Annotated in this window: 106 protein-coding genes and 2 tRNA genes (1 of these 108 running past the window's edge); 49 read left to right on the top strand and 59 right to left on the bottom strand. The window is 56.6% G+C overall.

Annotated elements, in window-relative coordinates:
- Nucleotides 1-282 carry the 3' end of a U32 family peptidase gene (locus tag AACV31_RS04305; RefSeq protein WP_161589595.1) on the top strand. Its footprint begins 597 nt before the window's first position, so 282 of the gene's 879 nt are visible here — the last part of the coding sequence; its start codon lies beyond the left edge, outside the window; its stop codon occupies nucleotides 280-282.
- A 152-nt stretch (nucleotides 283-434) separates the two neighbouring features.
- The gene (locus AACV31_RS04300; RefSeq protein ID WP_161589594.1) at nucleotides 435-1,445 is read left to right on the top strand and encodes a luciferase-like monooxygenase; all 1,011 of its coding nucleotides are present in this window, start codon (nucleotides 435-437) and stop codon (nucleotides 1,443-1,445) included.
- Nucleotides 1,446-1,487: 42 nt separating this feature from the next.
- Here AACV31_RS04300 and mtr read toward each other — a convergent pair whose 3' ends face one another.
- The 18 genes from mtr to rlmE all read right to left on the bottom strand — a co-directional run bounded on the left by mtr (nucleotide 1,488) and on the right by rlmE (nucleotide 21,019).
- Nucleotides 1,488-2,732 (bottom strand): tryptophan permease, encoded by a 1,245-nt coding sequence (gene mtr, locus AACV31_RS04295; protein WP_165155621.1) that lies wholly within the window; start codon nucleotides 2,730-2,732, stop codon nucleotides 1,488-1,490.
- A 293-nt stretch (nucleotides 2,733-3,025) separates the two neighbouring features.
- The gene (locus AACV31_RS04290) at nucleotides 3,026-4,939 is read right to left on the bottom strand and encodes a DEAD/DEAH family ATP-dependent RNA helicase (protein WP_075197336.1); all 1,914 of its coding nucleotides are present in this window, start codon (nucleotides 4,937-4,939) and stop codon (nucleotides 3,026-3,028) included.
- A complete protein-coding gene (gene yrbN, locus AACV31_RS04285) occupies nucleotides 4,932-5,012 on the bottom strand; it encodes a protein YrbN (RefSeq protein ID WP_097563900.1) in 81 nt (26 codons plus the stop codon). The genes AACV31_RS04290 and yrbN overlap by 8 nt, the downstream gene beginning before the upstream one ends.
- A 107-nt stretch (nucleotides 5,013-5,119) precedes the next feature.
- The gene (nlpI, locus tag AACV31_RS04280) at nucleotides 5,120-6,004 is read right to left on the bottom strand and encodes a lipoprotein NlpI (protein WP_007766827.1); all 885 of its coding nucleotides are present in this window, start codon (nucleotides 6,002-6,004) and stop codon (nucleotides 5,120-5,122) included.
- Between the two features lie 116 nt (nucleotides 6,005-6,120).
- Nucleotides 6,121-8,256, bottom strand: coding sequence for a polyribonucleotide nucleotidyltransferase (gene pnp, locus AACV31_RS04275; RefSeq protein WP_075197335.1), 2,136 nt, complete (start codon nucleotides 8,254-8,256; stop codon nucleotides 6,121-6,123).
- A 244-nt stretch (nucleotides 8,257-8,500) separates the two neighbouring features.
- On the bottom strand, nucleotides 8,501-8,770 hold the full coding sequence (rpsO, locus tag AACV31_RS04270) for a 30S ribosomal protein S15 (protein WP_004385056.1): 270 nt from the start codon (nucleotides 8,768-8,770) through the stop codon (nucleotides 8,501-8,503).
- Nucleotides 8,771-8,913: 143 nt separating this feature from the next.
- Entirely contained in the window at nucleotides 8,914-9,858 is a 945-nt protein-coding gene (truB, locus tag AACV31_RS04265; RefSeq protein WP_161589593.1) for a tRNA pseudouridine(55) synthase TruB, read from the bottom strand.
- Complete coding sequence (gene rbfA, locus AACV31_RS04260; protein WP_007766816.1) at nucleotides 9,858-10,259, bottom strand: 30S ribosome-binding factor RbfA; 402 nt, start codon at nucleotides 10,257-10,259, stop codon at nucleotides 9,858-9,860. The genes truB and rbfA overlap by 1 nt, the downstream gene beginning before the upstream one ends.
- Nucleotides 10,260-10,393: 134 nt before the next feature.
- A complete protein-coding gene (infB, locus tag AACV31_RS04255; protein ID WP_012815025.1) occupies nucleotides 10,394-13,105 on the bottom strand; it encodes a translation initiation factor IF-2 in 2,712 nt (903 codons plus the stop codon).
- Between the two features lie 24 nt (nucleotides 13,106-13,129).
- Nucleotides 13,130-14,617, bottom strand: coding sequence for a transcription termination factor NusA (gene nusA / locus AACV31_RS04250; protein WP_007766802.1), 1,488 nt, complete (start codon nucleotides 14,615-14,617; stop codon nucleotides 13,130-13,132).
- 27 nt (nucleotides 14,618-14,644) lie between these two features.
- Nucleotides 14,645-15,097, bottom strand: coding sequence for a ribosome maturation factor RimP (gene rimP, locus AACV31_RS04245; RefSeq protein ID WP_012815023.1), 453 nt, complete (start codon nucleotides 15,095-15,097; stop codon nucleotides 14,645-14,647).
- Nucleotides 15,098-15,309: 212 nt separating this feature from the next.
- Nucleotides 15,310-15,386 (bottom strand) — tRNA-Met (locus AACV31_RS04240).
- A gap of 58 nt (nucleotides 15,387-15,444) precedes the next feature.
- Nucleotides 15,445-15,531: transfer RNA gene (locus AACV31_RS04235), tRNA-Leu, on the bottom strand.
- Between the two features lie 42 nt (nucleotides 15,532-15,573).
- Complete coding sequence (secG, locus tag AACV31_RS04230) at nucleotides 15,574-15,906, bottom strand: preprotein translocase subunit SecG (RefSeq protein ID WP_007704983.1); 333 nt, start codon at nucleotides 15,904-15,906, stop codon at nucleotides 15,574-15,576.
- Between the two features lie 223 nt (nucleotides 15,907-16,129).
- Nucleotides 16,130-17,467: a phosphoglucosamine mutase gene (gene glmM, locus AACV31_RS04225; RefSeq protein WP_007766797.1), complete on the bottom strand. Its 1,338-nt coding sequence runs from the start codon at nucleotides 17,465-17,467 to the stop codon at nucleotides 16,130-16,132.
- Nucleotides 17,460-18,308, bottom strand: coding sequence for a dihydropteroate synthase (gene folP / locus AACV31_RS04220; RefSeq protein ID WP_146376578.1), 849 nt, complete (start codon nucleotides 18,306-18,308; stop codon nucleotides 17,460-17,462). Before folP ends, glmM begins: the two co-directional genes overlap by 8 nt.
- Nucleotides 18,309-18,398: 90 nt before the next feature.
- Nucleotides 18,399-20,333, bottom strand: a complete 1,935-nt coding sequence (gene ftsH / locus AACV31_RS04215) for an ATP-dependent zinc metalloprotease FtsH (protein ID WP_004385065.1) — start codon at nucleotides 20,331-20,333, stop codon at nucleotides 18,399-18,401.
- 56 nt (nucleotides 20,334-20,389) lie between these two features.
- Nucleotides 20,390-21,019: a 23S rRNA (uridine(2552)-2'-O)-methyltransferase RlmE gene (gene rlmE / locus AACV31_RS04210; RefSeq protein WP_004385066.1), complete on the bottom strand. Its 630-nt coding sequence runs from the start codon at nucleotides 21,017-21,019 to the stop codon at nucleotides 20,390-20,392.
- Nucleotides 21,020-21,143: 124 nt separating this feature from the next.
- Here rlmE and yhbY point away from each other — a divergent pair, with 124 nt between their 5' ends.
- A complete protein-coding gene (gene yhbY, locus AACV31_RS04205) occupies nucleotides 21,144-21,437 on the top strand; it encodes a ribosome assembly RNA-binding protein YhbY (protein WP_007704969.1) in 294 nt (97 codons plus the stop codon).
- 220 nt (nucleotides 21,438-21,657) lie between these two features.
- Here the strand turns inward: yhbY and greA are convergent, their stop codons facing one another.
- On the bottom strand, nucleotides 21,658-22,134 hold the full coding sequence (gene greA, locus AACV31_RS04200; RefSeq protein WP_007766791.1) for a transcription elongation factor GreA: 477 nt from the start codon (nucleotides 22,132-22,134) through the stop codon (nucleotides 21,658-21,660).
- Between the two features lie 247 nt (nucleotides 22,135-22,381).
- On the opposite strand from greA, the gene dacB reads away from it, so the two are divergent.
- Genes dacB through pmrB form a run of 3 tightly spaced genes read left to right on the top strand, consistent with a single transcriptional unit; the run spans nucleotide 22,382 to nucleotide 25,541 of the window.
- Nucleotides 22,382-23,815 carry a serine-type D-Ala-D-Ala carboxypeptidase gene (gene dacB, locus AACV31_RS04195; RefSeq protein WP_075199411.1) on the top strand — a complete coding sequence of 478 codons (1,434 nt, stop codon included), beginning with the start codon at nucleotides 22,382-22,384 and terminating at the stop codon, nucleotides 23,813-23,815.
- 2 nt (nucleotides 23,816-23,817) lie between these two features.
- Complete coding sequence (pmrA, locus tag AACV31_RS04190) at nucleotides 23,818-24,480, top strand: two-component system response regulator PmrA (protein ID WP_105580819.1); 663 nt, start codon at nucleotides 23,818-23,820, stop codon at nucleotides 24,478-24,480.
- Entirely contained in the window at nucleotides 24,477-25,541 is a 1,065-nt protein-coding gene (gene pmrB / locus AACV31_RS04185) for a two-component system sensor histidine kinase PmrB (RefSeq protein WP_165155619.1), read from the top strand. The genes pmrA and pmrB overlap by 4 nt, the downstream gene beginning before the upstream one ends.
- Nucleotides 25,542-25,602: 61 nt before the next feature.
- On the opposite strand, the gene cgtA is transcribed toward pmrB, so the two are convergent.
- The 4 genes from cgtA to rplU form a co-directional block, all read right to left on the bottom strand.
- Nucleotides 25,603-26,775 (bottom strand): Obg family GTPase CgtA, encoded by a 1,173-nt coding sequence (cgtA, locus tag AACV31_RS04180; protein WP_012815014.1) that lies wholly within the window; start codon nucleotides 26,773-26,775, stop codon nucleotides 25,603-25,605.
- A 16-nt stretch (nucleotides 26,776-26,791) separates the two neighbouring features.
- Nucleotides 26,792-27,757, bottom strand: coding sequence for a DMT family transporter (locus AACV31_RS04175; protein ID WP_007766767.1), 966 nt, complete (start codon nucleotides 27,755-27,757; stop codon nucleotides 26,792-26,794).
- Between the two features lie 94 nt (nucleotides 27,758-27,851).
- Nucleotides 27,852-28,109 (bottom strand): 50S ribosomal protein L27, encoded by a 258-nt coding sequence (rpmA, locus tag AACV31_RS04170; RefSeq protein ID WP_004385076.1) that lies wholly within the window; start codon nucleotides 28,107-28,109, stop codon nucleotides 27,852-27,854.
- Between the two features lie 19 nt (nucleotides 28,110-28,128).
- On the bottom strand, nucleotides 28,129-28,440 hold the full coding sequence (gene rplU, locus AACV31_RS04165; RefSeq protein WP_004385077.1) for a 50S ribosomal protein L21: 312 nt from the start codon (nucleotides 28,438-28,440) through the stop codon (nucleotides 28,129-28,131).
- Between the two features lie 257 nt (nucleotides 28,441-28,697).
- On the opposite strand from rplU, the gene ispB reads away from it, so the two are divergent.
- Nucleotides 28,698-29,669, top strand: coding sequence for an octaprenyl diphosphate synthase (gene ispB / locus AACV31_RS04160; RefSeq protein ID WP_007766763.1), 972 nt, complete (start codon nucleotides 28,698-28,700; stop codon nucleotides 29,667-29,669).
- Between the two features lie 321 nt (nucleotides 29,670-29,990).
- The gene (gene sfsB, locus AACV31_RS04155; protein ID WP_012815011.1) at nucleotides 29,991-30,254 is read left to right on the top strand and encodes a DNA-binding transcriptional regulator SfsB; all 264 of its coding nucleotides are present in this window, start codon (nucleotides 29,991-29,993) and stop codon (nucleotides 30,252-30,254) included.
- 113 nt (nucleotides 30,255-30,367) lie between these two features.
- Here sfsB and murA read toward each other — a convergent pair whose 3' ends face one another.
- From murA to mlaF, 7 genes are all read right to left on the bottom strand, one after another.
- Complete coding sequence (gene murA / locus AACV31_RS04150; protein WP_007766757.1) at nucleotides 30,368-31,627, bottom strand: UDP-N-acetylglucosamine 1-carboxyvinyltransferase; 1,260 nt, start codon at nucleotides 31,625-31,627, stop codon at nucleotides 30,368-30,370.
- Nucleotides 31,628-31,679: 52 nt separating this feature from the next.
- A complete protein-coding gene (gene ibaG / locus AACV31_RS04145) occupies nucleotides 31,680-31,937 on the bottom strand; it encodes a BolA family iron metabolism protein IbaG (RefSeq protein ID WP_007766754.1) in 258 nt (85 codons plus the stop codon).
- A gap of 124 nt (nucleotides 31,938-32,061) precedes the next feature.
- Nucleotides 32,062-32,364, bottom strand: coding sequence for a lipid asymmetry maintenance protein MlaB (mlaB, locus tag AACV31_RS04140; protein ID WP_012815010.1), 303 nt, complete (start codon nucleotides 32,362-32,364; stop codon nucleotides 32,062-32,064).
- Entirely contained in the window at nucleotides 32,364-32,999 is a 636-nt protein-coding gene (gene mlaC / locus AACV31_RS04135) for a phospholipid-binding protein MlaC (RefSeq protein WP_075199409.1), read from the bottom strand. The genes mlaB and mlaC overlap by 1 nt, the downstream gene beginning before the upstream one ends.
- 15 nt (nucleotides 33,000-33,014) lie before the next feature.
- Nucleotides 33,015-33,566, bottom strand: coding sequence for an outer membrane lipid asymmetry maintenance protein MlaD (mlaD, locus tag AACV31_RS04130; RefSeq protein ID WP_007766744.1), 552 nt, complete (start codon nucleotides 33,564-33,566; stop codon nucleotides 33,015-33,017).
- A 3-nt stretch (nucleotides 33,567-33,569) separates the two neighbouring features.
- Nucleotides 33,570-34,352 (bottom strand): lipid asymmetry maintenance ABC transporter permease subunit MlaE, encoded by a 783-nt coding sequence (gene mlaE, locus AACV31_RS04125; protein ID WP_007766743.1) that lies wholly within the window; start codon nucleotides 34,350-34,352, stop codon nucleotides 33,570-33,572.
- A gap of 7 nt (nucleotides 34,353-34,359) precedes the next feature.
- Nucleotides 34,360-35,175 carry a phospholipid ABC transporter ATP-binding protein MlaF gene (mlaF, locus tag AACV31_RS04120; protein WP_007766740.1) on the bottom strand — a complete coding sequence of 272 codons (816 nt, stop codon included), beginning with the start codon at nucleotides 35,173-35,175 and terminating at the stop codon, nucleotides 34,360-34,362.
- 233 nt (nucleotides 35,176-35,408) lie between these two features.
- Between mlaF and AACV31_RS04115 the strand changes: the two genes are divergently transcribed.
- The 11 genes from AACV31_RS04115 to npr all read left to right on the top strand — a co-directional run bounded on the left by AACV31_RS04115 (nucleotide 35,409) and on the right by npr (nucleotide 43,400).
- Nucleotides 35,409-36,386 carry a calcium/sodium antiporter gene (locus AACV31_RS04115; RefSeq protein WP_041923112.1) on the top strand — a complete coding sequence of 326 codons (978 nt, stop codon included), beginning with the start codon at nucleotides 35,409-35,411 and terminating at the stop codon, nucleotides 36,384-36,386.
- A gap of 14 nt (nucleotides 36,387-36,400) precedes the next feature.
- Entirely contained in the window at nucleotides 36,401-37,387 is a 987-nt protein-coding gene (kdsD, locus tag AACV31_RS04110; protein ID WP_012815005.1) for an arabinose-5-phosphate isomerase KdsD, read from the top strand.
- Nucleotides 37,388-37,402: 15 nt separating this feature from the next.
- The gene (kdsC, locus tag AACV31_RS04105) at nucleotides 37,403-37,969 is read left to right on the top strand and encodes a 3-deoxy-manno-octulosonate-8-phosphatase KdsC (protein ID WP_007766735.1); all 567 of its coding nucleotides are present in this window, start codon (nucleotides 37,403-37,405) and stop codon (nucleotides 37,967-37,969) included.
- Nucleotides 37,966-38,541: an LPS export ABC transporter periplasmic protein LptC gene (lptC, locus tag AACV31_RS04100; protein ID WP_041923111.1), complete on the top strand. Its 576-nt coding sequence runs from the start codon at nucleotides 37,966-37,968 to the stop codon at nucleotides 38,539-38,541. The genes kdsC and lptC overlap by 4 nt, the downstream gene beginning before the upstream one ends.
- The gene (gene lptA, locus AACV31_RS04095) at nucleotides 38,510-39,067 is read left to right on the top strand and encodes a lipopolysaccharide ABC transporter substrate-binding protein LptA (protein ID WP_007704909.1); all 558 of its coding nucleotides are present in this window, start codon (nucleotides 38,510-38,512) and stop codon (nucleotides 39,065-39,067) included. The genes lptC and lptA overlap by 32 nt, the downstream gene beginning before the upstream one ends.
- A 6-nt stretch (nucleotides 39,068-39,073) precedes the next feature.
- Entirely contained in the window at nucleotides 39,074-39,799 is a 726-nt protein-coding gene (gene lptB, locus AACV31_RS04090; RefSeq protein ID WP_007704907.1) for an LPS export ABC transporter ATP-binding protein, read from the top strand.
- A gap of 95 nt (nucleotides 39,800-39,894) precedes the next feature.
- A complete protein-coding gene (gene rpoN / locus AACV31_RS04085) occupies nucleotides 39,895-41,334 on the top strand; it encodes an RNA polymerase factor sigma-54 (protein WP_075199406.1) in 1,440 nt (479 codons plus the stop codon).
- 22 nt (nucleotides 41,335-41,356) lie between these two features.
- Nucleotides 41,357-41,644, top strand: coding sequence for a ribosome hibernation promoting factor (hpf, locus tag AACV31_RS04080; RefSeq protein WP_007766726.1), 288 nt, complete (start codon nucleotides 41,357-41,359; stop codon nucleotides 41,642-41,644).
- 82 nt (nucleotides 41,645-41,726) lie between these two features.
- On the top strand, nucleotides 41,727-42,212 hold the full coding sequence (gene ptsN, locus AACV31_RS04075; RefSeq protein WP_007766724.1) for a PTS IIA-like nitrogen regulatory protein PtsN: 486 nt from the start codon (nucleotides 41,727-41,729) through the stop codon (nucleotides 42,210-42,212).
- A 64-nt stretch (nucleotides 42,213-42,276) separates the two neighbouring features.
- Nucleotides 42,277-43,131, top strand: a complete 855-nt coding sequence (rapZ, locus tag AACV31_RS04070) for an RNase adapter RapZ (RefSeq protein WP_004385096.1) — start codon at nucleotides 42,277-42,279, stop codon at nucleotides 43,129-43,131.
- A complete protein-coding gene (gene npr / locus AACV31_RS04065; RefSeq protein ID WP_007704900.1) occupies nucleotides 43,128-43,400 on the top strand; it encodes a PTS phosphocarrier protein NPr in 273 nt (90 codons plus the stop codon). Before rapZ ends, npr begins: the two co-directional genes overlap by 4 nt.
- An 11-nt stretch (nucleotides 43,401-43,411) precedes the next feature.
- On the opposite strand, the gene mtgA is transcribed toward npr, so the two are convergent.
- The 4 genes from mtgA to AACV31_RS04045 form a co-directional block, all read right to left on the bottom strand.
- Nucleotides 43,412-44,137, bottom strand: coding sequence for a monofunctional biosynthetic peptidoglycan transglycosylase (mtgA, locus tag AACV31_RS04060; protein ID WP_165155617.1), 726 nt, complete (start codon nucleotides 44,135-44,137; stop codon nucleotides 43,412-43,414).
- Nucleotides 44,134-44,787 carry an isoprenoid biosynthesis glyoxalase ElbB gene (elbB, locus tag AACV31_RS04055; RefSeq protein ID WP_165155615.1) on the bottom strand — a complete coding sequence of 218 codons (654 nt, stop codon included), beginning with the start codon at nucleotides 44,785-44,787 and terminating at the stop codon, nucleotides 44,134-44,136. The genes mtgA and elbB overlap by 4 nt, the downstream gene beginning before the upstream one ends.
- A gap of 236 nt (nucleotides 44,788-45,023) precedes the next feature.
- A complete protein-coding gene (gene arcB, locus AACV31_RS04050) occupies nucleotides 45,024-47,363 on the bottom strand; it encodes an aerobic respiration two-component sensor histidine kinase ArcB (RefSeq protein ID WP_075199403.1) in 2,340 nt (779 codons plus the stop codon).
- A 111-nt stretch (nucleotides 47,364-47,474) separates the two neighbouring features.
- Complete coding sequence (locus tag AACV31_RS04045; protein WP_165155614.1) at nucleotides 47,475-48,410, bottom strand: TIGR01212 family radical SAM protein; 936 nt, start codon at nucleotides 48,408-48,410, stop codon at nucleotides 47,475-47,477.
- Nucleotides 48,411-49,094: 684 nt separating this feature from the next.
- Here AACV31_RS04045 and gltB point away from each other — a divergent pair.
- The 3 genes from gltB to AACV31_RS04030 all read left to right on the top strand — a co-directional run bounded on the left by gltB (nucleotide 49,095) and on the right by AACV31_RS04030 (nucleotide 57,915).
- Nucleotides 49,095-53,555 carry a glutamate synthase large subunit gene (gene gltB / locus AACV31_RS04040; protein ID WP_165155612.1) on the top strand — a complete coding sequence of 1,487 codons (4,461 nt, stop codon included), beginning with the start codon at nucleotides 49,095-49,097 and terminating at the stop codon, nucleotides 53,553-53,555.
- Between the two features lie 13 nt (nucleotides 53,556-53,568).
- Nucleotides 53,569-54,987 (top strand): glutamate synthase small subunit, encoded by a 1,419-nt coding sequence (locus AACV31_RS04035; protein WP_075199401.1) that lies wholly within the window; start codon nucleotides 53,569-53,571, stop codon nucleotides 54,985-54,987.
- Between the two features lie 414 nt (nucleotides 54,988-55,401).
- On the top strand, nucleotides 55,402-57,915 hold the full coding sequence (locus tag AACV31_RS04030; protein ID WP_165155610.1) for an autotransporter family protein: 2,514 nt from the start codon (nucleotides 55,402-55,404) through the stop codon (nucleotides 57,913-57,915).
- Between the two features lie 50 nt (nucleotides 57,916-57,965).
- Here AACV31_RS04030 and nanQ read toward each other — a convergent pair whose 3' ends face one another.
- The 10 genes from nanQ to zapE form a co-directional block, all read right to left on the bottom strand.
- Nucleotides 57,966-58,430: an N-acetylneuraminate anomerase gene (nanQ, locus tag AACV31_RS04025; RefSeq protein ID WP_165155608.1), complete on the bottom strand. Its 465-nt coding sequence runs from the start codon at nucleotides 58,428-58,430 to the stop codon at nucleotides 57,966-57,968.
- Entirely contained in the window at nucleotides 58,427-59,302 is an 876-nt protein-coding gene (nanK, locus tag AACV31_RS04020) for an N-acetylmannosamine kinase (protein ID WP_165155606.1), read from the bottom strand. The genes nanQ and nanK overlap by 4 nt, the downstream gene beginning before the upstream one ends.
- A 156-nt stretch (nucleotides 59,303-59,458) precedes the next feature.
- On the bottom strand, nucleotides 59,459-60,949 hold the full coding sequence (locus tag AACV31_RS04015; RefSeq protein ID WP_165155604.1) for an MFS transporter: 1,491 nt from the start codon (nucleotides 60,947-60,949) through the stop codon (nucleotides 59,459-59,461).
- Nucleotides 60,950-61,042: 93 nt separating this feature from the next.
- A complete protein-coding gene (gene nanA / locus AACV31_RS04010) occupies nucleotides 61,043-61,948 on the bottom strand; it encodes an N-acetylneuraminate lyase (RefSeq protein ID WP_105537647.1) in 906 nt (301 codons plus the stop codon).
- Nucleotides 61,949-62,081: 133 nt separating this feature from the next.
- On the bottom strand, nucleotides 62,082-62,873 hold the full coding sequence (nanR, locus tag AACV31_RS04005; RefSeq protein WP_105537648.1) for a transcriptional regulator NanR: 792 nt from the start codon (nucleotides 62,871-62,873) through the stop codon (nucleotides 62,082-62,084).
- Nucleotides 62,874-62,973: 100 nt separating this feature from the next.
- Entirely contained in the window at nucleotides 62,974-63,465 is a 492-nt protein-coding gene (gene sspB / locus AACV31_RS04000) for a ClpXP protease specificity-enhancing factor (protein ID WP_012814994.1), read from the bottom strand.
- A gap of 5 nt (nucleotides 63,466-63,470) precedes the next feature.
- Entirely contained in the window at nucleotides 63,471-64,112 is a 642-nt protein-coding gene (gene sspA, locus AACV31_RS03995; protein WP_004385111.1) for a stringent starvation protein SspA, read from the bottom strand.
- A gap of 313 nt (nucleotides 64,113-64,425) precedes the next feature.
- Nucleotides 64,426-64,818 carry a 30S ribosomal protein S9 gene (gene rpsI / locus AACV31_RS03990; protein ID WP_000829818.1) on the bottom strand — a complete coding sequence of 131 codons (393 nt, stop codon included), beginning with the start codon at nucleotides 64,816-64,818 and terminating at the stop codon, nucleotides 64,426-64,428.
- Between the two features lie 14 nt (nucleotides 64,819-64,832).
- On the bottom strand, nucleotides 64,833-65,261 hold the full coding sequence (rplM, locus tag AACV31_RS03985) for a 50S ribosomal protein L13 (protein WP_002437467.1): 429 nt from the start codon (nucleotides 65,259-65,261) through the stop codon (nucleotides 64,833-64,835).
- 250 nt (nucleotides 65,262-65,511) lie between these two features.
- Nucleotides 65,512-66,648, bottom strand: a complete 1,137-nt coding sequence (gene zapE, locus AACV31_RS03980) for a cell division protein ZapE (RefSeq protein ID WP_165155602.1) — start codon at nucleotides 66,646-66,648, stop codon at nucleotides 65,512-65,514.
- A gap of 203 nt (nucleotides 66,649-66,851) precedes the next feature.
- Here zapE and zapG point away from each other — a divergent pair, with 203 nt between their 5' ends.
- The 3 genes from zapG to degS all read left to right on the top strand — a co-directional run bounded on the left by zapG (nucleotide 66,852) and on the right by degS (nucleotide 69,949).
- A complete protein-coding gene (zapG, locus tag AACV31_RS03975; RefSeq protein ID WP_007704871.1) occupies nucleotides 66,852-67,250 on the top strand; it encodes a Z-ring associated protein ZapG in 399 nt (132 codons plus the stop codon).
- A 173-nt stretch (nucleotides 67,251-67,423) separates the two neighbouring features.
- A complete protein-coding gene (gene degQ / locus AACV31_RS03970) occupies nucleotides 67,424-68,791 on the top strand; it encodes a serine endoprotease DegQ (RefSeq protein ID WP_007766695.1) in 1,368 nt (455 codons plus the stop codon).
- Nucleotides 68,792-68,881: 90 nt separating this feature from the next.
- Nucleotides 68,882-69,949, top strand: coding sequence for an outer membrane-stress sensor serine endopeptidase DegS (degS, locus tag AACV31_RS03965; protein ID WP_007766694.1), 1,068 nt, complete (start codon nucleotides 68,882-68,884; stop codon nucleotides 69,947-69,949).
- Between the two features lie 61 nt (nucleotides 69,950-70,010).
- Here the strand turns inward: degS and mdh are convergent, their stop codons facing one another.
- The gene (gene mdh / locus AACV31_RS03960) at nucleotides 70,011-70,949 is read right to left on the bottom strand and encodes a malate dehydrogenase (protein WP_165155601.1); all 939 of its coding nucleotides are present in this window, start codon (nucleotides 70,947-70,949) and stop codon (nucleotides 70,011-70,013) included.
- A 435-nt stretch (nucleotides 70,950-71,384) separates the two neighbouring features.
- Here mdh and argR point away from each other — a divergent pair, with 435 nt between their 5' ends.
- The 3 genes from argR (at nucleotide 71,385) to yhcN (AACV31_RS03945) (ending at nucleotide 72,854) form a co-directional block, all read left to right on the top strand.
- Entirely contained in the window at nucleotides 71,385-71,855 is a 471-nt protein-coding gene (argR, locus tag AACV31_RS03955; RefSeq protein WP_007766689.1) for a transcriptional regulator ArgR, read from the top strand.
- Between the two features lie 364 nt (nucleotides 71,856-72,219).
- Nucleotides 72,220-72,483 carry a peroxide/acid stress response protein YhcN gene (gene yhcN / locus AACV31_RS03950; protein WP_012814987.1) on the top strand — a complete coding sequence of 88 codons (264 nt, stop codon included), beginning with the start codon at nucleotides 72,220-72,222 and terminating at the stop codon, nucleotides 72,481-72,483.
- 104 nt (nucleotides 72,484-72,587) lie between these two features.
- Complete coding sequence (gene yhcN, locus AACV31_RS03945; RefSeq protein WP_165155599.1) at nucleotides 72,588-72,854, top strand: peroxide/acid stress response protein YhcN; 267 nt, start codon at nucleotides 72,588-72,590, stop codon at nucleotides 72,852-72,854.
- Between the two features lie 70 nt (nucleotides 72,855-72,924).
- Here yhcN (AACV31_RS03945) and AACV31_RS03940 read toward each other — a convergent pair whose 3' ends face one another.
- From AACV31_RS03940 to aaeX, 5 genes are all read right to left on the bottom strand, one after another.
- Entirely contained in the window at nucleotides 72,925-73,197 is a 273-nt protein-coding gene (locus tag AACV31_RS03940) for a barstar family protein (RefSeq protein WP_075199392.1), read from the bottom strand.
- A 45-nt stretch (nucleotides 73,198-73,242) separates the two neighbouring features.
- Nucleotides 73,243-74,697: an NAD-dependent succinate-semialdehyde dehydrogenase gene (locus AACV31_RS03935; protein WP_161589577.1), complete on the bottom strand. Its 1,455-nt coding sequence runs from the start codon at nucleotides 74,695-74,697 to the stop codon at nucleotides 73,243-73,245.
- Nucleotides 74,698-74,780: 83 nt separating this feature from the next.
- A complete protein-coding gene (gene aaeB, locus AACV31_RS03930) occupies nucleotides 74,781-76,748 on the bottom strand; it encodes a p-hydroxybenzoic acid efflux pump subunit AaeB (RefSeq protein ID WP_105537665.1) in 1,968 nt (655 codons plus the stop codon).
- Nucleotides 76,749-76,753: 5 nt separating this feature from the next.
- Entirely contained in the window at nucleotides 76,754-77,686 is a 933-nt protein-coding gene (aaeA, locus tag AACV31_RS03925; protein WP_041923106.1) for a p-hydroxybenzoic acid efflux pump subunit AaeA, read from the bottom strand.
- 7 nt (nucleotides 77,687-77,693) lie between these two features.
- Complete coding sequence (aaeX, locus tag AACV31_RS03920; protein ID WP_004385128.1) at nucleotides 77,694-77,897, bottom strand: p-hydroxybenzoic acid efflux pump operon protein AaeX; 204 nt, start codon at nucleotides 77,895-77,897, stop codon at nucleotides 77,694-77,696.
- 175 nt (nucleotides 77,898-78,072) lie between these two features.
- Between aaeX and aaeR the strand changes: the two genes are divergently transcribed.
- Nucleotides 78,073-79,017 carry an HTH-type transcriptional activator AaeR gene (gene aaeR / locus AACV31_RS03915; protein ID WP_105537651.1) on the top strand — a complete coding sequence of 315 codons (945 nt, stop codon included), beginning with the start codon at nucleotides 78,073-78,075 and terminating at the stop codon, nucleotides 79,015-79,017.
- Between the two features lie 40 nt (nucleotides 79,018-79,057).
- Here aaeR and tldD read toward each other — a convergent pair whose 3' ends face one another.
- The 8 genes from tldD to csrD form a co-directional block, all read right to left on the bottom strand.
- The gene (gene tldD, locus AACV31_RS03910; protein ID WP_075199389.1) at nucleotides 79,058-80,503 is read right to left on the bottom strand and encodes a metalloprotease TldD; all 1,446 of its coding nucleotides are present in this window, start codon (nucleotides 80,501-80,503) and stop codon (nucleotides 79,058-79,060) included.
- An 85-nt stretch (nucleotides 80,504-80,588) separates the two neighbouring features.
- Nucleotides 80,589-84,389 (bottom strand): AsmA2 domain-containing protein YhdP, encoded by a 3,801-nt coding sequence (gene yhdP / locus AACV31_RS03905; RefSeq protein ID WP_165155597.1) that lies wholly within the window; start codon nucleotides 84,387-84,389, stop codon nucleotides 80,589-80,591.
- A 60-nt stretch (nucleotides 84,390-84,449) separates the two neighbouring features.
- Nucleotides 84,450-85,919 (bottom strand): ribonuclease G, encoded by a 1,470-nt coding sequence (gene rng / locus AACV31_RS03900; protein WP_012814979.1) that lies wholly within the window; start codon nucleotides 85,917-85,919, stop codon nucleotides 84,450-84,452.
- Nucleotides 85,920-85,924: 5 nt separating this feature from the next.
- Nucleotides 85,925-86,500, bottom strand: a complete 576-nt coding sequence (locus tag AACV31_RS03895; RefSeq protein ID WP_146376543.1) for a Maf family protein — start codon at nucleotides 86,498-86,500, stop codon at nucleotides 85,925-85,927.
- 9 nt (nucleotides 86,501-86,509) lie between these two features.
- Entirely contained in the window at nucleotides 86,510-86,998 is a 489-nt protein-coding gene (gene mreD, locus AACV31_RS03890) for a rod shape-determining protein MreD (protein ID WP_004385134.1), read from the bottom strand.
- A complete protein-coding gene (gene mreC, locus AACV31_RS03885; RefSeq protein ID WP_075199386.1) occupies nucleotides 86,998-88,005 on the bottom strand; it encodes a rod shape-determining protein MreC in 1,008 nt (335 codons plus the stop codon). The genes mreD and mreC overlap by 1 nt, the downstream gene beginning before the upstream one ends.
- Nucleotides 88,006-88,066: 61 nt before the next feature.
- A complete protein-coding gene (gene mreB, locus AACV31_RS03880) occupies nucleotides 88,067-89,110 on the bottom strand; it encodes a rod shape-determining protein MreB (protein WP_004385136.1) in 1,044 nt (347 codons plus the stop codon).
- Between the two features lie 307 nt (nucleotides 89,111-89,417).
- Complete coding sequence (csrD, locus tag AACV31_RS03875) at nucleotides 89,418-91,358, bottom strand: RNase E specificity factor CsrD (RefSeq protein WP_075199385.1); 1,941 nt, start codon at nucleotides 91,356-91,358, stop codon at nucleotides 89,418-89,420.
- A gap of 233 nt (nucleotides 91,359-91,591) precedes the next feature.
- On the opposite strand from csrD, the gene acuI reads away from it, so the two are divergent.
- The 13 genes from acuI (at nucleotide 91,592) to AACV31_RS03810 (ending at nucleotide 104,512) form a co-directional block, all read left to right on the top strand.
- Nucleotides 91,592-92,566 (top strand): acrylyl-CoA reductase (NADPH), encoded by a 975-nt coding sequence (gene acuI / locus AACV31_RS03870; RefSeq protein WP_075199384.1) that lies wholly within the window; start codon nucleotides 91,592-91,594, stop codon nucleotides 92,564-92,566.
- Nucleotides 92,567-92,669: 103 nt separating this feature from the next.
- Nucleotides 92,670-93,674, top strand: coding sequence for a protein-methionine-sulfoxide reductase catalytic subunit MsrP (gene msrP / locus AACV31_RS03865; protein ID WP_165155595.1), 1,005 nt, complete (start codon nucleotides 92,670-92,672; stop codon nucleotides 93,672-93,674).
- Complete coding sequence (gene msrQ / locus AACV31_RS03860) at nucleotides 93,675-94,277, top strand: protein-methionine-sulfoxide reductase heme-binding subunit MsrQ (protein WP_075199382.1); 603 nt, start codon at nucleotides 93,675-93,677, stop codon at nucleotides 94,275-94,277.
- A gap of 231 nt (nucleotides 94,278-94,508) precedes the next feature.
- Nucleotides 94,509-94,961: a type II 3-dehydroquinate dehydratase gene (gene aroQ, locus AACV31_RS03855; RefSeq protein WP_041923103.1), complete on the top strand. Its 453-nt coding sequence runs from the start codon at nucleotides 94,509-94,511 to the stop codon at nucleotides 94,959-94,961.
- A gap of 21 nt (nucleotides 94,962-94,982) precedes the next feature.
- Complete coding sequence (gene accB, locus AACV31_RS03850) at nucleotides 94,983-95,456, top strand: acetyl-CoA carboxylase biotin carboxyl carrier protein (protein ID WP_007766624.1); 474 nt, start codon at nucleotides 94,983-94,985, stop codon at nucleotides 95,454-95,456.
- A gap of 10 nt (nucleotides 95,457-95,466) precedes the next feature.
- The gene (gene accC, locus AACV31_RS03845; RefSeq protein ID WP_007766622.1) at nucleotides 95,467-96,816 is read left to right on the top strand and encodes an acetyl-CoA carboxylase biotin carboxylase subunit; all 1,350 of its coding nucleotides are present in this window, start codon (nucleotides 95,467-95,469) and stop codon (nucleotides 96,814-96,816) included.
- A gap of 105 nt (nucleotides 96,817-96,921) precedes the next feature.
- Complete coding sequence (locus AACV31_RS03840) at nucleotides 96,922-97,164, top strand: YhdT family protein (protein ID WP_007766620.1); 243 nt, start codon at nucleotides 96,922-96,924, stop codon at nucleotides 97,162-97,164.
- Entirely contained in the window at nucleotides 97,154-98,608 is a 1,455-nt protein-coding gene (gene panF / locus AACV31_RS03835) for a sodium/pantothenate symporter (protein ID WP_161589574.1), read from the top strand. The genes AACV31_RS03840 and panF overlap by 11 nt, the downstream gene beginning before the upstream one ends.
- 8 nt (nucleotides 98,609-98,616) lie before the next feature.
- Nucleotides 98,617-99,498 carry a 50S ribosomal protein L11 methyltransferase gene (gene prmA / locus AACV31_RS03830; RefSeq protein ID WP_165155593.1) on the top strand — a complete coding sequence of 294 codons (882 nt, stop codon included), beginning with the start codon at nucleotides 98,617-98,619 and terminating at the stop codon, nucleotides 99,496-99,498.
- A gap of 180 nt (nucleotides 99,499-99,678) precedes the next feature.
- Nucleotides 99,679-100,419, top strand: a complete 741-nt coding sequence (locus tag AACV31_RS03825) for a carbonic anhydrase (RefSeq protein ID WP_165155591.1) — start codon at nucleotides 99,679-99,681, stop codon at nucleotides 100,417-100,419.
- 373 nt (nucleotides 100,420-100,792) lie between these two features.
- Nucleotides 100,793-101,758: a tRNA dihydrouridine synthase DusB gene (gene dusB, locus AACV31_RS03820; RefSeq protein ID WP_032807645.1), complete on the top strand. Its 966-nt coding sequence runs from the start codon at nucleotides 100,793-100,795 to the stop codon at nucleotides 101,756-101,758.
- A 25-nt stretch (nucleotides 101,759-101,783) separates the two neighbouring features.
- Entirely contained in the window at nucleotides 101,784-102,080 is a 297-nt protein-coding gene (fis, locus tag AACV31_RS03815; protein ID WP_000462905.1) for a DNA-binding transcriptional regulator Fis, read from the top strand.
- Nucleotides 102,081-102,409: 329 nt separating this feature from the next.
- Nucleotides 102,410-104,512, top strand: coding sequence for a putative bifunctional diguanylate cyclase/phosphodiesterase (locus AACV31_RS03810; RefSeq protein WP_105537658.1), 2,103 nt, complete (start codon nucleotides 102,410-102,412; stop codon nucleotides 104,510-104,512).
- Nucleotides 104,513-104,553: 41 nt separating this feature from the next.
- Here the strand turns inward: AACV31_RS03810 and envR are convergent, their stop codons facing one another.
- Complete coding sequence (envR, locus tag AACV31_RS03805) at nucleotides 104,554-105,201, bottom strand: acrEF/envCD operon transcriptional regulator (protein WP_165155589.1); 648 nt, start codon at nucleotides 105,199-105,201, stop codon at nucleotides 104,554-104,556.
- A 379-nt stretch (nucleotides 105,202-105,580) separates the two neighbouring features.
- Here envR and AACV31_RS03800 point away from each other — a divergent pair, with 379 nt between their 5' ends.
- From AACV31_RS03800 to AACV31_RS03770, 7 genes are all read left to right on the top strand, one after another.
- Nucleotides 105,581-106,723, top strand: a complete 1,143-nt coding sequence (locus tag AACV31_RS03800) for an efflux RND transporter periplasmic adaptor subunit (RefSeq protein WP_105537660.1) — start codon at nucleotides 105,581-105,583, stop codon at nucleotides 106,721-106,723.
- Between the two features lie 9 nt (nucleotides 106,724-106,732).
- Entirely contained in the window at nucleotides 106,733-109,852 is a 3,120-nt protein-coding gene (locus AACV31_RS03795) for an efflux RND transporter permease subunit (RefSeq protein ID WP_165155587.1), read from the top strand.
- A gap of 348 nt (nucleotides 109,853-110,200) precedes the next feature.
- Nucleotides 110,201-110,422 (top strand): hypothetical protein, encoded by a 222-nt coding sequence (locus AACV31_RS03790; protein WP_007766599.1) that lies wholly within the window; start codon nucleotides 110,201-110,203, stop codon nucleotides 110,420-110,422.
- Nucleotides 110,423-110,902: 480 nt separating this feature from the next.
- Complete coding sequence (locus AACV31_RS03785) at nucleotides 110,903-111,928, top strand: amino acid ABC transporter substrate-binding protein (protein WP_007766597.1); 1,026 nt, start codon at nucleotides 110,903-110,905, stop codon at nucleotides 111,926-111,928.
- Nucleotides 111,929-111,997: 69 nt separating this feature from the next.
- Nucleotides 111,998-113,179 carry an amino acid ABC transporter permease gene (locus AACV31_RS03780; protein ID WP_165155585.1) on the top strand — a complete coding sequence of 394 codons (1,182 nt, stop codon included), beginning with the start codon at nucleotides 111,998-112,000 and terminating at the stop codon, nucleotides 113,177-113,179.
- A gap of 3 nt (nucleotides 113,180-113,182) precedes the next feature.
- A complete protein-coding gene (locus tag AACV31_RS03775) occupies nucleotides 113,183-114,280 on the top strand; it encodes an amino acid ABC transporter permease (protein WP_165155583.1) in 1,098 nt (365 codons plus the stop codon).
- A gap of 8 nt (nucleotides 114,281-114,288) precedes the next feature.
- Nucleotides 114,289-115,047, top strand: coding sequence for an amino acid ABC transporter ATP-binding protein (locus AACV31_RS03770; RefSeq protein WP_165155581.1), 759 nt, complete (start codon nucleotides 114,289-114,291; stop codon nucleotides 115,045-115,047).
- Nucleotides 115,048-115,343 lie beyond the last annotated feature (296 nt).

The following is a 115,343-nucleotide window of genomic DNA, read 5'->3' as shown; positions in this document are numbered from 1 at the left end:
TATCCCAACGGCCGTAGCATGCTCTCGCAGGAGAACAGCCAGGTCTTTGTGCTGAATGGCATTCAGACCATGAGCGGCTATGTCTATAACCTCGGCAACGACCTGTCATCGATGGCGGGACTGGTGGATATAGTGCGTCTCTCGCCGATGGGACCGGAAACGCTGACTGTCCTCGACGCGTTCCGGGCCAATGAAAACGGCGCCGCCCCGCTGCCGCTCGCCGCGCACAGCGACTGTAACGGCTACTGGCGCAGGCTCGCCGGGATGGCGCTTCAGGCGTAAGAAAAGGCTCACTTTGTTAACAGCATTTTGCATGAATTCATGCAGTATGAAAGGACAGCTTTCCGGCCGGGCCGCGGGCAAAATCCCCGAAATGCGCCAGGCTGGAAGAAGACCTTCAATCTGATGACACTGCTGTAATTAAGTGAGCCGTTATGTCTGATAAATCTGTTGTGCCTTTTTCGGTGCTCGATCTCGCGCCGATCCCGCAAGGCTCCTCCGCCCGTGAGGCGTTCCACCACTCGCTCGATTTAGCCCGTCTCGCTGAGAAGCGCGGCTACGACCGCTACTGGCTGGCGGAGCACCACAATATGACCGGCATCGCCAGCGCCGCGACATCGGTGCTGATTGGCTATCTCGCCGCCAATACCACCACGCTGCGCCTGGGCTCCGGCGGCGTGATGCTGCCCAACCACGCGCCACTGGTGATTGCCGAGCAGTTCGGCACGCTCGACGCCCTTTATCCTGGCCGTATTGAGCTGGGCCTTGGCCGCGCGCCGGGCAGCGATCAGCGCACGATGATGGCGCTGCGCCGCCATATGAATCACGATATCGACAACTTTCCGCGCGATGTGAAAGAACTGACGGACTGGTTCGACGCCCACGACCCTAACCCGGCGGTGCGCCCGGTGCCAGGCTATGGCGCAAAACTTCCGGTCTGGCTGCTGGGTTCGAGCCTCTACAGCGCGCAGCTTGCGGCGCAGATGGGCCTGCCGTTCGCGTTCGCCTCGCACTTTGCGCCAGATATGCTGTTGCAGGCGCTGCACCTCTACCGCACGCATTTCCAGCCTTCAGAGCGCCTGGAAAAACCGTATGCGATGGTGTGCATTAATATCGTCGCGGCCGACAGCAATCGCGATGCGGAGTTTTTGTTTACCTCAATGCAGCAGGCGTTTGTGAAACTGCGTCGCGGCGAAACCAGCCAGCTGCCGCCGCCGATTGAGTCCATGGACAGCTTCTGGAGCCCGGCGGAGCAGTACGGGGTGCAGCAGGCGCTCAGCATGTCGCTGGTCGGCGATAAAGCGAAAGTTCGCCATGGGTTGTTATCTATACTGCGTGAAACCGAAGCCGATGAGATTATGGTTAACGGGCAGATTTTCGATCACGAGGCGCGGCTGCACTCGTTTGATCTCGCCATGCAGGTGCGCGAAGAACTGTTGAGTTAATGCGAGTGTTTGCCCTCTGCGCAAGAGAGGGCAAACGCAACGTTACTGATACACCGGCAGCAGATTGAAGCTGGAAAGCAGATGCACCAGCGCGTTGCCGAGTCCAAACAGCAGTATCAGCGCAATCATCCCTTTGCCGCCCCAGACGCGAAAGCGCGGACTGCCGAAACGCTGCCGTGACGCGCGCGCCAGCAGCGCCGGTACAATCGCCGCCCAGATTGTCGCCGCCAGCCCCGCATAGCCAATCGCATACAGAAACCCGTTCGGCCACAACAGCCCGCCCGCCATCGGCGGCAAAAACGTGAGCAGCGCGGTTTTGAGACGCCCTCGCGGCGAATCGTCAAACCCGAAGAGATCCGCCAGGTAGTCGAACAGCCCCAGCGTCACGCCAAGGAATGAGCTCGCCACCGCGAAGTTGGAAAACACAATCAGCAGCACATCTAACGTGCGGCTGTTCAGCACATCGCTCAGCGCCCCCACCAGCACATCGATATTACCGCCCGCTTTGGCGATGCCGATAAACTCCGGGCGCGGAATGTTGCCCATCGTCGTCAGTAACCAGATGGTGTAAAGCGCGAGCGCAAGCAGCGTTCCCCAGACCAGGCAGCGAATGATGACCCCTGGCTCTTTGCCGTAGTATTTCATCAGGCTCGGTACGTTGCCGTGGTAGCCAAATGAAGCCAGGCAAAACGGCAGCGTCATTAAGAGGTACGGCGTATAGCTCGGGCTTGCCTCGACGGTGTTGAATAATGTCGTGGGCTCAACATGCCCCAGCAACCCGCCGAAAGTCAGAAAGAATGTGATGACCTTGGCGCCGAGCACAATTGCCGTCATCCGGCTCACGGCCTGGGTGGAGAGCCAGACGATAAACGCAACGATAAGCGCGAAGCCGAAACCCGCCAGCCGCGCCGGCACGTCAATATTCATGCCTGCAAACGTGTGGTGAAGCACCGAGCCGCTGGCCGAGATATAGGCATAAGTAAGGATGTAGAGGACAAATGCGACGGATGCGCCGTTCACCACGTTCCACCCTTTTCCGAGCAGGTCGCGGGTGATGGTGTCGAAGCTCGCGCCGATATGGTAGTTGAGGTTGGCTTCCAGCAGCATCAATCCTGAATGAAGCATACAGAACCAGGTAAATACCAGAGCGAGCAGCGACCAGAAAAACCACGCGCCGGACATCACCACCGGCAGAGAGAACATGCCTGCGCCGATGATCGTACCGGCGATAATCACAACGCCGCTTAAAAGCGAAGGCGAGGCGCTGCGGGCGACAAGTGTGGCCATAATGCTTTCCTGTGAAAAAGGTTACCCTGATGATTCATTGTACCAGTACGCGAGTACAAAAAGGAGAAAAAATTACGCCTCTGATAAAGCGTGACGTATTCGGCTGGGGTGGCGCAGCGCAGTAGCGGATTTATTAGCCAGAATGGCCTGGCATAGCACGTTAGGTTCTCCGGCTGTCAGGCAGCCATGAGCCACATGGAGAGGGAAAACATTCATGGCATGGCGAGCGGCCTAAATCGCGCCCATAAAAAAAGCCCCGGCATGGCCGGGGCTTGTTGTCAGACTCGCTGTGCTTATGCGTCGCCGAAACGACGGCGAGGGGTCGCTGCGTCATCACGACGCGGACCGCGGCCGCCTTCACGACGTTCGCCACCGAAGCTACGACCGCCTTCGCGACGCTCGCCGCTGAAACGACGACCTTCGCTACGGCCTTCACCGCGACCGCCTTCACGACGTTCGCCACCGAAACCACGGCCACCGCCAGCAGGGCGACGATCGCCACGCGGCTGTGCATCACCCATCAGCTGCATATTCATCGGTTTGTTCAGAATACGCGTACGGGTGAAGTGCTGCAGCACTTCGGTCGGCATGCCTTTCGGCAGCTCGATGGTGGAGTGAGAGGCGAACAGCTTGATGTTACCAATGTAACGGCTGCTGATATCGCCTTCGTTGGCGATAGCGCCCACGATGTGACGCACTTCAACGCCATCATCACGGCCCACTTCGATGCGATACAGTTCCATATCGCCTGCTTCACGACGCTCACGACGCGGACGCTCTTCGCCGGCACCGTTACGCTCGGTACGCGGGCCACGCTCGTTGCGGTCGCCACGGCGCTCGAAACGGTCATCGCGATCGCGGAACTCGCGCTTCGGACGCATCGGCGCATCCGGCGGCAGGATCAGCGGACGTTCGCCCTGCGCCATTTTCAGCAGCGCGGCAGCCAGCGTTTCTACATCCAGCTCGCCTTCCGGCTGAAGCTTAGCCAGCAGCGCACGGTACTGGTCCAGATCGCTGCTTTCCAGCTGTTGCTGTACTTTCGCGGCGAATTTTTCCAGACGGCGTTTGCCCAGCAGTTCTGCGTTCGGCAGTTCCACTTCCGGAATGGTCAGCTTCATGGTGCGTTCGATGTTACGCAGCAGACGACGCTCGCGGTTCTCAACGAACAGCAGCGCACGGCCCGCACGACCTGCACGACCGGTACGGCCGATACGGTGAACGTAAGACTCGGAGTCCATCGGGATGTCGTAGTTCACTACGAGGCTGATACGCTCAACGTCCAGACCACGCGCCGCAACGTCGGTTGCGATCAGGATATCCAGACGACCATCTTTCAGGCGCTCCAGGGTCTGCTCGCGCAGGGCCTGGTTCATGTCGCCATTCAGCGCGGCGCTGTTGTAACCGCTGCGCTCCAGCGCTTCAGCCACTTCCAGGGTCGCATTTTTAGTACGAACGAAGATAATCGCCGCGTCAAAATCTTCCGATTCAAGGAAACGCACCAGCGCTTCGTTTTTACGCATGCCGTAAACAGACCAGTAGCTCTGGCTGATGTCCGGGCGAGTCGTCACGCTGGACTGGATGCGCACTTCCTGCGGCTCTTTCATAAAGCGACGGGTGATGCGACGAATCGCTTCCGGCATGGTCGCGGAGAAAAGCGCGGTCTGATGTTCGGCCGGGATCTGCGCCATGATGGTTTCAACGTCTTCGATGAAGCCCATACGCAGCATTTCGTCTGCTTCGTCCAGTACCAGGCCTTTCAGGTTAGAAAGATCCAGCGTGCCGCGCTTGAGGTGATCCAGCAGACGGCCCGGCGTACCGACCACGATCTGCGGACCCTGGCGCAGCGCGCGCAGCTGCACGTCATAACGCTGGCCGCCATACAGGGCCACGACGTTTACGCCATGCATATGTTTAGAGAAATCAGTCATGGCTTCAGCAACCTGAACCGCCAGTTCGCGGGTCGGTGCCAGCACCAGGATCTGCGGCGCGCGCAGAGTGTCATCAATGTTATGGAGCAGCGGCAGTGAAAACGCTGCGGTTTTGCCGCTACCGGTCTGGGCCATACCCAGAACGTCGCGACCGCCCAGCAGATGCGGAATACATTCTGCCTGGATTGGAGATGGTTTTTCGTAACCCAGATCGTTAAGGGCTTCAAGGATAGGAGCCTTCAGGCCCAGATCAGTAAAAGTGGTTTCGAATTCAGCCATGTAGTACGAGTGCCTCAGAATTAATGGCGGCCAGTCTACATAACTCATCGTGAAAATTTTCTGCAATTTTCATTAAAAGTGTGAACCGGCTCAAAGTAGGTGTATTAACGAACAAACAGGCCCTCACCGGTTAAGGTGATGACTTTAATAAAAAAATCCGTGGGCTGAAATGTTCGTCAGCTATTGCTGGTCCGATTCTGCCAGGTCATCTTGCTCCTGGCCCAAGAGCGCTAATTCCAACAATGCATAACGGTGCTCAACGAAGTTGTGGACGTTGTTAGCAACCGCTAATTTGAACAGTGCCGTGGCGCTGTCCTTATCCCCCAGACTTAGGTAGTACTTACCTAAATAGAAGTTGGTTTCACTGAGATGCTCAGCGAGCGAGGTGTTATCCGTTGCGTCTGCCTTCAGGCGTTCCATTAACGTTTTTTCGTTAATGTCGCCGAGCCAGAATTCGACAATGTTCCATCCCCACTGTTCTCTGTCCGATTTCTCAAAGCGTTCTTGCAAGGCCGCTTTGGCCTGTTTCTCATCCATTTTGCTTTCAGCAAGGAAGAGCCACAGACTACGGAAGGGATCATTGGGATCGTCGTGATAAAACGCCAGCAGATCATCTTGCGCTAATCGGTAACGTCCGCCGTAATAGAGGGCGATACCGCGATTTAAATGCGCGTAGTTGTAAGTTGGATCAAGCTCAAGTACAGAATCAAACGCTTCATAGGCAGCATCAAAATTGCCTGCCTGCGTTAAATAAATGCCTAAGTAGTTGAATACTTCAGGCATATCGGGTCGGATAGCCAGCGCTTGTGAAAAATCATTCCGCGCCAGTGCTCGCAAACCAAGACTATCATACAACACTCCGCGCTCATATAAAAGCTGTGCGCGTTCATCATCGGTTAAAGCCCGACTTGCGAGGATCTGCTCCATGCGTGCGAGGATCACTTCTTGCTGCAAGGCCGGTTGCAATGGCACCGCCAGGACCTCGCTCTTACGCCAGGCAGAGTTGCTGCATCCTGCCAGCGTGAGTGCTGTCGCAACGAAACACCAGCGCAATAAAGGCTTCATTTCCTACTCCCGAAGACAACTATTGGATGAACGTCCTGTCCCCCGGCTGCAAACGGGGCATCCTGCCTCGTAACAAATCGCTCTCCGTGTCGCCACGGAGAGCTAAACGGCAAACCTTACTCGGCTTCCGGCGCAGCAGGGGCTGCTGCTTCCTGAGTCTGCTCGGTCGCTTCTTTAATGCTCAGGCGTACGCGGCCCTGACGGTCAACTTCCAGTACCTTAACCGGTACTTCCTGACCCATCTGCAGATAGTCGGTCACTTTCTCAACGCGCTTGTCAGCGATCTGAGAGATGTGTACCAGACCTTCTTTACCGCCGCCGATAGCGACGAAGGCACCGAAGTCAACGATACGGGTCACTTTACCATTGTAGATACGACCCACTTCGATTTCAGCGGTGATTTCTTCAATACGACGAATCGCATGCTTCGCTTTTTCGCCATCGGTCGCGGCGATTTTCACGGTACCGTCATCTTCGATTTCGATAGTGGTGCCGGTTTCTTCGGTCAGCGCACGAATCACAGAACCGCCTTTACCGATCACGTCTTTGATCTTGTCCGGGCTGATCTTGATGGTGTGAATACGCGGTGCGAACTGAGAGATATCGCCACGCGGCGCGTTGATAGCCTGTTCCATCACGCCAAGGATGTGCAGACGCGCACCTTTAGCCTGATTCAGCGCCACCTGCATGATCTCTTTGGTGATACCTTCGATTTTGATATCCATCTGCAGCGCAGTGATACCTTCGCGGGAACCCGCTACTTTGAAGTCCATGTCGCCCAGGTGGTCTTCGTCACCCAGAATGTCGGACAGTACGACAAAGTTTTCGCCTTCTTTCACCAGACCCATCGCGATACCCGCGACAGCGGCTTTGATCGGCACGCCTGCATCCATCAGCGCCAGAGAAGCGCCACACACGGAAGCCATGGAAGAAGAACCATTGGATTCGGTGATTTCAGATACTACGCGTACGGTGTACGGGAAGCGGTCCGCTGCCGGCATCACTGCCAGTACGCCGCGTTTCGCCAGACGACCGTGACCGATTTCACGACGCTTCGGAGAACCGACCATGCCGGTTTCGCCAACAGAGTACGGAGGGAAGTTGTAGTGGAACAGGAAGCGGTCAGTACGCTCGCCCATCAGCTCGTCGATGTTCTGCGCGTCGCGCTCGGTACCCAGCGTCGCGGTTACCAGAGCCTGCGTTTCACCACGGGTGAACAGCGCGGAGCCGTGAGTACGCGGCAGTACGCCAGTGCGTACGTCCAGACCACGGATCATGTCTTTTTCGCGGCCATCGATACGCGGTTCGCCAGCCAGCACACGGGAACGCACAACGTTCTTCTCGATAGCGTGCAGGATGTCGCCCAGCTCGTTTTCGTCAAGCGCGTCGCCTTCGGCCTGTTCAGCCTGCAGTGCCGCGATAACGTCCGCTTTGATAGCGTCGATTTGGCTGTAACGTTCTTGTTTGTCGGTGATGCGGTAAGCGTCGCTCAGACGAGATTCAGCCAGCGCTTTAACGCGCGCGTTCAGCGCTTCGTTCGCGGCTTCAGGCTGCCAGTCCCAGCGCGGTTTGCCCGCTTCTTTCACGAGATCGTTGATGTTCTGAATCACAACCTGCTGCTGCTCGTGGCCAAATACAACGGCGCCCAGCATCTGATCTTCGCTCAGCAGTTCTGCTTCGGATTCCACCATCAGCACGGCGCTTTCGGTACCGGCAACCACCAGATCCAGTTTGCTGGCTTTCAGCTCTTCCTGGGTTGGGTTCAGTACGTACTGGTCATTGATGTAACCCACGCGGGCAGCACCAATCGGGCCATTGAACGGAATACCGGACAGAGACAGCGCGGCGGACGCGCCGATCATCGCAACGATATCCGGGTTAACCTGCGGGTTAACGGAAACGACGGTCGCGATAACCTGAACTTCGTTAACGAAGCCTTCCGGGAACAGCGGGCGGAGCGGGCGGTCAATCAGACGCGCGATCAGCGTTTCGCCTTCGCTCGGACGGCCTTCACGACGGAAGAAACCGCCAGGAATGCGGCCAGCAGCGTAGGTACGCTCCTGATAGTTAATAGTCAGTGGGAAAAAGTCCTGGCCCGGCTTCGCTTTTTTAGCGCCAACCACGGTCACGAATACCGCAGTGTCATCCATGCTTACCATAACGGCAGCAGTGGCCTGACGAGCCATCATTCCGGTTTCAAGAGTGACAGTATGTTGACCATACTGAAATTTGCGGACGATCGGATTAAGCAAAATTATACCCTTTCTAAATGAAGAACAGCACGCCCAAAGCCGTGCTGACAGTACCCGATCCTCTTTGCATCCTCGCGACTAATGACAACCCTAACCCGCCTGTGCGAATCAAGCCTCTCATTAGCCGCGCGAACCTCTGCAACGAAGATCATACTTAGCAACAATACATGAGTTTACTCGCAATTGCTGCCGTCTGGTCGAAAAAAGGGGCCGTAAAGGCCCCCTTTTCTGAAACTCGCAGTGATTAGCGACGCAGACCCAGGCGCTCGATCAGCGCAGTGTAGCGTGCTACATCTTTACGTTTCAGGTAGTCGAGCAGTTTACGACGCTGAGAAACCATACGCAGCAGACCACGACGGCTGTGGTGATCTTTTTTGTGCTCTGCGAAGTGGCCCTGCAGGTGGTTGATCTGCGCAGTCAGCAGTGCAACCTGAACTTCGGTAGAACCGCTGTCGTTCTCACCACGACCAAACTCAGAAACGATTTTAGCTTTAGCTTCAACGCTTAGAGACATTTTCAACTCCAGTTTATAAAAAATAAGGGTGCCGATCTCTAATTCAGCCACCCGGGGCTACGTCTGCATTAAAATGACGGACGTAGTGTTTAGCCGCAATATTCTACCTGTCACGGCTTGTTATCGCAAGGTAACGACGCGCGTTAAACCGGATACTCCACCACCAGGCGACGGGGCGCCACGCGCCCTTCGCTGTCGATTTCGCCCATGCCGAGAAACTTCTGCGCTTCGCCTTCCGTCACGCGCACCAGGCCTTCTGACGGCGCGTCGCTGGTACGCACCGGATTGCCATTCTTAAAGTAAACGGATGACGTCAGCGGAAGATTCACCACAGGGTAGTCCGCCGCCGGGCTGTCCATCGGCATTAACAGCGGATCGAGCAGTTCGGACGGCGCGATTTCACGCGTCTGCGCCTCTTCAAGCAGCGCATTGAGCTGCTCCAGCGTCACCATACGCTCGACAGGATACTTACTGACCGCCAGGCGGCGCAGATAAATAACATGCGCGCCGCAACCGAGTTTCTCGCCTAAATCGTCAATGATGGTGCGGATGTAGGTGCCTTTCGAACAGTGCACTTCCAGCTCCAGTTCATCGCCTTCATGGCGAATGAAAAGCAGCTCATAAACGGTAATTGGACGCGCTTCACGCGGCACTTCAATACCCTGACGCGCATATTCGTACAGCGGCTTGCCCTGATATTTCAGCGCCGAGAACATGGTCGGCACCTGCATGGTGTCGCCGCGAAAGCTCTCCAGCGCATCCTGCAGTTCCTGCTCGCTGAACGTGACCGGGCGCTCCTCCACCACCGTGCCGTCGGCATCGGAGGTGTCGGTGCGCTGCCCGAGGCGCGCAATCACACGGTAACGCTTATCGGAATCGAGCAGATACTGGGAAAACTTGGTCGCTTCGCCGAGACAAATGGGCAACATGCCGGTCGCCAGCGGATCCAGCGCGCCGGTATGGCCCGCTCGATTCGCGTTATAGATACGCTTTACTTTTTGCAGCGCGTCGTTAGAGGAGAGCCCCTGTGGCTTATCCAGCAGCAATACGCCATGCACGTCGCGACCGCGACGACGAGGACGACTCATTATTCCTCCTTGTCGTCGTCCGGATTAACGCGACGTTCTTCGTCGTGTTTCACTACGCTAGTGACCAGGTTGGACATGCGCATCCCTTCAACCAGCGAGTTGTCATAGAAGAAGGTCAGTTCCGGCACGATGCGCAGGCGCATGGCTTTGCCCAGCAGCGAGCGGATAAAGCCTGAGGCATCCTGCAGCGCTTTAATACCGGCTTTTACCGCCGCATCGTCTTTATCGTTCAGAAACGTCACGAACACTTTGGCATACGCCAGGTCGCGAGATACTTCAACGCCCGATACGGTGGTCATCAGCCCAACGCGCGGATCTTTGATTTCGCGCTGCAGAATGATGGCAATTTCTTTTTGCATCTCCTGCGCGACGCGCTGCGGGCGACCGAATTCTTTCGCCATAATAAAATCTCCAGACAAAAAAGGGGCTATTAGCCCCTTTTGAATATTCATACCGGGTGGCGCTTCGCTAACCCGGCCTACAAATATGTCCTAATCCACGCCCGGCAAACGTTCTGCCGCCGGGCAAACAGGGATTAGTCGATGCTGCGCTGGATTTCGATGATCTCGAAGACTTCGATCATGTCGCCAACACGGACGTCGTTGTAGTTCTTAACGCCGATACCACATTCCATGCCGTTACGGACTTCGTTAACGTCATCTTTGAAGCGGCGCAGGGATTCCAGCTCGCCTTCATAGATAACCACGTTGTCGCGCAGTACGCGGATTGGGTTATGACGCTTAATCGTGCCTTCGGTAACCATACAGCCCGCGATCGCACCGAATTTCGGCGATTTGAACACATCGCGCACTTCGGCCAGACCGATGATCTGCTGTTTCAGCTCAGGCGACAGCATGCCGCTCATAGCCGCTTTCACTTCGTCGATCAGGTTATAGATGACGGAGTAGTAGCGCAGATCCAGACTTTCCGCTTCGATAACACGGCGCGCGGAGGCGTCGGCACGAACGTTAAAGCCAACCAGGATGGCGTTGGAAGCCGCAGCCAGCGTGGCGTCGGTTTCGGTGATGCCACCCACGCCCGAGCCCACAATCTTCACCTTCACTTCGTCGGTGGAGAGTTTCAGCAGGGAGTCGGAAATCGCCTCTACGGAGCCCTGTACGTCGGCTTTCAGCACGATGTTGACTTCGTGAACTTCGCCCTCGGTCATGTTCGCGAACATGTTCTCGAGTTTGGATTTCTGCTGACGCGCCAGTTTGACTTCGCGGAATTTGCCCTGACGATAGAGAGCCACTTCACGCGCTTTCTTCTCATCACGAACCACGGTCACTTCGTCACCCGCGGCAGGAACGCCGGAGAGACCCAGAATCTCAACAGGAATGGACGGGCCCGCTTCCTGGACTTCCTGGTTCAGTTCGTTACGCATCGCACGTACGCGGCCATATTCAAAGCCACACAGCACGATATCGCCTTTGTTCAGCGTACCTTCGCGAACCAGAACGGTAGCAACCGGACCACGACCTTTATCCAGGAAGGATTCGATAACTACGCCAGTCGCCATGCCTTTACGTACCGCGTGCAGTTCCAGAACTTCGGATTGCAGCAGGATCGCGTCCAGCAGCTCATCGATACCGGTGCCCGCTTTCGCAGAAACGTGGACGAACTGGCTCTCGCCGCCCCACTCTTCCGGGATGATACCGTGCTGAGACAGTTCGTTTTTAACACGATCCGGATCGGCATCAGGCTTATCGATTTTGTTCACCGCAACGACAACCGGCACTTTCGCCGCTTTCGCGTGCTGGATAGCTTCGATGGTCTGCGGCATCACGCCGTCGTCCGCCGCAACAACCAGAACCACGATATCCGTTGCCTGCGCACCACGTGCACGCATCGCGGTAAACGCGGCGTGGCCCGGGGTATCCAGGAAGGTGATCATGCCGTTGTCGGTCTGTACGTGGTACGCACCGATGTGCTGGGTAATGCCGCCCGCTTCGCCCGAGGCCACTTTCGTGGAACGGATGTAGTCAAGCAGAGAGGTTTTACCGTGGTCAACGTGACCCATGATGGTCACGACCGGTGCGCGCGGCTCGGCCTGTGCGCCCATATCACGGTCGCTCATTACCGCTTCTTCCAGCTCGTTTTCACGACGCAGGATAACCTTGTGGCCCATCTCTTCAGCAACCAGCTGCGCGGTTTCCTGATCGATAACCTGGTTAATGGTCGCCATCGCGCCCAGCTTCATCATCGCTTTGATAACCTGAGAGCCTTTTACAGCCATCTTGTTAGCAAGTTCGCCGACGGTGATGGTTTCGCCGATAACAACGTCGCGGTTAACTGCCTGAGCCGGCTTGTTGAAGCCCTGCTGCAGGGAGCTGCCTTTACGCTTGCCGCCTTTGCCGCCGCGAACGGCTGCACGGGCTTCTTCGCGATCCGCTTTGGATTCGGAATGCTTGTTGCTTTTTTTCTGGCGAGCGGCTTTCGCCGGACGCGCGCGGCTACGGCCACCTTCTACTTCGCGATCGCTGTCATCTTCTGCCTGACGTGCGTGCTGGGAAGTAGTGACATGGTAGTCGCTGCTGTCTTCAGATTCTTCTTCGCTGCCGCTTTCCCACTTGGTCGCGTTCTCTTCAGCCATACGACGGGCTTCTTCTGCTACGCGACGGGCGTTTTCTTCCAGCTTGCGACGCGCTTCTTCTTCGGCCTTGCGCTTAAGGTCAAGGGCTTCAGCTTCGCGGCGGGCTTTTTCCGCCTGAGCAGCTTTGCTCACTTCGTCAGTTTGTTGATTGCTCACTTTGCTCGTTTCCGCAGCTTCACGTTTCGCTTTATCAGCGGCATCGCGTTTAGCCTGTTCTTCAGCTTCACGTTTAGCCTTATCGCCGGCTTCACGCTTGGCTTTTTCCTCTGCCTCTCGTTTGGCAGCTTCCTCTGCTTCACGACGGGCCTGCTCTTCCGCCTCACGCTTCGCCTGTTCTTCCGCGGCGAGACGCTCTGCCTCTTGCGGATCACGTTTTACAAAGGTGCGTTTTTTGCGGACTTCGATCTGTACCGACTTACTTTTCCCGCCGGTACCCTGAATATTTAAAGTACTGCGCGTTTTGCGCTGTAAAGTCAACTTATCTGGCCCTGAACCATGTTCGCGGTTCAGGTGCGCCAGTAAGGCTTGTTTCTCTTGTGCCGTCACAGAGTCTTCAGCGGACTTCGGGATCCCTGCATCAGCGAATTGCTGTACCAGGCGGTCCACGGAGGTCTGAATCTCTGCGGCCAGCGCTTTTACGGTTACATCAGTCATGCTGTTCCTTCCTGCTACAGTTTATTACGCTTCATCGCTAAACCAGCGGATGTTACGAGCGGCCATGATAAGCTCACCGGCTTTCTCATCGGTCAACCCGTCGATATCCGCGAGGTCGTCCACGCCCTGATCGGCGAGGTCATCAAGCGTACACACACCGCGAGCAGCGAGTTTGTAAGCCAGCGTACGATCCATACCTTCAAGGTTCAGCAGATCGTCAGCCGGTTTGTTATCGCCGAGGCTCTCTTCCTGAGCCAGCGCAAGGGTGGTGAGCGCATTTTTAGCGCGTTCGCGTAATGCTTCCACGGTCGGCTCATCCAGGCCATCAACTTCCAGCAGCTCTTTCATCGGCACATAGGCCAGTTCTTCGAGCGTGGAGAAGCCTTCTTCCACCAGAACCGTGGCGAACTCTTCATCAATGTCGAGATACTTCGTGAAAGTATCAATAGCGGCGTGCGCTTCAGCCTGGTGTTTCGCCTGGAGATCGTCAACAGTCATGACGTTGAGTTCCCAGCCGCTCAGCTGTGAAGCAAGGCGCACGTTCTGACCGTTACGGCCGATAGCCTGCGCCAGATTACCCGCTTCGACGGCGATATCCATGGTGTGTTTGTCTTCATCCACCACGATAGACGCGACATCTGCCGGCGCCATGGCATTGATAACGAACTGTGCCGGATTATCATCCCACAGCACGATATCAATACGTTCGCCGCCAAGCTCGGTCGACACCGCCTGAACACGCGCGCCGCGCATACCGACGCAGGCGCCAACCGGATCGATGCGCTTGTCGTTGGTTTTCACCGCGATTTTAGCGCGTGACCCTGGGTCGCGAGCAGCGGCTTTAATTTCAATCACTTCTTCGCCAATTTCCGGTACTTCGATGCGGAACAGCTCGATCAGCATCTCCGGTTTGGCGCGCGTGACGAACAGCTGAGCGCCGCGCGCTTCAGGACGTACTGCGTACAGCACGCCGCGAATACGGTCGCCCGGACGGAAGTTTTCACGCGGCAGCATATCTTCACGCAAAATGACCGCTTCGGCGTTGCTGCCGAGGTCCAGCGTAATGTTTTCGCGGTTAACTTTTTTCACCACGCCGGTGATGATCTCACCTTCATGTTCGCGGAACTGGTCAACGACCATCGCGCGTTCGGCTTCACGAACTTTCTGTACGATGACCTGTTTAGCGGTCTGCGTGGTGATACGGTCAAACGTCACGGATTCGATCTGATCTTCGACGTACTCGCCGACGTTCAGGCTCGGATCTTCGTAACGCGCCGCTTCCAGCGTGATTTCGCGGGTCGGCTGGGTAACTTCTTCAACAATAACCCAGCGGCGGAACGTGTCGAAATCACCGCTTTTACGGTCGATGCTCACGCGAACATCGATCTCTTGTTCATATTTTTTCTTGGTTGCCGTAGCCAGGGCGCTTTCCAGCGCTTCAAAAATTTTCTCGCGCGGAACCGCTTTTTCGTTGGAAACTGCTTCGACAACAGCCAAAATTTCTTTATTCATCAGGGGCCTTCGCCTCAATCCAGACTGTTAAAATTGGGGTACCAGGTTCGCTCTCTGGATATTACTTAGCGCGAACACTTCATCTTTGCCGTCAACTGCAACGGTAATCATTTCGCCATCAACGGCTTTAATGACTCCCTGCCACTTACGACGATTCTGTACCGCCATACGCAGTACCAGCGTCACCTCTTCACCAGTGTAACGGGCGTAATGTTCGGCAGTGAAGAGAGGACGGTCGAGGCCAGGCGAGGAGACTTCCAGGTTGTAAGCCACCGTAACCGGGTCTTCGACATCAAGAACGGCGCTAACCTGGTGGCTGACATCAGCACAATCGTCAACAGTGATGCCATCTTCACTATCAATATAGATGCGCAGCGTCGATGTGCGACCGCGAATGAATTCGATGCCGACGAGTTCGTAGCCCAGCGCTTCCACCGGTGCCGTAATCATCTCTGTTAATTTTTGCTCTAATGTGGACAAGCCCACCCCCAGGACATAAAAAAAGGGCATATAGCCCAGTTATTCTTTAGCCAGATAACAAAAAACCCCGATAAATCGGGGCTTTTAATAACTGAACCCTGTAAACCGCAATGTGCGGTCCGGAACACCTTCCAGGGAATTTTCTTTCAAAACGATGAGGAAGGCATTCGCTGCACTTCACAGTATATTTGAAAAACAACTCTCAGGGAAAGTGGTTGCGGGGGCCGGATTTGAACCGACGACCTTCGGGTTATGAGCCCGACGAGCTACCAGGCTGCTCCACCCCGCGTCCGAAACGTGGCAAATACTACGCCTTAAACGTCTAAATTGCAAGTTCTGCTGGGATTTGGTACCGAGGACGGGACTTGAACCCGTAAGCCCAATCGGGCACTACCACCTCAAGGTAGCGTGTCTACCAATTCCACCACCTCGGCACTATAGTGCGCAGTTTCTGTTTACTGCGCGAAGCTGACAAATTAACGCGGGATATCGCTGGTCGGCTTAGCCGGCGCTGCGGGCTGAGTCTGCTCAGTTTTTGCTGGCGCAGTCAGATTTTCCCACTCGCTTCCTTTACTGGTTTTGTTGCTGTTAATGTTACCCAGCACCAGGCTGATAATGAAGAACAGGGTTGCCAGCACAGCTGTCATACGGGTCATGAAGTTACCAGAACCACTTGAACCGAACAGCGTAGCAGAAGCGCCTGCGCCAAAAGAGGCTCCCATATCAGCGCCTTTACCTTGCTGCAGCATGATAAGACCAACAAGGCCCAGCGCTACAATAAGGAAAACTACCAAAAGAGCTTCGTACATAATCAACCTGTTCCTTGCGGGGTTACCGCAGCCAATTGCTTCAAACCAATAAAGCAGGGTATTTGTCATTCCCTACTGAAGCGGGTGTGAATACTAACGAAAGAGTTCTGGGCGCGCAAGCGCAATTTTACCGGCAAATGCTGACTGCGGAAAAAAACGGCAAATTGCGCTAAAACGACGATTTTAAAGGCGACTTTCGCCGCCTTTTTAAGCATGCCTGTGCTTAAACCGCTTTCACGGCGTCCGCAATCCGGTGCGCAAATTCCGTCACCTGCGCTTCGTCTTCGCCTTCTACCATCACGCGGATGAGCGGCTCGGTACCGGATTTACGCAGCAGCACACGGCCGCGTTTACCCAGCGCCTGTTCTACGTCTTCAGTCACCGCTTTCACGGTGGCATGTTCCAGCGGATCGCCGCTGCCTGGCGTAAAGCGCACGTTGACCAGGATCTGTGGGAAGAGCTTCATGCCACTGCAAAGATCGTGCAGGCTCATATGGTTACGCGCAATCGCGGTTAATACCTGCAGCGCGGCCACAATGCCGTCGCCCGTCGTGGTTTTATCCAGCAAAATGACGTGGCCTGAGTTTTCCGCCCCGATGCGCCAGCCTTTTTCCTGCATTTTCTCAAGCACGTAGCGGTCGCCCACTTTTGCACGCGCAAACGGAATGCCAAGCTGTTTGAGCGCAACTTCAAGCCCCATGTTGCTCATCAGTGTGCCGACCGCGCCGCCGCGCAGCTGTCCCTGACGCAGCCCTTCACGCGCAATGATGTACAGGATCTGGTCGCCATCGACTTTGTTGCCTTCATGGTCGACCATGATGACGCGGTCGCCGTCGCCGTCGAATGCGATACCCAGATCGGCCTTCTCGGCTACCACGCGCTCCTGCAGCAGGCGAACATCTGTCGCGCCGCATTTCTCGTTGATGTTCAGCCCGTCCGGTTCAGAGCCGATAGTAATAACGCGAGCGCCCAGCTCCCGCAGCACGTTAGGCGCGATGTGATACGTCGCGCCGTTAGCGCAATCCACTACGATTTTCAGCCCGTTAAGGCTAAGTTCGTTCGGGAACGTGCCTTTACAGAATTCGATATAACGACCCGCAGCGTCCACAATACGGCTTGCTTTACCCAGCTCTGCGGAATCCACGCAGCTGATTTCTTTCTCCAGCTCCGCTTCAATCGCTTCTTCCACTTCATCCGGCAATTTTGTGCCTTCGATGGAGAAGAATTTAATCCCGTTATCATAGAACGGGTTATGGGAGGCGGAGATAACAATCCCGGCTTCAGCACGGAAAGTACGCGTCAGGTAAGCAACCGCAGGCGTCGGCATCGGCCCGGTGAACAGCGCAGAAAGCCCGGCCGCAGCCAGCCCCGCTTCCAGTGCGGATTCGAGCATGTAGCCAGAAATGCGTGTGTCCTTGCCGATAATGACTTTGCGGGAGCCGTGACGCGCCAGCACCTTGCCCGCCGCCCAGCCAAGTTTCAGGACAAAATCCGGGGTAATCGGCGCATCGCCCACGCGACCGCGAATGCCGTCTGTCCCAAAATATTTACGGTTACTCATAGTATTTTTTATCCTTCGCTGAAAGAGTTGCTTCCACCACGCGCATCGCTTCGACGGTTTCTTTAACGTCATGAACCCGAATAATCTGCGCCCCCTGCATGGCCGCCATCACCGCGCAGGCAAGGCTTCCGGGCAGGCGCTGATCGGGCCCGACGTTAAGTAGTTGTCCAATCATCGATTTACGCGACATTCCCACCAGCAAAGGCATTCCGAAACGCTGGAATTCTGAAAGCCGGGCGAGAAGCTGGTAATTGTGGGTCAGATTTTTACCGAAACCGAATCCCGGGTCGAGTATGATTTTTTCTTTTGTAATGCCTGCCGCTTCGCAGCGGGCGATATGCTGCTCAAAAAAGCGCGTGACGTCGGCAAAAACATCTTCATAGTGCGGCGCCTGCTGCATCGTTTTCGGCTGGCCCTGCATATGCATGAGACACACCGGCAAACCGGTCTCTGCCGCCGCTTCAAGCGCGCCTGGCTCCGTCAGCGAGCGAATATCGTTAATGATATGCGCGCCGACCCGCGCCGACTCGCGGATCACTTCTGGTTTAGACGTATCAACCGACACCCAGACCTCAAAACGCTGCGCCAGCGCTTCCACCACCGGCACCACGCGAGAAAGCTCTTCTTCCACGCTGACTTCCGCCGCCCCAGGGCGCGTCGATTCTCCGCCTACGTCAATGATGGTCGCACCGGCGTTAATCATCGCATTGGCGTGTTTTACCGCCTCTGTCAGCGTGTTGTGCTGACCGCCATCGGAAAAAGAATCCGGCGTGACATTCAGTATCCCCATGACATGCGGATGAGAAAGTTCGAGCGTTGAGCCCTGAGCGAAGAGTTTCATTGCCATTCCCTTATGAACTTGAATGAACGAAAACAGAAAACCCCGGACAGGCCGGGGTTTTAATTAATGCAGCGATGCTACAGCAGGCAATTATTTATCGCCAAACTGCTCAGACATGGTGTTGCCCGGGTTCGGCGTACGCGGTTCATCGACCGGACGCGGCGCACGCGGCGTACCGTTGCTGTCAGAGTTATTGTTGGCGCCCGGATCTTCCCAGCCCGCTGGCGGGCGAACATCACGGCGAGCCATCAGATCGTCGATTTGCGGCGCGTCGATGGTTTCATACTTCATCAGCGCGTCTTTCATGGCATGCAGGATGTCCATGTTATCGTTCAGGATCTGACGAGCGCGATTGTAGTTACGTTCAATCAGGGCTTTAACTTCCTGATCGATGATACGCGCCGTTTCATCTGACATATGCTTGGCTTTCGCCACGCTACGGCCCAGGAATACTTCACCTTCTTCTTCCGCGTACAGCAGCGGACCAAGTTTGTCGGAGAAGCCCCACTGGGTCACCATGTTACGGGCAAGGTTAGTCGCGACTTTAATGTCGTTAGACGCACCAGTGGAGACATGCTCCGGCCCGTAGATAATCTCTTCCGCCAGACGGCCGCCGTACAGCGTAGAAATCTGGCTTTCCAGCTTCTGACGGCTGGCGCTGATAGCGTCGCCCTCAGGCAGGAAGAACGTTACGCCCAGCGCGCGACCGCGCGGGATAATCGTCACTTTATGAACCGGATCGTGCTCTGGCACCAGACGGCCGATAATCGCATGGCCCGCTTCGTGGTACGCGGTGGATTCTTTCTGCGCTTCCGTCATCACCATGGAGCGGCGTTCCGCACCCATCATGATTTTGTCTTTCGCTTTTTCGAACTCAACCATCGATACGACACGTTTGTTGCCGCGCGCGGCAAACAGCGCCGCTTCGTTGACCAGGTTAGCCAGGTCAGCACCGGAGAAGCCAGGCGTACCGCGCGCAATGATTGCCGCGTCGATATCTGGCGCCAGCGGTACGCGACGCATGTGCACTTTCAGGATCTGTTCACGACCACGCACATCCGGCAGACCAACCACGACCTGACGGTCAAAACGGCCTGGGCGCAACAGCGCAGGGTCAAGCACGTCAGGACGGTTAGTCGCCGCGATGACGATAATGCCTTCGTTGCCTTCAAAACCATCCATCTCAACGAGCATCTGGTTCAGGGTCTGCTCACGTTCATCGTGACCACCACCAAGACCGGCGCCACGCTGGCGACCCACGGCATCGATTTCATCGATAAAGATGATGCACGGCGCCGCTTTTTTAGCTTGTTCGAACATGTCGCGAACACGGGACGCACCCACACCCACGAACATTTCTACGAAGTCGGAACCGGAAATGGTAAAGAACGGCACTTTCGCCTCGCCCGCGATAGCTTTCGCCAGCAGGGTTTTACCGGTACCCGGCGGGCCGACCATCAGGACGCCCTTCGGAATTTTACCGCCCAGCTTCTGGAAACGGCTCGGCTCGCGCAAGTATTCCACCAGCTCGCCGACTTCCTCTTTCGCTTCGTCGCAGCCTGCCACGTCAGCGAAAGTGGTTTTGATCTGATCTTCCGTCAGCATGCGCGCCTTGCTTTTGCCGAACGACATGGCGCCTTTGCCACCGCCGCCCTGCATCTGGCGCATAAAGAATATCCAGACCCCAATCAGCAGCAGCATCGGGAACCAGGAGATGAAGATAGTGGCCAGCAGGCTCTGCTCTTCAGGCGGTTCGCCGACAACTTTTACGTTTTTGGTCAGCAGGTTATCAAGGAGTTTGGGATCGTTTACGGGAATATAAGTCGTGTATCGGTTACTATCTTTCTTGGTAACGTTGATTTCACGTCCGTTGATACGCGCTTCGCGAACCTGGTCCTGGTTAACTTCTTGCAGGAAGGTAGAGTAATCCACCCTACGGCCACTCGACTCGCTGGGCCCAAAGCTCTGGAATACTGACATCAGCACAACTGCGATGACCAGCCAGAGTATTAGGTTTTTCGCCATGTCACTCAAGGGATTAACCTCATATTACAACTGTGTTAACAAACAGCGTCAGGGTACTATAGTTTGCGCCCGGTCGCTACAATGTACACTTCACGTGAACGGGCACGAGAAGAGTCCGGTTTACGAACTTTCACCTTCGTAAACAGGGAGCGAATTTCCCGCAGGTACTCATCGAAACCTTCGCCCTGAAACACCTTCACTACAAAACTGCCGCCCGGCGCCAGGACATCCCGACACATCTCAAGCGCCAGTTCCACCAGATACATGGCGCGGGGGATATCTACAGCCGGAGTCCCGCTCATGTTCGGTGCCATATCTGACATGACAACCTGTACTTTACTGTCACCCACGCGTTCCAGTAACGCTTTCATGACTAATTCATCACGAAAGTCGCCCTGAAGGAAGTCCACACCAACGATAGGATCCATTGGTAAAAGATCGCAAGCGATAATACGGCCTGCTCCTCCTATTTGCGTGACCACATACTGTGACCATCCGCCAGGCGCGGCGCCAAGATCGACAACCGTCATTCCTGGTTTAAAAATCTTGTCACTTTGCTGTATTTCATCAAGTTTAAACCAGGCACGGGAACGTAACCCTTTTTTCTGCGCCTGTTGAACATATTTATCGCTAAAGTGTTCCTGTAGCCAGCGACTGGAGCTGGCAGAACGCTTTTTACCTGTCATTTCACATTCCATCCGGGTTCATCGTGAGCCGCAGGCTCAAAAACCCACGTATTGCCATTTGGCGATAATTGGGAGATGGCGGTAGAATGACCCGTTTTCAATCCCAACGTAAGCAAAAAATACGATGAATCTGAGTACTAAACAAAAACAGCACCTGAAAGGTCTCGCCCATCCGCTCAAGCCGGTGGTTATGCTTGGCAACAATGGTTTGACCGAAGGGGTACTGGCCGAGATTGAACAAGCGCTTGAGCACCATGAGTTAATCAAGGTGAAGATCGCCACTGAAGACCGCGAAACTAAAACCCTGGTTGTGGATGCCATCGTGCGTGAAACCGGCGCCTGTAATGTACAGGTCATCGGAAAAACGCTGGTGCTCTACCGCCCGTCAAAGGAACGTAAAATTTCGCTGCCCCGCTAAGCGGTGGGTTTTGCGAGCGATCGCAGAAGCCGCAAACTACAGGCAAGGGTGCAAAATGCCACGCCCCGTTTGTTGATAAAAGGCCGCTTAGCGGCCTTTTTCCTTTCTTTACAATCTGAACGGTATTGCTGTCATGCCGGTTGAGGTGAATCGCACAAATCAGCCAGTCTGACTATCAGGCGTGTCTCTTACCGAAAAAACAACCGTTCAGAGGCTGGCGTTAAAGATAATCGACTTTGATAATCTCAAATTCAACCTGCCCGCCCGGGGTGTTAATGGTCACCACGTCGTCCAACTCTTTACCCACCAGACCGCGCGCGATAGGCGAGTTCACAGAAATGAGATTCTGTTTGAAGTCTGCTTCGTCGTCGCCAACGATGCGGTACGTCTGCTCTTCGTCAGTATCCAGGTTCAGTACCGTAACGGTAGAGCCGAAAATCACACGGCCATTGTTAGGCATCTTAGTGATATCAATCACCTGAGCGTTCGACAGCTTCGCTTCGATATCTTTAATACGCCCTTCGCAGAAACCCTGTTGCTCGCGAGCAGCATGGTATTCGGCATTTTCTTTCAGATCGCCATGCTCGCGGGCATCGGCGATGGCGGCGATGATTTCCGGACGACGCACGGATTTCAGATACTCCAGCTCTTCGCGTAATTTCTCAGCGCCACGTAAGGTCATCGGAATAGGTTGCATTTGTTATACCTCTCACTGTCCTGTTAAGAACGGTTCACAGCCCGCTCCGGCTGCACGCCAGCCCGGAAAACCTTCCAGCCCCGGACGGCAAACAAAAGAAAACTGACCCGGAGACAAAGCCCCAGGTCAGGAACGATTTTGCAATTTGATACGTATTTTACCCTGAAGTTCCCGAAGGGTCATCGTTTACTTTGCAGGGCGATGCGCCTTAGTATGACGGCACGTTTCCAGCTGTTACCGCGAGATTATGCGATTTTCCAGATTTGCTGTCGGATTGACCACCAGTGTAGCCCTGAATGCCAGTGCCGCCAATGTTGAAGAGTATATCAATCAGTTACCCGCCGGCGCGAATCTCGCCCTGATGGTGCAAAAAGTCGGAGCCAGCTCCCCTGAGATTGATTTTCACAGCCAGCAGATGGCGTTGCCTGCCAGTACGCAAAAAGTGATTACTGCGCTGGCCGCGCTATTGCAGCTTGGGCCAGACTACCGCTTCACCACCACGCTTGAGAGCCGTGGCGATGTGCGCGATGGCGTACTTGATGGCGATTTAATTGCGCGTTTCACCGGCGACCCAACCTTTAAGCGTCAGGATATGCGCAATATGGTGACGGCGCTGAAAAAAGCGGGCGTTCAGCAAATAAAAGGAAACGTGCTGATCGATACCTCCGCTTTCGCAAGCCATGATAAAGCGCCCGGCTGGCCGTGGAACGACATGACCCAATGCTTCAGCGCCCCGCCGTCGGCCGCTATCGTCGATCGCAACTGTTTTTCGGTGTCGCTTTACAGCGCCCCGCAAGCGGGCGAACCGGCATTTGTGCGTATCGCCTCTTATTATCCGGTCAACGTCTACAGCCAGGTGAAAACCCTGCCGCGCGGCTCGTCGGAAGCGCAGTATTGCGAGCTGGACGTGGTGACAGGCGATTTGAACCGTTATACGTTGACAGGCTGCATGACGCAGCGCGCCGATCCGCTGCCGCTGGCCTTCGCGATTCAGGATGGCGCGGGCTATGCCGGCGCGATACTTAAAGCGGAGTTGAAACAGGCCGGCATCACCTATAACGGCACGCTGCTGCGCCAGACGCAGCCCAACGAGCCGGGGACGGTTATCGCGAGCCGTCAGTCTCCGCCGCTGCACGATCTCCTGCGCGTAATGTTAAAGAAATCCGACAATATGATCGCCGACACGGTGTTTCGCACCATCGGGCGTAATTTCTACGGCGTACCCGGCACCTGGCGCGCAGGCTCTGACGCCGTTCGCCAGATCCTGCGTCAGAAGGCGGGCGTGGATTTAGGCAATACTATCGTGGTGGATGGTTCCGGCCTGTCGCGCCATAATCTGATAGCGCCCGCGACGATGATGCAGGTGCTGCAATACATCGCCCGCAATGACAGCCAGCTGAATTTTATCTCTATGCTGCCGCTGGCGGGGCATGACGGATCTCTGCTGTACCGCGCAGGTCTTCATGAGGCGGGCGTTGACGGCAAAGTGTCCGCCAAAACCGGCTCGCTGCAGGGGGTTTATAACCTGGCGGGCTTTATTACAACGGCCAGCGGACAGCGCATGGCGTTTGTTCAATATCTTTCCGGCTATGCCGTAGAGCCTACCGATCAGCGCAACCGCCGTATTCCGCTGGTGCGCTTTGAAAGCCGGCTCTATCGCGACCTTTACCAGAATAATTAACGATGAAACTGCTGATAGTCGAAGATGATCTGCTGTTACAGGAAGGACTGGCGCTGGCGCTCGGTAACGAGGGCTATGCGCTGGATTGCGCCACGAATGCAGCCGAAGGCGACGCCCTGCTCCAGAGCGGCGAGTACAGCCTGATTATTCTCGATTTAGGCCTGCCGGACAAAGACGGCGCCACGTTGCTTAGCCAGTGGCGCCGGAGCGGCGTGACAACCCCCGTGTTAATTCTGACGGCGCGCGATGCGCTGGAAGACCGCGTCAGCGGGCTTGATGCAGGCGCGGATGACTATCTGGTCAAACCCTTTGCACTGGCGGAACTTCACGCCCGGGCGCGGGCGCTGATTCGCCGCTATCAGGGACATAGCGACAATCTGCTACAGCACGACGACATTACGCTCAACCTGCAAACGCAGCAGGTACTGCTCCAGGGACTGCCCGTAGAAGTGACACCGAAAGAGTTCGCGTTGCTCACCCGCCTGATGATGCGTATCGGCCAGACTGTGCATCGCGAAACCCTGCAGCAGGATATCTACAGCTGGCAGGACGATCCCAGCTCCAATACGCTGGAAGTGCATATCCATAACCTGCGCCGTAAGCTTGGCAAAACGCGCATCCGCACCATACGCGGCGTGGGCTACCGGCTGGAGCGCCCTTCATGAACAGCATGCGTCGTCGGCTGATGCTGATGCTCGCGCTTATTCTGCTTTTCTTTCAGCTCATTAGTGTTGTCTGGCTCTGGCACGAAAGCCGCGAACAGATAAGTTTTCTGGTCAATGAAACGCTGTCAGCCAAATCCCGTACCCATCATGTCGAGAAAGAGATCCGCGAGGCGATCGCCTCTCTGCTGGTGCCGTCACTGGTGATGGTCGGATTTACCCTGTTCTTCTCTTTTTGGGCCGTCACGTGGATAACCCGCCCGCTCAGCCAGCTTAGCCGGACACTCGCCAGGCGCTCAGCGGATAATCTCTCTCCCGTGCCCGTCGCTTCCGCAATGGAAGAGATAAGCGCGGTGACGCTCTCGCTTAACCAGCTTTTTTCACGGCTCGATCACACCATCCAGCAGGAGCGTCTGTTCACGGCGGATGCGGCCCATGAGTTACGCACGCCGCTGGCGGGTATTCGCCTGCATCTGGAGCTGATGGAGCAATCTGGCGTCTCTCAGGCCACACCGTTGCTCGCGCGTATCGATCGTCTGATGCATACCGTTGAACAACTGCTGATGCTGTCGCGCGCGGGCCAGGCGCTGGCGAGCGGGCATCATGAAACGTTGTGCTGGAATGAAGATATTCTTGCGCCGCTGCACAGTGAGCTGGACGAGCTGGCGGGACAACGCGGGCAGCGTATTGTCTGGCCTCATGACGAGACGACACTGCGCGTTCAGGGTGATGCCGTGTTGCTGCGCCTGATGCTGCGAAATCTGCTGGAAAACGCGTCGCGGTACAGTCCTGAGCAAAGCTGCATTGAGGTGCGGTTATCGTCTGACGAGGGCGGCAGCCGCCTGACCGTAATCGATGAAGGCCCAGGGATCCCGCAGGCGCAGCGTGAGGCGATTACCGAACCTTTCCGGCGGCTGGATCAGCGCTATGGCGGCAGCGGCCTGGGGCTGAGCATTGTGCAGCGTATTGTGCATTTACATCGCGGCAGGTTGATTCTGGAAGATGGGCCGAACGGCGGACTTATGGCTTCATGCTGGCTACCGGAAGAGATTAACCAGTCATAAGCAGGTGGAACATTTATAGGTTCATGCCATTAAAAAAGGCCGGTTTCCCGGCCTTTTTCTGTTAACGCTGATACACGATTTCGACGCCTTCGTCGTCATCTTCGTCCCAGTCGTCATCCCACTCTTCTTCTGCTTCCGCTTCCATCTCTTCGAGTTGCTGGCGATGATAGTCATCCCACATAAACTCGACTTTTTCTGGCTGCTTCTCTTCTGTTTCGTGAACGACCGGGTTTTCGATGATGAAGTGCATCACGTCCCAGCAGAGATCTTTCACGTTCATCTGGCTCGCCGCGGAGATCAGATAATATTTTTCGTCCCAGCCCAGCGCTTCGGCGATAGCTTTCGCTTTCGCTTCCGCTTCTTCACGGCTCAGCAGGTCGATTTTATTGAAGACCAGCCAGCGCGGCTTGGAAGCCAGCTTCTCGCTGTACTTCTCAAGCTCGCCCACGATAATACGGGCGTTTTCTGCCGGATCAGAGCCGTCGATCGGATCGAGATCGATCAGGTGCAGCAGTACGCGACAACGCTCAAGGTGCTTCAGGAAGCGAATACCGAGGCCTGCGCCTTCCGCCGCGCCTTCGATAAGACCCGGAATATCGGCGACCACAAAGCTTTTTTCGTTATCCATACGCACGACGCCAAGGCTTGGCACCAGCGTGGTAAACGGATAATCCGCCACTTTCGGCTTCGCCGCGGAGACCGCGCGAATAAACGTGGATTTACCGGCGTTCGGCATACCCAGCATACCGACGTCTGCCAGCAGCATCAGTTCCAGTTGCAGATCGCGTTTCTCGCCCGGCGTGCCCATGGTTTTCTGGCGCGGAGTACGGTTAACGGAAGATTTGAAGCGGGTGTTGCCAAGGCCGTGCCAGCCGCCCTTCGCCACCATCAGACGCTGACCGTGTTTGGTCATGTCGCCCATCGTTTCGCCCGTACCCTGATCGATAACGCGCGTCCCGACCGGCACTTTGACCGTCACGTCTTTACCGCGTTTACCGGTGCAGTCGCGGCTCTGGCCGTTCTGACCACGCTCGGCGCGGAAGGATTTCTCGAAGCGGTAATCGATAAGGGTATTGAGGTTTTCATCGGCCTCAAGCCAGACGTCGCCACCATCACCGCCATCGCCGCCGTCAGGGCCGCCTTTCGGGATATATTTTTCACGACGGAAGCTTACGCAGCCGTTACCGCCGTCACCCGCCACGACCAGGATCGCAGCTTCATCAACAAACTTCATTTTACTTCTCCGTAATTCATTCGCCCGAGCGGGGGATGACTCCAACCGCTTCGTTTTTACGCCACCGCCCCCAAAGACGGTGACCAATGGCGGAATACATCGCACCCGCAACCACGACAAACGCACCGAGATAACCCAACAGGTTTAACATCGGTCTGGCGAAGAAATCGGGCCAGGCAACAGATAACACATCTGAAAATATTAAGGTAAACAGTGGGGTAAGCGTAATAATGGCGCTCACCTGCGCAGCCTGCCATCTCGCCATCGCTTCCGCCAGCGCGCCATACCCCACCAGGGTATTCAGGCCGCAAAAAATCAGGCAGGCCAGTTGCCACGAACTTAGCTGAAACAGCACGCCAGGCTTCGCCAGCGGCAACAGCGCAATAGTACATAAAGTGTACAGCAAAAAGAGGATCTGTTGCGAGGCCAGACGACGCAGCAGCACCTTCTGCGCCACGCCATAGCTGACCCAGACTGTCGCCGCGCCAACCCCGAATATCACACCCCACGTGTAATCCGTCAGGCGCGTAAAGATCTCTATCAGGCTGGTGTTGAAAAACATCACCAGCCCGCAAAGCAGCATTATTGCCCCAATGATCTGCGTGCCGCGCATCTTCTCCTTAAGGATCAGAACGCTTGCCACCATCATTCCGACCGGTGAAAGCTGACCGATCACCTGCGATGCCGTGGGGCTAAGATATTGCAGGGAAGAACTGAACAGAATGAAGTTACCGAAGAGCCCGCCTGTCGCTATCGCGAGCAACGCCAGCCAGCGCGGTTTACGAAACAAGCCCATCGGCGGCAGCCTGCCTTTGATGGCAAGGATCAGCCCAAGTCCGATGCCCGCCATCAGAAAGCGGTAAAACACCACGGTGGGCGGCTCCATTACTTCCAGAACCTGCTTCATTGCAATTGGCAGCGCACCCCAGCACATTGCGGTCGTAAGCGCCAAAAGGATACCAATGCCGGCCTGCTGCTTCATGCCCGTTTCCCTACAGAAAGATTACCGGGTTTCCAATGTAAAAAGCCCCGCAACAGGTTGCGGGGCTTTAATCCGTTACCGGACCGAGAAAACCTTACTCAGCAACGATGCTGATGTATTTACGGTTGTTCGGGCCTTTAACTTCAAATTTCACTTTACCGTCTGCTTTAGCAAACAGAGTGTGGTCACGACCGCAACCTACGTTGTTGCCAGCGTGGAATTTGGTGCCACGTTGACGAACAATGATGCTACCCGCCAGAACGGACTCGCCACCGAAACGCTTAACGCCAAGGCGTTTAGCTTCTGAATCGCGACCGTTACGTGTGGAGCCGCCAGCCTTTTTATGTGCCATTTAAATCTCTCCTCAGGTCTTAGGCGCTGATGCCAGTAATTTTCACATCAGTGAACCACTGACGGTGGCCCTGCTGCTTACGGTAGTGTTTACGACGACGAAACTTAACGATTTTAACTTTCTCGCCACGACCGTGAGCAACAACTTCAGCTTTGATTACGCCGCCATCAACGAAAGGAACGCCGATTTTGACATCTTCACCGTTTGCGATCATCAGAACTTCAGCGAACTCAACAGTTTCGCCAGTTGCGATGTCCAGCTTTTCCAGGCGAACGGTCTGACCTTCGCTTACTCGGTGTTGTTTACCACCACTTTGGAAAACCGCGTACATATAGAACTCCGCTTCCGCGCACGCCTTCTGCATGATCAGAGTGCGCTATAAATATTCACAATAGGGCGCGAATATTACGCAAATCGGGACGCTTTGACAAGCCCGTTTGTTGTTCGGTGCGGAAAAAAAACACAACCGTGACGGCGGCGTTTATCTGCCGCGTTTTTCCGGTACAATCTGTACTACATTTAGAATCCACGATCCTTACCTTCTCCCTTACAGACTGTGGTAAACAGGACGATAGCCAGACTTTTGCGATGAATTTAGAAAAAATTAATGAGTTAACCGCGCAAGATATGGCCGGTGTCAACGCGACCATCCTTGAACAGCTCAATTCCGACGTACAGCTTATCAATCAGCTGGGCTATTACATTGTCAGCGGCGGCGGCAAACGCATTCGCCCGATGATCGCGGTGCTCGCTGCGCGCGCGCTGGGTTATGAGGGGAAAGCGCACGTCACTATCGCCGCGCTCATTGAATTTATCCACACCGCCACGCTGCTGCATGACGACGTGGTGGATGAATCCGATATGCGTCGCGGAAAAGCAACGGCGAATGCCGCTTTCGGCAACGCCGCCAGCGTTCTGGTGGGAGATTTTATTTACACCCGCGCGTTTCAGATGATGACGAGCCTGGGATCGATCAAAGTGCTTGAGGTGATGTCAGAAGCGGTCAACGTGATCGCGGAAGGCGAAGTGCTTCAGCTGATGAACGTGAACGATCCCGACATCACCGAAGAGAGCTACATGCGCGTGATTTACAGCAAAACCGCACGGCTCTTCGAAGCGGCGGCGCAGTGTTCCGGCATCCTGGCAGGCGCCAGCGAAGCGCAGGAGCGCGCGTTGCAGGATTATGGCCGCTATCTTGGCACCGCATTCCAGCTGATCGACGATCTGCTGGATTACAGCGCTGACGGCGAACGCCTCGGTAAAAACGTCGGTGACGATCTTAACGAAGGCAAACCGACGCTTCCGCTGCTGCACGCGATGCACAACGGCACGCCGGCGCAGGCGCAGATGATCCGCGAGGCGATCGAACAAGGCAACGGGCGACATCTGCTGGATCCGGTGCTGGAAACGATGGCGGCCTGCGGCTCGCTGGAGTGGACGCGCACGCGTGCTGAAGAAGAAGCAGATAAAGCCATCGCCGCGCTTGAAATTCTCTCCCCTTCCCCCTGGCGCGACGCCCTGATTGCGCTGGCGCATATGTCGGTCCAGCGCGACCACTAACGCTATTCCGCGCCAGCTGGCGCGGAAATATTTCCGCTTTTATCACTGTGCGTTATGAAAGCGAAGCTCATAAAACTTCCCATAATGTCTGTCTGATTTCTCGTCTTTTCTGTTACGCCTCTTCAGGATCGCCCGCGCCGAAACACGGATCGTTTCGTTCGCCAGCCCTTGCAGCACTTACATTTTCTTTGTGGTTATAAGCACACTTTTGAATACAACCAAAACTAACTGGAACCTTTTAGAAAATTTTGTGCTATAAATAATCAATCAGTTCCCCCGGGAACTGCGCAGGGGGTTTTAATGCCGTAACAGGGAGGAAGCATGGAACGTAAGTTTATCGACTGGCACCCCGCCGATATTGTCGCCGCGCTACGCAAGAAAGGCTCATCACTGGCCGCGGAGTCTCGTAAAGCAGGCCTGAGTTCATCAACGCTTGCCAATGCGCTGACGCGCCCCTGGCCGCGCGGCGAGAAAATCATTGCCGAGGCGCTGGGCACCGAGCCGTGGATCATCTGGCCTTCACGCTATCACGATCCGATCACACACGAATTTATCGATCGCTCGCGTTTGATTCGTCATCGCTGACGCCGCCGGAATCACCGCTTTTCCTTAATCCATAAAAAAAGCCCGCCGGGAGCGGCTGAGTATCAGCGTTTCCCGACAGGCTTATCGCAGGCTCCGCACTGGCGGAGCAGGCGTTATTCGCCTTTTATGCGCTCAATGTTCGCACCCAGCGCACGCAACTTATCTTCGATGCCTTCATAACCGCGATCGATGTGATAAATGCGATCCACAACGGTGGTGCCTTCCGCGATGCAACCCGCCAGCACCAGGCTTGCAGATGCGCGCAGGTCAGTCGCCATCACCTGAGCGCCGGAAAGTTTCTCAACGCCGTGGCAAATGACCGTATTGCTTTCGATTTCCGCATGCGCGCCCATACGGATAAGCTCCGGCACGTGCATAAAACGGTTTTCAAAAATGGTCTCGGTAATCACGCCGGTCCCTTCAGCCACCAGGTTCAGCAGCGTGAACTGCGCCTGCATATCCGTCGGGAAAGCCGGGTGCGGCGCCGTGCGCACGTTTACCGCTTTCGGGCGTTTGCCGTGCATATCGAGGCTGATCCAGTCTTCGCCGGTTTCGATATCGGCACCGGCTTCGCGCAGTTTCGCCAGCACCGCATCCAGCGTGTCAGGACGCGTATTGTGGCACATCACTTTACCGCCGGAGATCGCAGCGGCCACCAGGAACGTGCCGGTTTCGATGCGGTCCGGCAGAACGCGATAGACGCCGCCGCCCAGGCGCTCAACGCCTTCGATAGTGATCTTATCGGTACCCTGACCGGTGATTTTCGCACCGAGGGTATTGAGGAAATTTGCGGTATCGACAATCTCCGGCTCGCGCGCGGCGTTTTCAATAACCGTAGTGCCTTCGGCAAGCGTCGCGGCGGACATAATGGTAACGGTGGCGCCAACGCTCACTTTATCCATCACGATATGCGCGCCTTTCAGGCGACCCTGGACAGACGCTTTGACATAGCCCTCTTCCAGTTTGATTTCCGCGCCCAGCTGCTCAAGACCGGTAATGTGTAAATCGACCGGACGCGCGCCGATAGCGCAGCCGCCCGGCAGAGAAACCTGGCCCTGACCGAAACGCGCCACCAGCGGGCCGAGCGCCCAGATAGAGGCGCGCATGGTTTTCACCAGTTCATACGGCGCGCAGAAGATGTTGACCTGGCTTGCATCGATCCAGACAGAGCCGTTACGCTCCACTTTGGTCCCGAGCTGGCTCAGCAGCTTCATGGTGGTATCGATATCTTTAAGCTTCGGTACGTTTTGAATTTCTACAGGCTCTTCAGCCAGCAGGGCGGCAAAAAGGATCGGCAGAGCGGCGTTTTTCGCCCCTGAGATCGTCACTTCGCCGGAAAGGCGGCCTGACCCCTGCACACGGAATTTATCCATCAGAACTGTTCTCTGTTATTCAATCAATTGCTGTCGGCGTAACGCCCACAGCTCAAAAACCGTTGAGTTTGCGCTCGCGTTCCCATTCCTGGGGCGTAAACGTTTTGATGGAGACCGCATGAATGCGGTTATCGGCGATGAACTCCATCAGCGGGCCGTAGACCGCCTGCTGTTTCTTCACACGGCTCATAGCGCCAAACAGCTCACCCACAGCAATGACCTGAAAGTGGCTGCCATCGCCGGAGGAGACGTGGACTTCCTGGAGAGGCAGTGCATTCATCAGCACCGTCTGAATTTCATGATTTTCCATGGGCTTTATTCATTATTCAGTGAAAACAGCCCAACATCTTAGAGCAAAGTGGCGCTGTCTTAAACAAGCAAAAAAGCCCCGCCGGGGACACGGACGGGGCTTTATCAGTAACGTGCTGAAAATATTAGTCTGTCGAGGTCGGCAGAAGGTTTTCCGGCAGGTTGTAAAGTTTCGCAAGCGTCGTCAGATTCTCGCTCATGCCTTCAAGCTTCACCCCACGTCCGCCCGCCTGGGTCAGCGCCACCAGATGCACCAGCAGCGCCAGCCCGGCGGTATCGACGCGGGCAAGGCCGCTGAGATCGATGCGCTGCAAGCCGTCTGTGAGGGACTGCCGCTGCTCCCACAGGGGCAGCAGCGTTTCGCGATCCAGCGTACCGTTTAAGCGCAACTGCGCTCCTTGACGCTCCCAGTCCAGTTCCGCGGACATTACTGCTTCTGATCCAGCGTAATCGGCTGACGAGAGATGGATTTCAGCTGCTCGGTCAGGCCATCGATGCCTTTCTGGCGCAGCAGATCGCTCCACTCATTCTGTTTGGTCGTAATCATGCTCACGCCTTCGGCGATCATGTCATACGCCTGCCAGTGACCGGTCTGGCTGTTTTTACGCCACTGGAAATCCAGACGTACCGGCGGACGACCATTCGGATCGACGATGGTGACGCGAATCGGCACGATATTAGCGTCGCCCAGCGGCTGCTCCGGCGCAATCTGGTAAGTCTGGCCGTGGTACATCGCCAGCGCCTGGCCGTAGGCCTGTTTCAGGTATTCGCGAAACGCGGCGAAATAGGCTTCGCGCTGCGCCGGGGTCGCTTCTTTGTAATAGCGGCCCAGCACCAGCGCGCCGGCGTATTTCACCTGGACATACGGCAGCAGTTCCTGATCGACGATATCGCGCAGGTAGTTCGGGTTCTGACGGATTTGCGGCTGTTCATTTTTCAGACGGTCAAACGTTTTCTTTGCCGCCTCGTTCATCAGCTTATACGGGTTGGATTGATCCGCCGCGGCAGCAGTGGCAAGCGGTGCAATCACCAGCATGGCGACCATTAAAAGACGTTTAAACATATCCGTTTCTCCTGATTAGTTCGTCGCGCCGGCAGGCGGCGTCGCGTTATCCGGTTGGGCGGCGGTGCCCTGCTCACCGCCCTCTTTCTGGTTGTCGCCGCTGTTGCTCTTATAGAGGAACTGGCCAATCAGATCTTCAAGCACCATAGCGGATTTGGTGTCCTGAATGGTGGCGCCATCCTTAAGGATAGTGGTTCCCAGCTCAGGATCTTCAAAACCGACGTTTAGCGCCAGATATTGTTCCCCCAGCAGGCCGGAAGTACGAATCGCCAGCGAGCTGGTATCGGGAATATGATCGTAGCGCTGTTCGATATCCATCGCGACGCGCGGCAGGTAGGTTTTCGGATCCAGCGTGATGTCGGAAACACGGCCAATCACCACGCCGCCAATGCGTACCGGCGAGTGCGATTTCAGGCCGCCGATATTATCAAAGGTGGCATAAAGCCGGTATGTCGGTTCAGCCCGCAGCGAGGTGACATCCGCGACTTTCAGACAAATGAACAGCGCGGCCAGCAGCGCCACGAGCATAAAAGCGCCAACCCAAATCTCAAATTTCTTCGTTTGCATGCGTTAGTTCCCAAACATCAATGCGGTAAGCACAAAATCAAGGCCAAGCACGGCCAGTGAAGCGTGCACAACGGTACGTGTAGTTGCCCGGCTGATCCCGGCCGACGTCGGGATCGCGTCGTAACCGTTAAATAACGCAATCCAGGTCACCGTAATGGCAAACACCACGCTTTTAATCAAACAGTTAATCAGGTCCATACGCCAGTCGACGGCGTCCTGCATGGCGGACCAGAAAAAGCCGGCATCGATGCCTTTCCAGTTCACGCCGACCAGCGACCCGCCCCAGACGCCCACCGCCACGAAAATAACCGTCAGCAGCGGCAGTGAAATTACGCCCGCCCAGAAGCGCGGCGAAATCACGCGGCGCAGCGGATCGACCGCCATCATCTCCATACTGGAGAGCTGCTCGGTCGCTTTCATCAGCCCAATTTCCGCCGTCAGCGCCGAACCGGCGCGACCGGCGAACAGCAGCGCGGCGACAACCGGCCCCAGCTCACGCAGCAGCGACAGCGCCACCAGCATGCCGAGGCTCGTTTCCGCGCCGTAAGTAGTGAGTACCAGATAGCCCTGCAGGCCCAGCACCATCCCGATAAACAGCCCCGAGACGATGATGATAATCATCGACAGGACGCCCACGTGATAGAGCTGGCGCACCAGCAGCGGGCCGTGTTTGCGAAACTCCGGCTTGCCGACGATGGCATTGAATAACATCAGCCCGGCGCGGCCGAAGGAGGCGCTGAATTTAAGCCCGCGTTGCCCCATCGACGCCAGTAAATTTAACAGCATGAGCAGACTAACTCCCTGTTGGCGAAATCAGATCGTGGTGATAATCCCCGGCGGGATAGCGGAAAGGCACCGGCCCGTCGGCAATGCCGTCGAGGAACTGGCGCACGCGTGGATCGGCATTCTCTTGTAACGCCTGGGCGCTGCCCTGCGCGACAATCCGTTTGTCGGCGACGATATACGCATAATCCGCAATGCTGAGGACTTCCGGCACGTCATGCGACACCACCACGCAGGTGACGCCAAGCGCGCTGTTCAGCTCGGAAATCAGCTTCACCAGCACACCCATGGTGATAGGGTCCTGACCGACGAATGGCTCGTCGAACATAATGAGATCCGGCTCCAGCGCAATAGCGCGCGCCAGTGCGGCGCGGCGCGCCATGCCGCCAGAGAGTTCAGAAGGCATCAGCTTTGCGGCGCCGCGCAGCCCTACGGCTTCAAGCTTCATCATCACCGTGCTGCGCAGCAGCGGCTCCGGCAGGCGGGTATGCTCGCGCAGCGGGTAGGCGACGTTTTCAAAGACGTTCAGATCGGTAAACAGCGCGCCGGACTGGAACAACATGCTCATGCGCTTGCGCACTTCATAGAGCCGCGAGCGGGACATGGCGGGAATATTTTCGCCATCAAACAGAATTTCGCCGCAGTCAGGCGCGATTTGCCCGCCAATCAGGCGCAGCAGCGTGGTTTTACCAATCCCTGACGGCCCCATAATGGCCGTTACCTTACCGCGCGGGACGGTAAGCGAGATATTATCAAAAATAGATCGGTTGCCGCGCGTAAAGCTCACGCCGCGCACGTCAATCAATGTCTCACCGATCTGGCTCATCAACGCATCCTTTAAGGTTCGCAGAGTTGTTCATAATGGCGCCAGTCGACACCGCAAAGGGGTTATTTTTACAGAATATCCCCGTATGAGGTTAGCGAAAGCTGGCATTTGTTTTACTTTTGGCGCGCATCTGGTCAAAATTAAGAGTTTACTTCGTTCCTTAACGATCCGTATGCGCGGCCAGCAACTCAGGCACAGTGGACCGGCGATTATACCTGAAGAAAGGACTTTGCATGCTTTTAGCTACGGCGCTGTTGATTATTGGTTTGCTATTGGTGGTCTATAGCGCCGATCGTCTGGTTTTCGCCGCCTCGCTACTCTGCCGCAGTCTGGGCGTGCCGCCATTGCTGATTGGCATTACCGTGGTGGGTATCGGCACCTCGCTGCCTGAAATGATTGTTTCCGTCGCCGCCGCCCTGCATGGCGAAACCAGCCTCGCTATCGGCACAGCGATAGGGTCGAATATCACTAATATCTTGCTGATAGCCGGCTTAACGGCGCTGCTGCGCCCGCTGGCGGCGCACTCGTCGGTACTGCGCCGCGAACTCTCCGCCATGTTGATTGTCAGCGCGCTGGCGGGTCTGGTGCTGTGGGATGGCGAACTCACCCGCGCCGAAGGCATCTGGCTATTGCTCATCGCCGCCGCCTATTTATGGTTTATCATCCGCCTGGCTCGCCGGGCCGAGCGTCAGGGGAATGACAGCCTGACGCGCGAACAGCTTGCCGAACTGCCCCGCGAAGGCGGACGCTCGGTCGCGTTTCTCTGGCTTGGCGTAGCGCTCATTATTATGCCCATGGCGACGCGCATGGTGGTGGATAACGCCACCGTCCTGGCCCACGGTTTCGCCATCAGCGAGCTGACGGTCGGCCTGACCGCGATTGCTATCGGCACCAGCCTGCCGGAACTGGCGACCGCTATCGCGGGCGCGCGAAAAGGCGAAGACGATATCGCCATTGGCAATATCATCGGCTCGAATGTTTACAATCTGGCTATCGTGCCTGGCCTGCCCGCGCTGCTGGCGCCCGGTCATTTCGATCCGCTGGCTTTCACGCGCGATTACGGCGTTATGCTGCTGGTCAGCGTTATTTTCGTGATGCTGTGCTGGCGTCCTGAGCGGTATCTCGGTAAAAAAACCGGCGCCGGATTATTATGTGGGTTTATCGTTTGGATGGTGATGCTGTTCTGGGCGTCGCCGCGTCTTGTTGGATGAATCGGAATCGCATTATGTCGCAACTAGATTTACCGCCAGGTTTTGACTTTGAACAGGCCGGGAAAGATGTCCTGACTATTGAGCGCGCAGGCCTGGAACATCTGGATCAATACATTAACGCCGACTTTGCCCGCGCCTGCGAAAGCATGTTTTACTGCCGCGGCAAAGTCGTGGTCATGGGCATGGGCAAATCGGGGCACATCGGAAAAAAAATAGCGGCCACGCTCGCCAGTACCGGCACGCCGTCGTTCTTTGTGCATCCGGCGGAGGCGAGCCACGGCGATTTAGGCATGGTAAGCGCGCAGGATATCGTGATTGCGATTTCCAACTCCGGCGAGTCCAACGAAATCCTGGCGCTCATCCCGGTGCTGAAACGCCTTCAGGTTCAGCTTATCTGTATGACGGGCCGTCCGGAGAGCGCGATGGCCAAAGCGGCGGATATCCATCTGTGCATAAAAGTGCCGCAGGAAGCCTGCCCGCTCGGCCTTGCGCCGACGACCAGCACGACCGCGACGCTGGTTATGGGTGATGCGCTCGCGGTCGCGCTGCTGAAAGCGCGCGGCTTTACGCCTGAAGATTTCGCGCTTTCACACCCTGGCGGCGCGCTCGGGCGTAAGCTGCTGCTGCGGGTTAACGACATCATGCACACCGGCGATGAAATCCCGCACGTCAGCAAAGAAGCCTCTTTGCGCGACGCGCTTCTGGAAATCACCCGCAAGAATCTTGGCATGACGGTTATTTGCGATGACCTGATGAAAATCGACGGCGTCTTTACCGATGGCGACTTGCGCCGCGTCTTCGATATGGGCGGCGATCTGCACCAGATGAAGATTGTCGATGTCATGACGCCAGGCGGTATCCGGGTGCGTCCGGGGACGCTCGCAGTCGATGCGCTTAACCTGATGCAGTCGCGCCATATTACTTCCGTCATGGTGGCTGATGGCGACCAGTTGCGCGGTGTGATACATATGCATGATTTGCTGCGCGCAGGCGTGGTGTAACAAAGGAAAGGTTTAATGAGTAACCCTGATGGCGCCATCTCTACCTGCTATGGGCCGGTGAGCGCGCAGATCATTGCGCGGGCGGCGCAAATCCGCCTGCTGATTCTGGATGTCGACGGCGTAATGTCCGACGGGCTGATTTACATGGGCAACAGCGGCGAAGAGTTAAAAGCCTTCAACGTGCGCGACGGCTACGGCATTCGCTGCGCGCTGACGTCCGGCATTGAGGTCGCGATTATCACCGGGCGCAAAGCGAAACTGCTGGAAGATCGCTGCGAGACGCTCGGCATTACGCATCTTTACCAGGGGCAATCCGATAAGCTCATCGCTTACCGGCAACTGCTGGAAAAACTGGCGCTTTCTCCAGAAAATGTGGCTTATGTCGGCGATGATTTGATTGACTGGCCGGTCATGGCGCAGGTCGGGCTAAGCGTCGCGGTAGCGGATGCGCATCCGCTGCTCACGCCGAAAGCCGATTACGTCACCCATATTGCAGGCGGCCGCGGCGCGGTGCGCGAAGTGTGCGATCTCCTGCTGCTGGCGCAGGGCAAACTAGATGAGGCCATAGGGCAATCCATATGAGTAAGACCAGACGCTGGGTAATTATCCTGCTGGCGCTGGCCGCGCTGGTGCTGATTGGCATTAACCTGGCCGATCAGGATGAAGCCGGCCCAACGACGGTAAACAGCAACGAGCCGACATACCAGAGCGAGCAGTCGAATACCGTTGTCTATAGCCCGGAAGGCGCGCTGAACTACCGCCTGGTCGCGCAACACGTTGAATATTTTTCCGAAGACGGCGTCTCCTGGTTTACACAGCCGGTCATGACCACCTTCGATGCCAATAAAGTGCCGACCTGGTCGGTCAAGGCGGATCGTGCCAAACTGACCAATGACAGGATGCTCTATCTCACCGGTCATGTGGAAGTGAACGCGCTGACGCCCGATTCACAGTTACGCAAAATTACGACCGACAAGGCGGAGATCAACCTGGTCACCCAGGACGTTACCTCTGATACGCTTGTTACTCTTTACGGCACCAGCTTTAATTCCAGCGGCCTGAAAATGCGCGGGAACCTTCGCAGCAAAAATGCCGAGCTGATTGAAAAGGTTAGAACCTCCTATGAAATCCAGAATAAACAAACTCAGCCTTAATCTCGTACTGACCAGTACGCTGTTGGCGGCAGGCTTCCCGGCGTTCGCGCTGACGGGCGATACCGAACAGCCTATCCACATTGAATCTGACCAGCAGTCGCTGGATATGCAGGGCAATGTCGTCACCTTCACCGGTAATGTCGTGGTGACCCAGGGCACGATTAAAATCAACGCCGATAAAGTCGTCGTGACGCGCCCGAGCGGTGATAAAGGCAAAGAGGTGATTGACGGTTACGGCAATCCGGCCACGTTCTATCAGATGCAGGACAACGGCAAGCCGGTGAAAGGCCACGCCTCCACAATGCACTACGAGCTGCAAAGCGACTTCGTGGTGCTGACCGGCAACGCCTATCTTGAGCAGCTCGACAGCAACATCAAAGGCGACAAAATCACATATCTCGTGAAAGAGCAGAAGATGCAGGCGTTCAGCGAGAAAGGCAAACGCGTCACCACCGTACTGGTGCCGTCGCAGCTGCAAAATAAAGACGGCGCCGCTCAGGCACCGGCCCAGAAAAAGAGTAATTAAACCCCTATGGCAACCCTCATTGCGAAACACCTGGCAAAAGCCTACAAAGGCCGCCGCGTAGTGGAAGATGTCAGCCTGACGGTAAATTCAGGCGAGATTGTCGGCCTGCTTGGCCCGAACGGCGCGGGCAAAACCACGACGTTCTATATGGTGGTGGGCATCGTTCAGCGCGACGCGGGCGACATCATCATTGATGATGAAGATATCAGCCTGCTGCCGCTGCACGCCCGCGCGCGTCGCGGCATCGGCTATCTGCCGCAGGAAGCGTCGATTTTCCGCCGCCTGAGCGTCTATGACAACCTGATGGCCGTCCTGCAAATTCGCGACGACCTCAGCACCGAGCAGCGCGAAGATCGCGCCAAAGAGCTGATGGAAGAGTTTCACATCGACCATCTGCGTGACAGCCTCGGCCAGTCGCTCTCCGGCGGTGAACGCCGTCGCGTCGAGATCGCCCGCGCGCTGGCCGCCAACCCGAAATTCATTCTGCTTGATGAACCGTTCGCCGGCGTCGACCCGATTTCGGTCATCGACATTAAACGTATCATTGAGCATCTGCGCGACAGCGGCCTCGGCGTGCTGATTACCGACCACAACGTGCGTGAAACGCTGGCGGTCTGCGAACGCGCTTACATCGTCAGCCAGGGCCACCTTATCGCCCACGGCACGCCTGAAGATATCCTGCAGGACGAACAGGTTAAACGCGTATACCTTGGGGAAGAGTTCAGACTCTGATAGGGTAGAGCAACAGGCAGAAACGGCGCGCTACCCGGCGCGCCCTGCCGCAACAGGTCTTTTGACGTTTACACCTGAGGATTTTTGCTCTGAATATGAAGCAAGGTTTGCAACTAAGGCTTAGCCAACAGCTCGCCATGACGCCGCAGTTGCAGCAGGCCATCCGCTTGTTGCAATTGTCCACGCTGGAGCTTCAGCAGGAGCTGCAACAGGCGCTGGAGAGCAATCCCCTGCTTGAGCAAACCGACATTCACGACGAAATTGCCACTCAGGAAACGCAGGACAGCGAAGGGCTGGATACCGCCGAAGCGCTGGAACAAAAAGAGATGCCCGACGAGCTGCCGCTTGACGCCAGCTGGGATGAAATCTACACCGCGGGCACCCCGTCAGGCACCGGCACTGACTATATCGATGACGAGCTGCCGGTTTATCAGGGCGAAACCACCCAGAGCCTGCAGGACTACCTGATGTGGCAGGTGCAGTTAACGCCCTTTACCGATACCGATCGCGCCATCGCCACGGCGATTGTCGATGCGGTGGACGATACCGGCTATCTCACCGTAACGGTGCAGGATATTCTCGACGGCATGGGCGATAACGATGACGACATCGGCCCTGAGGAGATCGAAGCCGTACTCAAGCGCGTTCAGCGTTTCGATCCGGTAGGCGTCGCCGCCCGCGATCTGCGCGACTGCCTGTTGATCCAGCTTTCGCAGTTTAGCGCCGAAACCCCTTTTCTCGCGCAGGCGCGCCAGATCGTCAGCGATCACCTGGATCTGCTGGCCAATCATGATTTCCGCAGCCTGATGCGCGTCACACGCCTTAAAGAAGACGTGCTGAAAGAAGCGGTCAATCTTATTCAGTCGCTCGATCCGCGCCCGGGACAGTCGATCCAGACCGGCGAGCCGGAATATGTCATCCCGGACGTGCTGGTGCGCAAGCATAACGGCCGCTGGACCGTCGAACTCAATGCAGACAGCATTCCCCGGCTCAAAATCAATCAGCAGTACGCCGCCATGTCCGGCAGCGCGCGTAACGAATCCGACAGCCAGTTCATCCGCAGCAATCTCCAGGAAGCCAAATGGCTTATCAAAAGTCTGGAGAGCCGTAACGACACGCTGCTGCGCGTCAGCCGCTGCATCGTCGAACAGCAGCAAGCGTTCTTCGATCAGGGCGAAGAGTATATGAAGCCGATGGTGCTGGCCGATATTGCTCAGGCGGTTGAGATGCATGAGTCCACCATCTCCCGCGTCACCACGCAAAAATATCTGCACAGCCCGCGCGGCATCTTTGAATTAAAGTATTTTTTCTCAAGCCACGTGAACACCGAGGGCGGCGGCGAAGCCTCGTCCACGGCAATCCGTGCGCTGGTGAAAAAGTTGATTGCAGCGGAAAACCCCGCGAAACCCTTAAGCGACAGCAAGCTAACGACTATGCTGTCAGAACAAGGGATCATGGTGGCCCGCCGTACCGTTGCGAAGTATCGAGAATCTTTATCCATACCGCCGTCAAATCAGCGCAAACAGCTGGTCTGACCCAACCGATAAGGAAGACACTATGCAGCTCAACATCACAGGACATAACGTCGAAATCACTGAAGCGTTGCGCGACTTCGTTAATACCAAGTTCGCCAAGCTGGAGCAGTATTTCGAAAGGATTAATCAGGTCTATATTGTGCTGAAGGTGGAAAAGGTGACCCAAATCGCCGACGCCACCCTGCATGTGAACGGCGGGGAGCTGCATGCCAGTTCGGAAGGGCAGGATATGTACGCCGCGATTGACGGTTTGATTGATAAACTGGCGCGGCAGCTCACTAAACATAAAGATAAACTGAAACAACATTAATTGTCCGGGCGTTGCGCTGGGACATCGGCGGCTCGCGGCCCGTGCGGCGAGCCGCCGCACCAGAAAACGCTTAGGTGAAATTATGATGAATAATGATACGGCTCTGCCATTGAGCAATGTTTTAAACCAGGAATGCACCCGCAGCGGCGTACACTGCCAGAGCAAAAAACGCGCCCTGGAAATTATCAGCGAACTGGCGGCAAAGCAGCTCAGCCTGCCGCCGCAGGTCGTCTTTGAAGCGATCCTCACCCGTGAGCGGATGGGCAGTACCGGGATTGGCAACGGTATCGCCATTCCGCACGGCAAACTCGAAGAAGATACGCTGCGCGCCGTCGGCGTTTTCGTCCAGCTCGAAACGCCTATCCCTTTCGACGCCATTGATAACCAGCCCGTCGATTTACTCTTTGCGCTGCTGGTGCCGGCGGATCAAACCAAAACGCATCTGCATACGCTCTCTCTGGTGGCCAAAAGACTGGCGGACAAAACGATTTGTCGCCGTCTGCGCGCCGCGCAAAGCGATGAAGAGCTCTACCAGATAATCACTGAAACCAGTGAAGAGAATGAATGACCGTGCCGACAGGCACAACCCAGGAGGCACCGGTTACCCGGTCTGAAGTGTGGAGAAACAGCAGATGGTTCTGATGATCGTCAGTGGACGTTCAGGGTCAGGGAAATCGGTCGCCCTGCGTGCACTGGAAGATATGGGGTTCTACTGCGTCGATAACCTGCCTGTCGTGCTGCTGCCTGAACTGGCGCGCACGCTTTCGGAAAGGCAGATATCCGCCGCGGTGAGCATCGACGTTCGCAATATGCCGGAATCCCCGGAGGTGTTTGAGCAGGCGATGAACAACCTGCCGGACGCGTTCTCTCCGCAACTGCTGTTCCTCGACGCCGATCGCAATACGCTAATTCGCCGCTACAGCGACACGCGTCGTCTGCACCCGCTCTCCAGCAAAAATTTGTCGCTGGAAAGCGCCATTGATGAAGAGAACGATCTGCTGGAGCCGCTGCGTTCGCGTGCGGATCTTATCGTCGATACGTCAGAAATGTCGGTGCATGAACTGGCGGAAATGCTGCGCACCCGCCTGCTGGGCAAGCGCGAGCGCGAACTCACGATGGTGTTTGAGTCATTCGGCTTTAAACACGGCATTCCTATCGACGCCGATTACGTTTTCGACGTGCGCTTCCTGCCGAACCCGCACTGGGACCCGAAACTGCGCCCGATGACCGGCCTTGATAAGCCCGTCGCGGCGTTTCTCGATCGCCATACGGAAGTTCACAACTTCATCTACCAGACGCGCAGCTATCTTGAACTCTGGCTGCCGATGCTGGAAACCAACAACCGCAGCTATCTGACCGTCGCGATTGGCTGCACCGGCGGTAAACACCGCTCCGTCTATATCGCCGAACAGCTGGCGGACTACTTCCGCTCGCGCGGTAAAAACGTTCAGTCCCGTCATCGTACGCTGGAAAAACGCAAATCATGACCGTAAAACAGACCGTTGAAATCACCAACAAGCTCGGGATGCACGCCCGTCCGGCCATGAAACTGTTTGAGCTGGTGCAGAGCTTTGACGCGGAAGTGTTGTTGCGTAATGAAGCGGGCACGGAAGCGGAAGCCAGCAGCGTCATCGCGCTGCTGATGCTGGATTCCGCGCAAGGCGGGCATATCGAGATTGAAGCTACCGGCCCGCAGGAAAAAGAAGCGCTGGCGGCCGTCATCGCGCTGTTTAACGCAGGCTTTGACGAAGACTGACCGCCCTGCCCTCAGCGCAGCTTATGCTGCGCCATAAACGCTTCTCCGCCGAGCTGGCGCATCTGGCGTAAAATCCACTGCTGACGCGCCCGCACATAGCCTGACGGCGCGGCCGCCTTATAGCGCAGCGGGTTTGGCAGCACCGCCGCCAGCAGCGCGGCTTCTGATGCCGAAAGGCGGCTGGCGGGCTTGTTGAAATAGCGCTGCGACGCCTCTTCCACGCCAAACACGCCATCGCCGAATTCCGCGATGTTCAGATAGACCGTCAGAATACGGCGCTTACTCCAGACGGTTTCGATGCCAAGCGTTAAGCCCGCTTCCAGCCCCTTACGCAGCCAGCTGCGCCCATCCCACAGAAACAGATTCTTGGCCGTTTGCTGCGACAGCGTGGAGGCCCCGCGAATGCGGATGCTCCGCTCGTTATGCGAGACGGCTTTCTGGATCGCCGCCACGTCAAACCCCCAGTGCTCCGGGAACCGCTGATCTTCCGCCGCGATGACCGCAAGCCCCATCCAGGGCGAAATCTCATCCATGCTCACCCAGTCGGAGTGCGCCACGTAGCTGAAATCACCGCTAAACCACGCGGAGAACTGCCGCTCGACCATGACCGCCGAAAAGGGCACCGGCACCACGCTGAACAGCAAAATACCTGCGATCCAGACGCCGAGCACCGCCAGCACTGCACGCAGCGCCAGCCGCCGCAGGCGCACGAACAGCGAACCGCGCGCTTTACTCATTCGCACATCGCCACCAGGCGCGCCACCAGTTTTTCAATGCCTGCCGCCGCCTCGTCGATGCTTTCCGCCAGCATATAGGCGGGCGTGGTCAGCACTTTGTTATCTTCATCCACCACAATATCGTCCACCGGGCACGGCACATGCTCCCCGCCCATCTCTTCCACCAGCTCAGCGGTGTCAATATCGGTGCCGATAGTCAGACGCAGAGGCGCGGCGATAATTTTCGGCAGCATCGCGGGCGCGATACAGATAAAGCCGAGCGGTTTACCGGCCGCGTGCATCGCACTCGCCAGGGCGTGAAGCGCAGGGTCCACGGCGCACTCACTGCCGCGCGTGGCGAAATCGCACAGGTTTTTGGCCGCGCCAAACCCGCCTGGCACCACCAGCGCATCGAGATCGTCCGCGCGCGCCTGCTCCAGCGGCGTTATCTTGCCGCGGGCGATACGGGCCGCTTCCACCAGCACATTGCGCGTCTCGCCGGTCGGTTCGCCCGTGACGTGATTAATCACGTCCGCTTGTGGTTTATCAGGCGCGAAACAGACCGCCTGCGCGCCATTGCGAGCCAGCGCCAGCAGGGTAATTACCGCTTCATGAATTTCTGAACCGTCATAAACGCCGCAACCGCTTAAAACCACTCCGATTTTTTTCATGATTTATCCTTACGTTAAGCCGTTGAAACTTTGAGTAAAATGTTATTTAAACGTTATGCTTCACACATTTTACTGATTCACATAACAAATCATTTCAGATTTGCTATCTTATGTACGAGCGCTTTGATTACTCAGGCCGCGCCACGTAGTTAAAAAGATCAACATCACTAATCAATGGCGAGGCCACGATTTCCCTGGTGTTGGCGCAGTATTCGCGCACCCCGGTTTAGCCGGGGTCATTTTTTTCCGGCGCCGGCAACCCAGACTTTCAGCGCCTCGACGTCGTGACGCCACTCCTGTTTCAGCTCTTCAATCCATTCACCCACGTTATCCCACCACGCCGGCAGATCGGGCGACTGGATTTTTTGCGCCAGCTGCTGCAAATGACGCAACCCTACCGCACCGGCGGCGCCTTTGATTTTATGACCCTCTTCCACAATCCCTTTTTGATCGCGCGCGGTGAGGTTGGATTCCAGCACACTCAGGTAACCCGGCATCATTTTTTCAAACATCGCCAGGCCATCGGTGATGAGTTTCGGGCCAACCAGCTGCAGATATTGCTCCAGCATCGGGAGATCGAGCAGCGCCTGCTGCTTGCCGTCATCACTTGTCGTCACGTCTTGCTCCTCATCGTCAGGTTGCGTATCCCAGAACTTTTTGATGGTCGCGGTCAGCGCTGGCACCGCCAGCGGTTTGCTCAGCACGTCGTCCATACCCGCTTCCAGATACTCTTTTTTATCTTTCAGCACGTTGGCCGTCAGCGCCACCAGCGGCGGCAGCGCGTCGCGGGAATAGCGGCGGTTGAGTTCGCGCGAGATATCAAGCCCGGTCATGTCCGGCAACTGGATATCCAGCAGCACCAGGTCAAATTCGCCGGGGCTGAACATCTCCAGCGCCGCTTTACCGGTCATCGCCACCTCGACGCTGCAACCGAGTTTTTCCAGCACCGATGTCGCCACAATGACGTTTAGCTCAATATCTTCCACCAGCAGCACATGCAGGGCCGGCAGCGGCATGTCGTCATCGTTCAGCGTATCTTCTACTTCTTCCGCCACGCGCGGCGCGTGCACGGTCAGAACGAACGTCGAGCCATGGCCCGGTTTGCTTGATACCGTAATATCGCCGCCCATGCTTTTCGCAAGACGGCGCGACACCGCCAGCCCAATCCCCGTGCCCGTCGCCGGTTTGCCGCCCTGGCTGTCTTTCACCTGGTAATACATGGCGAAAATCTTGTCCTGCTCCTCCTGCGGGATACCGATACCGGAATCTTCCACTTCAAAGCGTAGCTGCTCGTTGTCGTTATAGCTGACGCGCACCGCCACCTGGCCCTGCTGGGTAAATTTCACCGCGTTGCTGATGAGGTTCCAGAGGATCTGCCGCAGGCGCGTACCGTCGGTCAGCACCTTATGCGGCACCGGGCGCACCGGCTCCATCACAAAGCGCAGCCCTTTCTGCTGCGCCTGCAGGCCGGAGAGGTTTTCCAGGTCCGCCAGGAAACTGGTGAAATCGACAGGCTGGTTATCAAGCTGCACTTTGCGCCGCTCAATTTTATCCATATCGATAATATCGTTGAAGATATTGCCAAGCGTCACGGCGGAGACATGGATCGTCTTCAGGTATTTTTCCTGCTCGGCGCTGAGATCGGTATCCAGCAGAATGCGGCTTAAGCCCACAATCCCGTTAAGCGGCGTACGCAGCTCGTGGCTGATGGTCGAGATAAAGGTGGTCTTATCGCGGCTGGCGCGCTCCAGCGCGTCCTGATAGCGCTTACGCTCGGTAATATCGCGCCCGAAGCCCATCAGCCCGTGGCGTTTACCCACGCGGTCGTAATACGGCACTTTGCGGATCTCAAAGCATGCTTTGCGGCCATCGGGATAGTCGAGCCACTGCTCGTAGGTGAGAGACACATTATGGCGGAAGACTTTTTCATCGGTCTCCAGCACTTTTTCCGCCGCTTCCGGCGCATACACTTCGTGGGGTTTCAGGCCAATCAGCTGCTTTTCGCTTTTGCCGGTGAGCAGCTCCATCGCCCGGTTGCAGCCCGAAAACTCTTTATCTTCATTACGGTAGAACACCAGATCCGGCGAGGCGTCGAGAAACGAGCGCAGGAAAGAGGATTGCTGCTCCAGCTGGATTTGCGTGACTTCGCGCTCCTTCATCTCCACTTTCAGCTGCTCCAGCATATTCTGGCGCTCGGCTTCCGCTTTTTCGCGGTCGGCGATTTCCTGGTTGAGCTGGGCGATATTGTCCTTGAGCTGGACGTTGAGCTTGAGGTCGCGCTCGCGCATCTCTTCAAGCTTATCGACCAGTTTTGAGAGCCGCTGACGCGACTCCTCAAGCTGCTCCACCACCACCGACAGAAAGTAGACGGCCCAGGGCGTGATCAACAGACCAAAGAAAATCGAACGGATAACGTCGATGCTCTCGACCTGGCCATGCAGCACCATCGTCACGGCCATTTGCACCGCCATCGCCAGCACGACCAGCGCAAGGGCCAGCAGCAGTGAAAAGCGCACCAGGCCAAGCTTTACCAGTAAATCAACGTAGTACTGCGCCAGCAGGCGGATCTGTTTCATAAAGGATTCCTGTACTGATATTCCGTTCAATAATACCTAAATCCGTCCCGCTGGCGGGAATTCAGGCAAAAAAGTGCGGGGTGAGAAGGCGAGTGACGGGAAAAACAGCATTTAAAGCGGGTCAGGCGCGCCGCGCCAGGGACGTCCGAGCGCCGATCCCTGCGCGCCGTACTGGTTAAGATAGCGGTCAATCTCGACCATACCGGTCCAGCGGTTCTCGCACCATAGCGGCGCCAGTAAGGTCGGACGGCGGGCGCTGGCGGAAATACGATGGTAGATGATGTCAGGCGGCGTATGGCGAATCATCTCGCCCGCCGTCACGGCATAATCCTCCAGCGCAATGCCGCTAAGCCGTCCGGCCCGCCAGGTTTTCGCCATAATGCTGCCCTCAACGATATGCAGCGGATGCAGCTTAATGCCGTCGACGCCGGTTTCCACCACCCGTTCAAGCGAGACCAGCGCATCGAGGCGGGTTTCTCCCGGCAGCCCGACGATAAGATGCGTGCAGACCTTAAGCCCCCTCGCCCGCGCCCGACGCGCGGTGTCCTGATAACAGGCAAAATCATGGCCGCGATTAATCCGGTGCAGGGTTTTATCCTTCGCGCTTTGCAGCCCCAGCTCCAGCCAGACTTCATAGCCTTGTTGATGGTAGCCCGAGAGGAGATCCAGCACGCTCTCCGGCACGCAGTCCGGGCGCGTGCCGACGCACAGCCCGACAATATCCGCCTGGCTTATCGCCTGCTGGTACATTTCGCGCAATACGTTAACTTCCGCAAAGGTGCTGGTGTAGGCCTGGAAATAGGCGAGATAGCGGCGGGCGCGGTCGACGCGTGCCGCCTGCTGCGCCAGCTGTTGCTGAATCGGGAGATGCTGCTGGGTTTCATCGGCGAACGACGCGACATTGCAGAAGGTGCAGCCGCCGCGTCCCAGCGTGCCGTCGCGGTTCGGGCAACTGAAGCCGCCATGCAATGAGAGTTTATGAACTTTCTGACCGTAACGACGCGTCAGGTCGCCGCCAAACATATTGACTAATTTTTGTAACTGCATAATCTGAAAAGCCGCCCAGCTAAAGGGCGTCAGCCTGCCATTTTTACTTCTTCACGGCGATGATATGGATCAAGCGCCCCGCCCTGCCTTTATCTAATGAATAATCATTCACCATAAACGCTGTTTTAATCACCCTGGCACCAATTACTTTTCCTTATGATCGTAGCGATTATTTAAGGAATATGACGAACCGTTAAAAACAGAGCGTTTATGCGGCTTGCGGGCGTTGCACGAAAGATCGTGCTGCTTTAAAACGCAATAACAGCGCGCTATCTACTTCCAACCGCTTTCTTATAGTGAGTCAGATCACACATCACCGGGGCTTATCACCCAAAAAACGCAATGTAAAAAAGGTTAAAAGTACTTATTAATCAATGTAATGCTTGCTCTTTAGCACACTTTTGAATAAATAAGAATGACATTTGACCTGTGTGCGGATTCCCGATAAGTTGGAAATTCGCTGGAAGCTTTCTCGATGGGCGTTCTGCCCATCATATTTATGCAGTAAATGAGATTCCCTCTTAAGTAAGTCCTCAACGACGATGTACCGATGAAAAAGGATATCAGGAGGGCGACACGCAAGGTGTGCGTATAACGCGCAATACCCTGTCGCCGTACCCTTTTTGCGCCCGCGCGCCATCGGTACAGGAGGGAATCCCGCAGAGCCTGGGGAGGTTCACTGATATGTTGTACGATAAATCTCTTGAGAGGGATAACTGTGGTTTCGGCCTGATCGCCCACATAGAAGGCGAACCTAGCCACAAGGTTGTGCGCACCGCGATCCACGCGCTGGCCCGTATGCAGCACCGCGGCGCTATCCTTGCGGATGGTAAAACCGGTGACGGTTGCGGCCTACTGCTGCAAAAGCCCGACCGCTTTTTCCGTATGGTGGCCGAAGAACACGGCTGGCGCTTAGCCAAAAATTACGCCGTTGGCATGCTGTTCCTGAACCAGGATCCTGAAAAAGCCAGCGCCTCGCGTCGTATCGTTGAAGAAGAGCTGCAACGGGAAACCCTGTCTATCGTAGGCTGGCGCGTGGTGCCGACCAACGAAGGCGTGCTGGGTGAAATCGCGCTCTCCTCGATGCCGCGCATCGAACAGATTTTTGTGAACGCCCCGGCAGGCTGGCGTCCACGCGATATGGAGCGCCGCCTGTTTATCGCGCGTCGCCGCATTGAAAAACGCCTGGTTGACGATAAAGAGTTCTACGTCTGTAGCCTCTCAAACCTGGTCAACATCTATAAAGGTCTGTGTATGCCGACAGATCTGCCGCGCTTCTACCTGGACCTGGCGGATCTGCGACTGGAATCGGCTATCTGCCTGTTCCACCAGCGCTTCTCCACCAACACCGTGCCGCGCTGGCCGCTGGCGCAGCCGTTCCGCTACCTGGCGCATAACGGCGAAATCAACACGATTACCGGCAACCGCCAGTGGGCCCGCGCGCGTACTTATAAATTCCAGACGCCGCTTATCCCCGATCTTCACGACGCCGCGCCGTTTGTTAACGAAACCGGCTCTGACTCCAGCTCCATGGATAACATGCTTGAGCTGCTGCTGGCAGGCGGGATGGATATCGTGCGCGCCATGCGTCTGCTGGTGCCGCCAGCCTGGCAGAACAACCCGGATATGGACCCGGAGCTGCGCGCGTTCTTCGACTTTAACTCCATGCACATGGAGCCGTGGGACGGCCCGGCGGGCATCGTAATGTCAGACGGCCGCTTCGCCGCCTGTAACCTTGACCGTAACGGCCTGCGCCCGGCGCGCTACGTTATCACCAAAGACAAGCTCATCACCTGCGCCTCTGAAGTCGGCATCTGGGATTACCAGCCGGACGAAGTGGTGGAGAAAGGCCGCGTAGGGCCTGGCGAGCTGATGGTTATCGACACCCGCGGCGGTCGCATCCTGCACTCGGCGGAAACCGACAACGATCTGAAGAGTCGCCACCCGTACAAAGAGTGGATGGAGAAAAACGTCCGCCGTCTGGTGCCGTTTGAAGATCTGCCTGACGATCAGGTAGGCACTCGTGAAATGGACGACGCCCTGCTCGAAAGCTATCAGAAGCAGTTCTTCTACAGTAATGAAGAGCTGGACTCGGTCATCCGCGTGCTGGGCGAAAACGGCCAGGAAGCGGTGGGCTCGATGGGGGACGATACGCCATTCGCCGTGCTCTCCAGCCAGCCGCGCATTATTTACGACTACTTCCGCCAGCAGTTCGCGCAGGTAACCAACCCGCCTATCGATCCGCTGCGTGAAGCGCATGTGATGTCGCTCGCCACCAGCATCGGTCGCGAGATGAATGTCTTCTGCGAAGCCGAAGGCCAGGCGCATCGCCTGAGCTTTAAATCGCCGATTCTGCTTTACTCCGATTTTAAACAGCTCACCACGCTTGAAGAAGAGCACTATCGCGCGGATACGCTCGATATCACCTTCGACCCGGCGCAGGCGACGCTGGAAGAGACCGTCAACGCGCTGTGCGACAAAGCCGAGCAGATGGTACGCAACGGCACCGTGTTGCTGGTGCTCTCGGATCGCAACATCGCCAAAGACCGTCTTCCGGTTCCGGCGCCGATGGCCGTCGGGGCTATCCAGACCCGGCTGGTGGAACAGAGCCTGCGCTGCGACGCCAACATTATTGTCGAAACCGCCAGCGCCCGCGACCCGCACCACTTCGCCGTGCTGCTGGGCTTCGGCGCTACGGCTATCTACCCGTATCTCGCCTACGAAACGCTGGCGAAACTGGTGGATACTGGCGCTATCGAAAAAGATTACCGCAGCGTGATGCTGAACTACCGCAACGGCATCAACAAAGGGCTTTATAAGATCATGTCCAAAATGGGCATCTCGACCATCGCCTCTTACCGCTGCTCCAAACTGTTTGAAGCTGTCGGCCTGCACCGCGACGTCTCTGAGCTCTGCTTCCAGGGCGTGGTCAGCCGTATCGGCGGCGCGGGCTTTGCTGATTTCGAACAGGATCTGCTGAACCTGTCGAAACGCGCCTGGCTTGCGCGCAAACCGCTCGTACAGGGCGGCTTGCTGAAGTATGTTCATGGCGGCGAATACCACGCTTACAACCCGGATGTGGTGCGCACGCTCCAGCTGGCGGTACAGAGCGGCGAGTACAGCGACTATCAGCAATACGCGAAGCTGGTTAACGAACGTCCGGCGGCGACGCTGCGCGATCTGCTGGCGCTGAATCCACAGGCGGACGCGGTACGTGTGGAAGATGTCGAACCGGCGAGCGAGCTGTTCAAACGCTTTGATACCGCGGCGATGTCCATCGGCGCGCTGAGCCCGGAAGCGCATGAGTCGCTGGCGGAGGCGATGAACAGCCTCGGCGGTTTCTCGAACTCCGGCGAAGGCGGCGAAGATCCGGCGCGTTACGGCACCAATAAAGTGTCGCGCATTAAGCAGGTCGCCTCCGGCCGCTTCGGCGTAACGCCCGCATATCTGGTCAACGCTGATGTGATTCAGGTTAAAGTGGCGCAGGGCGCGAAGCCTGGCGAAGGCGGTCAGTTGCCTGGCGACAAAGTGACGCCCTACATCGCGCGTCTGCGTTATTCGGTGCCGGGCGTAACGCTGATCTCCCCGCCGCCGCACCACGATATCTACTCGATTGAAGATCTGGCGCAGCTGATTTTCGACTTAAAACAGGTCAACCCGAAAGCGATGATCTCCGTGAAGCTGGTGTCTGAGCCGGGCGTGGGCACCATTGCCACCGGCGTGGCGAAAGCGTATGCCGATCTCATCACTATCGCAGGCTACGACGGCGGCACGGGCGCAAGCCCCCTCTCCTCCGTGAAATACGCGGGCTGCCCGTGGGAGCTGGGTCTGGTGGAAACGCAGCAGGCGCTGGTCGCCAACGGTCTGCGCCACAAGATCCGCCTGCAGGTGGATGGTGGCCTGAAAACCGGCCTTGATATCATCAAAGCGGCCATCCTTGGCGCGGAAAGCTTCGGCTTCGGCACCGGCCCGATGGTGGCGCTGGGCTGTAAATATCTGCGTATCTGCCATCTCAACAACTGCGCGACCGGCGTGGCGACCCAGGATGACAAACTGCGTAAAAACCACTACCACGGCCTGCCGTTCAAAGTGACCAACTACTTTGAATTTATCGCCCGTGAAACGCGTGAACTCATGGCCCAGCTTGGCGTGACGCGTCTGGTGGATCTGATTGGCCGCACGGATCTTCTGAAAGAGCTGGAAGGCTTTACGGCGAAGCAGCAAAAACTGGATCTGGCGAAACTGCTGGAAACCGCCGAGCCGCATCCTGGCAAAGCGGTTTACTGCACCGAAAGCAACCCGCCATTCGATAAAGGCGACCTGAACGCGCAGCTGCTGGCCCAGGCGAAACCGTATGTGGAGAGCCGCCAGAGCAAAACGTTCTGGTTTGATATCCGCAATACCGACCGCTCGGTTGGCGCGCTGCTCTCGGGCTACATCGCGCAGTCGCATGGCGATCAGGGCCTGGCTTCTGATCCCATCAAAGCGTACTTCACCGGGACTGCCGGACAGAGCTTCGGCGTCTGGAACGCGGGCGGCGTGGAACTGCACCTGACGGGCGATGCCAACGACTATGTCGGCAAAGGCATGGCGGGCGGCTTGCTGGCGATTCGTCCTCCGGTAGGGTCGTCGTTCAAGAGCTATGAAGCGAGCATTATCGGCAACACCTGCCTGTATGGCGCAACGGGCGGCCGTCTCTACGCCGCAGGCCGCGCGGGCGAGCGTTTCGCGGTGCGTAACTCCGGCGCGATTACGGTCGTGGAAGGCATCGGCGATAACGGCTGTGAATATATGACCGGCGGCATCGTCTGTATTCTCGGCAAAACCGGCGTGAACTTCGGCGCGGGCATGACGGGCGGCTTCGCCTATGTGCTGGACGAAGATGGCGAGTTCCGCAAACGCGTGAACCCGGAGCTGGTGGAAGTGCTGAATGTCGAAGAATTAGCGATTCACGAAGAACATCTGCGCGGGCTTATCACCGAGCATGTTCAACAGACCGGTTCACATCGCGGCGAAGAGATCCTGGCGAACTGGCCGGCGTTCTCAGCGAAATTCGCGCTGGTTAAACCGAAGTCCAGTGATGTAAAAGCATTGTTGGGTCACCGTAGTCGTTCCGCAGCCGAGCTGCGGGTGCAGGCGCAGTAAGAGGTCACGATTGATGAGTCAGAACGTTTACCAATTTATCGACTTACAGCGCGTTGATCCGCCAAAAAAGCCGCTTAAGATCCGTAAAATTGAGTTTGTGGAAATCTATGAGCCCTTCTCAGAAGGCCAGGCCAAAGCGCAGGCAGATCGTTGCCTGTCGTGCGGCAACCCCTACTGTGAATGGAAATGTCCGGTACATAACTACATCCCTAACTGGCTGAAGCTGGCCAACGAAGGGCGCATTTTCGAAGCCGCAGAGCTTTCTCACCAGACCAACACGCTGCCGGAAGTGTGCGGCCGCGTCTGCCCGCAGGACCGCCTGTGCGAAGGCTCCTGCACGCTGAATGACGAATTCGGCGCGGTGACCATCGGCAACATCGAGCGCTATATCAACGATAAAGCGTTCGAAATGGGCTGGCGGCCGGATCTTTCCGGCGTGAAGCCGACCGGCAAGCGCGTCGCGATTGTCGGCGCGGGCCCGGCGGGCCTCGCGTGCGCCGACGTGCTGACCCGCAACGGCGTGAAAGCGGTCGTGTTCGACCGTAACCCGGAAATCGGCGGCCTGCTGACCTTCGGCATCCCGGCCTTTAAGCTGGAAAAAGAAGTCATGACGCGCCGTCGTGAAATCTTCACCGGCATGGGTATTGAGTTCAGGCTCAATACCGAAGTGGGCCGCGATATCCAGATGAACGACCTGCTGGGCGACTATGACGCCGTCTTCCTCGGCGTCGGCACCTATCAGTCGATGCGCGGCGGGCTGGAAAACGAAGACGCGCCGGGCGTGTATGAAGCGCTGCCGTTCCTTATCGCCAATACTCGTCAGATCATGGGCTTTGAGGAAGATACAAAGCAGCCGTTCATCAGCATGGAAGGCAAACGCGTCGTGGTGCTGGGCGGCGGCGATACCGCGATGGACTGCGTGCGTACCTCGGTGCGTCAGGGCGCGACTCACGTCATCTGTGCTTATCGTCGTGATGAAGAGAACATGCCGGGATCGCGTCGCGAAGTGAAAAACGCGCGCGAAGAAGGCGTTGAGTTCCAGTTTAACGTGCAACCGCTCGGCGTTGAGATCAACGCCAACGGCAAAGTGTGCGGCGTGAAAATGGCGCGCACGCAGATGGGCGAGCCGGATGACAAAGGCCGTCGTCGCGCGGAGATCGTGCCGGGCTCCGAACATGTGCTGCCTGCGGATGCCGTGGTGATGGCGTTCGGCTTCCGTCCACACAGCATGGAATGGCTGGCGCAGCACAGCGTTGAGCTTGATTCGCAGGGCCGTGTGATTGCGCCGGAAGGCAATGAAAACGCCTTCCAGACCAGCAACCCGAAAATCTTCGCAGGCGGCGATATCGTGCGTGGCTCTGATTTGGTGGTGACCGCTATCGCCGAAGGCCGTAAAGCGGCGGACGGCATCATGAACTATCTCGAAGTCTGACGGTTCAGCCCCACATACCTAAAGGGAAGCCTCGCGCTTCCCTTTTTTATTTCTCATATCAATAAAGCAAGCATTTTTATTTCCAGAAAAAGACTTTTCCCTTTCCGAATTAATTTATTACTTCGCACGGTTTATGTTCGATTACTGACTCAGGATCCATAAAACGCCTTTCCGAACGCTTTATATTTCGCCAGTTATTTACTGCGTTTATCAATATGCACAGAGTATGAAATCAGAACGCTGAAATCATACATTTTTTATATTTATAAATTCTGTATCTTTCGGAAAGGATGTTATTGGCGAGAGCAATGAAATAAGCTGCCGCGACGCCGACACTTAATTCAACGCATTATTATATTGGACGTAATTATGGATACTTCTAAAACATTCAGGAAAAATAGAATAGCAAAGATCATGGCAGGTGTTTTCCCGGCTATGATCCTCTTTACGCCTGCTCTCTCGCATGCAGTCACCAATATTGATGAAGATACCGAAGACACCTATTTTTTTAGCGGTGACAAAGAATATGTGATTGCCGATGGTGTAACGATGTCATCCTTAACCAGCGATCCTGCGGCACTGGTTAAAGGGAAAAGCGTAACGTCGATTATTAATAACGGCACGATTAAAAATGATAATGGCGGCGCGGTTGTTATCGATATGAGCGACCAGACATCTGACATGATGACGCTGGAAAATAAAGGCGCCATTAACAGTACCGGTACGGCTATTGATGTTATCAATGGAAAAAACGTCACCATCATTAACACCGGCACGATTTCCGGCGGCGGTTCCGCTATTTCTTTTGAAAGCGGCGGCAATAATGCGCTGGTGCTTAAAGCAGGCTCCAGCCTTGGGGGCGATGTCATCACCACCGGCTCGGCCAACAATACAATTACCCTTAATGACAGCGGCAATGAAGACAGCAATTTTATTGGCGCGAACGCAGGCGACGGTTTTAAATCGCTCACCATGGATGGCGGCGACTGGACGCTGACCGGCGATGTCGATCTTACCGGCGCAGGCGACAGCCTGATCGTTAAAACCGGCAACCTGACGCTCGGCGGCGACGTGAAAAACAGCGGCGCCTCGTTGATTAACGAGGCAGCCTCGCTGCAAATCGGCACCGGCAGCGGCGATAACGCCTCACTGGAAGGCAACGTCACCAACAATGGCACGCTGATTTTTAATCAGGCGGCAGATTATACCTTTGCGGGCGATATTTCCGGCACCGGTAATCTGGTGAAAGAAAACGCCAGTACGCTGACGCTCACCGGTAACAACAGCTTTAGCGGCGATACCACGCTTAAAGCAGGTACGACGCTTGTGGCGGAGAACGCCGTAATGGGGCCCACTGGCGGTACGGGCCTCATTTCTGTTGAGAGCGGCGCTACGTTCGCCTCTGCGGGCACGGTAAACAACAGCGTGGCGATTGCCGCAGGCGGCGTGCTGGCATCCTGGAATGCGATCAGCGGCAACGAAAATGCCTCTACCCCGGCAACAGGCAATACCATCAATGGCGACGTCACCAACCAGGGCACGCTGCAAATCGCGGGCGGTAACAACGTCGGCAATGCATTTACCATCAACGGCAACTATACGGGCGATGAGAACAGCCGCATCGTCATGAACACCGCGGCAGGCGAAGATAATTCTCCGACTGACCATCTGGCCATTACCGGCGACAGCGCGGGTAGCTCTGCGCTAGAAGTGGCGAATATCGGCGGTCAGGGCGCGCAGACCATTAACGGTATTGAGCTTATCAGCGTTGGCGGCGCGTCCGACGCATCCTTTACGCTGGGTAAACCCGTCGTGGCGGGGATGTGGGAATACGACCTCTATCAGCATGACGACGGCAACTGGTATCTGGAATCGAAAGCCAGCGATACGCCAGACCCGACGCCGGATCCGACGCCTGACCCGGATGATAACGGTGGCGATAACGGCGGCAATGATAACGGTGATAATGGCGGCGATACGCCACCGGCTCCGGAAGTGTACCGCCCGGAAGCGGGCGTCTACATGGCGAACTACCTGGCCGCCCAGCAGATGTTTATTCACAAGCGTGACGACCGCGATCAGCTGATGCTGCGCGACGCCGACGATCTGAATACCTGGATGTACGTCAAAGGCGAGTACAACGACGGCAACTTCGCCGACAGCAACCTGAAATATAAGATTCGCTCCGCTGTGGTGCAGTTAGGCAGCGATTTCCTTAGCAAAAATCTCTCTACCGGCACGCTGCACAGCGGTTTTATGCTGGGCGCGGGCTACAGCGACACTACCGCAGACGCGCGCCACAATGTGCGTTCGGCGGAGGGTCGCGTCAACGGTTACAACGTCGGGGTCTATGCCACCTGGCAGGAAGACCAGAATCTGCGTCTTGGCAGCTATATCGACAGCTGGGCCTCTTACAGCTGGTATAACAGCCAGGTGAATGGCGATGATATGCCGGGCGAAAAATATGACAGCCAGGGCTATGCCGCCTCGCTGGAGCTGGGCCACGCCTGGCTGGTGCCGTCAGAGAAAGCGCGCACCATGAAGTTTGAGCCGCAGGGCCAGGTCATTTACAGCAATCTGGACCAGGATTCCCACGTTGAATATAACGGCACGCGCGTCAGCACGCCGGATGATGACGCGGTACTGGGTCGTATTGGCCTCAAGGCAAGTTACGTGGACCAGAAAGCCGTAGAAGCCTGGCAGCCTTACGGCGCGGTAAACTGGCTTATCGGCAACGGCATGAGCGATCTGAACTTTAACGACGAGACGCTCGACTCCAACGTGCCGTCTAACCGCTTCCAGCTGGAAACGGGCGTCAGCGGTAAGGTGAATGACGCAACCACCGTTTCCTTCCGCGTAAGCAGCGAATGGGGTGATAACTCCTACAACGCCTATTCCGGCCATATGCTGGTGAACTATCGCTGGTAAGCACAGGGGACGCGCCATTAATCAGCCCGGTAGAAAACTACCGGGCTTTTTTACGCCTCCAGCGCGCTGCGATGAAGCTTTAATACCACTTTCTTGATGTCGGCCGCATCGCCGACACAGCATCCTGGCTTGTGCGGTTCACCGGGCATAAAGACGACAAACATGCCGGGCTCCATGAACAACCTCTGCTCTGCCTCAATACGCGCGCAAAGCTGATAATCATCCTCTTTATGCCATTCGCCACACGCCCGCTCGCTGCCCGCGAAGCCATAACGGACCTGTTCCGCGCCCTCCAGCAAGATCTGAATATCTATGTAATCCTGATGAAGTTCGGCACGCTTTTCCTGCGCGGCTTGTGTCGTAAAGCACATGACATTCATTAACAGTCGCTCCCCCAGGACATAACCCCCGGGCGCTTTCTGCGCCGGGTTGGCCGCCAGCGCCTGCGCAATAGCGTCAATCATTACAAGCGGCAGCCCTGCGGTATAAACGTTCTGAATCTTACCTGCAATCATGTCTCTGCTCCCTGAGCCAGTAGCGCGGCTCCGATTAAGCCCGCATCGTGGCGATAATGCGCGGCCGCAAGCGCCGTGTGAAACGCCGCGGGCTCCTGCGCGAGAAATTCCTGAACTAAAGGTAAATAACCGTTCGCCAGACCGACACTGCCCCCGATCACCACCAGCTGACAGTCGGTAACGGCTTTGAGATCGGCAATCAGCCGCGCCAGCGTTTGTGCCGAACGCGCTATGAGCGCTTTTGCCATGGGATCGCCCTCACTGGCCTTAGCAAAGATTGCTTTGGCGTCGAGGCCGGCAAACATACCTGTGGCCGCCGCCGCGATAGCGCGCCCGGAGGCGATAGCTTCCACGCAACCTGTACGACCACAGCCGCAGCGGGGGCCATCGGGATCGGCAAGCGTATGGCCGAGATGGCCCGCCAGGCCGCCCTGACCAACCTGCAATTGCCCGTTAATGATGACGCCGCCGCCAACGCCGGTAGATACCGTGAGAAACACCATCTCGCTCACGGCGTCTTTGCGCACGTGGTATTCCGCCCAGGCTGCCGCCTGCGCATCATTCACCGCCAGACAAGGTAAGCCGCTCAGATGCGATACCGTCTCAGTCAGAGGAAAATGCGCAAGCCCCCCGAGATTTTCCGGATTGATGGCCGTCAGCATACCGTGGTGAATCACGCCGGTAGCCGCAATCGCCACACGCTCTGCGCAGGCTTTCAGCGGGGAGATCACAGCCTCAAGCGCTGCGCTGAGCGCTTCCGGCGTTTTGCTGGCAGGCGTGGGGATTTCCCGCTGATGTGTGATGCGCAATGAGGCATCAACCACGGCGGCAGCCAGTTTGGTGCCGCCGATGTCTATCGCCAGTACGGTCATTGCTTTTCCTTTTGCATCGTATTGCGATGCCACAAACCGCCAGGCTCAGGCCGCGTGGCCAGCGCCTCCGGCGTGGCGCTGGCGCTATTCGTTCGATCAGTTAAGGGCATATACACTCCCGGAGGTTAGACGGTCCGGCGCACCGCCGGGTGCTGGTTAACTTTTACTTTTGACCAGGCTGCGTTTACGCCCGCTGGCGGGTAGCGCGCCGCTAAGCGGCTTTCCGTCTGTTGCGTCGTGGGTGCGTAACGCCTCCGGGCGGAGCCAGCGTTGCACCCGCGACGGCATATCAAGACCAATCAACAAAATCACGACAAACGTCAGGCCGAACGAAAGCGAACACAACGCCACCCCGAGATGCAGCCGTTGAGCAATCAACGCCCCCAGCACGGGAGCCAGCGCGCCGCCTAAGGCGCCGACGTTATAGGTAAAGCCGAGCCCCGCCGCGCGCTGATCGGTATCGAAATAGCCGCCAATAAGCTTCGGTAAAATGCCGGAGATCCCTTGCCCAAGCATCTGCTGAAAGAAAAGCAGCAGACCCAGCACCCAGACATTCGCGCCGCCAATGGCGAAAACAGGAATAATCAACACCTGCGAGGCAAGCAGGCTGTAGACATAAGCCCTGCGCGTACCCAGCCAGTCACCGAGAAAACCGCCCACGCAACAGCCTACCGCCGCGCCAAAACCACTGAAAAAGAGGACGCGCGCTACGATTGCCGGTTCGTACGCCAGCTCGGTTTTAAGGTAGGTCGGCAGCAGCGCCTGAATAGGCCACGAATAAAGAAAAGCGAACAGCACGATAACCATCAGCGTGACGCCTGTCGGCCACCGGGGACCGCTACTTTGCACCATAAAGCTGATGAAAATACCGGCGCACATCAGTCCGAGCATCGCGACAATAAGAGCGCTGTTCAGCTCACCGGCAAAACAGAGCCAGAGCGAAACCGCGGCGATAAGCGTCAATACAACGTTAATCAGACGGTGCTCACCGCGATAAAGGATATCGACCATCGTAGGCACCGGCGTCTTTTCGCTACGACGCGCCTCCCAGTCGTGCGCCTCAGGAATGTTTTTACGCAACCACAGCGCAAAAACGATAGGCAAAATGCCGATAAAAAAGAGCGCGCGCCAGCCCCAGACCGGCACCACCAGACTGTAGACAAAAGCCGCGACAACCGCGCCGACAGAAAACCCCGAGATAAGAAAACCGCTGGCTTTGTTACGTAGCATCTTGGGCCAGCTTTCAATCACATAGGTTGCGCTGGCGCCATATTCTCCGGCCATTCCAACGCCTATCACCAGCCGGGCGATAAACAGCGTGGTATAACCCGACGCTAAACCACAGGCGAGCGTGCCAACGGAAAAGAGTACGATACTTGAGATCATCGCGAGGCGTCGTCCATAGCGGTCGCCCATGGCGCCCAGCATCAAACCGCCGAACCAGCGTGAGATAAACGCGGCGGAGATCAGGCTCGCCCCCTGCAGCGTACTGAGGCCAAACTCATCCTGAATCTCCGTTAATACCAGGGCGATGAGTACAAAATCGAAACCATCAAGCAGATAACCCAACCAGGCGGCGGAAAATGCCCGCCATTGCGCCCGGTTAAGGTGGCGATACCACGGGATATGTTGTGTCGTTGTATTCATGTGACGCTCCCGCGATGGGCTGTGCCCATACGCTGTTAGGTAAGGTACCGAGTGAAGCGCGGTCAGGCCTGACAGAAACAGGCCTGACGGAGGTCATTCGCCCCGCTGTGCTTTTTCTTGTTGTAGCTGAGCGGCCAGCGCCTTAAGGGCTGGCAGATACTGTTCTTCTACCGGCGCAAAAGGCTTACGGCATAGCGGTACGGAAATCACATCCAGGTAGTGAAGAACGGTTTTAAGGCCGCGAAAGACGCCCGTTTTGATCAGCAGATCGATAACCTGATTACAGTCGCGTTGCAGCTGTTGCGCAGTAGCGATATCGCCCGCGTTTAGCGCCTTCGCGATATGCATATAGCGCCAGCCCATGATGTTGTAGGTGCTGCCGATCCCGCCGTCAGCGCCCGCCAGCAGACCTGACGCGAAGATCTCGTCATAGCCGTTGTAGAGCACCAGATCCGGATGCGCGCGGCGGATCTGCTCCATTTGATACAGATCGCCTGAGGTCTGCTTCAGCGCACCGACGCCAGGCAGCGTCACCAGCGTGCTGATTTGATCAAGCGACAGCCTGACGCCGCTCAGTGCCGGAATGTTGTACACCACCATCGGTAACCCGTCCGCAGAGGCAATAATGGCGCGGTAGTGGTCGCAATGTTCATCAAAGCTAAAGGGGTAGTAAAAGGGCGTAACGGCAGATACGGCATCAAAGCCATAGCGGCTGGCGGCGGCCGCAAGCCGCTGGCTTTCCGCCGTGCTCACGCAGCCCACATGCGCTATTAGCGTCACTTTTCCTTTTGCCTCTTCGGCCACGATCTCCAGCACTTCTTCGCGTTCCGCGCAGCTTTGCATAAACGCCTCTCCCGTCGAACCTCCGACATAGAGCCCGTCGATGCCCTGACTGATGTTAAAGCGCACCAGACGGCGCAGGCTCTCTTTATCCAGGCGTTGCTGCTGGTCGAAAGGGGTCAGAAGTGCGGGCATTACCCCACGTAATTGAGCGGTCATAAGAACATCCTCATCAGTTAAGTGAGAATGACTATATACCTTTATACCTGTTATACCAGATCAAATAATCGACAGATCGCCCTGCGAATGCGGTTATGCGATCGGCTTCACTAAACGATCGAGAAGATCGTCGTTATTTACGGGATTTTTTCTTCTGGCCGAGGGCCTGCCAGGTAGCAAAAACGCTATTGAGATGCGTTTGTAGCGCGTGGTCGGCTTCATCAGGATCGCGGCGGCGGATAGCGTCAACAATCGCAATATGCTGCTGGTAACTGATGTTGTTATGTTCAATCAGCTCGCCGTCAGGCACGGCGGGACGCGCAGCAATAAGCCAGTCCAGCAGCGCCACGTGAATAGCCATAAAGATAGGGTTGCCGGGGATTTCGGCCAGCACACGATGGAACTCCACATCCGAGCGGATAAACTGTGCGTTGTCTGCAAGCGACTGACGATTGATTTCCAGCGCCTGGGTCAGGCGTTCAAGCTGTTCGTCCGTGGCTTTTTCAGCCGCGTAGCGCACGAGACTGGATTCGAAAAACAGCCGCAACTGTTCAAAATGAGCGATACCGCCGGGATGGGAGAGAAAATCTTTCGCCATACCGGAGAGTTCGCTAATGATGGTATCCGCTGAAGGACGCGATACGCGCGCGCGTTCGCCGTTACTGATTTGCACCAGCCCTTTACGCTTTAACGCCGCCAGCGCTTCCCTGACCGAAGGGCGGCCTACGTTAAAAAACGTCATTAACTCGCGCTCAGAAGGCAACGCCTCTCCTTCCGCAAATTCGCGGCGGCGAATCATCTGCTCCAGCTCTTCTTCTACCATTTCAGAAAGCTTTTTGCGCGTCAGCGGACGGCGCCCAAGACTATGTCCAATAGCGTCGGAAGCATTTTTAGATTGTGAGTCGAATGGATTCATAGGCGGCATGCTATTGAAATGTGACAGCTTTACTCATCCTATCACAGGATTTTCGGGCTGGCGAAACTACAGGCGGAAAACAAAACAGGCCCATAGGGCCTGTCAGGAATTACTTCACTACACGCAGCGCGGGACGCCCGCCACGCGGCGGCGGCTCGTCATCCGGGCCGTTATCATCCGCATCGTCAGGCTTATCGCCATCAATCACAGACATCACGGTTTCCGGCTCTTCTGCGCTGTTGTCATCGTTCAGGCTCGCCATCTCTTCATCGTAAGCGGCTTCTGGCTCGAACATCGTACCGGCGCCGTTTTCACGGGCGTAGATAGCCAGCACAGCAGCCAGCGGCACCGAGACCTGACGCGGCACGCCGCCAAAACGGGCGTTGAAGCGAACTTCATCATTCGCCAGTTCCAGATTGCCGACCGCACGCGGGGCGATATTCAGAACAATTTGCCCGTCACGCGCGTACTCCAGCGGCACCAGCACGCCCGGCAGCGTCACATCCACGACCAGGTGCGGCGTCAGCTGGTTGTCCAGCAGCCATTCATAAAAGGCACGCAGCAGATAGGGACGACGTGGAGAGAGCTGAGAGATATCCATAAGGTTTAGCCCCGGGTTTGCAGGCGGATTTCGCGCTCGGCTTCGGTCAGCGAAGCAAGGAACGAATCACGCTCAAACACGCGAGTCATATAACCTTTGAGCTCTTTGGCGCCCGCGCCGCTGAACTCTACGCCTAACTGCGGCAGACGCCACAGCAGCGGCGCAAGGTAGCAATCCACCAGGCTGAACTCATCGCTCAGGAAATACGGCTTCTGGCCGAATACCGGTGCGATAGCCAGCAGCTCTTCACGCAGCTGTTTACGCGCGTTATCGGCTTCCTGCGCGGAACCGCTGACGATAACGTTCATCAGCGAGTACCAGTCTTTCTCGATACGGTGCATATACAGGCGGCTTTCACCGCGAGCCACCGGGTAGACGGGCATTAACGGCGGATGCGGGAAACGCTCATCAAGATATTCCATAATGATGCGCGACTCCCACAGAGTCAGTTCACGGTCTACCAGCGTCGGCACGCTTTGATTTGGGTTGAGGTCAATCAGATCCTGCGGCAGGTTATCCGTTTCCACATGCTCAATTTCAAAGCTGACACCCTTTTCAGCCAGCACAATGCGGACCTGATGGCTGTAGATATCAGTAGGACCAGAAAACAGCGTCATTACCGAACGTTTGTTGGCAGCGACAGCCATGAAAACCTCCAGGTATATTCAGAAAGTTACTGCTACCAGCCGCACACACGACTGGCCTTATCAATCACCCTTCCGTGCCGAACTTTCTTCCGTCTGCAAAACGAACAAAACGTGAACAGTTACCAGCATTTGGGCACAAAATTGGATGATAGTTTACCAGATTTTGCGCAGCTTGTGGTGAGAGGTTTTGTCCGATAGCCGTAAATGGGCGGGATTTCAGTAGATTAGCGGCCAGATAAAAATTCCGGGCATAAAAAAACCCGGCGTTGTGCCGGGTTTTTCGCCAATACGATTCTGCAAAAGCAGAAAAGAATTAACGTTTGGAGAACTGCGGACGACGACGTGCTTTACGCAGACCGACTTTCTTACGTTCAACCTGACGAGCGTCACGAGTAACGAAGCCAGCTTTACGCAGTTCAGAGCGCAGAGACTCATCGTACTCCATCAGAGCGCGGGTGATACCGTGACGGATCGCACCAGCCTGACCGGAGATACCACCACCTTTAACGGTGATGTACAGATCCAGTTTCTCAACCATGTCGACCAGTTCCAGCGGCTGGCGAACTACCATGCGGGCAGTTTCGCGACCGAAGTACTGTTCCAGAGAACGCTGGTTGATAACGATTTTACCGTTGCCCGGTTTGATAAACACACGAGCGGCGGAGCTTTTGCGGCGACCAGTGCCGTAGTATTGATTTTCAGCCATTGCCATAATCCCGATTAGATGTCCAGAACTTGCGGTTGCTGCGCCGCGTGGTTGTGCTCGTTGCCCGCGTAAACTTTCAGTTTACGGTACATAGCACGGCCCAGAGGGCCTTTCGGCAGCATGCCTTTAACCGCGATTTCAATTACACGCTCAGGACGGCGGGCAATCATCTCTTCAAAGGTCGCTTCTTTGATACCACCGATGTGGCCAGTGTGGTGGTAGTACATTTTGTCAGAACGCTTGTTGCCGGTTACAGCAACTTTTTCTGCGTTCAGAACGATGATGTAATCACCGGTATCAACGTGCGGAGTGTATTCCGCTTTGTGCTTACCGCGCAGGCGACGAGCCAGTTCGGTAGCCAGACGGCCCAGAGTTTTACCGGTCGCGTCAACAACATACCAGTCGCGTTTTACGGTTTCTGGTTTAGCTGTAAAAGTTTTCATTAAAAGCTTACCCAAATATAGAGTTACACGTTGGCGAACACCCAAACGCTTAAATTGAGTTGAGGTTCACACGACAAAGTCCGCAAACCTACCCCCTCGGATATGTTTTCGGCACATAAAAGTTTCGGGAAAAAAACTTTCTTGTAACGTGGGGTCGCAAGATTATAGAGAAGTCGAGTATAAAGATCGACCCCTTTTATGAGGAAAGTACAAGGATTCGCTCCCCTGCGCGCAGAGGAGCGGCCAGGCCTCAGGCCAGGTGCGGGCGTTTGAGGTATTCTTCGCTCTGCATCTCCTGCAAACGCGACAGGCAACGCCTGAATTCAAACTTCAGTTGCTCACCCTGATAAATACTCTCCAGCGGCGCATCCGCCGAGACCACCAGCTTCACCTGGCGTTCGTAAAACTCATCCACCAGCGCGATAAAGCGCCGCGCCGCGTTCTCGGTGGAAGTGGTCATCACCGGCACGTCAAACAGCAGCACGGTATGGAACTGGCGCGACAGCGCGATGTAGTCATGCTGGCTGCGCGCATCCACGCACAGCGTGGCGAACGACGCGGCAAGCGTCTGGTTTTCCACGCCGAGCGTCGGCAGCGGGCGATGGTTAATCTCAAGCGACGGCGCCGCTGCCGCGTTACGCGGCGCGCCCGCCAGCGCCTGCCAGAGCGCGTCCATCTGACGCGTCGTCTCCTCGCCTCGCGGCGACAGCCACAAATGCGCCTGGGTCAGCGTGCGCAGGCGGTAATCAATACCCGCATCGACGTTCATCACGTCGCAGTTCGCTTTTATCGCCTCGATGGCAGGCAGAAACCGTGTACGCTGCAAGCCGTTGCGGTACAGCTCATCGGGCGGAATGTTGGAAGTCGCGACAAGCGTAATGCCGCGCGCGAACAGCGCCTGCATCAGCCCGCCAAGCAGCATGGCGTCGGTAATGTCAGAGACAAAAAACTCATCGAAGCAGATAACGTCCGCCTGGGCTTTAAAACCGTCAGCAACCACATCCAGCGGATCGGTCTGCCCCTGCAGCGCGGCGAGCTCTTCATGCACCCGCAGCATAAAGCGGTGAAAATGCAGCCTGAGCTTGCGCTCGCCCGGCAGGCTATGAAAGAACAGATCCATCAGCCAGGTTTTGCCGCGGCCGACGCCGCCCCACATATATAAGCCGCGTACCGGCGTTTCGCGGGCCGCGTCTTCACGTTTGCCAAAGAGTTTGCCGACTTTCGTCAGCAGGCCGCCGCGGGACGGTGCGGGTTCGTCGGTTTTCTGCGAAAGGGCCTGCCAGATAAGATTCAGACGATTTACCGCGTCGTGCTGGACGTCGTCCGGCTGATGGGTGCCCTCTTTCAGGGCCTGTTGGTAGCGCGATGTCGGAGAGATGCTCTGCATATATTATTCTTACTTCCTGAAAACGTTCGCCGCAGCGTTATTTTGGCCAAAAAAAGGCCGCTCTACACTACGCCATGCCGCTCCAGGATTCCACTTCTCCTGAATTAGCGGTTATAGTGGGTTTACCGGTCGACGGCACGCAGACGAGAAACCAAGCCTCGCCGTTACCACCCTACGGAATCACAAGACAACGGGAGATGTTCATGACCTGGGAATATGCGCTTATTGGGTTAGTCGTCGGCATTATTATCGGCGCCGTCGCTATGCGTTTCGGTAACCGCAAATTACGTCAACAGCAGGCTTTGCAGTACGAGCTTGAGAAAAACAAAGCGGAGCTTGACGACTACCGCGAAGAACTGGTCAGCCACTTCGCCCGCAGCGCTGAACTGCTGGATAACATGGCGGATGACTATCGTCAGCTCTATCAGCACATGGCGAAAAGCTCCAGCAGCCTGCTGCCGGAAATGTCCGCAGAGACCAACCCGTTCCGCAATCGCCTTGCGGAATCGGAAGCCAGCAACGATCAGGCGCCGGTCCAGATGCCGCGCGACTATTCAGACAGCGCTTCTGGCCTGCTGCGTACCGGCGCGAAGCGCAACTGATACCAAAAATATCCTTACCGTCGGGCGCATGTAGCGCCCGCTTTTCTTTGGGCGCTGACTATGCTTATTCTGAGCGCTGCCGTCCCGATGACAGCATTGTTACGACATTGAGAATTCAATAATATCCGTGTTTTCAGGTGACTTTTTATAACCAGGTTGCGAGAGCCGCGTTCATGAAAAAACAAACCCTGCTGTTAAGTGCGTTAGCGTTAAGTCTCGGTTTATCTCTGTCGGCGCCTGCGCCGGTGCTCGCCGCCCTGCCGTCGCAGGTGCCGGGCCAGCCTGCCATCCCAAGCCTCGCGCCGATGCTGGAAAAAGTGCTGCCTGCGGTCGTCAGCGTACGGGTGGAAGGCACCGCCGTGCAGGAACAGCGCGTGCCGGAGGAGCTGAAAAAGTTCTTCGGCGAGTCGATGCCGGATCAACAGGCGCAGCCGTTTGAAGGGCTCGGCTCCGGCGTCATTATCGACGCCGCGAAAGGCTATGTGCTCACCAACAATCACGTGATAAACCACGCGGAGAAAATCAGCGTTCAGCTCAATGATGGCCGTGAGTTCGACGCTAAGCTTATCGGCGGCGACGACCAGAGCGATATCGCGCTGATCCAGTTGCAAAACGCCAGCAACCTGACGCAAATCCAGGTGGCAGATTCCGATAAACTGCGCGTGGGCGATTTCGTGGTGGCCGTCGGCAACCCGTTCGGGCTCGGCCAGACGGCGACGTCCGGCATCGTGTCGGCGTTAGGCCGCAGCGGGCTGAATCTCGAAGGGTTTGAAAACTTTATCCAGACCGATGCCTCCATCAACCGCGGCAACTCCGGCGGCGCGCTGCTGAATCTTAACGGCGAGCTTATCGGCATCAACACCGCGATCCTCGCGCCGGGCGGCGGCAGCGTCGGCATCGGCTTCGCTATTCCTGCCAATATGGCCCAGACGCTCGCTAAACAGCTGATGCAGTCGGGCGAGGTCAAACGTGGCCTGCTCGGTATTAAAGGCACCGAGATGAGCGCCGATATCGCCAAAGCGTTTAACCTGAATACCCAGCGCGGCGCGTTCGTCAGCGAAGTGCTGCCAAACTCGGGCTCTGCCAAAGCGGGCATTAAAGCGGGCGACGTGATTGTGAGCCTCAATGGCCGCCCGCTGAACAGCTTCGCCGAACTGCGCTCGCGCATCGCCACCACCGAGCCTGGCACAAAAGTGAAGCTGGGCCTGCTGCGCGACGGTAAAGCCCAGGAAGTGGAAGTGACGCTCGATAAAAGCACGTCCTCTTCCGCCAGCGCCGATATCATCGCCCCGGCCTTGCAGGGCGCGACGTTAAGCGATGGCCAGCTCAAAGACGGCACCAAAGGCATTACCATCAATAGCGTCGAAAAAGGCAGCGCCGCCGCGCAGGCGGGTCTGCAGAAAGATGATGTTATCGTCGGCGTGAACCGCGCGCGCGTTAGCTCCATCGCTGAGATGCGCAAGCTACTGGAAAGCAAGCCTGCCATCATCGCGCTGCATATCGTGCGCGGAAATGACAGCCTCTACTTACTGCTGCGTTAATAAACTGAGAGAACGGGCATCACGCCGCGTGTGATGTCCGTTTAACTCATGGTATGCTGCGCCCGTCCCCTGACTACTTAATCCATACACATGTTTCTGAAGCTTTTACGCTCGGTTATTGCGGGGTTGATCGTCGCTGCGTTGCTGCTGACGCTCGTACCTTCCCTGCGCCAGTACAATCCGCTGTTGCAGCAAAAGCTCGATAGCGACGATGAAACGCCCGTGAGTTACAACCGGGCGGTGCGTCGTGCTGCGCCTGCGGTCGTGAATGTCTACAACCGCAGCCTTGGCGGCAGCAACCGCAGCCAACTGGAGATCCGCACGCTCGGCTCCGGCGTTATCATGGATCAGCGCGGTTATATCCTTACCAATAAGCATGTCATCAATGACGCTGACCAGATTATCGTGGCGCTGCAGGATGGCCGCGTGTTCGAGGCGCTGCTGGTGGGTTCAGACAGCCTGACCGATCTGGCCGTGCTGAAAATCAACGCCACCACGCTGCCGGTCATCCCCATCAATCCGCAGCGTATGCCGCACATCGGCGATGTGGTGATGGCGATTGGCAACCCCTATAACCTCGGGCAGACCATTACTCAGGGGATTATCAGCGCCACCGGCCGTATCGGCCTGAACCCGTCCGGACGCCAGAATTTCCTGCAAACCGACGCCTCCATCAACCACGGCAACTCCGGCGGCGCGCTGGTGAACTCCCTGGGCGAGCTGATGGGCATTAACACGCTTTCCTTTGACAAGAGCAACGACGGCGAAACGCCGGAAGGCATCGGCTTCGCGATCCCGACTCAGCTCGCCACGCGCATTATGGAAAAGCTCATCCGCGACGGGCGCGTGATCCGCGGCTATATCGGCATTAGCGGGCGTGAAATCACGCCGATGCATACGCCTGCGGCGGGCATCGACCAGATTCAGGGAATTGTGGTTAACGATGTGGCGCAGGACGGCCCTGCCGCGCGCGCCGGCATTCAGGTGAACGACGTGATTGTGTCGGTGAACAAGAAGCCTGCTATCTCCGCGCTGGAAACCATGGACCAGGTGGCGGAGATCCGCCCGGGCTCGGTGATCCCGGTGGAAGTAATGCGTAACGACCGCAAACTCACGATCCAGGTGACGATTCAGGAATACCCGGCGACGCCGGAATAGCGGTATCGCAGACATAAAAAAACCGGAACCTGAGTTCCGGTTTTTTTTCGTCCATTAACGCTTATTTGTTAACGAACTCTTCGCCCAGGGCGATATCTTTTTTCAGCGTATCCAGCATGCCTTCCAGCGACTTCTGTTCGTAAGCGCTCAGAGCGCCGATCGGTTTACGCTCTTCAATACCGTTTTTACCCAGCAGCAGCGGCTGTGAGAAGAAGCGGGCATATTCGCCGTCGCCTTCCACATAGGCGCATTCCACCACGCCCTGCTCGCCCTGCAGCGCACGCACCAGGGAGAGACCGAAACGCGCGGCCGCCTGGCCCATAGACAGGGTCGCAGAGCCCCCGCCCGCTTTCGCTTCCACTACTTCGGTGCCCGCATTCTGGATGCGTTTGGTGAGATCGGCAGCTTCCTGATCGGTGAAATTCACGCCCGGGATCTGCGAGAGCAGCGGCAGAATGGTCACGCCAGAGTGGCCGCCAATCACCGGCACGTCCAGCTCAGCCGGTTTTTTGCCTTTCAGTTCCGCCACAAAGGTGTTGGAGCGGATGATATCCAGCGTGGTCACGCCGAACAGTTTGTTCTTGTCGTACACGCCCGCTTTTTTCAGCACTTCTGCCGCGATGGCGACAGTGGTGTTCACCGGGTTGGTGATAATGCCGATGCACGCTTTCGGGCAGGTTGTCGCAACCTGCTGAATCAGGTTTTTCACGATGCCTGCGTTCACGTTGAACAGGTCAGAGCGATCCATACCTGGTTTACGGGCAACGCCTGCGGAGATCAGCACCACGTCAGCGCCTTCCAGCGCCGGTTTCGCGTCTTCACCGGAGAAACCTTTGATTTTCACGTCGGTCGGGATATGACTTAAATCCACCGCAACCCCTGGGGTCACCGGCGCAATGTCATACAGAGAGAGTTCTGAACCTGAAGGCAGTTGGGTCTTGAGTAGAAGGGCAAGCGCCTGGCCGATACCGCCTGCCGCGCCGAGGACTGCAACTTTCATCCTAAACTCCTTATTATGGTTAGCAATTGTGTGCCGTTACTCCATGAGGTGGCGACCATAATCATCCTGGGAGGAAGTTATAGCACTCTTTTCGCCCGCAGTTTGCGATCGTAGCGCGGTTAACTGAAAGCGATGCGGCCTTCTCGCCCGGGTGCAGACGACGCGAATACCGCCGGGTCACTACCGAAGCAACATCTCAACAGGCGGTTACATTACACCCTCTTTAAGCATCAAAACAACATCATTTTGATAACATTTAGTTTACTTAAAGCCTTATTTACGAGTCGTGACGCAGACATGTTCCTCGATAACGTAATTTGATAAAATTCGTCTCTTTCATAACATTATTTCAGCCCGCCGCAAGGCAGACCATTTGCATAAAAATTCATCACAATGCATAATAATGTTGTTTATTGGCCTGTATACGGGTGATATATGCGTAGTTCCGCAAAACAAGAAGAATTAGTCAAAGCCTTCAAGGCCTTACTAAAAGAAGAGAAGTTCAGCTCCCAGGGTGAAATCGTCCAGGCGCTTCAGGATCAGGGTTTCGAGAACATCAACCAGTCTAAAGTCTCTCGCATGTTAACGAAATTTGGCGCCGTGCGTACCCGCAACGCCAAAATGGAGATGGTGTACTGCCTGCCGGTTGAGCTGGGCGTACCGACGACCTCCAGCCCGCTGAAAAACCTGGTGCTGGATATCGACTACAACGATGCGGTGGTGGTGATTCACACCAGCCCAGGCGCCGCGCAGCTTATCGCGCGTCTGCTGGATTCGCTTGGTAAAGCGGAAGGGATTCTGGGTACGATCGCCGGTGACGACACTATCTTTACCACGCCCGCGCGCGGCTTTACGGTGAAAGATCTCTACGAAGCCATACTGATGCTGTTCGAGCAGGAGCTGTAAGCCCTGCGCCGCCGCCGGTTCTTCCGGCGGTTGCCCTTTCCACCCCGCAATTCCGCTTTCTTTGATGATGCGCGCAGCGTAATCGACCTCTTTTTTACGGTTTCGCCTGATTCACAGCCTGAATACCGCACAAATCGTCAATTTCACTCAACTCATTGATTTATTAAAATTTTAATCAGAAAACGGACTTTTCATGGTCATTTTTATAATGATCGGTAATAAAAACCGTGGGTCATGCGAACAAAGTTTCATAGTAAATAATTAGTTTGGTATTAATTTTTTGGGTGATTAGTGTATACTTGTTTTTGTGATGAGGGTCACACAATAAGACCCCACCGATAACAATTACGACGAGGAAAAGAACATGAAAACCCAATCAACTGTAACAGCCCTGACACTTCTCTCCATGCTGTCCTTCGGCGCTTTCGCGGCAGATTCTATCAACGCAGAACAGGCGCAGAACCGTCAGTCTATTGGTACCGTTTCTGTTGATGCCGTAAACGCGGCGCCGATGGATCTGCGTGCAATGCTGAATGAGAAAGCCGAAGCGAAAGGCGCAACGGCGTACCGCGTGATCGAAGCCCGTACTGGCGACCACTGGCACGCGACTGCCGAGCTTTATAAATAAGCGTAATAACCCACGCGACTAACACGTAAAACCTCTCAGCGGTCCGATAAAAACCGTACGCCAACCATTAAGGCCGCTGAATACACCTGCATGAGGAATGAATGATGAAAACGACATTTACCATCGCTGCTCTGGGCCTTGCATCCGTACTCTCTTTCGGTGCGAGCGCCGCAGTCCAACAGGTCAACGCGCAACAGGCGCAAAAACTCCAGCCGATGGGCTCCGTCTCTGTGACGCAGCTGAGCGGCTCGCCGATGGACGTTCGCCAGCAACTGGCCGCTAAAGCGGAAAAAGAAGGCGCAAGCAGCTATCGCATCACTGAACTGACTCAGGGCGATCACTGGCACGCCACGGCAGAATTGTACAAATAAACCCTCGTCGTCTTCTCCGACGACTTTTGCCCCTGCCTGTCAGGGGCCTTTTTGAGGGAATGCTGTATGGCTATTGCCGGATATTGAAGAGGAGCTGACCTTCCAGCTCCTCTTCTGCTTCTTCAAACAGCAGAATCAACGCGCCGAAGCGGCGTTTCACTTCCGCCGTCACATGCAGGAATACGATTTCCAGCGGCAACGGCAACCCTTCTTCCGTCACCACCTGCCACAGACTATCCAGATCGCCCACGCGTTCCGGCGTCATACCAAACGTTTCAGCAAACGCCCGATAAAAATCCTGCTGACTGGCCATCGTACTGAAATCAAAACTGTAGCTTTTCATTATTGCCACCACGTTTTACGGGCGGCGATGATGCCGCCCTCACGCTTATAACCCGCCAAGATGCAGCGTTTTCACTTCCATAAACTCATCAAGCCCCAGCACCGAACCTTCGCGCCCAAGCCCTGACTCTTTCACGCCGCCAAATGGCGCCACTTCGGTCGACACCGCGCACTCGTTAACGCCTATCATGCCGCTTTCCAGCTGCTGCGAGACGCGGAACACGCGCTGAAGGTTTTGAGTGTAAAAGTACGCCGCAAGACCGTAAGGCGTATTATTCGCGCGCGCGATAACTTCTTCTTCGGTTTTAAAACTGAAGCAGGCGGCAAGCGGGCCGAATGTCTCTTCCTGCGCCAGCTTCATGTCTTCATTCGCATCAATCAATACCGTCGGCTGCCAGAAATTGCCGCCCAGCGCATGCGGTTTACCGCCGGTCAGCACCTTCGCGCCTTTCGCGACCGCGTCGTCCACATGCTCGCGCACTTTATCGACCGCCGATTGCTCGATAAGCGGCCCGACGACAACGCCTTCTTCCCTACCGTTGCCCACTTTCAGCGCTTTTACCGCTTCCGCCAGTTGATTAACGAAACGGTCATAGACGCCTTCCTGAATATAGAAACGGTTAACGCTGACGCACACCTGGCCTGCGTTACGGAATTTATTGGCGATAGCGCCTTTCACCGCCGCATCGATGTCGGCATCGTCAAAGACGATGTACGGCGCGTTACCGCCAAGCTCCATCGAGACTTTTTTCATCGTCCCGGCGGCATTGCGCATCAGCGTTTTGCCTACTGCGGTTGAGCCGGTGAACGAGATTTTGCGAACCTCCGGGCTTGCCATAATGGCGTCGCTGATTTCCGACGTGCTGCCCGCCACCGCATTGAGCACGCCGTCCGGCACGCCCGCCTGCTGCGCCAGCGCCACCAGTGCGAAAGCGCTGAGCGGCGTATTGTTGGCGGGTTTGATAACGCCGGTACAGCCCGCGGCCAGCGCCGGGCCGAGCTTACGGGTCAGCATCGCCATCGGGAAGTTCCAGGGCGTGATCGCCGCCACGACGCCGACCGGTTCGCGGGTCGCCAGAATGCGCGAGCCAGGCTTCACAGGTGGAATGATTTCGCCGTTGGCGCGTTTGGCCTGCTCGGCGAACCACTGGATAAAGCTCGCGGCGTATTCCACCTCGCCTTCCGCCTCTTTCAGCGGCTTACCCTGTTCGCTCGTCATCAGCTCACCCAGCGCGCGCTTGTTCTCGATGATGAGCTGATACCAGCGATAGAGAATTTCAGAGCGTTCTTTGGCGGTTTTAGCCCGCCAGGCGGGGAAAGCGCGGCTGGCGGCGGCGATAGCGGCCTCGGTCTCTTTTTTACCCGCTTTCGCGACCTGCGCGATCACCTCGCCCGTCGCCGGATTCAGCACGTCGAAGGTTTCCTGCGCGCTGTGCCATGTCCCGTCAACAAAATAGCCGGTCTTAAAAAACGCATGTTCTGCAAATGTTTGTGCGGTCATTGTCCCCTCCTGCACGTGAAATTCCGTGGATGGGGGTAAGTATAGTCATAAAAAAACCGACGCTTTGGGCGTCGGTTTTGGCATTACGTGTTGGTAAACGCCTGTTGATATTTATGGAGCATATCGGTCAGCCGTTTCACGGAATCGATAACCGATTGCGGCGCCGCCCAGACATGTAGCTTCTCCTGGTAGATCGCCAGCTCATCCAGCAACTGGCGAAACGTCGCGCGTCGTTTTTCATCGCTGGAAGCGGAAATCACCCGGTCCGCCGTGCGTCTTAACTGGCGGTGAAACGCCGAGAGATCGTCGTTTACCGGCACCGGCGCTTCGCGCAGTCGCTGGTGCGCGATGATGAGATTCAGCGCCAGGCGAAATTTCGCCACGTCATCCGGGAATTTACTCAGCAACAGAAAGAGCTGCTGATAGAGCGCAGGCAGATGGTTCTCTTTACGCTTCGCTTTGTTGGTAGTGAGCGAGGAGACCGCCGTCGAGACAAACTGGTTCAGCAGCATGCGCCCTGTCTGCGCCTGCGAGTTATCGCGGATAACCAGAATCACCATCATCGCCAGCATACAGCCCACCAGCTGGCCCAGCGCGCTGTCGAGAAACTGGCTGAAGTGGAACGTCATGGGGTTATCCAGCACCAGAATATTAATGGTGCCGGCCAGCGCGCCCATCGAACCAAGCCGTCGTTTTTGCACTTCGATGCCGATAAAAAAGCCGAGCAGCGCCAGGCTGATGCACAGCAGCAACATGCTTTGCTGGGTCGACGGGAGCACGACCAGGAAGTAGAACGCGCCGAGCGGCAGCGCGGCGAGCATACCGTAGAGGAAATCGAGCGACACCATACGCGGGTTCGGCAGGCGCATCGCCAGCGCCGTCACGACCGCTATCATGATCATCGCGCCGCTGCCTGAAGTCCAGCCAGTCCAGAGCCAGAAGAGCGTGCCCAGCAGGCACGACACCGTGGTGCGCCAGAAGTTAATCATGGCGTGGTGACGCTCCGCCGACGGGGCTTTAACCACCACTTCATCAGTCAGCACATCGTCTTCCACCGCGCTGATTTTCGCGTTGGTGATTACGCCGCGCTTGAGCAACAAGTAGCGCGTGGCCGCGCCGACCCAGGTGTAAATCGTCACCGGCGTGTCATGCTCGCCGGTCCAGGAGAGCACGCGGCGGATGAACTTCAGGCGACGGTGCACATCGGCGGCGGTTTCCACCGGCTCGACAAACAGCTCGCGGTATTCCGGCGCTATCGACTCCGGACGGGTGTTCTGGATGAGATAGGTTTCGCAGGCCTGGGTAATGAGCGTCAGGGAGAGCGTATTGAGCGCTTTAAGGCGGCGATTCGCCCGCACCCAGCGCGATGACTCCATATTCAGGTTAACCCGCATCCCGTCGAGCGCGGCGGTACGACGCACCAGCGCGCCCCACGCTTTATCCACCTCTTCGCTGTCGCCGTGGGCCATGCAGAGCTGCATCAGGCGAAATTGCTCCACCAGCAGCGCATCCAGCTCGCGGTCGATCTCTTTTTTAATGGAGCGCGGAGAGAACAGAAGATCGGCGATAATCGCGCAGAAAATCCCGAGCACGATTTCACTACAGCGCTCCAGCGCAAACTGCGGCGCCAGCAGCGGCTCGGTCTGGATCGTAATGACGATAATCAGCGCTGTGTAACCCGCCAGCCCCCAGGCATACGAGTTCTCGACTTTCACCAGCGATGACACCCAGGTACAGAAACCGGCCCAGATGCAGCAGAGGGTCAGCATTAATACCGGCGCGCGAATGGTGCCGATAATCATTACCAGCGCGGCGATACAGCCGATGAACGTGCCGATGATCCTGAGCATACCGCGATAGCGAATAGCGCCGGACCAGGGTTCGCCGCCCGCGGCAAACGCCGGGCCCGCCGCGACGATAGCCGCGGTCAGCACCGCCCAGCGCGGCGTTTCGAGCTGAAAGTGAAACCCGACGAACAGCGCCAGCACAATGGCGGTGGCGAGCTTTATCGCAAAGCGCAGATGCCGGGGATCGATAGATAAAAAGCCCATCATCATTAGCCGAATTCGCGCAGGCGGTGCATCAGCTTGTTAAAGGCCGATTCCTGGCTGCGGTCGCGATCCCGCTCGCCCGTCACCACGACGGTCGCCGTCGTGCCGGCCGGGTAAAGGTTGCCGGGCTGTTTATCGAGGCGAATACGTACCGGTACGCGCTGGGCCAGGCGCACCCACTCCAGGTTGGAATCGACGGTCGCCATGCCTTTATCGTCGCGGGTGCTGCTGGCGTTCGTCACGCCCGCAGAGACGCTGTCCACGGTGCCGTGCAGGACGTTATTGCTGCCAAGCGGCGTGATCTCGACGCGAAACCCGGGACGCACGCCCTCAAGCTTGGTCTCTTCCATATAGGCCAGAACATAAAAGCTGTTCTGTTTAACCAGCGCCACCGCCGTGGAGCCGCGCGTAATGAATTCGCCGGTATAGACGTTAAGGTTAGTGACCCAGCCGTCCGCCGGGGCGCGGATCACCGTGCGTTGCAGGTCGAGCCGCGCCAGGTCGCGCGTCGCCTCGGCTTTCGCCAGCTGATGCAATACGGTTTGCAGCACGTTGTTCGCCTGGTCTATCTCTTCACGCGACATCGCCTGGACGCCAAGCTGGTTACGACGGCCCGCCTCGCGGCGTTTTTCATTCGCCAGCGCCTGGTAGTAGGCGACATCGGCTTCGGCTTCTTCCAGCGCCTTCTGGTAGCGCGGCTGGTCTATAGTGAAAAGCACCTGATCTTTTTTCACAAGCTGGTTGTCATGTACGTCCACCGACGTAATCAGCCCGGCCACATCCGGCGCGATAGCGACCACATCGGCGGTGAAACGCGCATCACGCGTCCAGGGCGATTCGGTATAGAAACTCCAGGCGCGGAAAATAGCGATGAAGGCGAGCACGACCAGCACCACAGTGATGGCTGTGCGGGTGATTTTTGTTGTTAGTAATTTCACATCAACCTCAGACAAACAAGCGCGACAGCAGATAGAACAGACAGCAATAAAGCGCCGTATTAAATAACGCCGGATGCCAGACGAAATCGTAAATCCCGGTCGGGATCAGCGCACGACGCACCAGCCAGAAAATCGCCAGCGACAGCAGAAGCTCAAAAAAGATCGGCGGAAAAGAAAGACCGAATATCACAATGACCGGAAAAAGACTCATGTTGACCTTGATTTGCGTGCAGGCGATTGATTTTTAAACTATATTCCGCAACGAGTGGCCTGGAATGGCCGGGCGAGAGTGCGGCGTTAGTTATGTTGGAAATAATATATTAGCGTAACTGATAGTAAGTTATCTATGATATGTGATCTAAATCACTTTTAAGCCAGAGTGAATAATGGAACGACTAAAAAGAATGTCGGTGTTCGCCAAAGTGGTGGAGCTGGGCTCATTTACCAGCGCCGCCAGGCAGCTTGAGATGAGCGTCTCTTCTATCAGTCAGACGGTATCGAAACTGGAAGATGAGTTGCAGGTCAAGCTGTTAAACCGCAGCACCCGCAGTATTGGCTTAACCGAGGCAGGCCGGATTTACTACCAGGGCTGCCGTCGTATGCTGCATGAAGTTCAGGAAGTTCATGAACAGTTATACGCCTTTAATAATAGCCCGATCGGCACGCTGCGGATTGGCTGCTCTTCAACCATGGCGCAAAATGTGCTGGCTTCGCTGACTGCCGGTATGCTGCGCGACTATCCAGGATTATCGGTCAACCTGGTGACCGGCATTCCGGCGCCGGACCTTATCGCCGACGGGCTGGACGTAGTGATCCGCGTCGGCGCGCTCCAGGACTCCAGTCTGTTTTCCAGACGCCTTGGCTCGATGCCGATGGTCGTCTGCGCCGCCAAAAGCTATCTCGCCCAGGCGGGCACGCCGGAAAAACCCGCCGATCTCGCCAACCATTCATGGCTTGAATATAGCGTACGTCCCGACAATGAATTTGAGCTTATCGCGCCGGAAGGCATCTCCACCCGTCTGCTGCCGCAGGGGCGTTTTGTCACCAACGATCCGATGACGCTTTCCCGCTGGCTGAAGGCTGGCGCAGGTATTGCGTATGTGCCGTTGATGTGGGTGATCGATGAGATCAACAGCGGCGAGCTGGAGATCCTGTTTCCGCGCTACCAGTCCGATCCGCGACCGGTGTACGCGCTTTATACCGAAAAGGACAAGCTGCCGCTTAAGGTGCAGGTCTGCATTAACGCGCTTAATGATTATTTCGTAAAAGTGGCGCAGGTATACCAGGAGATGCGGGGAAGAAACGGGAAAGGAAAAGAGGGCCGCGCCTGAGTGCCTCGCCCCTCGCGAGCGGAGGGGCGAAACAACACGCTTATGCCGTACCGCCGACCGTCAGGTTATCCACCTTGAGCGTCGGCTGACCCACGCCTACCGGCAGGCTCTGACCTTCTTTACCGCAGACTCCGACGCCGTTATCCAGCTTCACGTCGTTGCCCACCATCGAAATCTGCTGCATCGCCTCGATGCCGGAGCCGATTAGCGTCGCGCCTTTTACCGGCTTCGTCACTTTACCGTTTTCGATGAGATATGCTTCTGAAGTCGAGAAGACGAACTTACCGGAGGTGATATCCACCTGGCCGCCGCCGAAGTTCGGCGCGAAGATGCCGTATTCCACGGACTCGATAATCTCCTGCGGGGTAGACTTGCCAGCCAGCATATAGGTGTTGGTCATACGCGGCATCGGCAGGTGCGCGTAGGATTCGCGACGGCCGTTGCCGGTCGGCGCGACGCCCATCAGGCGCGCGTTCAGCTTATCCTGCATATAGCCTTTCAGGATGCCGTTCTCGATCAGCACGTTGTACTGACCCGGCACGCCTTCGTCATCAATCGCCAGCGAACCGCGACGATTGGCAAGCGTGCCGTCATCCACCACGGTACACAGCTCAGACGCCACCAGCTGGCCCATCTGGCCGCTGAAGACCGAGGTGCCGCGACGGTTGAAATCGCCTTCCAGACCATGACCGACCGCCTCATGCAGCAGCACGCCAGGCCAGCCCGCGCCCAGCACCACCGGCAACGTACCGGCAGGCGCCGCCACGGCGTTCAGGTTGACGAGCGCCATACGCACCGCTTCTCTTGCCCAGGCTTCGGCGCGCACTTCGCCGTCGGTATTTTCCATAAACCATTGATAGCCGAAACGACCGCCGCCGCCGCTGGAGCCGCGCTCGCGCTTGCCATCTTCTTCTACCTGTACGCTGACAGAAAGGCGCACCAGCGGACGCACGTCAGCCGCCAGCGTGCCGTCAGTGGCGGCCACCAGAATCAGTTCATAGACGCCAGTCAGGCTCGCGCTCACTTCCTGTACGCGCTTGTCCGCGGCGCGCGCGGCGTTATCGACGCGGCGTAAAATATCGAGCTTCTCTTCACGGCTCATGCTTTGCAGCGGGTCGAGCGTGGTGTAGAGCGGCGAATATTCCACGCCGCTCAGGGTTTTGATGCGCCCTTCGCCCTGCTCGCGCACAATGCTGCGCGCGGCCTGCGCGCTCTGCTCCAGCGCCAGCAGGCTAATCTGATCGGCATAGGCGAAGCCGGTTTTCTCGCCGCTGATGGCGCGCACGCCGACGCCCTGGTCGATATTGTAAGAGCCGTCTTTAATGATGCGGTCTTCTAAAACCCAGGATTCGTGATAACTGGACTGAAAATAAAGATCGCCGTAATCCAGGCGGCGCTCATAAAGCTGGCCCAGGATGGAAAAGAGATCCTGATGGCTCAGGCCATTGGCAGACAGTAGCTGCTCACTTACCAGGTTCAGACTCATTGTTTGCTACTCTCTTGGTCCTGCCCGTACGGGCAATGAAAAAGGTTATCAGGCGAGCTTGCGGTAATTCCGCCGCGGCGTCAAATCATTGCGCCGCTTGCGCGCGTGGCTGGCGCATCACCTCGTTGATTTGCGGCTTATCGACAGGCCCGGTGATGTGATAGCGCAGTACGGAGATCTTGTTCCACAGCGGGCCGAGCACTTTGCTGGCGGCAAATACCGCCGCGCCGATAATCGGGTTCACGGCGAATGCCGCCGCCACGCCGACCGTCGCTGAAATCTCCGGCGCCACGACGGCTTCCATATCCAGCGTCCGGGCAGGCAGGTTAACGGAGCCTTTCATGGCGATATCCGCTTCCAGGCCATCCACCAGCGTATCTTCGGTATGCATAATGCCGTCTTTGATCCACACCGTACTGCGAATCGAATCGTAATAAAAGCCTTCGCCGAAGGTGTCGCTGAAGTCAAAGCGCAGCTTGCGCAGCAGCGCGTCAAAGCTCAGCAGGCGCAGCAGTTGCCCCGCGTGACCGGTGCCAAGATCGGCGATTTGCCCTTTGCCGAGGCGGGTATGCAGCACGCCGCTTAACGAGGCTTCATCGGGTTTCCACGGCGCGTCGCGCCAGTGGAGATCGTAATCGACATTAAATGACGACCCCTGGAGCGGCGTTTTCACGCCGAAGAAACTGGTCGCCGCATCGAGCTGCTTGCCCTTCAGGACGCCTTTCACCGACGTGCGCATGGCATCCTGGCGGTTGACCCATTCGCCCTGCATGGTCAGGCGCGCGAAGCCGGTATCCAGCAGGCCGTTTTCAAGCGACAGCGTATCGCCGTTGATGGTGAAATCGCCGTCGATGCGGCCATATTTTTGCCCCCACAGCCAGCACTCGGCGCAGCGCAGCGCCAGATTCGGCCAGCCGCTGAAATCCACGGCCTGCGTTTTTTGCCCGGACGCGCCGGTCAATACCGACGCCGCTTCATCAGCGTGGCTCGGGTTGTAATAAAGATAATCGATATTCGCCTGCCACGGCGCGCCGTCGCGCATCAGCAGGCGGCCGTTAATTTCGCGGCCCTGGGCGGATACTTCGGTGCCGCCTGCCTGCGGTTTTGTCATCACACTGAGATTGTTCCAGCGCTGTCCGCCGAAGGTCAGCGCCGGGGTGCGCAGCGTGATGGTTTCCGGGAACAGCGTCGTGCTGCTGACCTTCTGCGCCGCGCCCTGGTTAAACAGCGCCAGCCACTGCGCGCCGTCCATTGCCGGGAGATTCAGCTCGACGCCGCGGTTTTCCGGCAGCGGCGGCATGGTACGGCTGTCCGTCGCCCAGATAGCGCGATCCAGCGTCAGCTTACGGCCCAGCAGCCAGCGGCTGTTGAAATGGTTTTCCGCCCCGGCGTTGCCGGTCACGTCGACGCTTCTCAGATCGCCTTTGGCGCGAACGTTAAAGGGCAGCGCTTCTCCGGCGGCTTTATCGACTGGCTCAGGTAAGTGACTGCTTACATTCTTCAGATCGCCGGAAATATCGACCTGATAATTCACGCCGGCATGATAGGGCAACGAAATCGCCACTTTACCATTCCAGGGAATGCTGCCGCGGAGCGCGTCGTTCATCGGCTTCGGCAGCAGCCCCGTGTGGGTGGGCTGCCAGTCGCCGTTCATATTCACTTCCACCTGGTAGGCTTTCGGTTCTTCACGCGTGGAGAAATCAACATTCAGCGGCTGGTTAAACCAGGTCGCCGTCAGCGGTTCGCTCTGTAAATTGCCGTTCACGAAGCTGAATTTGCCGTTCAGGTTATGCAGCGTGCTGTTTAGCGGTTTAATAAACAACGCGTTATTGCGCAGCCATACATCGCCTTTGGCGGTCGTCATGGTGCCATCAAGCGGAATGTCGAGATGTAAGCGAGCATTCACATCGCCGTCGAGCTGGAGTTCATCAAGCGTCGTACTCAGCGAATCCGCAAGCGGCGTCTCTTTAAAATATGGCCCGACCGCTTTACCCGGCCCGGCGATATCGGCATCGATAAAGAGTTTTTCCTGCGAGTAGTCCGGGATAACGGCCGTCAGGTTGTTACCCGTCACGCCGCCCAACATGACCTGCGGCGCCGCCATCCAGAGCCCGTCGTTTCGGAAATCGAGATTAATGGCGAAATCTTTCAGCGCGGGCCAGTCCGGCTGGAACGCGTAGGTCGCGTTGTGCAGCGGTACATAGACTTCAAACTGACCGTCGTTTTGCTTATAGGGGAAGTGCTGTGGGTTGCCGACATAGACCAGCGTGGCGTTCTCCACCTGGCCGCCCTGAATCGCGCCGCTCAGGTAATCGACGAGATCTTTGCCCATCAGGTTTTCCGGGAAGTAACGCCAGGCCTGCGCAGCATCAGTCGTCTGAATGCCCGCCAGTATTTCCAGCCAGGGCTCGCCGTCCTTCGGCTGCTGATAGCGGAAATCGCCGCGCGCCCACAGAGAATGCGCCTGTACGTCGAGATTTTTACCGGCAAGCGTGAAGCCTTCCGCGTTCTTGCGCCAGTCAAAGGTCGCCGCGCCGCGCGCAATCTCCAGCGGCGCACGGAACACGCTCTGATACGGCATCCGGGCATCGGTCATGTTCACCGTCGCCTGGCCATGCTCCAGCGTGCCGGACACCGAGCCGGAGAAATGCTCCGCGCCCGGCAGAAGTTTCCACTGCTGCCAGGAGAGATCGCTCCACCGTGCGAGAAAACGGGTTTTGTCGGTCGCCTGCAACGGGATATCCAGCGCCAGTGCGTCGATTTTCCCTTTCGGGCGCGTGCTGCCCCAGACGTCGCCCAGCGACGGCGCAAGCCGGGTCGCGAGCGGCAGAAATCCTTCCAGCCCGCTCAGCGCAAGGTTGCTGGCGCGCACGCGCAGTTCGTCGCTGCGCCGCACTTTATCGCCGTCGACGGGTTGGTTGGCAAGCCAGGCCAGATTCAGCGAGCCCGCAGGCCAGGGTTTATCATCGACGGTGACCCGCGTCTGGGGGATGGCGACCTGCCAGGCGTCGTCGGTGTGGCTGATATGCGCGGTAAGATTATCAACGGAGAGCCGGTGGCTACGATCTTCGCCGCGCCAGGTGGTGCCGCCCTGCTTCAGCCAGATATCGCCGCCCGCCACGTCGCCGTCGCGCAGCGTCATCCATGCTTCAAGGCTGAACTGCGCGCTGGTGAGATCGACGTTGTCTTTCATCCACTGGCCCAGCCAGGGTTTAACATCCACATCGTCCGCCTGCATCCAGACCGTGCCGCGGTTCAGCAGGCCATTGTCGTCACGCAGATCCATACGCACCTGCATTACGCCATGCTGGCCGGTAAGGCTTGAGAGGCTTACCTGGCCTTCGGCGCGATGACGGTTCTTGCCGTTGAGCCAGGTTAACTGAGGTACGGCGAGTTCGGCGCGCTGGCCGGAGATCGTAATAAAGCTGAGGGTGCTGTCGCGCAGATCGAAGTGATCGAACTGGCGGAAGAAGAGATCGCTAAACTTGCTGCCTTCGAGAGGATTGCCGCCTTCGCTCTGCTTGATAGGCGTATTGGTACGCACCTGCAATTGATAAAAGGTGAGATCGCGAAACTGCCAGCGAAAATGGAGCAGGCTTTGCCAGACGTCCAGCGCGAGCGTCACGCGCTTAACCGAGAAGCTGCCGCCGTCGCTGAGCGGCGCGCTAATATCGCGCACTTCAAGCGTCGGCCCGAACGTCTGCCAGGCGGCTTCCACGTGGCTTGCCTGCACCGGCACGCCGGTCGCGCTGGAGATTTTCTCCAGCAGCGCAGGGCGCCAGGCGTTGAGATGTGGCAGCGCGAGCCGCAGTCCACTCACCATCAGTGCGACGATAACAATCAGCGTTGCGCCTGTGAGTAGCAAAATGCCCGGCAGTCGCCTCACCCTTCTCTCCTTGTCAGCCGCCGCGGCGGTACTTTCACTCACACAGTTGACCGCTGCGCGCTACATCATGACCACGTCGAACTGCTCCTGATTGTAGAGCGGTTCAATTTGCACCTTAACCTGCTTACCGACGAAAATCTCCACCTCGGCCAGCGCATGGGATTCATCGCTTTTCAGCGCTTCAGCCACGGCAGGCGACGCGTAAACCAGGAAACGGTCAGAGTCATAAGCATGATGCACACGCACGATTTCGCGCATGATTTCATAGCAGACGGTTTCTACCGTTTTCACCGTGCCGCGGCCATGACAGGTAGGACAGTCATTACACAGCACATGTTCAATACTTTCGCGGGTCCGTTTACGGGTCATCTCGACCAGGCCGAGCTGCGAGAAGCCGTTAATGCTGGTCTTCACGCGATCCTTGCTCAGCGCCTGCTCAAGCGAGTGCAGTACGCGGCGGCGGTGATCTTCATTACTCATATCGATAAAGTCGATGATGATAATGCCGCCCAGGTTGCGCAGGCGCAGCTGGCGGGCGATCGCCTGCGTCGCTTCGATATTGGTGTTGAAAATGGTGTCGTCGAGATTACGGTGGCCGACAAACGCGCCGGTGTTGATATCAATCGTCGTCATCGCCTCGGTCTGATCGATGATGAGATAGCCGCCGGACTTCAGCTCCACTTTGCGCTCCAGCGCGCGCTGGATTTCATTCTCAACGTCATAGAGATCGAAAATCGGCTGACGGCCGCTGTAGTGCTCAAGCTTGCAGTTCATCTCCGGCATATACTCCGCCGTGAATTCCAGCAGCATTTCATACGTCAGACGAGAATCGACGCGGATGCGGTCAAGCTGCGCGACCGCGAAATCGCGCAGCACGCGCTGGGCCAGCGCCAGTTCGCCGTAAAGCTGATAGCGTGTCTGATGGCGCTTTTTGCGCTCCATCACTTTGGTCCAGACGCGTTTCAGGTAGGCGGCATCGGAGGATAAATCCTCTTCGCACACCCCTTCAGCGGCGGTACGAATGATAAAGCCGCCCTGCTCGTCGCAGTAATCCGCCACGATGCGTTTCAGGCGCTCGCGCTCGGTTTCGCTTTCAATACGCTGGGAGACGCCGACGTGCGAGGCCCCCGGCATAAAGACCAGATAGCGTGACGGCAGCGTGATGTCGGTCGTGAGGCGGGCGCCTTTGGTGCCGAGCGGATCTTTGACCACCTGCACCATGAGATCCTGTCCCTGACGCACCAGCTCGGAGATATCGCGGACGGTGAAGTTTTTCTGCTCGTCGCCCGCCACGCATTCGGTGTGCGGCATGATGTCGGAGGCGTGAAGAAACGCGGCTTTATCGAGGCCAATATCTACAAATGCCGCCTGCATTCCCGGAAGAACGCGACTGACCCGACCTTTGTAGATATTGCCTACTATCCCGCGGCGCGCTTCACGCTCAATGTGAATTTCCTGCAAAATCCCGCCATCAATGTACGCCACCCGGGTTTCCGACGGGGTAACGTTAACCAACAATTCAGCCGTCATGTTGTTTATCCCTCACGCAGTGAGTTGAATTCGCTCAGCAATTCCCAGGTTTCTACCAGCGGAAGGCCTACCACCGCGTGGTAGCTTCCCTCAATACGTCTGACAAAACAGCCGCCCAGCCCCTGAATGCCATAGGCGCCCGCTTTGTCCATTGGTTCGCCGCTCTCAACATACGCGGCGATATCCTGCGCCGTCAGCGCTCTGAACGTGACGCGGGTCATGACCAGACGCTCGCGCACGCGCTGTTTATCGGCCAGCGCGACAGCGGTCATCACCTCATGCGTTTGTCCGGAGAGCCTGCGCAGCATCTCTGCCGCATGGTCAGCGTCGCGCGGTTTTTCCAGCACGTCGCCATCGAGCACGACGATAGTATCCGCGCCAAGCACCGGGAGATCGCGCGCGGCCAGCGCCACGCCAGCGCGGGCTTTGTCGCGGGCCAGACGGGTGACATAATCCTGCGGCGCTTCCTGTGGGGCGCGCTGCTCCTCGACTCCCGGCACCAGACGTTCAAACGTAACGCCCAGCATTCCCAGCAGCTCCTGACGACGCGGCGAGCCCGAAGCGAGATAAAGATCTGTCATATCTGTCCTTTATTGTACAGCAAACTGTTGGCGTACTTTGCGCATCAGCAGGAATATCCACGGCCAGAGCACGCCATTCACGACGCTGCTCCAGAAGACTTCCGGCCGGAAAGCGACATCGATAACCAGGAATTCCGCCCAGAAAACGATAATATCCGCGGCCAGCGACAACAGCATGACGACCAGCGCCTGTTGCCAGAGCGCCAGGTTGCGGAAAAGCTGAAATTTCAGCGCGACCAGATAGGCGATAATACTCAGTGAAAGAGCGCGAACCCCCAGCGTAGAGCCGCTGATCAGATCCAGTATGGCACCCATCACAAAACCCGTGCCGACATTTACGCGATGCGGCAACGCGAGGATCCAGTACAGCAGAATCAGCAGAACCCAGTTCGGCCGGAAAACGATAATCGCATCCGGCCAGGGCATAATCTGCAACAGCAGCGCGATTAAAAAGGAGAGCCAGATAACCCAGCGCCCCTGACTACGGTAGCTCGCCACTACTGCCCTCCCGGTGCGGGAGACGCGCCGCCAGACGGCGCCGCGGTGGAGGAGCTGGCATTAGGGGCAGCAGGCGCTGGCGGCCCCATGGCATCCGGCGATGGCAGCACCTGCGGCATCATCTGCATCAGACGTTCGTTCGCCACGCGATGCACTTCTTCCGGCGTCATCGGGTTGGCGCCTTCGCGATCGGCGCCCCAGAGCAGCAGCAGATAACGCAGACGTTGCAGACCCGCCGTCGGACGCGCCTGGATGACGGTATACGCGCGCTGGGTGTCGAGCTTCACGGACGAGACCACGCCAACCGGATACCCTTCCGGGAAACGGCCGCCTAGACCGGAGGTCACCAGTACGTCGCCGACGCGAATGTCGGTATTCGCAGGCAGGTGCTCCAGCTGTAAATCGTCAGTGCAGCCGCTACCGGCGGCAATCACGCGGATATCGTTACGCAGCACCTGGATAGGCAGCGCATGGGTCGCGTCGCAGATAAGCAGCACGCGGCTGGTAAGCTTCGCCACGGCGACGACCTGACCAACCACGCCTTTGTCGCTGATCACCGGCTGGCCTTCATAGACCCCGTTGACGCTGCCTTTATCAATCACGACCTGATCGCTGTAAGGATCGTTAACGGTCGAGATCACCTGCGTGACCATTTTCTGTTCATCCTGACGCAGCGGCGAGCCGAGCAGTTCGCGCAGACGCGCGTTTTCCTGCTTGTACTGACCAAGCATCAGAATTTCGCTGTTTTTCAGCAGCAGCTCCTGGCGCAGCGCCCGGTTTTCCAGCTCAAGCTGATCGCGGGACGCCAGCGTTTGCGAGACGCTGTCGAGTAATTCACGTGGACCGTTGGAGATAAAGTAGAAAGGACTGACGGCGGTATCCATGTACGTCCGGATCTGGCTGAACGTACCGAGGCGGCTGTCGGCGATGATGACACCAAGCGCCACCAGCACCGCCAGAATAAGGCGAATCTGTAGCGACGGGCCACGGCTAAAAATTGGCTTCATAGGCTATGCGTATTCCCAAACCAACAAGAAGGGCAACCTGAGTTGCCCTTTCCTGCGGCTGTTACTCTTCGCTGAACAGGTCGCCGCCGTGCATGTCGATCATTTCCAGCGCCTTGCCGCCGCCTCGGGCCACGCAAGTGAGCGGATCTTCCGCCACCACGACCGGAATGCCGGTCTCTTCCATCAGCAAACGGTCAAGGTTACGCAGCAGCGCGCCGCCGCCGGTTAGTACCATGCCGCGCTCGGAGATATCGGAAGCCAGTTCTGGCGGGCACTGTTCCAGCGCGACCATAACGGCGCTGACGATGCCGGTCAGCGGTTCCTGCAGCGCTTCGAGAATTTCGTTGGAGTTCAGAGTGAAACCGCGCGGTACGCCCTCTGCCAGGTTACGGCCGCGAACTTCGATTTCGCGCACTTCGTCACCCGGGTAGGCGGAGCCGATTTCATGTTTAATACGCTCAGCGGTGGCTTCACCGATAAGCGAGCCGTAGTTACGGCGTACATAATTAATGATGGCTTCGTCAAAACGGTCGCCGCCGATACGCACGGAGGAGGAGTACACCACGCCGTTCAGGGAGATAACCGCTACTTCGGTCGTACCGCCACCGATATCCACCACCATAGAACCGGTCGCTTCAGACACCGGCAGGCCCGCGCCAATCGCGGCCGCCATAGGTTCTTCAATCAGGAAAACTTCGCGGGCGCCTGCGCCCTGTGCGGATTCGCGAATCGCGCGGCGTTCCACCTGAGTAGCGCCGACCGGCACACACACCAGTACGCGCGGGCTCGGGCGCATAAAGCTGTTGCTGTGCACTTGCTTGATGAAGTGCTGGAGCATTTTTTCCGTGACAAAGAAATCGGCGATCACGCCATCTTTCATCGGGCGGATAGCGGCGATATTGCCCGGCGTACGACCAAGCATCTGCTTCGCTTCATGACCTACCGCGGCGACGCTTTTCGGCGAGCCGGCGCGATCCTGGCGAATGGCGACCACGGAAGGCTCATTCAGTACGATGCCTTGCCCTTTTACATAGATAAGGGTATTCGCGGTACCCAGGTCAATGGACAGGTCATTGGAAAACATGCCACGAAATTTTTTAAACATACTAAGGGATAATCCTGAAAGCTGGGGCGGAAAACGAAATCCGCTTACTTTACCAACCACACGAAGCAGCGACAAGGCGCAAAAAATGTTCTGCATCGGTGAAAAATAGTGCGGCTTTTCTTCTGTTAAACCGTCGCCGCCCCGGCCTTTCCGGCTGGCGATTTCGCGAGCGTTGCTGGCCCGACGACGTCTTATACATGAAGAGTTAAAGCCTGCGTCAATATGCTGCGACACTCTGGCCGGCAGGCGTGCGCCCCCTTAAGATGCAGCGCGCGTTATTCTACGTGAAAACAAGTTAAACGGCAGGTCAAACCGAGTATCTTTGCGAATATTTTTTCACATTAGTATCGAGAGGTTGCGAGGCAGCAAAAAAATCGCCCTGACCTCCCGTCACGCCACGCTCGACCAGCGTCTGCCATTCACTTTTGGTTCTGACGCCGGCGGCAAAAACCCGCGCCTGCGTTCCGTTGCACGCTTCCACCAGACTCTGTACAAAAAGCTGGTTTTCGGTGCGCTTGTTAATATCCCGCACCAGTCCCGGATGCAGCTTGATGATTTCGACATCCAGCGCTTTAATCCAGGCCGTACCGACCACCGTTAATCCCGCCTGCACCACCGCAATGCGAAGCCCAAGCGCCCTGATTAAACGCACCACCGGCTGTAAACGGCTGAGGTGTTGACAAACATCTGCCTCGGCAAGTTCAAAAAGAATGCGTTTTCGATGCGATTTTTCACATTGCATCAAGGTGTCGCGCAGCCAGCGCTGGAACGGCGGACGAATCAGCGACTCTACGGTGACCGGCAGCGCGAGGGTTTCGTCAGGCCAGAAGCGCAGGAAAGGCAGGACGCGGGTAATCAACTGACGATCGTACTGCTCAGCCAGGCCAAACTGCTGCACCATCGGCATATACTCCGCCGCCAGCACTTCTTCTTCGCCGTCAAAGATACGGCACATCAACTCGCGGTGATGAACATAGCCGTCACGCAAGACGGCGGGCTTTTGATAAAAGCGCGGGCCGCCGCGTTGCAGCGCATTTTCGATGAGCGTACGCCAGCGCACATTGCCGCGCCCTTTTTCCGGCAAGGAACTGTCATAGACCGCCCAGCCGTTGCCGCCCTGTAATACCGCGTTGCGGGCGGCCACTTCGGCATGCTCCATCACCTGTTCGGTCGTTTGCCCGCTGCGCCAGGCGCAGATGCCGATGTGCAGCATATCGCTGCTGTCGAGCATCCGGGTTGGCGGCAATGTCCCGACCGCTTTAAGCAACTGGCTGGCGATGCTGTCGGCTTCTTTCAGCGTGCGGTGCGGCAGCAGTACGGCGAAATCGCTGCGGAAATAGCGGGCCAGCAGGGCGCCAGGGTAGCGCATGATAAAGGTAGAAAGCATGTTGATAAGCGTAAAGAGATACTCTTCAACAGCAGTTTTGCCCCAACTCTCGCGCAACATGTCGAAATCCGGCAGGCGGATCATCATCACCACGCCGTGCGTCACGACGTTCTCCTGCTCCTCCAGCAACGTCGCCAGTTGGTTATCAAAGAAAATACGGTTACTTAGCCCGGTTTTGGCATCCTGGGCGGCGAAGGCGCGGATCAACGTATCCATACGACTGCGCTGCTCCCCGGCACGCTGTAATTCGGTCAGCAATACATCCAGCGCGCTGCTGGCGTGGCTGGGCCATTCGTGAATATTGCCGCGCGCGTTGGCGCCGCGCTCGCCGTTGAGGATGCGCACCGCGCGGCCTTCCAGCAGTTCCTGCCCTGCGAGCTGGCGTTTGATCCAGCGCACGGAGATATAAATGAGGATGACCATCAGCGCGAATGCCAGCGTCAACGGCGCGGTAGTCAGCAGAGAACGATAATAGTTGGCGAGCGGATCCTGCCAGGTTAAACGCAGCGTCATGCCAGGGTGTTTAATGAGAGGGACAGAGAGGTGGCGGGCGCGGGTCTGAAGCGTGGATTCCCGATAACTTTCGGGTCTCGTATGGCTGAAAACAACTTTACCGCCCATTTCAAACTCAATCAGCACGATATCCAGCGGCACCATCATTTCATCCAGGCGGTGCTGCATCATCTGCGGCGACTGAAAAACCAGTTCGTTATCGACCACGGACGCAACTGACGCGACACGCTGCGTCACTTTATGCTGAATGGCGTTAAAAAAACTCAGTGAGCAGCCAAGCAGCGTCACCAGCATCGCCATACCGACCAGCAGCGTGACAAAGGCGGAGAATTTCGTCGTTAAGCGCATCCTTGTGTTAACTCCGTGGTTGGATGTCACGCGGGGGAACCGCCTTTCGGTTCTTCACGCTAATGAACAGGTGGAAAGTGAGTACTAACTTTGAGTTCGAACCGCGCATACTACCAGAAATGGTTGAGCGGCTATGCAGTTTTCTTGCGGCAAATCGGCATAACGTTTCAATATGCGAGTATAGTCCTCAGGAATGATTTTCCCCACTTAAGTCGTTTTTAAGGAGCGTTAACATGCAGGCTTTACTTCTCGAACAGCAGGACGGCAAAACGCTGGCCTGTGTAAAACCTATAGAAGAAGCGATGCTGCCGCAGGCAGAAGTCACGGTCGATATCGACTGGTCAAGCCTTAACTATAAAGACGCGCTGGCCATCACCGGCAAAGGCAAAATCATTCGCGAATTTCCGATGGTGCCGGGCATCGATTTCGCGGGCGTTGTGCGCGAGAGCGCTGACGCGCGCTTTACGCCGGGCCAGCAGGTGCTCCTGACCGGCTGGGGCGTTGGCGAAAACCACTGGGGCGGCCTTGCCGAAACGGCGCGCGTGAAAGCCGACTGGCTGGTGCCGCTGCCGCAGGGGCTCGATGGACGTCAGGCGATGATTATCGGCACGGCGGGCTTTACGGCGATGCTGTGCGTGATGGCACTGGAAGAGGCAGGCGTGCGTCCGGAAAGCGGCGAAGTGCTCGTCACCGGCGCAAGCGGCGGCGTGGGCAGTACGGCGGTGGCGCTGCTGCATAATCTGGGGTATCAGGTTGTCGCCGTTTCCGGGCGCGAAAGTACGCATGATTACCTGAAAAGCCTCGGCGCCAGCCGTATTGTCGGCCGCGACGAGTTTGCCGAAAGCCGCCCGCTGGAGAAGCAGCTGTGGGCGGGCGCAGTAGACACCGTTGGCGATAAAGTGCTGGCGAAAGTGCTGGCGCAGACGAATTACGGCGGCTGCGTAGCGGCCTGCGGTCTGGCGGGCGGTTTCTCCCTGCCGACCACGGTGATGCCTTTTATATTGCGTAACGTGCGTCTGCAGGGCGTTGATTCCGTTATGACGCCTGCCCCGCGCCGCCTCGAAGCCTGGCAGCGCCTGGTGCGCGATCTGCCCGCCTCCTTTTATGAGCAGAGCGCGACCGAAATCACGCTGGACCAGGCCCCTGACTTCGCCGAGGCGATTATCAGCAACCGCGCGCAGGGCCGGACGCTGGTCAAAATTCGTTAAGCTAAAATTTATTTACAGATAATTAACCTCTCCACTCGCAGGCTGACTTGTGCCCTGTCATGATTAAGGCGTAGCGTTACGTGTCGTTATTGCGGAGCCGGTCATGAAAAAAGTCAGCCGTTTAACCGAAGCCGATGTCACCGCCGAGTCGGCTTTCTTTATGCAGCGCCGTCAGGTGCTCAAAGCCCTGGGCATTACTACTGCGGCGCTCTCGCTGCCCACCGCCGCCCACGCGGATGTGCTCTCCTGGTTTAAAGGGAATGACCGCCCCAAAGCGCCCGCCGGCGCGCCGCTTGATTTCACGCGGCCCGCGCAGTATCAGGCGAAACTTGACCTGACGCCGGAAAACAAAGTTACGGGCTATAACAACTTCTATGAATTTGGGCTGGATAAAGCCGACCCTGCCGCAAACGCCGGTGTCCTGAAAACGAATCCATGGACGCTGAAGATTGACGGAGAAGCGGCGAAGCCGCTGACGCTGGATCACGACGACCTCACCAAAAAGTTTCCGCTGGAAGAGCGCATTTACCGGATGCGCTGCGTCGAAGCCTGGTCGATGGTCGTGCCGTGGATAGGTTTCCCGCTGCATAAACTGCTCGCGCTGGTGGAGCCCACCAGCAACGCGAAATATGTCGCCTTCAAGACGCTGTACGCGCCCGAGATTATGCCGGGCCAGAAAGACCGCTTTATCGGCGGCGGCCTGGAGTACCCGTATGTCGAGGCATTGCGGCTCGATGAGGCGATGCACCCGCTTACGATGCTGACAACCGGCGTTTACGGCAAAGCGCTGCCTCCGCAAAACGGCGCGCCGGTGCGTCTGACTGTACCTTGGAAATATGGCTTTAAAGGCATTAAGTCGATAGTCAGCATTACGCTGACCCGCGAACGCCCGCCGACCACGTGGAACCTTGCCGCGCCGGATGAATATGGTTTTTACGCTAACGTGAATCCGCATGTCGATCATCCGCGCTGGTCGCAGGCCAGCGAGCGCGTGATTGGCGCAGGCGGCGTACTGGATGTGAAGCGCCAGCCGACGCTGCTGTTCAACGGCTACGCCGACGAGGTGGCATCGCTCTATAAAGGCCTCGATCTGCGGGAGAACTTCTGAGTGCGTTTAACAGCAAAACAGATTACCTGGCTGAAAGTGGCGCTGCATCTCGCCGCCTTTTTACCGCTGGTGTGGCTTTTCTATGCCGCAAGCCAGGGCTTATTCAGCGCCGATCCGGCGAAAGATATCCAGCATTTTACCGGCAGAATGGCGCTAAAATTGCTGCTTGCCACATTGCTCGTGACCCCGCTGACCCGCCTGTTAAAGCAGCCGTTGCTTATCCGCACCCGGCGTTTGCTGGGCTTGTGGTGCTTTGCGTGGGCGACGCTGCATCTGGTGAGCTATTCGCTACTGGAGCTGGGGCTAAGCAATCTGTCGCTGCTGGGCAGCGAGCTGGTCTCGCGCCCCTATCTGACGCTCGGTGTTATCAGCTGGCTTATTCTACTGGCGCTGGCGCTGACTTCTTTCCAGGCGGCGCAGCGAAAACTCGGTCGCCGGTGGCAAACGGTGCATAACTTCATCTATCTGGTGGCGATACTCGCGCCGATTCACTATCTGTGGTCAGTGAAGATCCTGTCGCCGCAACCCATTCTTTACGCGCTTGGCGCGATTATCCTGCTGGCATGGCGCTACAAAAAGTTGCGTCAATGGTGGCGAACGTGACGCGTTTATGTGCGTTTTCCCGCACTTCTGTTATTCCCCGATAACGTTTTCCTGAGGGTGGTTGATAATCTTCCCTGATAAGACCAGTATTTAGCTGCCAAATGCTACGAAATCGTTATAATGTGCGACTTTGGTTTTTCAGCCGGGGCTTTTTACTCGCCGACGGGTGACAACCAGACGATGAAGGTATATTTTGACATTTACCGGAAGATGGCAGGAGATAGCGCCAGGATGACCGAGAAATTTCACATTTTGCTTTTGAACGGCCCGAATCTTAACATGCTGGGCACCCGTGAGCCGGAGAAGTACGGCACACAGACGCTGGAACAAATTGTTAACGAACTCGCCGCTGTCGCGCAGCAGTTGAATGTGTCGCTCGATCACCTGCAATCCAACGCTGAATATGCCCTTATCGACCGAATTCATCAGGCTAAAGACAAGATTGACTATATCCTGATCAATCCGGCCGCGTTTACGCATACTAGCGTGGCGCTGCGCGACGCGCTGCTGTCGGTGAATATCCCGTTTATCGAGATCCACCTGAGCAATGTGCACGCACGAGAGCCTTTCCGGCATCATTCATACCTTTCAGATATCGCAGCCGGCGTCATCTGCGGTTTAGGCGCCGACGGCTATACCTATGCTTTACAGACGGCGGTCAAACGCCTGTCACAATCACACTAAACAAGAGTACGGAACCCACTCATGGATATTCGTAAGATTAAAAAACTGATCGAGCTGGTTGAAGAATCAGGCATCGCTGAACTGGAAATTTCTGAAGGCGAAGAGTCTGTACGTATCAGCCGTTCCCCGGCTAATACGGGCTTCCCGATGATGCAGCAGGCGTATGCCGCGCCAATGATGCAGCCCCAGCCGGCCCTGTCTAACGCTGTTGCTCCGGCTGCCGCTCCGGCGATGGAAGCTCCGGCTGCCGCAGAAGTCAGTGGTCACATCGTACGTTCCCCGATGGTTGGTACCTTCTATCGTACCCCGAGCCCGGATGCGAAAGCGTTTGTGGAAGTAGGCCAGAAAGTCAACGTGGGCGACACCCTGTGCATCGTTGAAGCGATGAAAATGATGAACCAGATCGAATCCGACAAAGCAGGCGTTGTGAAAGCGATCCTGGTGGAAAGCGGTCAGCCAGTAGAATTTGACGAGCCGCTGGTTGTCATCGAATAACGAGGCGAACATGCTGGATAAAATTGTCATCGCTAACCGCGGCGAAATCGCACTACGTATTCTTCGTGCCTGTAAAGAACTGGGCATCAAGACCGTCGCTGTGCATTCCACTGCGGACCGCGATCTGAAACACGTATTGCTGGCTGACGAGACCGTGTGCATCGGTCCGGCGCCGTCAGTCAAAAGCTATCTGAACATCCCGGCAATCATCGCAGCCGCTGAAATTACTGGCGCGGTAGCTATTCACCCGGGTTATGGCTTCCTCTCTGAGAACGCCAATTTCGCCGAGCAGGTTGAGCGCTCCGGCTTTATCTTCATTGGCCCGAAAGCTGACACCATCCGTCTGATGGGCGATAAAGTGTCTGCGATCACCGCGATGAAAAAAGCGGGCGTACCGACCGTACCGGGCTCTGACGGCCCGCTGGGCGACGATATGGATAAGAACCGCGCCCATGCGAAACGCATCGGCTACCCGGTGATTATCAAGGCATCTGGCGGCGGCGGCGGTCGCGGTATGCGCGTTGTGCGCAGCGATGCTGAACTGGCGCAGTCCATCTCCATGACCAAAGCGGAAGCGAAAGCCGCTTTCAGCAACGATATGGTCTACATGGAGAAGTACCTGGAAAACCCACGCCACATCGAAATTCAGGTGCTGGCGGATGGTCAGGGCAACGCTATCTATCTGGCGGAACGCGACTGCTCTATGCAGCGTCGTCACCAGAAAGTCGTCGAAGAAGCGCCAGCGCCGGGCATTACCCCGGAACTGCGTCGTTATATCGGCGAGCGCTGCGCGAAAGCGTGTGTGGATATCGGCTATCGCGGCGCGGGTACGTTCGAGTTCCTGTTTGAAAACGGCGAGTTCTACTTTATCGAGATGAACACCCGTATTCAGGTAGAGCATCCGGTGACCGAGATGATCACAGGTGTTGACCTTATCAAAGAGCAGTTGCGTATCGCTGCCGGTCAGCCGCTCTCTATCAAACAGGAAGAAGTCGTGGTCAAAGGCCATGCGGTCGAATGCCGTATCAACGCCGAAGACCCGAACACGTTCCTGCCAAGCCCGGGTAAAATCACGCGCTTCCATGCGCCGGGCGGCTTTGGCGTTCGTTGGGAATCGCATATTTACGCCGGTTATACCGTACCGCCGTATTACGACTCCATGATCGGCAAGCTCATCTGCTATGGCGAAAACCGCGACGTGGCGCTGGCCCGTATGCGTAACGCCCTGCAGGAGCTGATCATCGACGGCATCAAAACCAACGTTGATCTGCAGACCCGCATCATGAACGACGAAAACTTCCAGCACGGTGGAACAAACATCCACTACCTGGAGAAGAAACTGGGCCTGCAAGAAAAATAAGCCCCGTTTCCCTGCACAAGGCCAGCTCTGCTGGCCTTTATTTTTTGTGCCTCCCCTGAAGTGCCAGGGTACAATCGCCGCTTTCTTCACTGACAGGGTATGACCATGGACAAACGTTTTGTTCAGGCCCATAAAGAAGCGCGCTGGGCGCTGTGGCTGACCCTCCTCTATCTTGCCGCCTGGTTGGTGGCCGCTTACTTACCTGATTCGCAACAGGGGATCACCGGCCTGCCGCACTGGTTTGAGATGGCCTGCCTGCTGGTGCCGCTGCTGTTTATTCTGCTTTGCTGGCTGATGGTGCGCGTGATTTTCCGCGACATTCCTCTGGAGGATAACGATGCAGCATGACGTCATTGTGCCGCTTGTCGCCTATTTGCTGGTGGTGTTTGGCCTGTCGCTGTATGCGATGAAGCGCCGCGGCAGCGGCAATTTTCTGAATGAATATTTTCTCGGCAGCCGCTCGATGGGCGGCGTGGTGCTGGCGATGACGCTGACCGCCACTTATATCAGCGCCAGCTCGTTTATCGGCGGGCCGGGCGCCGCGTATAAATATGGGCTCGGCTGGGTGCTGCTGGCGATGATTCAGCTGCCTGCCGTCTGGCTGTCGCTCGGTATTCTCGGCAAGAAATTCGCTATTCTTGCGCGGCGTTATAACGCCGTGACGCTTAACGATATGCTCTACGCGCGCTTTCAGAGCCGCCTGCTGGTATGGCTGGCGAGCCTGAGCCTGCTGGTGGCGTTTATCGGCGCCATGACGGTGCAGTTTATCGGCGGTGCGCGCCTGCTGGAGACGGCAGCGGGCATCCCTTACGAAACCGGCCTGCTGATTTTCGGCATCAGTATTGCGCTCTACACCGCGTTCGGCGGTTTTCGCGCGAGCGTCCTTAACGACACGCTGCAGGGGCTGGTGATGCTTATCGGCACCACCGTCTTACTGATAGGCGTGGTCCATGCGGCAGGCGGGCTGCACAGCGCGGTGGATAAGCTTCAGCATATCGATCCGAAACTGGTGTCGCCGCAGGGCGCGGAAGATATGCTGTCGCCCGCGTTTATGACGTCGTTCTGGGTGCTGGTCTGTTTCGGGGTGATCGGCCTGCCGCATACGGCGGTACGCTGTATCTCGTATAAAGACAGCAAAGCCGTGCATCGCGGCATTATTCTCGGCACGATTGTCGTGGCGATTTTGATGCTGGGGATGCATCTTGCCGGTGCGCTGGGTCGCGCGGTATTGCCGGATTTACATGTGCCCGATCTGGTTATCCCGACGCTGATGGTGACGGTTCTGCCGCCCTTCGCCGCCGGGATCTTCCTCGCCGCGCCGATGGCTGCGATCATGTCGACGATCAACGCGCAGCTGTTGCAGTCTTCCGCGACGATCGTCAAAGATCTGTGGCTGAATCTCCGTCCGGCGGAGATCCACAACGAGAAACGCCTGAAGCGGATGTCATCGCTGATTACATTAGTGCTGAGCGTCCTGCTGCTGCTGGCCGCGTGGCGTCCGCCTGAGATGATTATCTGGCTCAACCTGCTGGCCTTTGGCGGGCTGGAAGCCGTGTTCCTCTGGCCGCTGGTGCTGGGCCTTTACTGGGAGCGCGCCAATGCGGCAGGCGCGCTGTCCGGTATGATTGTCGGCGGCGTGCTTTACGCGCTGCTGGCCACGTTTAAAATACAGCTGTTCGGCTTTCATCCGATTGTGCCGTCCCTGCTGTTGAGTCTGCTGGCCTTTGTGGTGGGTAACCTTTTCGGTCGCCCGGTTCCGCAGGCCGCGCCTGTTTCCTCTGTTAATGAATGAGTAATGCCATGCCCTGGATCCAACTGAAAATAAACACCACTGGCGCTAACGCCGAAGCGATTAGCGATGCGCTGATGGAAAGCGGCGCGGTCTCCGTGACCTTCCAGGACACCCACGACACGCCGGTGTTCGAGCCGCTGCCGGGTGAAACACGCCTGTGGGGCGATACCGACGTCATCGGCCTGTTTGACGCGGAAACAGACATGCAGGATGTGGTAGCCATGCTGGAAAACGCCCCGCTTCCCGGCGCAGGCTTCGCCCATAAAATCGAGCAGCTGGAAGATAAAGACTGGGAGCGTGAATGGATGGATAACTTCCACCCGATGCGCTTCGGCGAAAGGCTGTGGATCTGCCCAAGCTGGCGCGACGTGCCGGATGAGAATGCCGTTAACGTGATGCTCGATCCGGGCCTGGCGTTCGGCACCGGCACACACCCGACGACCGCCCTTTGCCTGCAGTGGCTGGACGGGCTGGATCTGGCCGGTAAAACCGTTATCGATTTCGGCTGCGGCTCCGGCATTCTGGCGATTGCGGCGCTGAAATTGGGCGCGGCGAAAGCGATCGGCGTGGATATCGACCCGCAGGCGATTCAGGCGAGCCGCGATAATGCCGAGCGCAACGGCGTCTCGGAGCGTCTGGAGCTTTATCTTCCGGAAAACCAGCCCGCGAATATGCAGGCTGACGTCGTGGTTGCCAATATCCTTGCTGGCCCGCTGCGCGAACTCGCGCCGCTAATTAGCGTACTGCCGGTTCAGGGCGGGCAACTGGGCCTTTCCGGTATTCTGGCAAGCCAGGCACAAAGCGTATGCGAGGCGTATGACGCGCTGTTTACGCTCGATCCGGTCGTGGAAAAAGAAGAGTGGTGCCGGATTACCGGCGTGAAGCGCTAAAGTCCATCACTAACGGCTAAAGCATCAATCGTTACAAAAAAGCGCGGCATTATCTGCGCTTTTTTATTTTTTTATACACGGTTTGATTTTTGGGTCACTCGCCATAACCGTATAATAACTGTGTGAAATATATATTTCACAAATGAGAAAGCATTAATTATTCACACAGAGAATTCGTTTATGGCTACGAAAATTGCTCGTTCCGTTTGGCTCGCCCTGAGTCTGTTCCCCGCCCTGGCGATGGCCTCTCACTGGAGTTATGAAGGTGAAGGCGCGCCCGATCACTGGGGATCGCTGGATCCGGATTTCAGCCTGTGCCAGAAAGGCATGAACCAGTCCCCTATTGATATTGATAGCACGCTAAAAGCCCACGTGGTGCCGCTGAACACGCACTATATCGACGGCCCGTCGCTGATCCTCAATAACGGCCATACTATTCAGGCGACGCTGCCGGAAACCACGCAAGATAGCGTCCTGATCGACGGCGTGGCGTATCGCCTCCAGCAGTTCCATTTCCATGCGCCAAGTGAAAATACGCTCCACGGTAAGCATTACGATCTTGAAATGCATCTGGTGCATAAAAACGCAGCCGGTGAGACAGCGGTTGTCGCGGTAATGTTTAAAACCGGAGCGGCGAACGCCGAACTTGAGAAGCTCTGGCAGGCGCTGCCTGACCATGCCGACGCCAGCCAACCGCTGACCGCCGCTATCGATATCAATAAACTGTTGCCGAAAGATAAGACGTACTATCGTTTTAGCGGTTCGCTGACCACGCCGCCCTGCAGTGAAGGTATCGCCTGGCTTGTGCTGAAGCATCCACTGACGCTGTCAGCAGAGCAACTCAATAAATTCAAACAGGTTATGCATCACGATAATAACCGCCCCGTGCAGCCTCTTCACGGGCGTGTAGTTGTAGAATAATCCACTACGGGCGGAAAAGTCCGCCCGCCTTTTAACCAGCATTTCCGCCCTTCTTCGCAGGATCCACCAGCGACATAACGAGACTCAGATCGCATTTTATCGCTTAATTCGCACAATTTATCGCCGTTTATCCCGCTTCTGCGCCTGCCGTTTCGTTAAAAAAAGAACGATTTCCGGGATTTTTTTCACGCGTGTTTTTTCAGCGATTTTGCTTAACGTTATGATTGTTAAGTTTAATTTATTAAGGGATTCAGTACAGATGCCGATTCATTGATCTGTCGCATCGGATTGTTCAAAGTTTGGCCTTTCATCTCGTGCAAAAAATGCGTAATATACGCCGCCTTGCAGGCACAGTATGGTCATTTCTTCACTCATGCGTATCGGACACTACCAGCTCAGAAATCGCCTGATCGCAGCCCCGATGGCTGGCATTACAGACAGACCGTTTCGGACGCTGTGCTACGAGATGGGAGCAGGGTTAACCGTTTCTGAGATGATGTCCTCTAACCCGGAAGTCTGGGCGAGCGATAAATCCCGGTTGCGGATGGTACATGTGGATGAGCCGGGTATTCGCACGGTGCAAATTGCCGGCAGCGTGCCCGAAGAGATGGCGGAAGCCGCGCGTATTAACGTGGATAACGGCGCCCAGATTATTGATATAAATATGGGTTGCCCGGCTAAAAAAGTGAATCGCAAGCTGGCAGGTTCAGCCCTTCTGCAATACCCGGAACTGGTGAAGTCTATCCTGACCGCGGTAGTTAACGCAGTGGACGTTCCCGTTACGCTGAAAATTCGCACCGGCTGGGATCCGGCTAACCGTAACTGTGTAGAAATTGCCCAATTGGCTGAAGAATGTGGTATTCAGGCGCTGACGATTCATGGCCGCACGCGCGCCTGTTTGTTTCAGGGCAACGCAGAATACGACAGCATTCGGACAGTTAAGCAGAAGGTCTCCATTCCGGTTATTGCGAATGGCGACATTACTTCCCCGCATAAAGCCAGAGCTGTGCTCGACTATACAGGGGCTGATGCTCTGATGATAGGTCGCGCGGCTCAGGGAAGACCCTGGATCTTTCGGGAAATCCAGCACTATCTGGACACTGGGGAGTTGCTGCCCCCTCTGCCTCTGGCAGAGGTTAAGCGTTTGCTTTGCGCGCACGTTCGGGAATTGCATGACTTTTACGGCCAGGCAAAGGGGTACCGAATCGCGCGTAAACATGTGGCCTGGTATCTCCAGGAACATGCTCCAGATGACCAGTTTCGGCGCACATTCAACGCCATTGAGGATGCCAGCGAACAGCTGGAGGCGTTGGAGGCATACTTCGAAAATTTTGCGTAAACAGAAATAAAGAGCTGACAGAACTATGTTCGAACAACGCGTAAATTCTGACGTACTGACCGTTTCTACCGTTAACTCTCAGGATCAGGTGACTCAAAAGCCCCTGCGTGACTCGGTAAAACAGGCACTGAAGAACTATTTTGCTCAACTGAATGGTCAGGATGTTAATGATCTGTATGAGCTGGTACTGGCTGAAGTAGAACAGCCCCTGTTGGACATGGTGATGCAATACACCCGCGGCAACCAGACCCGCGCTGCGCTGATGATGGGTATCAACCGCGGTACGCTGCGTAAAAAACTGAAAAAATACGGCATGAACTAAGTTCGCTTAGTAAATTGCTGATTAAAAAGGCGCGAACCGGCATGGGGAAGCGCCTTTTTTGTTTTCTGCCGATCGCCCTGCCGCCGTTCTCCCGCCTGGCCTGACAAATACCGCCCCCGCGCTACACTAATGTCAGTATCGTGCCAGAAATATCGGCGCCGTAGCGACATTGCTGAACACGGTTATACCTGTCAAATCCATTGACAATAAGGGGTCTTAAATCGCTTCCGCCGGGTTTTCGGCAGTGATAATGTTCAGCGCTCCCTCTACACTCCGCAGGCCCGCCAGGTAAGGCCTGAGGATGCACGACCCTTTTTGGATGAGACGCCATGCTGGTTAGTCATTACGACCATGTTCTTGTTGTGACCTCTTTTATTGTGGCTATCCTGGCGTCAAGCACCGCGCTGAATATGGCCGGGCGCGTGACCACCAGCAGCGGCCACGTCGCGCGCATCTGGCTGGTGGGCGGCAGCGTCGCAATGGGCATCGGCATCTGGGCGATGCATTTTATCGGCATGCTGGCGATGAGCCTGCCTGTCACGCTAAGTTATGACCCCCTCATTACCACGGCATCGCTGCTTATCGCCATCGGCTCCGCGTTGTTCGCGCTATGGCTGGTGTCCGGCGCTGAGCTAAAAGCCTCTCGTCTTATTCCGGGCTCGCTTGTTCTGGGCTGCGGTATTGCCGCGATGCACTATACCGGCATGGCGGCGCTGCTGGTGGAGCCGGGCATTATCTGGGCCTGGGGATGGGTGGCGCTGTCAGTGGTGATTGCTCTGTTGGCCTCGGTGGCCGCGCTGTGGCTCACTTTCCGGCTGCGCCAGGATGTGGGCCACGTCGCGCTGATGCGCGCGGGGGCCGCCATCATTATGGGGATTGCGATTGCGGGCATGCATTATACCGGTATGCTGGCGGCCAATTTTCCCGGCCACACCCATGCCACGCATATGGGCGTGAATACCCGCTGGCTGGCGCTGGTCGTGACGCTGGTGACGCTTGCGATACTCGGGATCTCGCTACTGATGTCGATGTTCGACGCCCGTCTGCAGGCGCGCACCTCGCTGCTCGCCTCTTCACTGGCTGAAGCGAATAAAGAACTGGCCCAGCTGGCGCTGCACGACACGCTCACGCGCCTGCCGAATCGTATCCTGCTTGAAGATCGTCTCGATCAGGCGATTAGCAAAGCCGATCGCGAAGAGAGCCGTTTCGCGCTGATGTTTATGGATCTCGACGGCTTTAAAGCCGTCAATGACGCCTACGGACATAACACGGGCGACCGGCTCCTGGTTGCCGTGACCGAGCGCCTGAAGGAACAGCTTAAAGGGCAGTTTACGCTGGCGCGTATCGGCGGCGATGAGTTCGTATTACTGGCGGAAACCGATCAGCCCAACGACGCGGCGGGGCTTGCCAATGCCCTGGTCCACGCATTCGATACGCCTTTTACCATTGAGCCTTATGAAGTTGTGGTGACGATCAGCATCGGCATCGCCTTCTACCCGCACGACGGTAAAAATAGCCGTGAACTGCTGTTTAATGCCGATGCCGCGATGTACCACACCAAGCACACCGGCCGTAACGGTTACAGTTTTTTCCAGCCTTCCATGAACACCCAGGCGCAGACCCAGCTTCAGCTGATGAACGATCTCTGGCTGGCGCGCGAGCGTAAAGAGCTTCGCCTTGTTTATCAGCCAAAATTCCAGGCGCCTTCCGGACCGGTTGTCGGTTTTGAGGCGCTGCTGCGCTGGCAGCATCCGCAATATGGGCTGCTCTCGCCTGATGCGTTTCTGCCGCTGGCGGAAAAAACCGGGATGATTATTAATATTGGCGAATGGGTGCTGGACGAAGCCTGCCGTCAGTTGAATGAGTGGCACCAGGCGGGCCACACCGCCTGGTCGGTTGCCGTGAATCTCTCCACGATGCAGTTTGAGCAGCCGGGCCTGGTGGAGATGGTAATGGGCTGTCTTGAACGCCATCAGATAGCCCCGGAGAAACTGATTCTGGAAGTGACCGAAACCACGGCCATGAGTAATCCGGATGAAAGTGTGCGATTGCTTACCCGGCTCACGGAGCTCGGCGTGAAAGCGTCGATTGACGATTTCGGCACAGGTTATTCGAGCCTGCTTTATCTGAAGCGGCTGCCCGCCAGCGAACTAAAAATCGACCGCGCCTTTGTGAATGAATTACGCGCCGAGGGCGAGGATGCGACGATTGTTTCCGCCATTGTGGCGCTGGCGAAGACCCTTAATCTGCGTGTGGTGGCCGAAGGGGTGGAAACGGTTGAACAGCAGCAGTTCCTCACGGAGCTTGGCTGCAACACCTTACAGGGCTATTTGCTCGGCAAACCGCTGCCACCGGAGGTGATCACGCGCGAAGGTGAAAATCTGGCGCACCCTCAGCCGGTAACGGTAACAGAAGAAAGCGCCTCAGGCTAACCGCCACGCCAGCGGCCACCAGGCGGCTGGCGAAAAGGCCATTATTTTTGATTACCTGGTTGCGCGCCGTTATTCTCCGGGCGCGGCAACATGCGCAATATATTGTCCACCAGCGCGGGCGCCTGACTGAAAAGATCGCAGGCGTCGGGTTGAAATAACCAGTTTTTAAGAATACCACTCAGGCAACCGTGTAAAATCGTTAACATGATATCGACATCCAAAGAACCGGCGATTTGTTTATCCGCGATGCCCTGCCGCAATAATTCCCCCACATAACGCCGACTGAACCCGATACGCTCGCGGATTTCGCCCTCCGGCATCATCGCTTCATCAAATTCGCATTTACGGTAAAGAATTTGCAGCAGCGCGCGCTGACGTGGACTGCTGGCGATATATTGTAGCGCGGCAATGAATGTTTCCCGTAATAAACGTAAAGGATCGCGCCACGCCTCCTCTGAAATGGCCGGGCGAATGATATCTCTCACCGGTAATTGCTGCTGCCAGATTGCATTAAACAATTCCGCCTTACTGGTGAAATGCCAGTACACCGCGCCGCGCGTCACCTGCGCGGCCTGTGCGATATCAGTAAGCGTGGTATGCGCGACACCTTGCTCGGCAAACATAAAAATGGCGGCATCGATCAGTTGCTGGCGCGTCTTGAGCGCCTCTTGTTTGGTTCTCCGGGCCATAAATCACCTTGCCTTTTCCTGGCGGGGTAGACATTAAAATAGCTGTGCCGTTTTTATCACATCCTGGCTTTTTAAGGGTGTGATTTTTATATATAGATTTAAAGAATGAATTAATAATTAAAATACAAAATATAAATACATTTCATTCGTGACATGTTTTCGCGCAGGCTGTAACAAACTCATTTCGGAAATCATAAAAATAAAAATAAATGAAGCACATTCTTTGCTTTCTGATGCTTTTCGCTGTCCGAATAAATAAGGAATGCTGACACAGACGCTGGATTATTTGTACGATAGCGCTTTGTTATTTTCAGCTCATCCATATTCCTGCTACCGGCCTGACGGTGGATATCGTATTTATGCTAATAAAGGAACAGCAATGACCAATTATGCCAGGCTTCTGCTTATGCCTCTTGGCCTGTACTTCTGTGTGTCAGGGATGACAGGTTGTGATTCTCAAACTGATAACGCGCCTGCCGCCGCCGCGCCGCAGGTGACCGTGCATATCGTGCAGCCTTCACCCGTCGCGGTGGTCACCGAACTGCCGGGCCGCACCCGCGCGTTTCGCGTAGCCCAGGTTCGTCCGCAGGTCAGCGGTATTATCCTCAGCCGAAACTTTACCGAAGGCGCTGATGTTAACGCAGGTGACTCGCTCTACCAGATAGATCCCGCGATGTATCAGGCGGCGTGGCAGAGCGCCAGAGGGGATCTCGCGAAAGCGCAGGCCGCGGCCGAGATGGCCCGCCTGACGGTAAAACGTTACGCGGCGCTGACGGGCACGCAGTACATCAGCAAGCAGGAATATGACGAGGCGGTAGCAAGTGCTCATCAGGCAGAGGCGAGCGTCGCGGCAGCGAAAGCCGCGCTTGAGAGCGCCAGAATCAATCTGGCCTGGACGAAAGTCACCTCGCCAATCAGCGGGCGCATCGGCAAATCCAGCGTGACCGAAGGCGCCCTGGTGACCAACAGCCAGGCGAGCGAACTGGCGACGGTTCAGCAGCTCGATCCGATGTATGTGGACGTCACGCAATCCAGCACCGACTTCCTGCGCCTGAAAAATGCGATGGCCCAGGGGAACGTTGAAAAAGAAGCCGATGCCGGGAACGTCGAACTGGTGATGGAAAACGGCGATACCTATCCGCTGAAAGGCCAGTTGCAGTTCTCCGATGTAACCGTCGATGAGAGCACCGGCTCGATTACGCTGCGCGCTATTTTCCCGAACCCACAACATCTCCTGCTGCCAGGGATGTTCGTGCGCGCCCGCATTCACGAAGGAATTCAGCCTGACGCCATTCTGGTGCCTCAACAGGGCGTGACGCGCACGCCGCGCGGCGAGGCGATGGTTATGGTCGTCAACGAGAAAAATCAGGTGGAAAACCGCAGCGTCACGACAAGTCAGGCCATTAAAGAGAACTGGCTCGTCACCAGCGGGCTTAAAACGGGCGAGAAAGTCATCGTCAGCGGACTGCAAAAAGCGCATCCGGGCGCCGTCGTCACGCCCGTTACTGTGCCTGCGAAATAAGGTAACGCTATGGCTAACTTCTTTATCCAACGCCCTATTTTCGCCTGGGTTCTGGCGATAATCATGATGATGGCGGGCGCGCTGGCGATCTTACAGCTTCCCATCGCCCAGTACCCGACTATCGCCCCGCCTGCTATTGCGGTTTCGGCGACGTATCCGGGCGCCGATGCGCAGACGGTGCAGGACACCGTAACACAGGTTATCGAGCAGAACATGAATGGCATCGATAACCTGATGTACATGTCTTCCACCAGTGACTCCGCGGGCGGCGTAACCGTCACGCTCACCTTTACCTCCGGCACTGACCCGGACATCGCCCAGGTGCAGGTGCAAAATAAGCTGCAGCTCGCCATGCCGCTGCTGCCGCAGGAGGTCCAGCAACAGGGCGTGAGCGTCGAGAAATCCAGCAGTAGTTATCTGCTGGTTGCCGGGTTTATCAGTGACAACCCGCTGCTGACCCAGGAAGACATCGCTGACTACGTCTCTTCGGATGTTAAAGACACGATCAGCCGCACCAATGGCGTCGGCGACGTGCAGTTGTTTGGCGCGCAATATGCCATGCGCATCTGGCTTGATACGCATGCGATGAATAACTACCAGCTCACGCCGCTGGACGTTATCAATCAACTGAAAGCGCAGAATAACCAGATAGCCGCAGGCCAGCTCGGCGGCACGCCCGCCGTGCCGGGGCAGCAGCTTAACGCGTCGATCATCGCCCAGACGCGGCTTAAAGATCCGCAGGAGTTTGGCCGCGTTATGTTGAAGGTCAACCCGGACGGCTCGCAGGTGCGCCTGCGCGACGTGGCGCGGATTGAACTGGGCGGCGAGAACTACAATATGCTGACCAAAATTAACGGTCAGCCCGCCACGGGGCTTGGGATCAAACTTGCTACCGGCGCCAACGCGCTGGATACCGCAAAGGCGATTAAAACGACGCTTGCCGATTTACAGCACTATTTTCCGCAGGGCATGAAGGTGGTTTATCCCTACGACACCACCCCGTTTGTGAAAATCTCCATTCACGAAGTGGTGAAAACGCTGTTTGAAGCCATCGTCCTGGTTTTCCTGGTGATGTACCTGTTCCTGCAAAACCTGCGGGCGACGCTTATCCCTACCATCGCCGTGCCGGTGGTGCTGCTCGGCACCTTCGCGGTGCTGGCGGCGTTCGGCTATTCCATCAATACCCTGACGATGTTCGGGATGGTGCTGGCGATAGGGCTGCTGGTGGATGACGCCATCGTGGTGGTCGAAAACGTTGAACGCGTGATGGTGGAAGAGAAACTGCCGCCTAAAGAGGCGACGCAGCTGTCGATGTCGCAGATTCAGGGCGCGCTGGTGGGGATCGCGATGGTGCTCTCTGCCGTTTTCGTGCCGATGGCGTTCTTTGGCGGCTCGACCGGCGCTATCTACCGGCAATTCTCCGTGACTATCGTCTCCTCCATGGCGCTTTCCGTGCTGGTGGCATTAATTCTCACGCCAGCCCTGTGCGCCACGCTGCTCAAACCGGCGGCGGACCATCATCACGAGAAGAAAGCGAAGTTTTTCGTCTGGTTCAATGCGCGCTTTGATCTGAGCGTAAACCACTACACCCAGAGCGTGGGCGGTATTCTGCATAAAACCGGGCGCTATCTTTTACTCTATCTGCTGATTGTGGCGGGTATGACGGTGCTGTTTGTCCGCCTGCCGACATCCTTCCTGCCGGAAGAAGATCAGGGTGTCTTTATGACGATGGTGCAGCTGCCGTCGGGCGCGACGCAGGCGCGCACTCAGCAGGTGCTCGACCAGGTGACGCATTACTATCTCAACGATGAGAAAGCCAATGTGGACTCGGTATTTACCGTCAGCGGCTTTAGCTTCAGCGGTCAGGGGCAAAACGCCGGGATTGCGTTTATCAGCCTTAAGCCGTGGGAGGAGCGCCCCGGTCATGAAAACAGCGTCGGGGCGATTGTTTCCCGCGCAAGCCATGCATTCAGCAAGCTCCAGGACGGGCTGGTTTTTCCGTTTAACCTCCCGGCCATTCTTGAACTGGGCACCGCCACCGGCTTTGACTTCGAGCTGAAAGATCAGGCCAACCTGGGGCATGACGCGCTGACGCAGGCGCGCAATCAGTTGCTGGGCATGGTTCATGAGCATCCGGACGTGCTGACGCGCGTGCGCCCGAATGGCCTTGAAGATACGCCGCAGTTCAAACTGGATGTCGATCAGGAGAAAGCGCAGGCGCTGGGCGTGTCGATTCCGGACATTAACCAGACGATTATGACGGCGCTGGGCGGCACCTACGTCAATGACTTTATCGACCGGGGCCGTGTGAAAAAAGTCTATGTCCAGGCCGATGCGATGTTCCGTATGTTGCCGTCTGATATCGGCGCTATTTACGTGCGCGGCAGCGGCGGTGATATGGTGCCGCTGTCTGCGTTTACCACGTCGCACTGGATCTACGGCTCACCACGCCTGGAGCGTTACAACGGGATGCCATCCATGGAAATTCTGGGTGAGGCGGCGCCTGGCAGAAGTACCGGCGAAGCGATGGCGCTCATGGAGAGCCTCGCCGCGAAACTGCCCTCTGGCATTGGCTACGACTGGACCGGGCTCTCTTATCAGGAACGCCTTTCCGGCAACCAGGCGCCCGCGTTATACGCCATTTCGCTGGTGGTGGTGTTTCTGTGCCTGGCGGCGCTTTATGAAAGCTGGTCGATTCCGTTTTCGGTGATGCTGGTGGTGCCGCTGGGCATTATCGGCGCGCTGCTGGCAGCGTCGCTGCGCGGGCTCAATAACGACGTTTATTTCCAGGTGGGCCTGTTGACGACAATCGGGTTGTCGGCGAAAAACGCCATTTTGATTGTCGAGTTCGCGAAGGATCTGATGGAAAAAGAGGGACGCAGCCTGACGGAGGCGACGCTTGAAGCGGTGCGCTTACGCCTGCGTCCGATTCTGATGACATCGCTGGCGTTTATTCTTGGCGTACTGCCGCTGGTGCTTAATCGCGGTGCGGGCAGCGGTGCCCAGAACGCGGTCGGCACCGGCGTGATGGGCGGTATGCTCAGCGCCACGCTACTGGCAATTTTCTTCGTGCCGGTCTTTTTCGTGGTGATCCGCCGACGCTTTATGAAGCCAAACGGCAATGCGTAAGCCGTAATTAACGGGCGCCTTAACGGCGCCCCCTTTTATTTTCTTTACCTGATTTGCCATCGTCGATTATGATCAAAAGCACCGCAAGCCCTTATCAGCATTACATTATTATTTAAGACGTCATTACGGCGCGCGATGTTGCTAATTTTCATCCTCCATAATTCCTTCACATTACCCCTGATTCGCACCTCGCTTATCCATCATTTTTACATTTCACATGAATTGCAATTATTGTCCTCTCAACGCAGGGCCATGCGCGTGATAACCTTCTTTTACTGGCCGCTGCCGATAAATGATTAATGTATTCGAATCGTTTCGGAACGGCGATTTATTCTGTAGAGGTGAATGATGAAAAAAGTAATTCCCGCCGCGCTGCTGTGTACGTTACTGGCTGGTTGCGCCCATGATTCTCCTTGCGTACCCGTTTATGACGATCAGGGCCGTCTGGTGCATACCAACACATGCATGAAAGGCACCACGCAGGATAACTGGGAAACCGCAGGCGCTGTCGCAGGCGGTGCCGCTGCGCTCGCCGGGTTAACGATGGGCATTATCGCGCTGAGTAAATAAACGGAAACCGGCGGGCCTCTGCGCCCGCCTCGTTGCTTTAAAACAGTGCAGATTTTTGTCATAAGGTAAAATTTTGGCATTGCTTTGGCGCATAATAAAAAAGCAGCCTTTAAAGCATGTTCTTTTTTAGCGTCGCTGCTTTGTTATTTTAAATCCCCGCGTGAGTTATCTCACAGGTTTGTTCGTTGATTGTTCCTGCAATATTAACGTAGTAAATCATCTTCCTGCCTTCTGAATAAAACGCTGATTATTTTGCTCCAAAATGTGGCGTGCATAGTCTTTTTGCACTTTTTCAGTGCGCTTATTTATTTCTTTTATGTCTACACTTCGCTTAATACATCTGAGCATGGCTTTTTAAGCCTGATGTAAACCTGGCACTCCCTTTGCTTTACCCCCTATGGCTTATGCCACAGACAGCAAACTGGCGCCTCCCGGTCGCCTTATATCTATAACGATAATTCTCGCCACACAGGATGCATTATGAAGAAGATGATGATCGCCACTCTGGCCGCCGCAGGCACGCTGTTCGCCGTTGCTAACCAGGCCCATGCCGGGGCCACGCTGGACAGTGTGAAAAAGAAAGGTTTTGTGCAGTGCGGCATCAGTGACGGTTTGCCGGGCTTTTCCTATGCGGATGCCGGCGGCAAGTTTACCGGTATCGACGTTGACGTCTGCCGTGGCGTGGCTGCTGCTGTCTTTGGCGACGCGTCAAAAGTGAAATATACCCCGCTGACCGCGAAAGAGCGCTTCACCGCGCTGCAATCCGGCGAAGTGGACGTACTTTCCCGTAACACCACCTGGACGTCATCACGCGATGCGGGCATGGGTATGTCTTTCACTGGCGTGACCTATTACGACGGCATCGGCTTCCTGACCCATAACAAAGCGGGCCTGAAAAGCGCTAAAGAGCTGGATGGCGCAACCGTGTGTATCCAGGCCGGTACTGATACCGAGCTGAACGTGGCGGATTACTTTAAAGCCAACAATATGAAATATACGCCGGTCACCTTCGATCGTTCCGATGAATCGGCCAAAGCGCTGGAATCCGGACGCTGCGATACGCTGGCCTCTGACCAGTCTCAGCTCTACGCGCTGCGCATTAAGCTCAGCAACCCGGCTGAGTGGCTGGTTCTGCCGGAAGTTATCTCTAAAGAGCCGCTGGGCCCGGTTGTTCGCCGTGGCGATGAGGAGTGGTTCTCCATTGTGCGCTGGACGCTGTTCGCCATGCTGAACGCCGAAGAGATGGGTATCGACTCCAAAAACGTGGACGCCAAAGCGGCTAATCCTTCCACGCCGGATATGGCGCATCTGTTAGGGAAAGAAGGCGACTACGGTAAGGACCTGAAGCTTGATAACAAGTGGGCGTATAACATCATTAAGCAGGTCGGTAACTATGGCGAGATCTTCGAGCGTAACGTTGGCCAGGAAAGCCCGCTGAAGATCAAACGCGGCCAGAACAACCTCTGGAATAAAGGCGGTATTCAGTATGCGCCGCCGGTGCGTTAAGCATTATGCCGTTACGGGCGTCGCTGTCGCGGCGCCCAGCCCAGAGTTATGGTTGCCTGAGGTTTACCTATGTTGCATCGACGCCCTGGCGTGAAAGGACCTCTCTCCCTTTCCAGCCCTGCGGTTCGCGCGTGGCTGTACCAGATTGTGGCGATTGCTGTCGTGCTTGGCATCGCCGCGTATTTAATTCATAACACTATTACCAACCTGAACAGCCGGGGTATTACCTCAGGGTTTGCGTTTCTTGACCGCAGCGCCGGGTTTGGCATCGTTCAGCATCTGATTGATTACCAGGAAGGCGACACGTATGGCCGCGTTTTCCTGGTCGGTCTGATGAATACGCTGCTGGTCTCCGCGCTCTGTATCGTTTTCGCCTCTTTTCTCGGCTTTTTTATCGGTCTTGCGCGACTCTCCGATAACTGGCTGCTGCGTAAACTCTCCACGGTTTATATCGAGACTTTCCGCAATATTCCGCCGCTGTTGCAGATCTTTTTCTGGTATTTCGCGGTGCTGCGTAATTTGCCGGGCCCCCGGCAGGCGGTCAGCGCGTTCGATCTGGCGTTTTTAAGCAACCGCGGGCTTTATCTGCCGTCACCCGAGGCGGGAGAAGGCGCGCTGGCCTTTGTGGCCGCGCTGGTTATCGCGTTGGCACTTTCCGCCGGATTGTATCGCTTTAATAAAAAATACCAGATGAAGACGGGCCAGCTGCGGCGTACCTGGCCGACGCTGCTGCTGCTTATTATCGTGCTGCCATTACTGGCGCATCTGGCGTTCGGCCCTGCGCTGCGCTGGGATGTGCCTGTGCTGCGCGGGTTTAACTTCCGCGGCGGGCTGGCGCTCATCCCGGAGCTGGCAGCGCTCACGCTGGCGCTTTCCGTTTATACCTCCGCGTTTATCGCTGAGATTATTCGCGCCGGGATTTTATCCGTCCCGTACGGCCAGCATGAGGCAGCCCGCTCGTTAGGCCTGCCGAACCCGGTCACGCTGCGCCAGGTGATCATTCCGCAGGCGATGCGCGTCATTATTCCGCCATTAACCAGCCAGTATCTGAACATTGTGAAGAATTCATCGCTCGCGGCCGCCATCGGTTACCCCGATATGGTGTCGCTGTTTGCCGGTACGGTGCTGAACCAGACCGGGCAGGCGATTGAAACGATCGCTATTACGATGTCGGTATACCTGATTATCAGCCTGTCGATTTCGCTGCTGATGAACCTTTATAACCGACGTATAGCCCTGGTGGAGCGCTAAGCCATGACGACGAATGCGATATCCCCTGCTCCTGCGCGTCCGGTTAACCGCGGCGCGCTGGTCTGGATGCGTAAAAACCTGTTCTCCAGCTGGAGCAACAGCCTGCTGACGCTGTTTTGCCTCTGGATGATGTGGGAGCTGATCCCACCGCTGCTGAACTGGGCCTTTTTTCAGGCCAACTGGGTGGGCAGCACACGCGCCGACTGCACCAAAGAAGGCGCCTGCTGGGTATTTATTCACGCCCGCTTCGGCCAGTTTATGTATGGGCTCTATCCGCACGACGAGCGCTGGCGCATTAATCTGGCGCTGATTATCGGCCTGCTGTCCATTGCGCTGATGTTCTGGCGCGCGCTGCCGCGACGCGGACGCTATATCGCCTGCTGGGCCATCGCGTATCCCGTTGTGGTGTGGTGGCTGCTGTATGGCGGTTTTCTGGGGCTTGAGCGCGTCGAAACCCGCCAGTGGGGCGGCCTGACGCTGACGCTGATTATCGCCTCGGCGGGGATAGCCGGCGCGCTGCCGCTGGGGATTCTGCTGGCGCTGGGGCGTCGTTCCGGAATGCCGGTAGTACGGGTGCTTTCGGTGATTTTTATTGAGTTCTGGCGCGGCGTACCGCTTATCACGGTGCTGTTTATGTCATCCGTGATGCTGCCGCTGTTTATGGCGGAAGGAACCAGCATCGACAAGCTTATCCGCGCGCTGGTCGGGGTGATTCTGTTCCAGTCCGCGTATGTGGCGGAAGTGGTTCGCGGCGGCTTGCAGGCGCTCCCTAAAGGCCAGTACGAAGCAGCGGAATCGCTGGCGCTGGGCTACTGGAAAACACAGGGGCTGGTGATCCTGCCGCAGGCGTTGAAGCTTGTGATACCGGGCCTGGTCAATACCATCATCGCCCTTTTTAAAGACACCAGTCTGGTCATTATTATCGGGCTTTTCGATCTTTTCAGCAGCGTGCAACAGGCGACTGTCGATCCCGCCTGGCTCGGGATGTCGACGGAGGGCTATGTTTTTGCCGCGCTGATCTACTGGATCTTCTGCTTTAGCATGTCGCGCTACAGCCAGCATCTGGAAAAGCGCTTTCACACCGGGCGTACGCCGCACTAAGGATAACCATGAGTCAAATAACACTGCAGCCTGCCGACGCGATGATTACGCTGGAAAACGTCAATAAATGGTACGGACAGTTTCACGTACTTAAAGATATTAACCTGAAGGTAAAACAGGGAGAGCGCATCGTGTTGTGCGGGCCATCGGGCTCCGGGAAATCGACCACGATCCGCTGTATCAATCATCTGGAAGAATATCAGCAGGGGCGCATTGTGGTCGATGGCATTGAGCTGAACGACGACCTGCGCAATATCGAAAAGGTACGTACCGAAGTAGGCATGGTATTTCAGCACTTTAATCTGTTCCCCCACCTGACCGTATTGCAGAACTGTACACTGGCGCCGATTTGGGTGCGTAAGCTCCCCAAAAAAGAGGCGGAAGCGCTGGCGATGCATTATCTGGAAAGGGTGCGTATTGCAGAACATGCGCATAAATTTCCGGGGCAGATCTCCGGTGGACAACAGCAACGCGTGGCGATTGCCCGCTCGTTATGCATGAAGCCGAAAATTATGCTGTTTGATGAGCCGACGTCGGCGCTCGATCCGGAAATGGTTAAAGAGGTGCTCGACACGATGATTGGACTCGCGGAATCCGGTATGACGATGTTATGCGTTACCCATGAAATGGGGTTTGCGCGCACGGTGGCAGACCGGGTTATCTTTATGGATCGCGGCGAAATTGTAGAGGAGGCGCCGCCGCAGGCGTTTTTCTCAAATCCCCAGTCAGAACGTACCCGCGCCTTTCTCTCTCAGGTTATTCACTGATCGTCCTTTCGCCCCGCCGGTTCGGTGGGGCGCTTATTGTTATATGCTTTGTACTCTGGATAAGACATGAACCACACGGTTTCGCCACAGGTGACGAATTGCATTGAGGACAGGAGAGGATATTCTGGTTCAGGAAGAATATTGAGGGGTAAAGTAAAACTCGTTGGCAGGTACTAAATCATCAATCGTGGATCGTATAAAAGCAAAAACCCCTCAGCAGTGCTGAGGGGTTCTTTAATTGATGTCTGGCAGTTCCCTACTCTCGCATGGGGAGACCCCACACTACCATCGGCGCT

This window comes from Cronobacter sp. EKM101R (assembly GCF_963888145.1).
Taxonomy (GTDB): domain Bacteria; phylum Pseudomonadota; class Gammaproteobacteria; order Enterobacterales; family Enterobacteriaceae; genus Cronobacter; species Cronobacter turicensis.
The sequence above is the reverse complement of the archived record's forward strand: the minus strand, read 5'-3'. Positions and strand labels throughout refer to the sequence as shown.

Excerpts from the sequence above, each read along its gene's own strand:
- AACV31_RS04300 (WP_161589594.1), top strand. The coding sequence starts at position 435 with ATGTCTGATAAATCTGTTGTGCCTTTTTCGGTGCTCGATCTCGCGCCG.
- mtr (WP_165155621.1), bottom strand. The coding sequence starts at position 2,732 with ATGGCCACACTTGTCGCCCGCAGCGCCTCGCCTTCGCTTTTAAGCGGC.
- AACV31_RS04290 (WP_075197336.1), bottom strand. The coding sequence starts at position 4,939 with ATGGCTGAATTCGAAACCACTTTTACTGATCTGGGCCTGAAGGCTCCT.
- yrbN (WP_097563900.1), bottom strand. The coding sequence starts at position 5,012 with ATGAAAATTGCAGAAAATTTTCACGATGAGTTATGTAGACTGGCCGCC.
- nlpI (WP_007766827.1), bottom strand. The coding sequence starts at position 6,004 with ATGAAGCCTTTATTGCGCTGGTGTTTCGTTGCGACAGCACTCACGCTG.
- rpsO (WP_004385056.1), bottom strand. The coding sequence starts at position 8,770 with ATGTCTCTAAGCGTTGAAGCTAAAGCTAAAATCGTTTCTGAGTTTGGT.
- truB (WP_161589593.1), bottom strand. The coding sequence starts at position 9,858 with ATGAGTCGTCCTCGTCGTCGCGGTCGCGACGTGCATGGCGTATTGCTG.
- rbfA (WP_007766816.1), bottom strand. The coding sequence starts at position 10,259 with ATGGCGAAAGAATTCGGTCGCCCGCAGCGCGTCGCGCAGGAGATGCAA.
- infB (WP_012815025.1), bottom strand. The coding sequence starts at position 13,105 with ATGACTGATGTAACCGTAAAAGCGCTGGCCGCAGAGATTCAGACCTCC.
- nusA (WP_007766802.1), bottom strand. The coding sequence starts at position 14,617 with ATGAATAAAGAAATTTTGGCTGTTGTCGAAGCAGTTTCCAACGAAAAA.
- secG (WP_007704983.1), bottom strand. The coding sequence starts at position 15,906 with ATGTACGAAGCTCTTTTGGTAGTTTTCCTTATTGTAGCGCTGGGCCTT.
- glmM (WP_007766797.1), bottom strand. The coding sequence starts at position 17,467 with ATGAGTAACCGTAAATATTTTGGGACAGACGGCATTCGCGGTCGCGTG.
- folP (WP_146376578.1), bottom strand. The coding sequence starts at position 18,308 with ATGAAACTCTTCGCTCAGGGCTCAACGCTCGAACTTTCTCATCCGCAT.
- ftsH (WP_004385065.1), bottom strand. The coding sequence starts at position 20,333 with ATGGCGAAAAACCTAATACTCTGGCTGGTCATCGCAGTTGTGCTGATG.
- rlmE (WP_004385066.1), bottom strand. The coding sequence starts at position 21,019 with ATGACAGGTAAAAAGCGTTCTGCCAGCTCCAGTCGCTGGCTACAGGAA.
- yhbY (WP_007704969.1), top strand. The coding sequence starts at position 21,144 with ATGAATCTGAGTACTAAACAAAAACAGCACCTGAAAGGTCTCGCCCAT.
- greA (WP_007766791.1), bottom strand. The coding sequence starts at position 22,134 with ATGCAACCTATTCCGATGACCTTACGTGGCGCTGAGAAATTACGCGAA.
- dacB (WP_075199411.1), top strand. The coding sequence starts at position 22,382 with ATGCGATTTTCCAGATTTGCTGTCGGATTGACCACCAGTGTAGCCCTG.
- pmrA (WP_105580819.1), top strand. The coding sequence starts at position 23,818 with ATGAAACTGCTGATAGTCGAAGATGATCTGCTGTTACAGGAAGGACTG.
- pmrB (WP_165155619.1), top strand. The coding sequence starts at position 24,477 with ATGAACAGCATGCGTCGTCGGCTGATGCTGATGCTCGCGCTTATTCTG.
- cgtA (WP_012815014.1), bottom strand. The coding sequence starts at position 26,775 with ATGAAGTTTGTTGATGAAGCTGCGATCCTGGTCGTGGCGGGTGACGGC.
- AACV31_RS04175 (WP_007766767.1), bottom strand. The coding sequence starts at position 27,757 with ATGAAGCAGCAGGCCGGCATTGGTATCCTTTTGGCGCTTACGACCGCA.
- rpmA (WP_004385076.1), bottom strand. The coding sequence starts at position 28,109 with ATGGCACATAAAAAGGCTGGCGGCTCCACACGTAACGGTCGCGATTCA.
- rplU (WP_004385077.1), bottom strand. The coding sequence starts at position 28,440 with ATGTACGCGGTTTTCCAAAGTGGTGGTAAACAACACCGAGTAAGCGAA.
- ispB (WP_007766763.1), top strand. The coding sequence starts at position 28,698 with ATGAATTTAGAAAAAATTAATGAGTTAACCGCGCAAGATATGGCCGGT.
- sfsB (WP_012815011.1), top strand. The coding sequence starts at position 29,991 with ATGGAACGTAAGTTTATCGACTGGCACCCCGCCGATATTGTCGCCGCG.
- murA (WP_007766757.1), bottom strand. The coding sequence starts at position 31,627 with ATGGATAAATTCCGTGTGCAGGGGTCAGGCCGCCTTTCCGGCGAAGTG.
- ibaG (WP_007766754.1), bottom strand. The coding sequence starts at position 31,937 with ATGGAAAATCATGAAATTCAGACGGTGCTGATGAATGCACTGCCTCTC.
- mlaB (WP_012815010.1), bottom strand. The coding sequence starts at position 32,364 with ATGTCCGCGGAACTGGACTGGGAGCGTCAAGGAGCGCAGTTGCGCTTA.
- mlaC (WP_075199409.1), bottom strand. The coding sequence starts at position 32,999 with ATGTTTAAACGTCTTTTAATGGTCGCCATGCTGGTGATTGCACCGCTT.
- mlaD (WP_007766744.1), bottom strand. The coding sequence starts at position 33,566 with ATGCAAACGAAGAAATTTGAGATTTGGGTTGGCGCTTTTATGCTCGTG.
- mlaE (WP_007766743.1), bottom strand. The coding sequence starts at position 34,352 with ATGCTGTTAAATTTACTGGCGTCGATGGGGCAACGCGGGCTTAAATTC.
- mlaF (WP_007766740.1), bottom strand. The coding sequence starts at position 35,175 with ATGAGCCAGATCGGTGAGACATTGATTGACGTGCGCGGCGTGAGCTTT.
- AACV31_RS04115 (WP_041923112.1), top strand. The coding sequence starts at position 35,409 with ATGCTTTTAGCTACGGCGCTGTTGATTATTGGTTTGCTATTGGTGGTC.
- kdsD (WP_012815005.1), top strand. The coding sequence starts at position 36,401 with ATGTCGCAACTAGATTTACCGCCAGGTTTTGACTTTGAACAGGCCGGG.
- kdsC (WP_007766735.1), top strand. The coding sequence starts at position 37,403 with ATGAGTAACCCTGATGGCGCCATCTCTACCTGCTATGGGCCGGTGAGC.
- lptC (WP_041923111.1), top strand. The coding sequence starts at position 37,966 with ATGAGTAAGACCAGACGCTGGGTAATTATCCTGCTGGCGCTGGCCGCG.
- lptA (WP_007704909.1), top strand. The coding sequence starts at position 38,510 with ATGAAATCCAGAATAAACAAACTCAGCCTTAATCTCGTACTGACCAGT.
- lptB (WP_007704907.1), top strand. The coding sequence starts at position 39,074 with ATGGCAACCCTCATTGCGAAACACCTGGCAAAAGCCTACAAAGGCCGC.
- rpoN (WP_075199406.1), top strand. The coding sequence starts at position 39,895 with ATGAAGCAAGGTTTGCAACTAAGGCTTAGCCAACAGCTCGCCATGACG.
- hpf (WP_007766726.1), top strand. The coding sequence starts at position 41,357 with ATGCAGCTCAACATCACAGGACATAACGTCGAAATCACTGAAGCGTTG.
- ptsN (WP_007766724.1), top strand. The coding sequence starts at position 41,727 with ATGATGAATAATGATACGGCTCTGCCATTGAGCAATGTTTTAAACCAG.
- rapZ (WP_004385096.1), top strand. The coding sequence starts at position 42,277 with ATGGTTCTGATGATCGTCAGTGGACGTTCAGGGTCAGGGAAATCGGTC.
- npr (WP_007704900.1), top strand. The coding sequence starts at position 43,128 with ATGACCGTAAAACAGACCGTTGAAATCACCAACAAGCTCGGGATGCAC.
- mtgA (WP_165155617.1), bottom strand. The coding sequence starts at position 44,137 with ATGAGTAAAGCGCGCGGTTCGCTGTTCGTGCGCCTGCGGCGGCTGGCG.
- elbB (WP_165155615.1), bottom strand. The coding sequence starts at position 44,787 with ATGAAAAAAATCGGAGTGGTTTTAAGCGGTTGCGGCGTTTATGACGGT.
- arcB (WP_075199403.1), bottom strand. The coding sequence starts at position 47,363 with ATGAAACAGATCCGCCTGCTGGCGCAGTACTACGTTGATTTACTGGTA.
- AACV31_RS04045 (WP_165155614.1), bottom strand. The coding sequence starts at position 48,410 with ATGCAGTTACAAAAATTAGTCAATATGTTTGGCGGCGACCTGACGCGT.
- gltB (WP_165155612.1), top strand. The coding sequence starts at position 49,095 with ATGTTGTACGATAAATCTCTTGAGAGGGATAACTGTGGTTTCGGCCTG.
- AACV31_RS04035 (WP_075199401.1), top strand. The coding sequence starts at position 53,569 with ATGAGTCAGAACGTTTACCAATTTATCGACTTACAGCGCGTTGATCCG.
- AACV31_RS04030 (WP_165155610.1), top strand. The coding sequence starts at position 55,402 with ATGGCAGGTGTTTTCCCGGCTATGATCCTCTTTACGCCTGCTCTCTCG.
- nanQ (WP_165155608.1), bottom strand. The coding sequence starts at position 58,430 with ATGATTGCAGGTAAGATTCAGAACGTTTATACCGCAGGGCTGCCGCTT.
- nanK (WP_165155606.1), bottom strand. The coding sequence starts at position 59,302 with ATGACCGTACTGGCGATAGACATCGGCGGCACCAAACTGGCTGCCGCC.
- AACV31_RS04015 (WP_165155604.1), bottom strand. The coding sequence starts at position 60,949 with ATGAATACAACGACACAACATATCCCGTGGTATCGCCACCTTAACCGG.
- nanA (WP_105537647.1), bottom strand. The coding sequence starts at position 61,948 with ATGACCGCTCAATTACGTGGGGTAATGCCCGCACTTCTGACCCCTTTC.
- nanR (WP_105537648.1), bottom strand. The coding sequence starts at position 62,873 with ATGCCGCCTATGAATCCATTCGACTCACAATCTAAAAATGCTTCCGAC.
- sspB (WP_012814994.1), bottom strand. The coding sequence starts at position 63,465 with ATGGATATCTCTCAGCTCTCTCCACGTCGTCCCTATCTGCTGCGTGCC.
- sspA (WP_004385111.1), bottom strand. The coding sequence starts at position 64,112 with ATGGCTGTCGCTGCCAACAAACGTTCGGTAATGACGCTGTTTTCTGGT.
- rpsI (WP_000829818.1), bottom strand. The coding sequence starts at position 64,818 with ATGGCTGAAAATCAATACTACGGCACTGGTCGCCGCAAAAGCTCCGCC.
- rplM (WP_002437467.1), bottom strand. The coding sequence starts at position 65,261 with ATGAAAACTTTTACAGCTAAACCAGAAACCGTAAAACGCGACTGGTAT.
- zapE (WP_165155602.1), bottom strand. The coding sequence starts at position 66,648 with ATGCAGAGCATCTCTCCGACATCGCGCTACCAACAGGCCCTGAAAGAG.
- zapG (WP_007704871.1), top strand. The coding sequence starts at position 66,852 with ATGACCTGGGAATATGCGCTTATTGGGTTAGTCGTCGGCATTATTATC.
- degQ (WP_007766695.1), top strand. The coding sequence starts at position 67,424 with ATGAAAAAACAAACCCTGCTGTTAAGTGCGTTAGCGTTAAGTCTCGGT.
- degS (WP_007766694.1), top strand. The coding sequence starts at position 68,882 with ATGTTTCTGAAGCTTTTACGCTCGGTTATTGCGGGGTTGATCGTCGCT.
- mdh (WP_165155601.1), bottom strand. The coding sequence starts at position 70,949 with ATGAAAGTTGCAGTCCTCGGCGCGGCAGGCGGTATCGGCCAGGCGCTT.
- argR (WP_007766689.1), top strand. The coding sequence starts at position 71,385 with ATGCGTAGTTCCGCAAAACAAGAAGAATTAGTCAAAGCCTTCAAGGCC.
- yhcN (WP_012814987.1), top strand. The coding sequence starts at position 72,220 with ATGAAAACCCAATCAACTGTAACAGCCCTGACACTTCTCTCCATGCTG.
- yhcN (WP_165155599.1), top strand. The coding sequence starts at position 72,588 with ATGAAAACGACATTTACCATCGCTGCTCTGGGCCTTGCATCCGTACTC.
- AACV31_RS03940 (WP_075199392.1), bottom strand. The coding sequence starts at position 73,197 with ATGAAAAGCTACAGTTTTGATTTCAGTACGATGGCCAGTCAGCAGGAT.
- AACV31_RS03935 (WP_161589577.1), bottom strand. The coding sequence starts at position 74,697 with ATGACCGCACAAACATTTGCAGAACATGCGTTTTTTAAGACCGGCTAT.
- aaeB (WP_105537665.1), bottom strand. The coding sequence starts at position 76,748 with ATGGGCTTTTTATCTATCGATCCCCGGCATCTGCGCTTTGCGATAAAG.
- aaeX (WP_004385128.1), bottom strand. The coding sequence starts at position 77,897 with ATGAGTCTTTTTCCGGTCATTGTGATATTCGGTCTTTCTTTTCCGCCG.
- aaeR (WP_105537651.1), top strand. The coding sequence starts at position 78,073 with ATGGAACGACTAAAAAGAATGTCGGTGTTCGCCAAAGTGGTGGAGCTG.
- tldD (WP_075199389.1), bottom strand. The coding sequence starts at position 80,503 with ATGAGTCTGAACCTGGTAAGTGAGCAGCTACTGTCTGCCAATGGCCTG.
- rng (WP_012814979.1), bottom strand. The coding sequence starts at position 85,919 with ATGACGGCTGAATTGTTGGTTAACGTTACCCCGTCGGAAACCCGGGTG.
- AACV31_RS03895 (WP_146376543.1), bottom strand. The coding sequence starts at position 86,500 with ATGACAGATCTTTATCTCGCTTCGGGCTCGCCGCGTCGTCAGGAGCTG.
- mreC (WP_075199386.1), bottom strand. The coding sequence starts at position 88,005 with ATGAAGCCAATTTTTAGCCGTGGCCCGTCGCTACAGATTCGCCTTATT.
- mreB (WP_004385136.1), bottom strand. The coding sequence starts at position 89,110 with ATGTTTAAAAAATTTCGTGGCATGTTTTCCAATGACCTGTCCATTGAC.
- csrD (WP_075199385.1), bottom strand. The coding sequence starts at position 91,358 with ATGCGCTTAACGACGAAATTCTCCGCCTTTGTCACGCTGCTGGTCGGT.
- acuI (WP_075199384.1), top strand. The coding sequence starts at position 91,592 with ATGCAGGCTTTACTTCTCGAACAGCAGGACGGCAAAACGCTGGCCTGT.
- msrP (WP_165155595.1), top strand. The coding sequence starts at position 92,670 with ATGAAAAAAGTCAGCCGTTTAACCGAAGCCGATGTCACCGCCGAGTCG.
- aroQ (WP_041923103.1), top strand. The coding sequence starts at position 94,509 with ATGACCGAGAAATTTCACATTTTGCTTTTGAACGGCCCGAATCTTAAC.
- accB (WP_007766624.1), top strand. The coding sequence starts at position 94,983 with ATGGATATTCGTAAGATTAAAAAACTGATCGAGCTGGTTGAAGAATCA.
- accC (WP_007766622.1), top strand. The coding sequence starts at position 95,467 with ATGCTGGATAAAATTGTCATCGCTAACCGCGGCGAAATCGCACTACGT.
- AACV31_RS03840 (WP_007766620.1), top strand. The coding sequence starts at position 96,922 with ATGGACAAACGTTTTGTTCAGGCCCATAAAGAAGCGCGCTGGGCGCTG.
- panF (WP_161589574.1), top strand. The coding sequence starts at position 97,154 with ATGCAGCATGACGTCATTGTGCCGCTTGTCGCCTATTTGCTGGTGGTG.
- prmA (WP_165155593.1), top strand. The coding sequence starts at position 98,617 with ATGCCCTGGATCCAACTGAAAATAAACACCACTGGCGCTAACGCCGAA.
- AACV31_RS03825 (WP_165155591.1), top strand. The coding sequence starts at position 99,679 with ATGGCTACGAAAATTGCTCGTTCCGTTTGGCTCGCCCTGAGTCTGTTC.
- dusB (WP_032807645.1), top strand. The coding sequence starts at position 100,793 with ATGCGTATCGGACACTACCAGCTCAGAAATCGCCTGATCGCAGCCCCG.
- fis (WP_000462905.1), top strand. The coding sequence starts at position 101,784 with ATGTTCGAACAACGCGTAAATTCTGACGTACTGACCGTTTCTACCGTT.
- AACV31_RS03810 (WP_105537658.1), top strand. The coding sequence starts at position 102,410 with ATGCTGGTTAGTCATTACGACCATGTTCTTGTTGTGACCTCTTTTATT.
- envR (WP_165155589.1), bottom strand. The coding sequence starts at position 105,201 with ATGGCCCGGAGAACCAAACAAGAGGCGCTCAAGACGCGCCAGCAACTG.
- AACV31_RS03800 (WP_105537660.1), top strand. The coding sequence starts at position 105,581 with ATGACCAATTATGCCAGGCTTCTGCTTATGCCTCTTGGCCTGTACTTC.
- AACV31_RS03795 (WP_165155587.1), top strand. The coding sequence starts at position 106,733 with ATGGCTAACTTCTTTATCCAACGCCCTATTTTCGCCTGGGTTCTGGCG.
- AACV31_RS03790 (WP_007766599.1), top strand. The coding sequence starts at position 110,201 with ATGAAAAAAGTAATTCCCGCCGCGCTGCTGTGTACGTTACTGGCTGGT.
- AACV31_RS03785 (WP_007766597.1), top strand. The coding sequence starts at position 110,903 with ATGAAGAAGATGATGATCGCCACTCTGGCCGCCGCAGGCACGCTGTTC.
- AACV31_RS03780 (WP_165155585.1), top strand. The coding sequence starts at position 111,998 with ATGTTGCATCGACGCCCTGGCGTGAAAGGACCTCTCTCCCTTTCCAGC.
- AACV31_RS03775 (WP_165155583.1), top strand. The coding sequence starts at position 113,183 with ATGACGACGAATGCGATATCCCCTGCTCCTGCGCGTCCGGTTAACCGC.
- AACV31_RS03770 (WP_165155581.1), top strand. The coding sequence starts at position 114,289 with ATGAGTCAAATAACACTGCAGCCTGCCGACGCGATGATTACGCTGGAA.